We start from the raw sequence: 97512 nt of genomic DNA on the forward strand, positions 1-97512 counted from the left end.
GTTCAACCCTTCCCGCGGGCCCGGGCGCGTCTTGCACGCGGGGGGATCATAAAACATGCTGGTGCGGCGCGGACTTCCTTCTATGCAAGCCCACCCTGCTCGGGTTGAGCGGCTTCTATGAAATCTGCCGTTCCATGGCTCTCTTGCATGCTGCTGCGCGCATTTTCTTTGTGTCGAACCCTGAGGTTACAGTCGGCAAAAGAGCCGACGCTTAGCATCCAATCCACATAAAAAAGGCACGCATGGATTCGCCACTGGGAACCGTCATCATCTACGCCAGAGACATGCAAAAGGCTGCTGCTTTCTATGCCCGGCATTTCGGCTTCCTTACAGATGGCGAGGTCATCGAGGGCCTGATCGAGCTGAAGCATCCGGGCGGCGGCGCTGGCATGCTCATCCATCAAGCAGCGAAGTCCATGAAGCTTGGCCAAGTAGGGGTGAAGCTGAGCTTTCATGTGAAAGACGTGGCAGCCTTTGCCGCGCAAGCCAAGCTTCGAGGTCTCGTATTCGGTACAGTGCACGAAGCCAATGGGTATGCGTTCGCGAATGCGAAAGACCTCGACAAGAACTCCATCAGCATCTCGAGCCGAGCGCATCGCGCTATCGCGGGTTGAGGGCAACTGACGGCCAAGAGCGGAAGTACGATTCAAACGTCGAACGCCTGGCCTGCCATTCTTCAATGCTATTGGCCGGCCTTGCCCCACCAGACCCTCAGCTCACTAACGGAAAGTCAATGACCGAAACGACCAAAGTCAAAGGCCCCGCCTCGTACTTTCCTTCAATTGAAAAGACCTATGCGAAGCCAATCGCCCACTGGATGAATGTTCTTCAGGATGCAGGCCCTCTCAAACACATGGAACTCGTGAACCGGCTCAAGACGGAGCATCAGATCGGTCACGGACACGCTAACGCGCTGGTGGCAGCATTCCTAGCGAAGAAATAAAAAAAGTCAGCCGCTCGAACGTTCACGTGCAGCCAGGTCAGAGTTCGGCCAAGACCGGACCGTCGCACCTGCGTCCAATAGCGGCCCATAGCAGTTCTCTCTATACAAACTCTGATGAAGACAGTCGTTGTCGGGAACAGCGGTAGCGGCAAGACATGGCTGGCGACGAAACTTGCAATGGCGACGTCGCTGCCCGTCGTGCACTTGGACGAGCTCTTCTGGCAGCCCGGCGGCTTCGACCAGAAGAGGCAGCCGACGGAAACCGCCTCGCTCATCAAATCCGCCCGTCGCGGCGCCGGCTGGGTTGTCGAAGGCGTGTTCGGAGACCTGGCAGCGGAGTTCCTGGTTGACGCCGACGTGCTCGTCTGGCTCGACCTAGACTGGGCCATTTGCGAAGCCCGATTGCTCGCTAGAGGGTCGGAAAGCAAGGCACATATGGCGCGAACTCAATCGGAAGCAGGCCTCGCGAAGCTACTTGATTGGGCCGCAAACTACCGATGTCGAGAGGACACCCGCTCTTTCTCTGGCCATCTCGCGCTCTTCAATGCGTTTGACAGGGACAAAGTTCACATAAGGGACGAAAGTGAAGTCGACGCACTGCTTGAGGCGGCTCGAAGGGATGGCTTGGTCGAAGCGATACGAACCTTGCGGGGCGCCGGCTGGTGAACGCGACCGGCTACAGTCGGCCAATTCCAGTCCTGCAATGCTGTGGCACGATTCGGTCCCAAAGCCGACATCCAGCTTCGGCCAACGAGGAGAAGCGATGTTGGTCCTCCTGCACCCTCGAGGTGCGCCGATGGCAACGGACGAGCGCGAAGACGCGGCGCTGGTAGGCCGATCACATGTCTGAGGCGGCGCCCAAGCCGGACTACGAGCCCGCGAAAATATTCAACGACCTGCAGAAGGACCTGGGCGCGCGTATCAGCACGTTCATCAATCACCTGCTGGTGCTCGATGCTGGCATCCTGAGCATAACGATCAGCGCGTTCCTGGGCATACAGCCGCCCCGATTCGCGGTCGATGCCCTCGTTTCGCTGCGGACAGGCTGGTGGCTTCTGACAATCGCTCTGATCTGTGCCCTGACCGCCGCGTTCTGTGTTCTGCTCGCGCAGACCCTCGTTCAGGACGCGCTCCGCAACTGGTACCGGGAGAAGTTCAAGGAGCCGGCGACGACGGCGGAATTGAAGGTGTTCGCGGGGCCGCCGTGGTTCCGCTGGCTGATTCGGCTGCTGGTCACCGTCGCGTTCCTCGGCACCGTAGCCGGTATCGCGTTCATCAGCGCCGCCGCAAGCCAGATGCTGCGCATTCCCTGACGGACGCCGGCGATTGGCGCCTATGAACCACACGACACCGACCATGACGACATACCCGTTTGCGCCACGCCTGAATCCCGATGGAACGGCAAGGCCAGAAAACGATGAGGAACTTCGCGAGCGGGTGATTGCCTGTCTCGAGCAACTCGACCCGAGGGATCGCGTCGCGCGCGCGGAGCGCCACATCTGGATGGGGAAACATCACGTTCGCGTCGACGGCCCCTATTGGGAGCGATCAGAAACATCGGGGGTAATGAAGAAGCCCGCGGCAGCTACGTCCACGGCAATTTCATCGCGACGTTGGTCCTAGCCCTGGCCTACGTCGAGCACGTCATCAATGACGCGCTGCCGCCGTTACCGCCCAATAAGAAGACTCCGACGATGGCCGCCGCTATCAAGCAGGCGCGCGTGGCCGGGCTGTTTCCCGACGACCTGTTGGACGGGGCCGCCGTGCTGAGCGACTTCCGCAATCCGTTTGTGCATCGCCGCGATCAGGACGACCCGGACACAATTGGCCAACGCATTTGGAGTCGTAAATCTCATCCGAGGACGATCCTGGAACAGGACGCGCGCGACGCGCTGCAGGTCATGTACGGATTCTTCCGATACTCGTTCGACCCGCCGCTACAAACATGACCCGAGAATCCCACGCCGTCGTCCGCATCTGCAAGGCGAGCGCGTATCGGCAGGCTCGGGCTTCGATCGCGGTATGCGGCCAGAAGCGGAAGTTCGCTGAAGGTGCGTGGAGCACTTGTAATCGGTCATTCTTGGAAGCTGCCAAATGAAGTTTCGGATTGAGTACATCTTTGACCGGCGAAGACCTGTGTACTTGTTTGCGCGAAAGCTCGACCAGGGCGAGTTTTCTCTTTCAGAAACACCCTGCCTCGGTGGAGTCCCAATCAAGCGTTCACTCTCTCAACCGCGTGCAATCGCGCCCAATGGGACACCGGACTTGGCGGTTTTCACTTTCGTCCTAGCAACCGCCAACGACTTGTCGAAACTGTCCGTCGGGCAGGAAGTGGAGTTGGATTAGAGTGTGCCGGCTTGTCGGCCAACAGCGGACATCGATCGGTGCAGCAGAATCCGGCGAGCCTCCACCATTCCAAACCTTGCGGTGACTATCCGGCGTGAACGAACAGCATCCTTTCGAGCTTGGCGCGGTCTACAGGACCGAATGGAGCAACGACCCCATTCGCATCATCGCATTCGATGCCACCGTCGTGTTCTATGACGTATGGCGGTCGGACATTGGCGATTGGGAGTTGGCAGCTCGCAAAGGCAATATCTCCTACTACCGCATTTTTGCCCCGTTCTTGTTTGCGTCTGCCGCATACGTTCGCACAGACGAGTACTCTGACGCCGAAAGGAAGCGGCATCGACCGGATCTACCGATGTCCTTCGCAGTAGTGAGAAGCGTGGAGTGGACGCCGACCCCGCCGAGTGCTGCCAGCGATATCAGTGCCATTGCGCGTGCTTCGGCCGAAGACAGTGTCAGCGTGCGCGGCCTGCTACATATACCTGCGGTGTACCTGGAACCGTTCGGACCGAAAGGCAGTTCCAAACCCGGCACCCTTATTACCGCTCAGGACGGCAGCGCGTTTACAGGGGGCGAGTTGCTTTGGCGAGCATGGCAGCTGCAAGCGCCGCATCTTCGAGAACTCGGCAGAGTTCAAGGCGTCGGCCTTCACAGGTCCGGAACTAGGAGAGGAATCCCGTCCTACTACATCTGGGGCTCTGACAGCAGGCTCGCGGTTTGGAAGCCGGTTGATCTTCATTGATTCGGAATGGTGCCCGGCGTTGGCACTTGCACGCTATTCCCGCCGCTTCAGGCCTAGCGCCGCGTTGCGCTGTGGCAGGATGCGGCAAGAACCATTCACTCCGATCCGGGGGGACGCACCATGAACGAAGAAGACGAGCTTGATGAAGGATTCGAATGGTTCCACGAGTTTGCAAAGCTGCCCATCGAGGAACTTATGCAGCAAGCGACTGACTCCAACCGGACGATTTTCAGAAAGTTCGTGATCGCGAACCTGCCAGGTCACGTGCTGCCGGAAGACCAGCCACCTTCTGAGTTTGCCGCGACGGTCCTTGAACTCAGGGCCAACGAGCGCGGATGGAATCGAGCCCTCGGTAGAGCGCTCATAGACGCGGACGACACACGATCCCAAGGAAACTTGCAAGCGGCGATTTCGAACTTGCGATCCTTTGCTAGCTCTTGCCCTTGGAAGGCTTTTCGGGATGTGGCGCACATCCAGGCAGACAATCTCGAACACGCCGGAAATTCCGGTGGCCTACCGCCCGCACCGTGATGCAAGGGCGTAGGTCCAAATGCGGCCAGAACCGGACTTTCGCTCGATCCTCTAATCCCCCTATATGACCCGTGACAACAGCAGCCGTAGCGGATTTACGGCAGTGAGTTGGAAAGACCATAGCTCGGTCGATATCGGCTATCAAGTTGCTCGCATCGGACGCGAGGAAAAGGGCGCTCTTCTTCGAATCTGCTTCAGTGGGGAGTACGGCATCGGCGCAGATGGGAACCGCGATGCGACCTACATGGACGCAATGGTCCGTGCAGCCTGTGACGTCATACGTCCCGATGGTGTCATTCTGGATTTCTCGGCAATGAGCTACCAGTGGGGAGACTTGCTTGGCAAAGTCTTACGCGTGCCAGAACGATGGGAGGTCCTAAAGGAACCGCCGTTCGCAATTGTCGATGGCCCAGGTTGCAGGGACGCACTACGGTCCCTCTTGACTGAAGACCTCGGATGGGATGGAGACTCGCTGGACTGGGTTTTTCAGGCCGTTGAGCATGCGCGCGATCTCGTCGAGTTGCGAATCGCGAAGAACACGGCAACGCTCCAAAAGCAACTTGACGAAGGCCGCCGTGAGAAGGCGTTGGCGTTTTGGAACCTGCTGGGTGATGAGCTCGGTCCTGACACGTGTCGCAGTAACGGCTGCACGCGGCTACGCATCAAGGACAGTGTGCTTTGTCGAGTCCATCACTTTGAGAAGATTCAACACACCAGTTGCCCATTCACTTGAACGTCGCGAGGGCGTGCTGCCCCGTTTGGCCAATGACTAGTGGGGTGCGGCATAGTCGGCGTCGGGCCTGTTCACGACGGCGACGCGACCGGCTACAGTCGGCCAGAAGCAGCCGGTCGCGTCACCGGCACAATCCGGCTAAAAGGCGTCGTTCACAGCGGAGAGATTGCATGGTGTTTGGATGGTTCAGGAAGGACAAGAAGCCCACGCCGGCCCGAGCGGATGAAGCCGCCTCGCAGGCCGCTGCCGGACTGGAGCTCACTGACGAGATCCATGGCGAGATCAAGCGCCTGTGCGCGGTGGGCGATCAGCAGGCAAAGCGCGCTGAGTTCGGCCTCGCCCTGACGTCTTACTGGGAAGCGTTTGACCTGGTGCCAGAACCCAAGACGGACCGGGACGCGAGCACATGGATCCTGGCCGCGATCGGCGAAGCCAACTTTCTCGGTCACGACTTCACCGCAGGGCGAGACAACCTCTCGTTTGCGATGCGGTGTCCGGATGCGATTGGAAACCCGTTTCTGCACCTTCGACTTGGGCAGTGTCAGTTCGAACTCGATGCACTGGATAGAGCTGCCGATGAACTGACGCGCGCATACATGGGCGGTGGACTAGAACTGTTCTCAGCCGAGGAGCCGAAGTACTTGGCATTCTTGAAGACCAGAATCACGATCTAGCGCTACAAACCTCGAAAACTCACCTCGACGACATTCGGCCAAAAGCGGCCGCTCGCCGCGACCCTACGCCTAGGCATCGAACATCAATCAACGTGACAGCACGTCAGCCAGCAATGAAATTCGTCCTCGCCAGTTCAGAGCTTCGAGCAGTATTCGATGCGGCGCATCGGTACGTGGCCGGTGAATCTTCGGTTCATGAGCTGAACGGTGTTGTCAGTTATGCACGCACTTTAGCTTCGGCCGCCGGTGCCGACTCAGCTGTGTTGTCGGTCCTAGATGATTGGAGTTGCATGATCAATCGGCGTTGGAATGAATGGGGGCTGGAGTCCTCCCCGATCACCGAGGAAGCCTTTCAGGCTTGGCTGAGACAGCAGCTCGTGGGTGTCGGCCCTCCGAGCTAGCCGTCCATTCCAGCGGACCGCCTTCGCTGCGGTAAGACAAGCGTAGGGCGTCAGCTTTGGCGCGAAGTGAATTTCTGATTCGGGCCCAGAGCTCCGGGGCTGCGACCGGCTACAGTCGGCCAGAACCCGACTTTCGAGTGGCTGGCTTTCTAACCATTTTCAGCAGCATGAAACTTGTTTTTGTCCATGGCCCCGTCGCTTCTGGAAAGCTGACCATTGCGAAGGAGCTCGGGCGCATGACCGGCTACGCCGTCTTCCACAACCACTTGGTGGTTGATGCCGTGGCAGCGGTGTTCCCTTTCGGAACCGAGCAGTTTGTGAGGCTGCGCGAAAAAATGTGGCTCGACATGTTGCGCGAGGCGGCAATGGCTAAGCGCTCTCTCATCTTCACGTTTGCGCCAGAGCCGACGGTCGTCGAAGGCTTCGACAGGCGGGTGGTGGAGAGCGTGAGGGCCGCCGGTGGCAGTACCCATTTTGTTCAACTGACCGTTCCTGCAGCCGTACAAGAGGAACGTCTTACGGCACCGAGCCGGGCTGCTTTTGGAAAGCTTCAGTCGGTGGACCTTCTGCGTGAATTGCGCACGCAGTTTGAAGCGTCCGAGCGGTTGATGCCGAAAGCGGAAGTAGTCATTGATACCTCCGCTCTCGGCCCTGCGGAGGCCGCGCGCGCGATTGCCGAAACATTGGGTTTGCCACTCCTGCCAACTCCTCACTAGTCGCGGCTATTTGGGACAATGAGGCGTCGGCTCAGCGGGAGGTCACACCGAGCGTCCGCTCCCCGGCAGGCTGAAGGTCAGCAGTGGGCCCACATCGGTCTTTCCGTCTGCTCCATAGCTGACCTTGAGTTGCTCACGCGGGCCGCTGATCGCCGCTCGTTAACATCGTCAGATGCACATTCAGCAGCAAACGTTGATGACGATCACCGACTGCCTCAACCAGGGCGGTCGGAATTATTCTGTTTTCCTGCAGACCTATCGAATTCCTCACAGCGGTGAGGCATCGTCGAGCCGGCTTGTTTGCGATGCGCTGGGCAAGCCCAGCGTTGTGCTCGGCGAGTTTCAACAAGTAACGGCGGCGGACGTCATTTCCGAGGTGCGCGGCTCGCTCACCTATGCGGGCGACAGCGGTGCGGGCCCAGTGCCGGCCGCGTTGCAAGCATCTGTCTTTCACGAGGCGATGGCCGCATTGACCTCGCAGATCAATGCCACGGCCCAAGACTCGATCATGATCGAGCGGTTCACATTGCCCGAATGGCATCCCGCCTATCCCGTGTTTTGGGATTTCGCATTTCTCTTCACTTCTCCCACCGAGGCCATCGCGCTCATCGGGTCCAGTTCAGATTGACCGAAGTACAGTGATTGCAGCTTCAGGGCTCTATTCACCAGTATCGGACGTACGACCTTTTCCGCGCCTGCGCGCGACGGCCCGCCCTTTGACCAAAGCACCGACAGCCAGGAAGAACAAGAGGCAGACAACTCGGTCCTAATGCCGCGAGTCCCACGCGCAGTAGTTGCAACTGGCCCGCTCTCTAGCGGAAGTTCTCGAACACCACTTCTGCGACCGAAGGAACTATAAGGATCTCGTCGCCTAGCGACCATTCGGCGGCGCGCGCGGCAAGGGCGGCCGGGACCGGCGGCGATCCGCCCGGGCCCGATGGCACGTCATAGGTTGCGTGGCCATCACGCGGAAGAATGACGCCGTACCCGCGCTGCATGGCGGAACGCGCAGTTGCGGCAACGCACATTTCGGAGAGCACGCCGCATATCGCGATGTTTTGAATTCCTTTGGCCTTCAGCAACGTGTGAAGTTCGGTGCCCATGAATCCGTCGTCCTCGCTTTTGCGGACGACCTGATCCCCCTCTTGGGGCACAAAGTACAGCTGCCAGCCTGCGGTATCTGGCTCGTCGACAGCGCCGGGCGGGCCATCGTTCTGCAGGAATATCACCGATGCATTTGCCACTCTTGCACGCGCGAGAAGCGACTCCAGTGCAGGCAGTAGCGCGGTGCTGCCGGGCACAGCTTCGGGGCCTTTGACAAAGCCGAACTGCACATCGACCACGAGCACGGCCTGCGCCGCAACTGCGCACCTGGAGTCACTTTTGGTGGCGAACTCGGCTTCCGTCTGGCCGCTTTTCATGGGGATAAACTCGATTTTCCTTGGCGAGGTCTTGGTTGTGAGTGCAGCACGAAAGACCGCTTCTGGCCGACTGTAGCCGGCGGCTCAGCCTTCGCGAAGGTCCCGAAGCGGAAGTTCGAATCAAGAGAAAGCAGACGTTTGGACGCAGTGTCTCAAGGCGTGTCCATAGCTGCTCAAACCGCCTGAAGCGTGGCCTCCCAGCGGCTCGTCGCTGAATCATAGGTAACCCTTCCATCACGTCGCATTGCTTGTAATCGCTCATGAACGGCGATGTCAGCACTTTCACTGGGCGATGTACCTGCCCTGCGTCGAGCGAGAAGGATTGCGTTTTCGCGGATGGCACGCACTGCAAGGACTTCACCAAGCCGAGATGGGCGCTCGGCGAGCGCCTGAAGGATAGATTCATCGAGGGAGGAAAAGTCTGTCTTCATAGTTCGTGGCTGCTTCTGGCCGAAACCAAGCTACGACACCGTCTCGCTGATGACGAGGAAGCCCGCTTGCTCCAGTTCGCGCGATAGCTCCGCTCTCGCATGCTCGGCGACCACGCCCAATTCAAAGGGCCGACCACCGGCTATCGATGCGGACAGATCGACCAGGCTCATTTCGCTCGCGCGTGAAGATGCCGCTCGTAGAGCCTTCAGGGAAAACGGAGTGACGTGCCCATGCAGCCACTGCACGCTTACGCGGTTGACGGGCGAAGACGGCAGGCCTTCTATGGTCGGCGAATAAGTACCGGACTCTTCCCAGCCACAGAGCACACAGCAGATCGAGAACAGGCCACCGTGCATCGAGCGTTCAACCCGAGGCGACGAGCAAGCAGGGCAAGAAGCTGGGTCAGACATCGTAGATATGACTGCAAATGGAACTCGCGGATGAGTGTTGGCTTCTGGCCGAGAGATGTCCTGCCGGGCTCGCACAGCTAGCGAGACGGATCACGAGTTGAGTCTCGCGAACTCGGTGGTGTCGAACACGCGCAGCCCGGCGGCCATGGCAGCCTTATGCGCAGGTCCCGCGTCTTCTCGCTTGACCATGAGCGCGTAGTAAGCGTCGTGGCCAAGGTCAAGATGTACTAGCTCGTATCCGAGCGCCGAGGCCCAGCTTGCAACCGCACAAAGACCAGCAGGCACTGTTCTGGTCTCCAGTGGAGTTGTCCAGGTCCAGCGCTCAGGAACGCCGAAGCTCGATGCAACCTCAGTGACCTGCCACTCGAGCTCTTCGTGGGCCTTCCAATCAACTTGGATGACGAGCCACCGACCGTGCTTCTGACCCTCTTCGCCAAGGACCCCGTCCTCGAACGCTTCCGCTGCGTCACCGCACGAGTCAAAGCTGGTTGCCACGGCGTCAGAGAGGCGCCGACTCTCAGGTGAATGCAGGTGAGCAGTCACCAAGTGCATGAAACGCTGCAACGCATCCTTGGTCTCAGCATGCGTTGGCTGAGCTTCGGCGACGTCCGACACTTCGCTGGGACCGAGGTTTTCGGATGCTTGTTGATGCTGCGGCTCCGCCATAGGACGGAATAGATCGGTGAGACGCTTGAACATAGCTTCCTTGATTGCTTAAGGAGTGGCCGACTGTAGCCTGTTGCGGTCATCGGAGCTCGGCCCCGGAGCCGTCATAGGCAGGTCGAAATCAGCGCTCGTAAGCAAACGCTCAACGTTCGACTTGCCCGCCGCGCAGCGGCATAGCGGTGCAAGCCGCTGCGTGTATGCGTCGAACGACCTATTAAGGCTCGCAGGTAAAGCCATAATTCTTGCGGTAGTACTCGACCTGCTCTTTCGGAGCGCGCTTGAAAAGAGCACAAACGGTAAAGCTGCCAATTTGCTTCCCGCCGCGCACATAGCCCCAATCAGTGATGTCGCCGCGCTGAAACGTAATCCGTTGCCCTCCGCGCACATTCTTCACAAGCTTCGGTTCATTGGCGAGAATTCCCTCAAACCCGCTGTTCAGCGGACGGAACGGCTGGACCCAGAAGTGCTCCGAGTTCTCTCCATCGCTAATCCGAACCTTCAGCTTGTAGTCTGAGGCGCCGCTAGGTTGCGCACGCCACAGTACGAGGAAGTCGTCAAGTGTCGCTCGAGCTTTTGCGATGGCCGTGGCCATCTCCGGATCTTCATTGGGAACCCGAACGATCTCATTGTGGTCGCGCGTCTGCGCATTCGCAGCAGCGACGAAGATCAAAAGGCCAACGGCGGCGACGTATGCGCGATGGTTCATGTGAGTCCTAACGTTTGTTCCAGTTGGACTGTATCGTTGGAGGCGCCGCGAATGTCCGCTTCCGATCGAATTTTGAGACGGGCTTGACCGTCCGGTGCTGGCCGGCCACTCCGAGCTTGCCATCTAGAAGTAGCGCAGGCCGTCTTCGATGAATTTAGGTCTGCACATAACCTGCTGTTCGTCATTCAACTGGTTCCATGACGGTTCGAACCAGCCCAAGCCTTCGCTGGTGGTCAAGATCAAGGCGGAGAATCTATCTTGTATCCATTGACGTTTGTCTTCCAGCTCAGGCGGGAAATCGGCAAAAGAGTACTTATCTGACAACGGGTTCAATCGCCGAACCTCAATCAACTGCCCTGCAAGGAAAAACTGGTACTCCGGATACTCGTCACGTATCAACGCTTCCATGCGGAAAATGCAGGCATCTTGCTCGGCAGCCAACACCCGCGTTCCAGGGCGGGCGGCCAACCTTTCGAGTCGCTGCCGCGTCAAGTTGTCACTACATGCCGACAACCGCTGCGTTTCAGCCGCGACTTGTTCGCTAACGTTATTGGGAAGCATGGGTGTTGACTGATTTTCGATGCTAATCGGAAGGTCCGGTGTTGGCCGACTGTAGCCTCACGACCAGTCGGCGCAAAGGGGTTCGTTGCGAACATCGCCGTTGCCCCGAAGCAGTCATTTGGAAGAACTGTGCAGCATGTTCTTGACCAAGACGGCGGAGACAGCTTTTCGGCGGCTTCGTGCTCTTTGGCGACATCACGTCTGACCTCCCCCATCGGTCTTTTCCGCTTGGGCGATGAACGCAGCAGCCGCAAGCGACAGCAATGAAGTTGTCAGCATTGCGCCGAGTACTGCAACGCGCGCGTTCGACGCATCAATCACCAGTCCCGAGACAAAGGCAACAATGCCGGCACCGATCACAGTCAAAGCCGCCGCCAATCCTGACGCAGTCCCCGCAAGACCTGGGTGAAGTGAAAGAACTCGCGCATTTGCCGCGGGCATCGTCAATCCATTGCCCAGGCCGATGCTCACGCACGGACCGAAAAACGCAAGCGGGTGAGTCACCCCGGCAAACACCAAACCGAGTCCAATCAGAAGGCCCCCGCAAGTGAGGATACGGCCTGCAAAAATAAACTCGCTAGAGGATCGGCGGGAACCGGCCTGTCCAACAACGTAGCTCCCGATGATGAAGCCAGCGGGGACCAGTCCCATGTAAAAGCCAAGCGCCATGCCAGAAGTGTCGCCGCGTTGCGCTGCGACCAATGGTGCCCCCCCGAGGAAGACATACAGCGTTCCCGAGGCGAGGGACATGCAAAGAGCATGTGCGCAAAATCGCCTCGAGCGCAGTAGTTCGCCATACCCCCTGAACTGCAGCACGACGGATTTCGATGGGTGACGGTTCGTCTCTGGCAGATGAAACGCCACCAGGTACAGGCCGGCGATACCGAGGAGTGCGAACGCGATGAAGTTTGCGCGCCAGCCGAAGCGCGAATCGAGCATTCCCCCAAGGACCGGCCCAATCATCGGAGCCACGGCCCAAGCAGAAGAAACATAGCCGATCCGGCTGGCCACTGCACGCTCGTCTGAGGTGTCGCGAATGGAAGCCAGGGAGACCGCATATCCCGCGATCACAACGCCCTGGAGTAAACGACACAACAGGAACATGCGAATGTCGACCGCCAAGCTGCAGCCGATGGAGGCCGCCACAAAAATGACCATTGCAATCAAGGCCAAAGGCTTCCGTCCAAACCTGTCCGAGAGGGCGCCCGCAATCAGATGTGTGAGCGCGGTGGCCACGGCGTACCCGGCGATGGCGACGTTGACCACAGCAAATTCCACGTCGAAGTCCCTGGCGATGCTCGGCAATGAGGGCACGAACATGTTGACCGGCAGGACCGCGAGTGCAGAAAGAGCAATCAAGACCGAAAGAGACGGGGCTTCCTGGGCTTGCGAGTGCATTGCTGTTGAACTCCTTGGCGCGGGGCTCTCGATCTCCTCAGAGAGCCGGGATGACCTGATCACGGAAGACGGTGCGGTTGCACGGCCTCGATCTGCTCGCGTTGGGTCAACAGGAGTCAACGTGTCGCCAGTCCTCGTGAAGCCTGGAGACGTGATGAGCAGGCGGAACGCTGCTCAGTGAGCGGGTGAGCTCGAATGAGTGAATTGTGCCCCACTGGCGAAGGGCCGCTCTTGGCCGCACCTGTCACATCTTCGAGGGCGCCGGCGGGCCCGAAGCAGCCCTTGCAAGCGGCGCAGAACTGACTTTAAGCGCGCCAAGCCGCTGCGCCGAGATGCTCCGGCTCACATTTCGAGAAGTCACGAGCCGACAGCTAAGGTGCGGAGGAAAAAATCGGCAATCCGAGAATTGAGCTGTGGGACGAGCAGTCCCCGATCAAAATTTGCAGGGTCACTTAAGAGGTGGTGCGCCACGCTGCCGAGTTCGAGCGGTGGCGTCGGTGCGAGCATCGCACCATGGCCAGCTTCCGGCAGTCGCATCACAACTTCGCAACGAGGCTCACATGCCGCAAGGACAGCTTCCGCGTGGAAGCGGGGGATCTGGTTGATGTCTCGTTCGGCAATGACAAGCCCCAACGATGTCACAGGCTGCATTAAGGACGCTGGATCGAAGTCCGCAGCGAACGGAACCATCGCGACCACCGATTTGATGCGCGGGTCGAATCCAGCTTGAACCGTATCGTCGGAGAAACGTGCGGCGATGACAAATTTGGCCAGCCAAAGCTTTGGGCCATCCAGCCAGTTGCCCTTCAGCAGGGTGAAAAAGCCGACGCAGGAAGAGAAGTCTTCTCTGATGTGCGCTTCGCAGTGGTCCCTGAAGCGCCGCTTGGACCACTTTCCGCCAGCCATAGTCAGGGCCGCATGCCCGCCAGCAGACCCTCCAAACAAGCCTACTGACTCAAAGCCGAGAGTAGCCCCAAGTTGCCGGCTACCGGCTACGACATCGATCGCTCGAGATACTTCGCTCGGCCGCTTGATCCAGCTCTCAGGCCCTGGTTCCGAGGGATCGAGGTAGTTGTCGCCTGCGTGCTGAGGCAGGGCCACAGTGAATCCCCGCTCCACCAGCACGCGCGCCAGGTCCACATGCACCCAAGGGCTTCCGCCAGATCCATGAGAAATCACAACGAGGTGCCCGTTGCCCTTCAACACGCGTCCGTTAGCGGCCCACGAGAACCTGAACGGGCCCTGCACGGCAGGCAACTCCGGGTCGGAGGACGGATAAAAGACGGTGACCAGTCCCCCGCCGGGCTGCGGCAACCGCATGAAGCCCAGGGTGGGCGGTCCCGCATGCCCGAGTTGCCCGTGTACCAGCAACCACAGGCAGATAGCCAACGGTGTTGAACGTCGAATCAGCGCTTGCCAGCCTGACGCGCGATCAAGAATCAATGCCTTCGCCAAGGTCACTTTGCCAAGAATCATCATAAAAGGGCTGGAGATGCAAAAAAAGGCGCAGCGGAATCGTCGGCCGAGATTGAGCTGTCTGATCGCCTTGTGGCGGACGATCATATGAACAAAGGTTCAGGATCTGAAGGAATCGGCATCGGCATCGGCATCGGCATCGGCTTCAGCGCCTCCGCGCAGCCTTGGCCAGATTCTGTCCGGGCTCCCGCATTGACCTGATGTTGCGCATGTCGGATTGGGAGGTCATCGGGAAGGTCGGCTTCTGGCCGCATCCTGCCACATGCGGTACATCGTCGGCGACGCATCGCAAGGTGGAAGAGCCAGCGCTCGGCTCAGTGCTGAAGTATCGCGACCCGCTCCAGTTCTCCCGTCGAATTGAAGTACACGTGCAGGCCATCGAAGTCGATGCGGAGACCGCTACACATGCCAAGCACGTAGTGGACTTCGTCCGGCTTCTCAAAATCAGGTTGCCCGAGGATGCGAAGAACCTCTTCGCGCTTGAGCCCAGGTCGAAGCACTTGCTCCTTGACGTGCTTCGCCATGCCGCCTCGATAGCAGTGGGAAACGGATTCATTCGTCTGTTTCGTGGACCAAGCGGTCGAATCGAAGCGCGAGGTGGCGAAGACACCGCCATGAAAGAGCCAGTAAAGCCACCCTCCATAGGCAACGAAAAGCACAACCGCCCCGAGTACAAGCCACTTGATTGCGCGAAGAACAGAATTCCTCATTGGCATGGCCTCTTCCGGGCAGGGCAGTCTTGTTTCATGGGAGCAGCATGCCACAGGCTCCCACCCATCCGTCACCAAACACGCCGTGAAGGTCTGCTAGCGGGCGAATTGAGCCTCCACCGGGAACGACGGCTTGTGGCCGACTGTAGCCGGTCGCGTTGCCGTCGCGAAACGGCCCAAGCCGAAGTTCAGTTTCGCCCAAAGCAGTCCTCCGTCATCGCCAATAGCGAGCGTACTTTCGTGTATTGCGACAAGGGCTCACCCCGCTGATGTTTGTGCTGCGGGAAGTCGCCGGGGCCGTTGTAGGTCATGCTGCACCCGAGCGAAGTCAGCGCATTCGCAAGACGCCAGAAAGAGTGGTGGTTCCGTAGGAACAGCAATGCTCGTCTTTGGTCTCTATGTGCGGAAGGCGCCGCCTCGCCAAGCGAGAAAGAAGACGAACGCGATGATGACAGTCAACATGCCGATGGCCCCTGCAACTTCCATCTGGGCCACAAGCCGCCCTCTTTGATCCCTTGCAAAGCCGTGCCAAGGAAAAGTCAGCGTCTTATCGTCATCGGTTTGAACCCTGATCTGTCCGAGTGTGAACACGCCGAAGACCACGAGACCAAGGATGTGGCAAATCGCCTCTCCGAAAAATAAGAGAAGGATGCCCCCCACGATCGAGAGCAAGAACTCTGGGGTTGTCAGCATACGGGTGTGTTGCGGTACTGGCTGATGGTTGCGGGGAAATTCTGACCTGATTTGGGACCAGTGCGCATGCGTTTTCTGCACCTGCCCTCAGAGTCGGCTACTGGCCGACAACTGTCGCGGTGAGACCTAGACAAGCCACGCCGGGCCAGTACCAAGGGGCTGAAAGTCCTCGAGTGGTACGTAGGACACTGAACGCACAAGCAGCTTCTTCTTGAGTTGATAACGTTGCGCGAACTGGGCTGCACCTGCGCCACTCCTGCGCTCCATTCGAAAGACTAGCGCTGGCGTGGTGCCCTCTTTGCTCTTGAGCAATGCGTCGTAGACGAGCGCGTACTCAATCGCGTCGCTGAGCCCAGAAGAGAGCTCCCGCTCGCATGCAGCGAGCGCATCCTCTTGGGTCGGCAGGTCGTAACGCTGTTGATTGCCACCGAAAATTGACCCGGCTAACGCACTAATTTCCGTCTAAGACTGACCCACGTAAAACTCTACCCTGCTCATTTTTAAGGCAGGGGATCCTAGGAGTGATAGACGTGGCGACATTGAGTGTCATCAGACGCTGGGCCCTGCGCGAGCAGATGTCCATTCGCGAGATAGCCAGGCGTACAGGCCTGTCTCGCAACACCGTAAAGAAGTACCTGCGAGCGGGCGAAGAAGCGCCGCGCTACGCCAAGCGGGCGAGCTCAAGCAAGCTCGATCCCTATGCCGACAAGCTCGCGACCTGGCTCGCAATCGAGGCCACCAAATCGCGGAAACAGCGGCGCAATCTGCGGCAGATCCACACAGTTTTCTCGTCTTAGTGCCTTATTTGACCCGGATGCGGGTGCCGCAAGAACTGCCTTGAACGACGGCCTTGCTGCGGGCGAGACGTTTGCAAAGGGACCTTGTTCTTTTCTGAGCGGTGATTACCCTCGCGCGCGGCGTCGGAAAATTTCCTCGATCGTGTCAGACCGTTTATGACCTGATCGACCGTCGCCGCTTGGGTATCAACATTATGTGAGTGACCGCGGCCAGCTTGCCACGCGACCACGCGAGGACATCGAAGCGAGTTGCCCGTTTGCGGTATGGACGAGAAGCGCGCGGTATGTCATCTGGCAACGGAATCCGCATTCATGAAGCTCTCAGCCTGAGCATTGTGATACGGATTGCCCGGTGAACCCATCGAGCCTCGAAGTCCGGCCTCCAATCCCGGGTCAGAGATCGGTGGAATTCAACGGGCCTTGCTCGCAGAAGTTTTTGCCCGCCAGCTCGTCCCTCGCCAAGACAATCTACGGTCACTTTTCCATTCGCATTGCGATCAATCAACGCATCGGCTAGCATCCCATCATGGTCAACAAAGCCTCAGCAACCTCTGTGTCGATGAAGATGTCGCGCTCCCCACCGGAAGCGGACATTTGCTGCGCGTGACCTGATCACTACCAACGCCAAAGCCGCTTCCACCTGGGGCGGCTTTTCTCATTGGGAAACCGCCTCGCCACCTTTGAGGAGTTTCACATGTCCACTGAGAATATCGCCCCGGGCGCGGGCGCCTGCCGCTACGTCACCACCGCGATTCCATATGTCAACGGTGCCCCACACATCGGGTTCGCGCTCGAAGCTGTGCAGGCAGACGCGCTTGCACGCCTGTATCGTCAGCAAGGTTTCCAGGTCCGACTTCAAGCCGGCACCGATGAAAATAGCATCAAGAATGTTCGTGCGGCAGATGCCGCCGGCATCCACGTCACGGATCTGGTGGCTCGGAACGCAGGTCGTTTCGCAGAGCTTGGAACGACGCTCAATCTAACCTACGACGATTTCATCCGCACCAGCGCCGACCCGCGGCATCGGCCGGCCGTTGAAGCCTTGTGGAAGAAATGCTTTGAGCGGGGCGACATTTACAAGCGGGTGTACTCAGGCCTCTACTGCACCGGTTGCGAACAGTTCTACAAGGATGCTGATCTTGTGGGCGGCCTTTGTCCCGAGCACGGCACGCGACCGGATTGGATCGAAGAGGAAAACTGGTTCTTTAGCCTTTCGCGTTATGAAAGCCAACTGCGCAAAGCTTACGCACACGGCGAGATCGACATCGTCCCCGCATCCCGCCTCAATGAAGTGCTTTCGTGGCTTGACGGAGGCCTTGAGGATTTCAGCATATCGCGTGGTGCCACTCGCGCCCGTGGCTGGGGCATCCCGGTACCGGGAGACCCTAGCCAAGTGATCTACGTGTGGTTCGATGCCCTTGTGAACTACATTTCTGCCCTTGGCTTTGGAACTCAGGGAGACACATCTTCTCAATGGTGGGATCTCGCCATTTCACGCGAGCACGTTGTCGGCAAGGGCATCACTCGCTTTCACGCGATCTACTGGCCGGCGATGTTGCTGTCTGCGAGGTTGCCCTTGCCCACAAGGATCCTCGTCCATGGCTACGTTACCGCCGAGGGACGCAAGATTGGCAAATCAACGGGCAATGCTGTTGATCCAACACCATTGGCACAAGCGTTCGGATCGGATGCCCTGCGCTACTTTCTCCTGCGCCATATTCGAGCGACAAGTGACGGTGACTTCTCGCATGCAAGATTCCAGCAAGCCTACGAGTCCGAACTGGCAGGCCAATTGGGCAACCTAGTACACCGAGTTTTGAGCATGGTCGCTCAGTATCTCGCGGGCATTGGGCCGTGGCCTTCGGTCGCCCATAGTAAGAGCGACTGGTTGCTCCAGAATGCCAAGCAGCTGCCGCCATCTGTACAGGCCCATTCAGAGGCCTTTGCCTTCGATCGCGCGCTCGATCAGGTCTGGGGTTTCGTGGCGGACTGCAACCGATACGTTGCCGAGCGCGCGCCCTGGGTCTTGGCCAAAGGCTCTCGATCGGCCGACCCCGCAGCCGCCACCAAGAACACAGCGGAACTTGCCGAAGTTCTCTCCTGCCTGATGTTCGCGTTGTGGACGATCGCGAGGTGCCTCGTGCCCTTGCTGCCGGATACGAGTTCGAAGATCTTCAAGAAGCTTGGAATCGTTGACGCGGATAGCGTCGTCCAGTCGGGGCACCTTCACGTCGAGGCCGGTTTGCCGATCTTCCCGAGAAGGTAGCTCGATACCCGGAAAGGCGCAGACTGGCGCTTGTGGACTCTGCGGAACCTCCCGTCCGCCGCGGGTTCTCAACTTTGCTGCGATCACGCAAAGGGCAATGATGTGGCGGTTGTAGGAGACAGGATGCCGGTACACATTGGGTTATTTAGGTACCAGATCAGTTCGCCTGGTTTGATCGACGCTTTACCCCTCCGCTGGCATCTCACTCGCTGTCGGACAAAACTGTGATCGTCCGTGGCATGCACTCTGCTGTGTTTAAGGCAGTCGTGTCATCGATCGGCCGCCGCCTCGTTTCAGCTGAAGCAGGCGCATTCAACCCTGCATAACTCCAAAGGAGGCGACATGAAGCGCACATACATTTTCGCCATGAACCTGTGGCGCGTTCGCCCAACAGCAGCGCTCGAGACCCGTGGTGTCGAAATCGGCGCCGTGACTAGGGCGAGGCGGCCGATGCCATTGAGACGCGACCAACGAAGATGCTTCGGGAAGCTCGCACGTTCGAAGACCCGGTCGAGTTTGCCGCGCCGGAGGAGCGCGATGGCGTCGTGGACGACTACGCGACCGTGGGCCTGAGCCTTGCCGCCATCCGGTGGCCCTGGTTCGCCCTCAACTCGCGAAGTGGCGCATCAGGACCGCAGAGCAACTGCGGCGCTCGGCCAAGGACCACCAGGTGGTGTGCGCGAGTGGGATCGTCACTCACGGCAGCGGCCGAGCACCGCGAACGGCGGGGTGTTCGCGACGCTCGAGGACGAGACCGGTATCCACGCCCGCAAGTTCGCCGAACTAGGTGACTTGCTCAAACAGCACCAGACACTCAGATGTCGGTCTCTGACCCGTCCGGGTTGGCCTTGATGTGGTATTGCCCGCTTTCACGGAAGCTGCGGACCGTGGCAAAGGTGTCTTCCATGAACTGAACGTACGAAAGCTTGCCGCCATTTCCCCGTGCCAAAACCGCAAACGGCGAGGTAACGGTCTTGCCCAGGGTGGTTGACGTATAGGTGAAGGTACCGAAGATCGCGGCGCCGTCCTCATTCTCAAAGCTGTCCTGGATCTGGAAGTTGTCGACCTTCCAATAGCGATGCACATCGATAAACGTCTGAACCAGACCTTTGACGCCTTTGGTCGTCCCGGCCCAAGGCAGAGCCTGCTTGACTTCCGGTTTCCCATAATTCAGCGAGACATAGATGAAGTCATCGGTGGTGTACTGTTTGACGAAGTCCAGATTGGTCGGGCTAGACAAGATCGTCTGCAGTACGGCCAATGGCGAAACGTTCGAAATGGGCTTGGTTGTGGAAAAGACCTGCGCATCGGTAGTGCCGACAGTTGAGGTCTCCGCCGCCGCTGCGGCGGGATTGCGATGCGTGGGTGCGATGTTGGACATGAAGTGGTGCTTTCCTAGTTTTCAAGAAGGTTTGACCCCCGAATCTTCGAAATTGATCCACTTCATTGTCATGAAGCGCCAACCCATTTCCGACGACCAGGGCTACGAAGGAGCAGTTTTTTGGCGGCAGAGAGGTACTACATAGGCAACTTCCTTCCAAGCGCGGCCCTGTGAGTGAGATTACTGATACGCCGTTCCCCAGACCGGCTTTGAGCGTAGAGGCGCTTGCTCCGAGCCGACTCCGTTCGCCACGGAAGGAGCTGCAACGCGAAAGCAGGCCGGCGAAGCCGAACTTGACTTGACGCCCGGGCGCGCGAGGAATGGCACTGGCGCTGGTGCTAGCAAACCCCGCTCGTGCGCTATCACCACAGCTTCTGTGCGATTACTTGCGCCTAGCTTTTCCAAGATCCCGCGCATGTGGCATTTGATGGTCCCGAGTTCGACCTGCAGCCGCGCAGCGATCACCTTATTGGCAAGGCCTTGTGCAGCGAGGCGCAAGACGTCAGTTTCGCGCGGCGTGAGTTGTTCATTGAGAACATTGTCCAAGAGGCTTATGGCCAGTGATCCACTGACATGACGGATGCCCATCTGCACGTTCAACACTGCATCCATGACTTCGTTAGCCGGACTAGTGCTGGTCAGATAACCAGCAACGCCCTGCTCCAGCGCAGTTCGGATCTCGGACTGGGTCGCGCGACTTGTGACCACCATGACGTGCGGCCCTCGCGTACCAGAGGAAACCTTTGCTCGATGCAGCGCAGCGGCCAGTGACAACCCACGGTCGTAATCGGTAATTACAACGTCTACTCGCTGCGCAAACAGCCAATGCAAAAGCGTCTCAACTCTTTCTGCGGTGCAGGGTTCGAGAAGTTCGATGTAGCTATGGCGTGATAGTGTGGCTGTAAGCCCGGCATCGACCAGGTGCTCGCCGTGCATCACGAGGATGCGAGCTCTAGTAAGGGTTGTCATAGTGAATCTCAGGTGAGAAGTTCTGATGGAAATACCTGTAATGCTGCTTCGCGATAGACAGGGGCGCCTGTGCCGATAGCGCATGCGGTTGCTCTCATTGAGGATGGCGAACCGGTCGTGCACATGTGGTCGAGGTCATCTGCGTGCATCTCCATTTCGTGATCTCGGAGGGAGTTGCTATGTCTGTTGCACGCGCCATGCCAGATAAGTGCGGTCTCGATCGCACAAGGGCAATTCCCCAGCAAACATCGCCTCCGGGGCTGTTGGACGACCGCTTGGGGCTGGCTCAGAGCTTTTTAGAGGGTCGGAATCCGACCGCACTTCGACGCAGGGTTATCAAAGCGTCAAGCAGCCTGCATCGTTTGCATCATTTGATGAAGGCTGTCTGCTGGCGCCAACGGCCTCTTGCGATTAGGGTTGAGGCACGTCGCCGCTGCGGAGGCGCTGCACGCGATAGCTCAGTTGCGGCCGGGTTAGGCCCAGCGCGCGTGCTGCCGCCGCGAGGTTACCGCCGGAGCGAGCGACGGCTTCCTTAATCAGCAGCTGCTCCATCGCGTCGAGCGTCAGGCCTCGCCGTGATACTTCATCAAAGAGAGAATCGGACGCGGCCACGGACGGCGGCTCCAGTGTGCCCACTGCCGTTACTGTCAGGGCGCCGGTGTCCGGCAACCCGGGGAAAAGCGCATCCACATCGATTGGCTCGCCGTCACTGACAAGAATTACGCCGCGTTCGATAAGGTTCTCAAGTTCGCGCACGTTGCCGGGCCAAGCGTGGCGGCGCATCGCGTCGAGCGCGCGGTCGGAGAAGCCGGCCACTCGCTTGCTATGGAGCGCCGCAAAGCGCTGCAGCAAGTGCATCGCGAGCGGCTCGATGTCGTCGCTGCGCTCGCGCAGCGGCGGAACGCGAATCGGGTAAACGTTCAGACGGTACAGCAGGTCGCGCCGGAAGCGACCCGAAGCGACTGCGACCTCAAGGTCGACATTGGTCGCAGCGACCACTCTCACGTTGATCTTGCGCGACTGGGTGCCGCCTAAGCGATCGAGCTCGCCAAGCTGCAGCACGCGCAACAGCTTGGCCTGCGCGGGTAGTGGTAGTTCACCTAGCTCGTCGAGCATCAATGTGCCGCCATCGGCCCGCTCGAAGCGGCCAACGCGTGGGGCGCTTGCGCCTGTGAAGGCGCCTTTTTCGGCGCCGAATAGCTCGCTCTCGATCAGCTCAGCCGGTAAGGCAGCGCAGTTGATCGCCACGAATGGTTTGTCCTTACGGGGGCTCATCGCGTGCAACGCGCGGGCGAAGCGCTCTTTGCCGACGCCTGTCTCGCCTGTCAGTAGAACCGTTACCTGCGTGGCTGCTGCCTTGCGCAGCAGCGCGAGTGCCGAGTCAAAGGCGTTGGACTTGCCGACCAGCGGACCCAAATCATCCGAGGCCTCCAGAGTGGAGCGCAGGCTCTCTATTTGAGACTGCAAATCTTCCAGCCGGATCAACATCGAATCGGGCTCATAGTCGCCCGCCATTGCTTCGGCTTCCGGCCAAGCGGCCGCCGCTTTGCCGACGATGCGACACGACGGAGCACCGCAGGCGCTGCACTCCGTTTCCTTGAAGAGGATTGGACGGCCGAAGAATTCGCTCGTGTAGCCCGAAGCATAGCCAAGCAGCATCCAACACACAGGCTCGGTCTGCGGGCCGAAATCACGGATGTGGGTTTCCACCTCCCATGAATGGTCCCAGCGGAAGACACCGTCGAAGTGACCGCGTTCAATATCGACATCGAAGCGCTCGGGGGTGACCTGCACGGCGCCCTGCAGCATGTGCAGTTGTGGACCCACCAAAAACATCTCAAGCAGTGCCGCCTCACCGCGCACCTGACGAGCTAGCACTGCATCGCGCCGGCCGGACGCATGGCCAGCACGCATGAGAACACGGCGAGACTGCTCTCGGCCAAAGCTCAGAAGCAGTTCCCGGCGAAGCGAGCCTAGTGCCGACAGATGCAGCAAGACCATGCGCCGACCGCCCATCCAGATGCGGCCATCCGCCGCTGAGAACTGTATGAGCTGGCGCAGGTCCAGGTCGTTCGGTAGAGATGGCATGTCAATCCTGCGACTGCGATGGTTGTCCAAGTACGGAGGCTTGTTGGCGTTCCCTCGACCAGGCCCAAGGTATGAGCGACCGCCGAGCGTCAAAGACCGGTCGTTGTCGGGGGCGAGAGCGAAGGATGGCATCCATTGCGAAGCGATCTCTCGGTGCGGCAGCGCGAAGGGTCGTCGGAGGTCGAAACGAATTTCCGTCCATAGTCTCGGGCGCGTGGCGCCGATTGGCACGGCTCCCGGGTTCTAGAAGTCTTTGACGTCTCTTCGTCGCTATGGTGAACCCAAGGGACGCCGAGTGCTGCCTCCTAGGACAGCCCATAAGCTTCAGCAAAGAACATACATATGCTTTTCCGGTTTCGACGTCTGTCGCAGTGCCGAAGCCAGTGGAGCTGGCCCGGTATTGCCTCTACCTTTGCGGCAGATCCTCCTGGTCTAAATTACCCGGTAGTTTCGGAGAAAGCGTGGGAGAACGCTGCAGCGAGAATCATCTGCCATTCGGTCTTGAGCCAGCATGGGGTCAGTATGCCCGCAGAGGTGGATGCAAGCACTGTTTAAGATTGCGGCAAACAGACTAAAAATGCCCACTGGACGCTGGCCCGAAGTCGGTCAGAAGCCGACCGGCTTGAGCGGAACCGAGCACGACTTTCACCTCAGTGCCGCTCATGGCCGCAGGAGCGATGCATCAGCGCGTCAGGCGCATCAAGTGACGGTGCCGACGAACGAACAAGTCTTGCGCATCTTGCGCTTCAACTACATCAGTTCTGGAGCCCAGACTCTCTTCGGCGCTGACGAAGTCCGCGGCCTCTTGCGTCAACACTCGGCGTTCCATGTCGAGACCGCCGCTCCTATCCCCGATGCATGAGAGCGTTGTGGCTTGTCAGTCTGACTTAGTGTGCACTTGCAGCATTGACACCTCCCGGGCAAACGTTGGCCATCTCAGCCATTTAATCCGGCCGCACTTGGCGATATCCGTCCATCCTGATGAATAGGTTCAGCGTACCTCGCCAGCCGCCGCTGCCGTTTCTTCGGCAACGCCAAGAAAGCGCCGTCCGTTGTGCCCGGCGCGGCTCACCGCGAAGTCGCTGGCGCCTCCGGGGTCTGATTCTCTCCACCGGACTTGGCTGGCGCTTCAGCCGCTCGAGCACCGCCATTTCGTGCACCATCTTCCCATGTGAACTCCAGTGAGTCGTTTGAATGCGATCCCAGTGCCGCAAGACGCCGCCTGGATCAGTTCACGCTGTGCAAAAACGACACAACTGAGAAGGGTGAATCTCGCGTGCTTTGCTGCTTTGCTGCTTGGATGTCGGATACCCCTTTGGAGGAGCATCTGTGAACGCGTTCTTTGATTCTTAGGCGAGAGCGCCGGCGTCAGCGAGCAGGGTCGCGCCGGTGATCAAGCTTGCGGCAGGGCTTGCAAGGAAGACCACAGCGTTAGCGACCTCTTTGGGCTCGCCAAAGCGTCCAAGTGCGGTCAGTGCCTTTTGGAAGTCAGCCGCCGGGCCGTTTGCGGGGTTCGAATCGGTATCCGTCGCGCCTGGGTGCACGCAGTTTACGGTGATTCCCTTTGGGCCCAGCTCACGTGACAGTCCCCGTGTAAACGACACGAGTGCTGACTTCGTCATCGCGTATGCCGTAACACCAGGGAAAGGCACACGCTCCGCCAACCCGGAGCCAATCGAAACAATGCGCCCCCCTTCCTTAAGGTACGGAATGACAGCTTTTGAAAATAAAACGGGCGCCCGCACGTTGGTATCCATAAGTACTTGATACTCCTTCAACTCCAGATCGGCAATCATGCCGCTGTGGCCGATCGCGGCGCTGTTGACGAGAATGTCAATGCCGCCGAGCGATGCTCCCGCCTCTTTTACTGCGCGCACGATTGCTTCCGGATCAGTACTGTCGGCCCGGATAGCGAAAGCACGGCGACCCAAGCTCTCGATTTGCTTAACGACAGATAGAGCTTTCTCTGGGGCATTGCGATACGTGAAGGCAACGTCAGCGCCATTTTCGGCTAGCGTTGTGGCGATGGCTGCACCAATGCCTCGCGATCCGCCAGTAACCAGCGCCAGTTTCCCGTTTAAATCAATCATAGAAGTTCCTTGGTTTGCGAATTTATGGCACTGCGTTGGACGACCAGCGGCGCCCGCATCGGATCCCCGAAACACATGTTGTAGCCCTGCGCAGCGTTATTCTTAGTTGCTCAAAGTGGACACCGATTTCGTCGAAGATTCCTTCGACAATTTGCTCTAGAGCGAGGGGCTTGGTGTTCAACTGTTGGTGAGGACGAAATTTCCATCCATGTCTCTGAGAATGTGATGATTAAGTGCTCTCAACTTAATGTTCCAGACTCGTGTTGGATAGGGCATTACCGATGACGGGTGCCTGATGTGCTAAGTCCTTCGAATCGGCCGCCGCAGTATCTAACGAGACCTTGTGGAAAGCACTGTTCAATATTGCCTCAATCCGGCGAAAGTTGACCGTAAGGTTGCGTCTCAGAACGTCGCTCTGTCTTTAGGACTAGCCCGGGCAAGCATTTTTAGATAGTGCATGGCACTGGAAGTGTTGGCACCATCGGGATCGGGCGCCGGCGGCTGCGATGCTTGCCGGACGGAATGCAGACTCGGCTTACTAATGAGCTAAGTTTGCGTCAGCTGCCCTAATCCACTGCATCGCGCACGCCTGACCAGGAGTTTCGAATGATTAAAGCCGGCCTTCCCGCACTTCTCCGTCCCCAAGACAGCATAGTTGTTCTTATTGATCATCAGCCTTTCCAATTCACAAATCTTCACAGTCATGACCCAACGATGATTGCGAATAATGTGATTGCTTTGGCCAAAGGTGCCAAGGCATTCAACGTCCCAACGATTCTTACAACCGTGCTTGAGGAGCGAGGGGGTTACCTCTTGAAGGGCTTGCAAGATGTTTTCCCGGAACAGAAGCCAATTAATCGGACATTTATCAACACGTGGGAGGATCCCGCGGTCACAGACATCGTTAAAAAGTCTGGTCGTAAACAGCTCGTCCTGGCGGCGCTTTGGAGTGAAGTGTGCCTTGCTATGCCGGCAATTCAAGCCGTTGGTGAGGGATATGACGTGTTCGTCGTCACAGATGCATCTGGCGGCGTATCCGCTGAAGCACATGACATGGCTGTGCGACGACTGGTGCAAACTGGCGTGGTTCCCATCACATGGCTAGCCGTGCTTGCTGAGTGGCAGCGTGACTGGGCACGAGAGGAAACGGCCAAGGGGCTGTCTCAAGTGTTGCTGGAGCATGGCGGCGGCAGTGGCATCGCGTTGGCCTGGGAGATTCAGCTCCTAGCCTCGGCGGGGCAGACGGCTTCGAAGGGCGTTTGACCTCACCCTCTGTGCAAGATCGCCCTCCAATCAATCGCTGTGTTCCGGTAACAAGGGCTGTGTACGTGTAGGCAGTTGAAGCTGTTTGAAAGTGCCTCAACGTCCTCGTCCACGCCTGAGTGAGCCGACGGTGCGCAGTTTAGATTGGTTGGCACCTATAGCCCGACCAATGTCCGAATGCTGCGCCACCTTCAGTTATGCCCGCGCGACATGCAACGACACCTGCGCTGCGCGGGCGAGTCAGCATTCTCTAAATGTGCTGGATCCTCCCTGCTGAAGCTTGCACTTGCGGGCAGCTGGAACCTCTGGTGAGCACGCTTTGCTGCGGAGGCAAGGTCAACGCTTGATCGGGCTCGCTCATGACCGTGATCGGGCGCGCCGCGTCAAGCCGCAGCGCGCTTTTTGATAAGGCCTGCAAGTTTGCGAAATGCGTTGCACCCGAGGTGTACTTGGCGCTATTCGAGCGGTGGATCGGCATACCCGCCCCAGTTTCATCACTTTACGTGCGCATCGAGAAACGCCCGGATAACCGCACCAATCTCGGCGCCATGGGTCTCAAGTGCCAAGTGTCCAGTGTCGTAAAACCGGATGTCAGCCCCAGGGATGTCGCGCTTCCATGCAGCGGCACCCGCTGGGAGGAAGAAGGGGTCGTTCTTCCCCCAAACAGCCAACAGCGGTGGCTGATGCTCGCGGAAGTAGGCTTGGAACTCAGGATACTTCGCGACGTTGGTCCTGTAGTCGAGCAGCAGATCTAACTGCACGTCCGCGTTACCGGCACGCGACACCAGATAGCTTTCGAGGGCGATGGCATCGGGCGGCACGAGGCTCGGATCAGGCACACCTTCCAGGTACTGCCACTTGATCGAAGACGGCGTTGGGAACTCGTGCAAGGATTCGCGGTTTTCCCGCGTAGGCTCCTTCCAGTACTTCTGAATCGGAGCCCAGCCATTGCCAAGCCCTTCCTCGTACGCGTTGCCGTTTTGAGAAATGATCGCGGTTATACGTGATGGGTTTGCTACAGCGAGCCTCCATCCGACTGGGGCGCCGTAGTCAAACACCTGCATGGCGTAGCGGTCAAGCCTCAGCTGCTCGGTGAACTGACCAATGGTCTTGGCGAGTTGGTCAAAGGTATACGAGTACGAGCCACTGGCGGGTGCCTCTGTGAACCCAAAGCCCGGAAGGTCGGGCGCAATCACGTGATACTTGTCTGCGAGCAGCGGAATCAGTCCGCGGTACATAAACGAGGATGCTGCGTAGCCGTGCAGAAGAAGGATCTTGGGCGAGTTCGGATTCCCTGCTTCTCTATAGAACACCTTCACATCGCCCACTTGCTCGAAGCGGTGGTGGATCTGGAGATCGGCTGCATTTACAGCACCGTATGCGATAACTGCAGCTGGCCCAGCTGCGGCTGCGGCTGCGGAAGATACATGGGACATGTGCACACCTTTGTAACCTGTTTGAGCTGTTTTAGAGGTTACCCGAGATCGATGTAACTTGTCAATACATGCTTAAAGGGTTACATTGGGGCAATGCAAAGCTATTCGCAGACTGATCGCCCGGCGCTACTCATCGGCGATGACCTCGCTCTCGACTTTTTAAATACCCGCTATGGAACAGGTTCAGCGCATCGCGAATGCCTTGTGGACGATGCGAGTGTGGTGGCGTGGCTGAAGCAGGCTGCAGTGCTTACTGACGACTTCCGTGGAGCGCCGCCTGGTTTACTGAGCCTCGCACTCGTCCTCCGGGAAAGCGCGAGAGCGCTTATTCAAGCGGCAAAGGCAAAGGAGCACGCTGACACCCGAACTATCAACCACGTGCTTGAGATGGGGCGGGATTTACACGAGCTGGCGTGGCGCGGCAGCAGCAAGACCTATCACTTGCAGTCACGACGTCGAGACAACGGCGCCGCCAGTCTGCTGTATCCGGTCGCGCAAGCGATAGTAGACCTGCTTGTTAGTACCTCCTTGGACCTAGTGAAGCAGTGCGAGGCCCACGATTGCACGCTTATGTTTCATGATCATACAAAGTCACACCGTCGTCGCTGGTGCAGCATGGCCCTTTGTGGAAACCGGATGAAGGTCGCAGCCTTCCGCGAAAGAAAGAAGCTTCGAGAGTAGCTGTCGACGCCACGATCAGAAGACTTCACACCAACTGACCTTTCAATTTTGGAAAGCGAAACATGAGCAAGCCTGAGTTTTTTGTCGTGCCCGGCGCTGGCGATATCTTCCGTAAAGAGTTGCACTTTTCAAGTGCGGTCAAGATTGGCGATCGAATTGAGACGTCTGGACAAGGTGGCTGGAATGACTCACTGCAGATTCCAGAAAAGATCGAGGATGAAATCGCGGCAGCGTTTCGGAATGTCGAGCTCGTGCTGCAGACTGCAGGAGCAACTTGGGCGCACGTCGTTCACGTGAACACGTATCACGTCGGCGGTTTCCCGCCGATCGTGAACGAAACGATAGTCAAGCTCTACAGACAGTACATGCCGAACCATGCACCGATTTGGACACAAGTGGGCATTGAGGAACTTGGGCTTCCGACGATGCGCTTCGAAATCCGCGTCACAGCTATCGTTCAGTGATCCATCAGGGTGCCGATGGCACGACCTGCACATTGCCCTTTGTTCGGAGAGCGTTGCGGTCGCTATGAGCTGGGGCGCCTTCTAGCTTGGAAAACTTTGGGCGCATTCTCGTGCTCATGCAATCTATCAAGGCTATGACGCTGCAACCCAATTGCGTGGTAGTGGAAGATAAACCACCGATTCAATGATGCAAACCCCTGTCGATTTGCCGGAGAATGTACTCAACCTAACTGGTTCGACACGCGTGTGGTCGGGTGTGACCGTCATTCACGCAGAGTTCACCTGTGCGGGTCGTGTAATGTATGAAGTTCCATTCGAGGACGAATCCCGGATTGGCCTAATACTGGAAGAAGTTGGGTCATATCGATCAGAACCACGATTGAATCGGGATGCTCCTTGCCGCGTCGACTACAAGCCGCGTCAAATTAATTTCGTTCCAGCGGGAATGACTATATGGGGATACAGCAGCGACATTCGGTATGCAAGGGACGTTAGGCTATGTTTCGATTCCGCAATGCTACGCGAAGCATGCCAACTGGAAAGAGTTCGGAATGCTGGAGACGTTCCTCTTCTGCGGTTCTCTGATGATCATATTGCCACGTTGATGAAGCTACTCGCCGACGTCATTGACGATCCGGATCCATCTGTTCAGTTGTATGGCGACGCACTCATAGCGGCGTTGGCAGTTCGGATGTTCGGGCGAGCAGATTCCGAGGCAAAGAGCGCAACGAAACTGTCACCAATGCAGCTCAGGAACGCAGTGAGTTTTCTTGAAGCTAATATGCCTCTTCGCGTTGACCTGAACACGCTAGCATCGCTTGCGGGACTTTCACCTTCTTACTACAACCGCGCTTTCAAGGCGGCGACCGGTCTGGCGCCTTACCAATGGCAGCTGCAGGCGCGAATCCAGCGAGCGCAAGCTCTCTTGTTATCAACCAAGATGTCCCTCGACGATGTGGCCGAAGCAACGGGTTTTGCAGATGCCGTGCACTTCGCACGCACGTTCAAAAAGCTTACGGGGGCAACCCCATCTGCATGGCGTAAGGACCGCGTTTCATAAAGACCCTGCTTAAGGAACCGCCTTGCCTGTTTCCCTAAGCGAATCAAGAGGGACGCGAAGGCCTCTCGATTGGCGCAGCAGCAAACGCGAGACTTAGCAACTAAGGCACTAGACCCAAGTGGCCAAGCCTCCACCACTCGCCCGGCCACAAGGTAAGTGACTTACCTTGCTGCCGTGAGGCGCGGTTAGTGCACATAGCTCAATGTTTTTAAGCCATGCGGCGCAGTTGCTCAGTCTTCGCGGGGGCCGTCGACAGGGCTGCGGCCGCGTACCTTGAGGCCACCGTTCGGCTGGGACCATGGGCGAGGAGTGCGTCAGGTTGCCGCAGTCGCCCGCTGTGTGGTGGCGCCAGGGTCGCCGAAACGCCGAAATGAAATTCCGCAGCCAGGCCGTACGGCTCCACGTGATGCAGAGCACATTGCAACTGGATTTACCGTTAGCGCTTTGACGACGTCGGTGGGCCTAGCCTGCAACACGTCGTCGGCGACCGCGGGAGCCCTCCAAGCCGCCGCTGTTCCGAGACCGTTCAGCAGCCCCATGCTATAGGCGCTTCTGCAGGGTCACTGCCGCGAGCCGCGAGACGAACCGCCGGGCGCTGCCCACAGCGCGCAGAGTTGCAGAAACCATGAACAGCGCCGCTCACTGGCCGGCGGGCACGACTGGTTGCGCAAGCGCCACCAGCATGTCCACGCATAGCATCAATGGTGGACGGGTCACGCTCGGCGAGCAACCTTAGGCTGGCAGGTTGCAACTCCTATCGGCCAAGGGTGTAACGCATGACTTGTCCTCGTGGCGCCGTGGCTGAGCATGAGCTCCCGACGCGGCTCCGGTCACGGAAGCGCAAGTCTACGGGCGAGCTGATCGCGTCGACGCCGCTTGCTGTCGGGCGCAGATGCCCTTGATCTTGAAGGGGACCTCGCCCGCTCACTCTACGCCGAGCACCACAGCTAGCGCGAGTTCGGAGCCTAGGGGTGGCGCCCGCCAAAGGAAGTTGGTGAGAACAGGCGTGGTCCAGACCCGAAGACCAGCAACGAGGTCGTCCCAAAGGATGATGCGTTACACGGCCGTGCGATGGACATTTGTCATCACATGCCCCTGCCTCAATCCGAGGCTGCGCATCCAATGATTACGAGGAGAGTGACTTGCCTTACACCTTGCGCGTTAACGGAAACGTCCACCAATTCGATATCGACGCCGACACGCCGCTTTTGTGGGTCTTGCGCGATCAACTTCGGTTGACCGGGACGAAGTACGGGTGCGGGGTGGCGCAATGCGGCGCTTGCACCGTGCTCGTTGGCGACAGGGCGGTGCGCTCATGCACCGTGCAAGTTTCCAATGTCGGCGACAAGGCAGTGACGACGATCGAGCAGCTCGAAGGCCCCGAAGCGGCCGCGGTGCGGCGGGCTTGGATCAACCACAACGTGCCGCAGTGCGGCTATTGCCAGAGCGGGCAGGTTGTAAGCGCCGTGACTCTACTCAAGGAGAACAGGTGGCCGACCGACCGAGACATCGACCTGGCGATGGCCGGCAACATCTGCCGCTGCGCGACCTACACCCGCATCCGCGCCGCAATGCATGACGCCGCGCGGACGCTGCAACGCAAGAGGAGAAGTGCATGATGCTCGATGACACGGATGTCCTCCGCAACGATGATGCGCGGCGCATCGGTAAGCTTTCGCGTCGCGACATGTTGGCCCTTATGGGCCTGTTCGTCGGCGCCTTCGCGCTCGCCGCGCCTCGCCGCGCCTGGGCCGCGGCGGCGGCCACCGCTCGTACGGCGTCTGCCGGCATCGTGCCGACAGCGCTCGCTGCAAAGGAGTTCACGCCCAATGCGTTCGTAAGCATCGGCCGAGACGGCCTAGTGCACGTGGTGTGCAAACACCTCGAGATGGGGCAAGGAGTGGCCACCGGCCTGGCGACCCTGGTCGCCGAAGAGCTCGACGCCGATTGGCAGCAGGTCAGAGTCTGGCTCGCGCCGGCTGACATCGAGCATTTCAGCAATCCGATGTTGTCTTCACCGGAATCGCCGCTGCAGGCCACCGGCGGCTCAAGCTCGATCGCCAATAGCTTCGTGCTGATGCGCGAAGCCGGGGCCAAAGCCCGCGCAGTTTTGCTACAAGCGGCTGCGACGGCGTGGGCGGTGCCGGCCCAAGCGTTGCGCACCGAGCGTGGCCAAATAGTGCACGCTGCCAGCGGCAGGCGCAGCGGGTTCGGCGAGTTCGTCGATGCCGCTGCCAAGCTTGCTCCGCCATCCACCGTGATGCTGAAGTCGCCATCGCAGTTTCGGCTGATCGGTGTCGAAGGCGCTACGCCTCGACTGGATATCGACGACAAGACCAACGGCCGCGCCATATTCAGCCTAGACATCGACGAAGGCGAGCCGCTGGTCGCTCTGCTCCTGCGCTCGCCGCGCTTCGGCGGCAAGCTGAAATCCTTCGACGCCGCAAAGGCCAGGGAGGTACGCGACGTCGTCGATGTGAGGGAGGTGCCCGGCGGCGTTGCGGTCTACGCAAAGAGCACCTATCCCGCAATCAAGGCACGCCGGCTGGTGCAAGCCACGTGGGACGACAGCGAGGCGGAGTCTCGGGGCAACGAAGAGCTCTATGCGGAATTCGTCGGGGCGCTGGACGATGAAGGCTTGGATGTCGGCAGCCGCGGTGACCCGGCACGGGTTTCCGGCCCGGGCCAACGCGTGCAAGCGCAAGTCCTATTTCCGTACTTGGCGCACGCGCCTATGGAGCCGCTCAACGGCTGGATGCTATGGGACGGCCATTCGGTGCGCTGCCGCTTTGCCGCTCAGCAACCGACAACGGATCTGATCGAGATCGGCAAGATCTTCGGCGTTCCGCCATCGGCCGTCAGTCAGACGGTGGTGATGGCCGGCGGCAGCTTCGGCCGCCGTATCGACACCGGAGGCGACATGGTGGGCGAGCTGGCGCAGGTATGCAAGGCGATGGGCCCGGGTAGGCCTGTCAAGCTGGTGTGGACGCGCGAAGACGACATCCAGGGTGGCTTCTACCGCCCGATGGTCGCGCACCGTTGGCAAGCCGTGATTGAGAGCCGCAAGATCGTGGCGCTCGAAGCGCATGTGTCGACGCAGATGCCGCTGCCGCTGCCGATCACCGATCCGGGCGGCAAGGTGACTCCCGTGGCAGTGGAGCTGATGGCCGCAGGAATGGAGGATCTGCCCTACGACGTGCCCAACGTGCGCTGCGTGCTGCATCCGGTCACAAACCGGATTCCGGTCGCCACGCTTCGATCGGTGGCGAACATGCACACGGGCTACGTGACAGAGACGTTCTTCGACCACTGCTTCGAGTTGATCGGCGATGACCCCGTTGCCGCGCGGCTGAGGCTGTTCGCCGGCAAAGACGCACCGCGTCTGAGGCAGGTGACGCAATTGGTCGCGGAGATGGCCGACTGGCGTGGCGGCCAGCCCCGGCAAGGCCGCGCGATGGGTGTGGCCGTGATCAAGAGTTTCGGCACCTATGTCGCGCAGATCGCCGAGGTTTCGCTGGGCAAGGGAGGCGAGCCGGTCGTGCACCGGGTCTGGTGCACGGTGGACTGCGGCCAGGTCGTCAACCCGGACATCGTCCGTCAGCAGATGGAAGGCAGCATCGGCTTCGGGCTGGGCGTGGCAATGTACGGCGAGATCAAATTCGACAAGGGTGTCCGCATCTCGCGCAACTTCTTCGACTACCGGTCCCTGCGCATTCACGAAATGCCCACAGTGAGCGTGCGCCTGGTCAGGTCTGACGCACCGCCGAGCGGAGTAGGTGAGCCTGGCGTGCCGCCAATCGCCCCCGCGGTGGCCAATGCGCTGGCACGGCTGGGGAAGGCGCGCCCGTTACGGCTGCCTTTCGCGCAAGGAGTGTGACCATGGCTGTGTGTCGTTTATTGACGGCTGGCCGCGCTGTCTGCACAGTGGCGACATTGTCCGGATTGCTGCTGGCCCAGGCCGACTCCGGACCGCCGCAGTCGAGCAAGGCGGCCGAATCGCCATCGGGGGTACCTTTGAAGGCAGTCTCGGAATTCGATGCCATTCAAGATCCCCGAGCGCGCTCGGCGGCCCTCTTCATTGAGGCCGGCAAGGTGCTTCAGCACCCGAGATGCTTGAACTGCCATCCCAATGGCGACTCGCCGACGCAGCGGGATGAGATGACGTTGCATCGTCCGCTGGTAGTGCGCGGCGCGGGTGGCTGGGGTGCCAGCAACGCGATGACTTGCGTCGCTTGCCACTCGTCGGTAAGTGGACCTACGGGTGGCAGTTTCGACGACATTCGCTGGCGTGTGGCTCCGGCCAAAATGGCGTGGCAAGGGCTGACCCTGCCGCAGATATGCGCGCAGCTCAAGGATAGACGTGGCAAGTCCGACACGGACAAGATGCTTAAGCATAGCGTCGAAGACAAAGTGATCGGCATGGGCTGGAACTTTGGGCCTGCATCACCGCCGGGCACGCAGAAGGAGTTCGGTGAACTGATGAAGGCCTGGGTTGCAACTGGTGGGCACTGCCCGAACACAGGCGAGGCACGCGGTAAGCATTGAGCGCGGTGACGGAAAGCGAATCTTCGAAGCTCCTAAAGGCTCTCGTCGCGACGGAGCGCTACGTCCGTGTACGGCAGAAGGGTGAACCGCAGGACTTGCCGGGCGGCGATCTCCTTGCGCACGTCTTTCGTAGACCGTGATCGTGAGCGTCTGGAGCGTCGGAGCAGCATCCGCAATTCGGGCGCAACTGGTCTGGCTTCGCCGGCGGGGCGCGAGGTCACGGGCGCTCGAAGGCCACTACGCGGTTGTAAGAGCCCTGGTAGCCGAGCGCGACCAGATCGGCTTGCATCTGCACAGCAGCTCGTCTTGGTCCAAGTTGTGACCGTATGCGGCGGTGCGCAATGATCGCCCACACCTGCTCCTCCGACCACCGTGCACCGCGCGCCAGTGATCGGTGTGCCGCGCGCTCTCACCTTGGCGACTGTCGGCGCGATGCCGCTCGAATTCCGCGTAGAGCGCGCGAGGTTGACTCTTCGGCGCGCTCACCCGTCACTACGAGAGTGCGCTGGTTGCGGAACTTCGGGTCATCGCGGAGGTACCAAATGCCCACTTGGACCTTGTTCGAACATGAGCACCATGTATGCGTACTGCAAACACATCTTGACGTCACGAGATGACTACGAAGCGCGTGCCCATTTTTCGATTGCTTCGAGTGCAACGAAGGCCGGATAGGACTGCAGCGTTGGGAAGCGCCTGCGGTAGTAGCAGTCCCAATAGCTTGTAGCCCGCCGTCTTGTGGTCGCCATAAAGTCGGGGTTCTCGCGCGCGAACGCAGAGAGCGGCTCATGGTCAGCGTCAGAGACAGCGGCAGCAATGGCTTCCACGATCTCGATGACATATTCACCCAGAAGCTGAACGACGAATGGAACAACCCATGGTCGATCGTTGCCGATGAGCTGTCGCAGGCAATCCTCGCGAAGATAGCCATTCCAATGCCTGGTGCCGAGGCAGAGCGCGAGCATTCGAGTGTCGCCACTCGAACGCGCGATGACCGATTGAAGGTTTTGCGGTGCGTAATAGACGCGGTATGGAACAGACAACTGCTCGCCCTGCACGAGGACGGTGAACCCGTCCGTGGCTGGTGCAAGCTCCGCGTCGGGAAGCGCGAGTAGCAGCGTTGATGCGGCTGGCCATAGCACAGCGGGGAACATCGGGCGGTAAGTCATGAGCGCACTCTGATTCGAACTTCGTCGGTCGCTGACGATCGCGCCTGACTGCGAGCCGATGGCCGCGCAGGGCCAATGGTAAGGCAAGCGTTCGCGCCGACGATCACGCCGTAAGGTTTGGCCGCCAGTGATGTGGCAGCAGTTCGTCGATGCGGCTGTGCGGCTGTGTTGGCAGGCGCAGGAACACATCCTTCAGATAGGCATACGCATTGTGTCCGTTGAGCTTCGCCGACTGGATCAGGCTCATGATGGCAGCGGCGTGTTGACCGGCGCGCAGGCTCCCGGCGAACAGCCAATTGCCTCGGCCCACAGCGATGGGCCGGATCTGGTTCTCCACCCAGTTGTTGTCCGGGGGCAGGATCCCGTCGTCCAAGTAGCGTGTGAGCGCAGTCCAGCGCTTCAGGCTGTAGTTCAGTGCTTTGGCTGTCCCTGAGCCTCCGGGAACCTTCAGCCGCTGGGCGATCATCCAGGCATGCAGCGCCTCCGCGATCGGCCGGCCCCGCGCTTGCCGGATCCGCTGCCGCTCATCCGAGTCCAAGTCCTTTACCTCGCGCTCGATCTCGTAGAGCCGAGCGAAGTATTGGATGCCAGCCTCGGCGATCTGGCTCTTGTTGGCCGTGTGCAGCTCGACGAACTTGCGCCGCGCATGGGCCAGGCAGCCAGCTTCGACGATACCCTTGGCCAGCAGGGCCTTGTAGCCCGAGTAGTCATCACACACGAGTGCGCCTCGCCATTCGCCCAGGAAGTCCTGCGCGTGCTGGTCGGCCCGGCTGTCGGCGAAGTCGTAGACCACGGCCTTCATGCCTTCGAAGGCGCCTGGTGTGTAGGCCCACAGGTAAGCGCGGTGCGTCTTGCCGGTCCCGGGCTTGAGCATGGCCACGGGGGTCTCGCCGGCGTGCAGCACGCGGTGAGCGAGGATGGCGTGCTTGAGTGCATCGACCAACGGCTGCAGGCGCACACCGCATGCGCCGACCCAGGTCCCGAGCGTTGAACGGGGAATGGCCAAGCCAGTGCGTCCGAAGATCGCTTCCTGCCGGTAGAGCGGTAGGTGGTCGGCGTACTCGGCCACCATCACCTGCGCCAGGAGGCCGGCCGTGGGGATGCCTTTGTCGATTACCTGGGCGGGCACCGGCGCCTGGATCAGCGTCTGGCACTTCGGCACGCCCAGTTGCCGCGGATATGCCGCTCGACGGTGAACACGCCGGGAACGTAGTCGAGCTTCTCGGCCACGTCCTCGCCGATGCGCTTAAGGGCGCAGCCGCATGTGCAGGTGGTCGACTCGGGTTCATGGGGGACATCGACGCGCGGCAGGTCTGCCGGCAGCGGCGTGCGACGCGGCTGTTGCTTGTCCTCGGCCTTGGGAGGTGGGCGGAGCTGCTTCAACTGTTCTTCAAAGGCAGCCAGGTCGGCGTCGAGTGCCTCCTCCAGAAGGCTGGCCTGCGCCGTATCGAGCTTCTCGCTGCTCTTGCCGAAGCGCAGGCGCTTGTATTGCGCGAGCTCGTGGGTGAGCTGGTCGACCTTGGTGGACTTGAAGGTGACCTCGCGCGTGAGCTATCGCTTCGTGAATCGGTAGCGTCTCTCTTAAGGAGGATAAGGCATCGGCCTTCAGAACGTTGCCGGCAAAGCGCTGCTGACCAATGATTGGAAGCCTCTCAGACTTGGTTTTCACAGGTCATGGGGGCATCCTCCTTCTTCCACCCCCCAGTTAGGACAATCATGAAACCAATCGCCAACGTGTCGGTCATCGGAGTTGCGTTCCTAGGATTCTCTTTGAGCTGTTTGGCTGAGATCAAGCCTCAAGCGGCGCAGGTTCACGAGCAGCGAAAAGTCGAGGCGGCGGAGGCTGCTCGTGAGTTCAAACCTGGTGAAGGTGATCCAGTTCCTGAAAGTCGCCCCAAGGTGCCGCGCTCAGACCGGATAAAAGCGCGCGAAGTCCGCAAGACCGCGGGAGGCGAAGCGGCACGCGCCTTCGCGCCGGGGGAAGGTAATCCCAAACCAAGTAGTGCGGTCTCGCGATCCCCAAAGGCCGAACGGAGGGCCGAGCGCACCGCCAAACGAGCGGAACTGAAGGCAGAAAACAAGGCGGGTGCTCTCCCGAACTATGGCGACTCCTACGGCAACAGGCAGCGCTAGAGCATCCGCCGTTTGGAATTGTCGGTTAGCCCTGCCGGACGCTATCCGATCAAGCTGACAACTCAACGTACGCTCCGAAGTAAACCATGCTCAAGTTCATCTCGCGCATTCTTGCGGTCAATATCCTTGCATCCGTTGCATCCGTTGCATCCGTTGCATCCGTTGCATCCGTTGCATCCGTTGCATCCGTTGCATCCGAGGCCGGCGCTACCGAAGCCAAGCCGACGATCGTCTTGGTTCACGGTGCATTCGCTGACTCGTCCAGCTGGAACGGGGTGGTCTCGCTACTGACCGGCAGCGGATTCACTGTTGTCGCCGCCGCCAACCCGTTGCGAGGGGTCGCCAGCGATGCGGAGTACTTGGCTTCGCTCGCACGATCGATTGCCGGACCGGTCGTACTTGTCGGCCACTCATACGGTGGCGCGGTCATTTCCGCCGCAGCCAACGGCCTAGGCAACGTGAAGGCGCTCGTATTCGTCGCAGCCTTTGCTCCGGACCAGGGCGAGTCCGCGCTGGCACTGGCAGGAAAGTTTCCTGGATCGACGCTCGGAGCGGCTTTGGCTGCGCCCGTGGAGTTGCCTGACGGTGGCAAAGACCTGTACCTCCAGCAGGCCAAGTTCCCGCAACAGTTCGCTGCGGACGTTCCGCTCGCACACGCGAAGGCTATGGCGGCCACCCAACGGCCGATCAGGGCAGCCGCCTTGGAGGAAGCATTGCATGACCCTGCATGGAAATCCATTCCCAGCTGGGCCATCTACGGAACGGCAGACCTGAATATCCCGCCTCAGGCAATGAGCTTTATGGCAGAGCGTGCGAAGGCAAGAAAGACCATTGTGATCAAGGATGGCTCACACGCATTGATGGTGTCCCATCCGGCGAATGTGGCAGCGCTCATCCGGGAGGCAGCAGGCAACTGACGGCCGGGCCGTAATAAAGCTTCGTCCGAGCAGTGCGGGCGTCGCGTGTGTGACGTCGAAGTTCAATATGGGAGAGCAACGTTGGAAACGATTGGGAGAGACCTCGCTGAAATGCAGCGCATGCCGCTGGCAGCATCGCACGTGGCAGCGATTCGCGCGGCGGGCAGCGAGATGAGATACGCCGCCGGCACAGTATTGGTTCGTCCTGGCGATCCCGCAGAGCACTTTGTTTATGTTGAGGATGGCGAGATCGAGGTAATGAACGCCTACACCGGTGATCGACTCGTGGCTGCAACCCTCGGGCCATCGCAGTTCATGGCCGAGATCTCCCTCCTCTCAGGTGGGAGCTGGTCAATGGCGTTCCGAGCTGTCCGCGATACCAAGGTGCTTCAGGTGCATCGCGGGGACATGCTCAGGCTCATGGCGCACATGCCCGAGATGTCTGACATCATCATCACAGTCCTGTCCGCCCGTCGTCGCAAACAGCTCGAGTCCGGGGCCAGCTCGCTCGTGCTAATCGGCGAGGAAGTCGACAGGAACATCGGGCGCATCGCCGAATTTGCGGGTCGCAACCGACTGCCCTGTGCGTCCCATGCGCTGGGAAGCGCCGAGGCCAAGGCGATCGCGCAGAGTTGCTCCGCTGCGCCGAACCGGCCGGTGGCCATCTTCGGCAAAGACACAGTGGTCACCGATCCGACCCCGGAGAAGATCGCGCGGCTTCTTGGCATGAACCGCGACCTGGTAGACGACGAAGCGGTTGACGTGCTCATCGTGGGGGCTGGCCCCGCCGGCGTCGCCGCAGGCGTTTACGCGGGGGCCGAGGGGCTCAGCGCGCTCGTTGTGGAGGACATCGCGATCGGTGGTCAGGCTGGCACGTCGAGCAGGATTGAAAACTACATGGGCTTTCCAACCGGGATTTCCGGTGCCGACCTGGTGTGGCGCGGGGAGGTGCAAGCCATGAAGTTCGGAACCAGGTTCGCCATGCCGCTTCGCGTCGACGCACTAGAGCGGCTGGAGGACGGCTCTTTTTGCGCCACGTTCAGCAATGGACACCGCGTGCGATCGCGCGCAGGCGTGATCGCCACCGGCGTTCGGTATCGCCGGCCCCCGATTCATTCGCTGGCGGACTTCGAGGGCGCAGGAATTTACTATTCTGCGACCGAGAACGAAGCGCGCTTCTGCCGCGACGCCGAAGTGATCGTCGTGGGCGGCGGCAACTCTGCAGGTCAAGCCGCGATGTTCCTCAGTCGCGTTGCGCAGCGCGTCCGGTTGCTCGTTCGTGGCCATACGCTGGCTGCCTCGATGTCCAGCTACCTCTCGACCCGGCTGGAAGCTGAACCGTCCATCACTATCGAGTACGGTGCGCAAGTGACAGCCGCGCACGGCAACGATCGGCTTGAAGCTGTCACGATCCGCCGAGAAGGCCGCGATGAGCGAGTGGACACCTGTGCCATGTTCGTGATGGTCGGTGCAGTGCCGAATACCAGCTGGCTCGCTGGACTCGTGCGATTGGATGACAATGGTTTTGTACTGACGGGCAGCGATGTGGACGCGTCTTCCCCTTACGAGACCTCCTGCCGTGGCATCTTTGCCGTAGGCGACGTGCGTGCGGGATCCGTCAAGCGCGTTGCCTCTTCTGTCGGCGAGGGATCGGTCGTGATCTCGCGCGTTTGGGCGCACGTCAAAGAGGCCGTATAAGCTGGCGCACTCCATCGCAGAAGCGTTTGAGCGCGTCACTTTGACCCAAACCACGTTCGCAGCGATGGCACGGGCAACTGCCATTTCAACCTCAAGCTGGTCGAAGCTATTGGAGTTCAAAGCAGGCAAATCGAGTTCAAAAAAACTGCCTGCTACTCTACCGTGCATGAAGAACCAGAGTTCGACAATATCCGACAGCCTCGATGGTGCGGCCACGCCAATGCCCTGCTCGCGATCGGCCGAAAAAACGCACAGCGCAGCGCTGCGCCCCATCGCACGACCTGGCCCCGGTACGTCAGAATCCGGCCCAGAAGCGGACTTTCGTCGCTTCTGACAACGAACGGGAAGCGCTTTTCCTGACGCTTCATTGAAGGACAGCGATGGCCTGGATCTCAACGAGTAGTTCGGGCAATCCGAGCCTTGAGACCTGCACCAGCGTCTCTGCGGGCCGAGCTCCGGCGAACTCCTCGGCCAGCACGTGCAGGTAGTTGCGATGATGAGCGATGTCCCTCAGATACACCGTCAAACTGGCAACGTTCTTCAGCGTGCCGCCCGCCGCCTCAACCGCTACCCGAAGGTTGGCGAAGACTTGCTTGAGTTGAGCATCAATGTCGCCCACACCGATCAGCGTGCCGTCGGCAGCTAGCGCGACCTGGCCAGCGATGAAGACCAACCCTCGGGGGGAATCTGCTCGGACGACTTGGCTAAACAGGTATGGCGACGAGTCCCACAGGTTCGCAGGCTGGATGGATTGCAAAGGCATTTCGAGGTCTCTTCCAGGGTCGGTTCAGTCATGTTCGCGATCGGATGCAGCGGCCCTGTGCGAGCGCAGCGAACCGAGGGAACGGCTTCAACGGCACCATCTGCAGGTGCAACAGGTTCTCAGCCACAAGCGGCAATGCGTCGACATAGTCGCGGGCTTCTTCCGCGGAACCGTTTCCAGCCCCAGCGCAGCTCCTGGACCGTCGGCCAGCCCGTGCACAGCGCGCACGATCCCAGCAGCCATGCCCCGCCACACAGCCTGGATTTCCAGTTCGCCCAGTCGCTCGAAATCGCCGGCGCCAGCGTCCTGGCGACGGGTCAGGATGGCCAGCGTTTTCACGCGGTAGTCCCCACCATGTCATCGTTCGTGTTCTCGATGTGTGCCATGAGGCCGGTTTGACCAGGCGCGATCTCCGGCTTGAGTTCGTTGCGGTTGGTGTAATCGCCACTGTTCTGGGCCCGGAACGGAATAGGCGCATCAGTGAACAGGCCATCCAGGCGCAGCCGCCATGCGGCTTCGGCGCGGGCTAGCTGGTCGGCCTCCATCCGGCCGGCGCCGTAGACGGCAAAGGTGGGCAGCACGTCAAAGCCCGGAAAGTGCAGCGAGCCGTGGGTGACAGGGAACAGCAGTTGCTCGATCGGCCCATTGATTCCGCGCTGCCCGTAGTCGGTCTCGGGGCCACCTGTGGACACCGCGAGCAGTGCGCGCTTGCCCTGGAAAGCGCCCGCGCCGTAGCGGTATGCGTTACCCGCGTTCTTGTACTGGTGGGCGAGGCCAGCGGCCCACACGCGGTCGATCCAGCCCTTCATGATTGCCGGCATGCCGAACCACCAGAGCGGGAATTGAAAAATCACGGCGTCAGCCCTCAGAACCTTCCTCTGCTCGGCCGCCACGTCGGCCGTCTGCTGACCCGTGGCATAGGCGTGGCCCGATTCGGCGCCGAAAGATAGGCGCTCGGGATCGGACCGCTGCGGGAAGTCATCGGCGTCGAACACCGCCTTCCAGCGCATCGCATACAGGTCGGACTCCAGCACCGTGTGACCTTGGGCTTGAAGGCTTTGACGCGATACGCCCACCAGGTGCCGGGTGAGCGAGGTCGGCTCGGGCTGGGCATGGATGATCAGAACAGTCTTGGACATGAGAGATGGTGCTCCAGGGGGTTGGGCCGTCCGAGAGATGGAGAGGCAGCGCTGCAGTTTGGCCAACTTGGTCTTATCAGTGAAATCGAGAAATGAGATGGCTATCATCCAAGCCATGGATGGCAGAAAACGCCTGGATCTGAACCTGCTAGTCACTCTGGAGGCGCTGCTGGCCGAGCAGAACGTCACCCGCGCAGCGTCCCGCCTGCACTTGAGCCAGCCTGCCGTCAGCGCACAGCTGGCGCGGCTGCGTCAGATGTTCGACGACCCCCTGCTGATACCTGTTCAGCGCGGCATGACGCCGACCGCCAAGGCGCTGGATCTACTTGCGCCTTTGCGCCAGGCACTGGATCAGGTGCGGGCCACCGTTGCCACGCACCAGCATTTCGATCCGGCCAGGGCAGCGCTGGTGGTTCATATTGCATGCACCGACTACCTCCAGGCCGCGGCCGTGCAGTCCCTAGCGCTTCGGCTGCGCCGCGATGCGCCTGGCGTGCGCTTGGGTGTACGCAACCTCGACGTGCCGCAGTTAGAGAATCAAATGATGCGGGGGGAGGTCGATCTGGCACTGATGACTGCCCACACCGCGCCATCTGGCTTGCGAAGCCGCCCGCTGTTTCGCGAACGGTACCTGCTGGCCGGCCGCCAGGGACACCCCGTGCTGCGGGAAGGACTGAGCGTCGAGGAATTCGCGCTGCTCGAGCATGTGGTGGTGTCACTGCGCGGAGGCAATTTTGTCACTGCGGTTGACCATGCCTTAGAAGCGATGGGGTACGGCCGGAGAGTGGTGCTGTCGGCAGCATCTTTCCTTACGGTGCCGGACATCTTGAAGGAGTCTGACTTTGTCGCTCTGGTGCCGTCGCGGCTGCTGAAAGGCCGCCGCAGTGCAGGACTGATTTGCATCTCGCCGCCGTTCCCGGTAGAAGGCTTCGACGTGAGCATGGTCTGGCATGAGCGCAGCCACGGCCACCCTGCTCAGCGCTGGGTCCGCGACGCAGTGGTGCAGCTACTAGCGGAAGAGCTGCTGGCGCAATGACCAGATCGCTTTTGTTACTGGCCAGCCTCGCACTTTGTGCGCAACTCTCGACAAACGGCAGCCCGCCATGGAGAGCATGCGCGCATGCAGAAGAACCTTGAAGAGCGCCTGATCGCGGGGCCGTTGTGCCGGTCTTGGTCACGGCAAAAAGCGATTAATGGCCGGAACCGCCGCCGAGTGTGTTGAAAAACTCGCCCGGATCGCAGTAGCTTCCCGGGCCACCCGGGTTGAAGAAAATTGCACCGTGCCGCTGGGACGGCTGGGCAGCGCTCACACGCAGCATGGCCACTGAGGCATCGCCTCGCGCAGTGTTCTCGTAGTCCAACGGGACACGCACATTCGTACAGCGAACTCGGTCGCCTAGCGCCCGCCATCTGGCGCGGGTGACCTCATCGTCGATCCCGAGGATCGCTGATGTCACAAGCCTCCCATTTCATAGTCTGTTCCCGATAGGTCGCGAGCGAGTCCGGAGGTGCTGGTGCTGGCTGGGTGTCGCCATCGCCACCCCCACCAGAGGCGGAAAGCAAGACCGCGAAGACACCGGGCATCACATGCGCGAAATAGCTCGAATCCGACGAAAGGCACAAGAGCCAGAGCATGGCACGGCGCCGACCAGCAGATCGGGGACCACGACGAAGCGGGGAGCGAGTTTCGCCACGAGCTTGGAGCTGAGGCCAGCCCCGAAAACGATGCCCAGGGCGAAGGGAAGAGCGGCGACACCTGCTCGTGCCGGACCGAGTCAAGAATAACGCACGTCTGTTGCCCTCAGACGAATGATGATTTCAAACTGGCCACAGCAAAATCCGACAGTGACGGGCAACGTTGGCCTCGGCAACATCTCTGAGTGCGCTGACGATGGCGTGCGTCACGGTTAAAACCGTCCGTCGGGACGGCGTAATGTGCATGTCTCTTCGTGGGAACACGGAGAACCACACCAGAGCGGGAGGACGCAATGATTGATTTGACGGGGAAACGGGCTTTGGTCACTGGAGGATCGCGAGGTATCAGCGCTGCAATCGCGCTGGCGCTGGCAGATAAGGGCGCCGACGTCGCTATCACCTACCGGCAATCGATTGTGAAGGCTGAATCAGCTGCAAGCGCGATCACCGGCGCCATGTTTGGAGGATCAATCGCCTGAGAGATCTTAGTATGCGACACTCACATGGCTTCCGCTCTAGCGCGCTCATCTCACCAATTCGGCGCGATGTCATTGCTACCTGTCTGGCCATCCTTGGCCATGGTCGAACAGCACGCCTTGCTGGCGTCGTCGTACTAGCGCTTGGACTCGTTGCTTGCGCTACTCTTCCCGAAGAGGATCCTCGCCTTCCGACCACTGCAATTGCAGTTCAAGGGCCTCTCACCCGCTTGGACAACATTGCACGGTCCTCGATCAGTGAAGCACCGCCCGAGGCAAGCGGCTTTCGAATGATGCTCGGCCCAGGCGGCCTCGACGCAAGGCTGGAACTCATGCGTGGCGCACAGCGTTCGCTTGACCTCCAGTACTACCACCTACACGACGACGCAACCGGGCGCTTGGTGCTACGTGAACTGCGCAACGCCGCACTGCGTGGTGTTCGCGTGAGGCTGTTGCTGGACGACCTGTACACCGAGGATCTGGAAACGTTGCTCAACGGACTTGGCGCATTTCCGAACGTTGAAGTTCGCCTCTTCAATCCTTTCCCGACGCGCGGCGCCATCGCAAGCCGTTTTGCGGCTGCACTGCTGGACTTCGCGCGACTCAACCGACGAATGCACAACAAAATGTTCGTCGCTGACGGTGTCCTGGCTATTACGGGAGGGCGAAATATTGGAGACCAGTATTTCATGCGAAGCACGCAATCGAACTTCTTCGATTTTGAGGTACTCGTTGCCGGCCCCGTGGTTCCACAGATGTCCAGCCTTTTTGACGAGTACTGGAACTCGACTCAGGTGAGGACGGCACCATCAGTGTTGAAGCCAGTTGCATCAGTTGAGACTTTGCGGCGTGCCTTCGACCAGCGCGTGAACGGAATTGACACACCTAATCCCTCGCCGTATCGCGGCCTGGACCGAATGGGTCGCTTGCCAGTAGTGGACGAGATAAATGCCGGGTCGGTACGGATGGTATATGGCGCTGCCCAAGCTTTTGCCGACTCGCCTGCAAAGGCCCGGGGCGAGCAGCAAAGCTATCGTTTGCCAAGCGGGGCACTGTTGGACAACAGTCATCAATTGCTGGCGACTGAGTTTCGTGGCGCACAAAGTGAGATCTGGCTCTCCTCCCCTTATTTAGTTCCCGGACCAGAGGCTCTGGAGCACGCGCACATTAGTCGCAGAGACGGTGTCCGGATTAGCCTGCTGACCAACTCATTGGCGGCCACTGACGAGCCCGTCGTGCACACCGGCTACCGTCGTTACCGGGACAATATGCTTCGTGCTGGGATAGAAATATACGAGTTGCATCCACAACTTGGCCAGCGATTGCTGCTTCCCGGTGAGATTGCCAACGCACCCTTGCGTCTGCATTCCAAAGCTGCGGTCATCGATCGCAAGCAGATGTTCATCGGATCGGTAAATTTTGATCCTCGCTCACAAGGGCTAAACACCGAGTTCGGGCTTCTCATACGCAGCCCTAGTCTGGCTGCGGAGGCGCTTAGCCTGATGGAGCTGCTTAAGAAAAATGCCTCATACCAGGTTCGGTTGAAGCAAGGATCGGAGCGCGATTTGGAGTGGTTGTTTGTCGAGAGTAACACTCAAAAGACGATTGATTCCGAGCCCGGCTCGGATGTCTGGACCCGTCTAAAACTTTACATGCAATCGTTGCTGATTCCAGAGTCTTTCCTTTAGAGAGCGTTAACGTTGTTGCCGCAGACAGGGCCAGGGGCCTAACCCCGCCGGGGGACGCGAGCGCGTACTTGTGCATCGGTTCCGTTAGGCGCCGTCGTCGCTCACATCGAACTTCAATCCGCGGGCTTGCAATGCGGCTTGCAGCGATGTGCTTTCCTCAGGAGTAAATCCATCGAAGTAGATCTGCAGCGTCTTCCCGCAGCTCAGAAATAGATCTCTATCCGGAGCAGCCCAAAGCTGGACACCGTGTCCAATCGCCGCTGTAAGAAAACCGAAGGCCTCCTCAGTAGATACGAGGCCAATCTCTTCACCTAGATTGCTCCAGCCCGTGATCTCGGCGCTGACGGGATGCTCGAACTCCCACCCCAACGCTTGCAGGGCATCGAGTAGCTGGACGCAGCTTGCCGGAGAAAGGCGAGCAATCTCTTTCGTCATGACCAAATCGTAGCTGCTGCCACCTCACAGAACACGAACGGCGAAATAGGCTTCGTCGGTATCGCCCAGGTCACGGAAGCCCGCAGTCCTGGCCACATCGAAGGCTTTGATCCAGCGCTTGGACAGTGCGATCTCGCCTTTGGTGAGATCGCTCTCGCCCGACACACTCGCGTTCTGAAACGCGCGAAGCGCCGGCACCACGTCATGGCCCAGTTGCCGGTCAAGCTCGCGCCGGAAGCGTTGCTCCGCCACCTTGGCCGCATCGGCCGCCGGATGCGGATAGTCGGAGAGCCGCACGAGGTAGGCGACGCGAGGTTCCGGTTCCACCTCTTCAAACCGAAACGGTAGGTCGTCATCACTGGCCTCCTGCGGCGCGACGTCGACCGGCGCCGCGGCTACCGGCTGCGGGAAGAAGAGTTCAGCTTGGTCCACGGTCATCTCCTTGAGCAAGTTCGCAAACGCGCTATGCGCTTCCGCCGAGGCTGGAACCGCCGCGGCGCGATGGCCAGCGCTGCAGCGCCTTCGCAATCATTTCGCCGTGGCGCTGCGCCTCCAGGCGGGCGGCCTTCGCATCGGGAGGGGCGGGCGTCGGCACCGGCCGGCAGAACCAGCGCTGCGGGTAGGTGTCCGCCTTGATGTTCTTGAGCGCCTGTCCGCGCGGATTGATCTCGGTCCCTTCGATGAAGAAACCGCCCCGGACTTCAAGCATGTAAGCGCGATTGAGCAGCGGGATCACATAGCTCTCCTGGTCGTCGGCCAGCAGCATGGCGATCATCAGGCTGCGACCAGGGCGCGGGTCATCGATCCTCGGCACGTAGAGCAGCTCTCCGATGCGGCGCGTGTGCTTGACCGCCTCCTTGGTGGAAAGCGCCTGGCCCTCGAACCGGTATCTAAACACTTCGCAGTACACCTGTATGAATATACAGTAGTATGGCGCCATGGAAGACGACATTCCGACCGATCTATGGATCTACTACTGTGCGCAGCAGCTCAAGCGCCATTGGCGGACGGTGGATCCTGAGCAGCTCGAGGAGCTGGCCACCGACCTGGCGTGCGAGGCGCATCTGCGCACGCTGTCGCCCAGGGCCGCCGCGCTCAAATGGCTGGAGCCGGTGATGACGCCAGGGGAGGCCAGATAGCCGGAACGGCACAATGCGCCGATGCCAAACATTGCCTCGATCCTCAAAGCCGAGATCTCCCGCGTCGCTCGCAAAGAAGTGCGCGTCGAGATCGAAACCCTCAAGAAAGCATCTGCTACGCATCGCGCCTCGATTGCCGAATTGCGGCGTCAGGTGAATGCGCTTGAGAAGGAGCTGCATCGTGTCGCGAACGGCGCGGCGCGTTCCAGTGCGGCGTCTGAGTCAGACGCTGAAGCAGCAGGCACGAAGCGCCGATTCAGTGCAACCAGGTTGGCTGCGCATCGAGCCAAGCTCGGGCTGTCCGCGGCGATCTATGGACGGCTGGTGGGCGTTTCCGGGCAGACGATCTACCACTGGGAACAAGGCAAGGCACGCCCGCGGGCAGCGCAGCTCGAAAGCCTTGCGGCAGCAAGGGACCTGGGTGCGCGCGAGGTTGTGGAGCGTTTAACCACGCTGAAGTGAAGAAGGCGGCCCGTTTTCGCGCAGCAATGCGGTCATCGCTGAGCAGACGAGCGACCTCGTTGCTAGCAAAGGTCGTGGGTCGTTCGGAGCTCACGTTGAATGAGGCCGACAAGCTCTATCAATCCGTGGGAGGTGTCCGGGTGCTCTGAACGTCTGTCGCGTATCGGCACCAAGTCAGCGACAGACAAGCGCCCTCCGAACGTTTGCTCACCGATCTCGAACCGCCGCGAGGGCTGACGTTCTGGTCGCCAAAGCTTCTTGTTGTTAGCAGTTGCTGTTGAAGTTGGCCCCAGTCCTCCTCAGATTTTTTTGACACTCTGTTTGGGCGGGGTTTGCTTTAACGCAGAGAATTTTGACTCTCTGTTAGGAAATTTGACACTCTGTAAGGAGCTTCTAACCCCAGACCGCGCCCGGTCACACACCCTTGCGCATAATTGACGCAAGCTATGACTCTCACAGAACTCAAATACATCGTCGCAGTAGCCCGCGAACGGCACTTCGGCAAGGCGGCAGAGGCCTGCTACGTCTCCCAACCGACGCTGTCGGTGGCCATCAAGAAGCTCGAGGACGAGCTCGAGGTCAAGCTCTTCGAGCGCAGCGCGGGCGAAGTGACCGTCACGCCGCTGGGCGAGCAGATCGTGCAGCAGGCGCAAAGCGTGCTCGACCAGGCCGCCAGCATCAAGGAAATTGCCAAGCGCGGAAAAGACCCGCTGGCCGGGCCCCTGAACCTGGGCGTGATCTACACCATCGGCCCATACCTGCTGCCCGATCTGGTGCGCCAGGTGATTTCGCGCACGCCGCAGATGCCGCTGGTGCTGCAAGAGAATTTCACCGCCAAGCTCCTCGAAATGCTGCGCGCGGGCGAGATCGACTGCGCGATCATGGCCGAGCCTTTTCCCGATACAGGCCTGGCCATGGCGCCGCTCTACGACGAGCCGTTCATGGCGGCGCTGCCCGTGAAGCACAAGTTCGCGGACCGGGAATCGGTGACCTCCGACGAGCTGCAGAACGAAACCATGCTGCTGCTGGGCACCGGCCATTGCTTTCGGGATCATGTGCTGGAGGTGTGCCCCGAGTTCGCCCGCTTTTCGAGCAATGCGGAGGGCATCCGGAAAAGCTTCGAGGGCTCGTCGCTCGAAACCATCAAGCACATGGTGGCGTCGGGCATGGGCGTGACGCTGGTGCCGCGCCTCTCGGTGCCCGCCGAGGCGCTCAAGCCCAAGGTCAAGGGCCGCAGGGAGCCCGAGCAGATGGTGCGCTACCTGCCGGTGCGCGACGCGCAGGACCGCGACCCGCCCACGCGGCGCGTGGTCTTGGCATGGCGCCGCACGTTCACGCGCTACGAGGCCATCGCCGCATTGCGCAATGCCATTTATGCGTGCGAGCTGCCGGGCGTCAAGCGCCTGTCATAAGGCTGCCGCAAGAGAGAGCAAACTCGCGAACTTGGCCTACGTGGAGGCCATTCGAATTCATTCATCGCTGGGATAGAGTGACGCTGTTGCGAAGCCGCGGGCCGGCTTTCAGAATAACGGTGTCCCTAAAACTTGAAGAAAGAGTTTCACGCCATGGCAAAAGATTCGAAGAAAGCGTCGTCGTCCTCTTCATCGGGCAAGGTGCCCAAGAAGGGTGATGCCCTGGTGGCCCAGGAGTCGGGCAGCCGCAATGCGCCGATCATCAACATCGGCATCGAGCGCCAGGACCGTGCCGCCATTGCCGAGGGCCTGAGCCGCGTGCTGGCCGACACCTACACGCTCTACCTCACCACGCACAACTTTCACTGGAACGTGACGGGGCCGCACTTCAACTCGCTGCACGCCATGTTCATGACGCAGTACACCGAGCTCTGGGGCGCGACCGACATCATTGCCGAGCGCATTCGCGCGCTCGGCCACTATGCGCCGGGCTCCTATGCGGAGTTCAGCAAGATCGCCACCGTGCCCGATGTGCCGCAGACCCCGCCCAAGGCAATGGAGATGGTGCGCATCCTGGTGAAGGGCCACGAAACCGTGTCGCGCATCGCGCGCGAGTTCATCCCGGTGGCGGAGGAGGCCGGCGACGACCCGACGGCCGACATGCTGACCGCGCGCTGCACGGTGCACGACCAGACCGCGTGGATGCTGCGTTCGCTGCTCGAAGACTGAGCGGGCACGCAAACCCGAACCCCGAGAGCGGCACAATGGCCGCTCTTTTTTTGCCTGCCGCATGCTCGCCCGCCGTTTTGCGCTTTATCTCGACCTGATTCGCTGGAACCGTCCCGCCGGTTGGCTGCTGCTGCTCTGGCCCACGCTCGGTGCCCTCTGGTTTGCGGCCGAGGGATGGCCGGGCTGGCACCTGCTGGCCGTGTTCGTGCTGGGCACCATCTTGATGCGCAGCGCGGGCTGCTGCGTCAACGACGTGGCCGATCGCGACTTCGACCGCCATGTGAAACGAACCGCGCAGCGGCCGGTCACCAGCGGGGCGGTCTCGGTCAGGGAGGCGCTGGCGCTGGGTGCGGTGCTGGCGCTGCTGGCCTTTGCGCTGGTGCTCACGACCAACCGCGTCACGGTGCTGTGGTCGTTCGCGGCGCTGGCCATCACGCTGGTCTATCCGTTTGCCAAGCGCTTCGTCTCGGTTCCCCAGGCGGTGCTCGGCATTGCCTTCAGCTTCGGTATTCCGATGGCGTTTGCGGCGGTGCAATCCACCGTGCCGGTGTTCGCCGCCTGGCTGCTCGCCGGCAACCTGTTCTGGGTGCTGGCCTACGACACCGAATACGCCATGGTCGACCGCGACGACGACCTCGAGATCGGCATGAAGACCTCGGCCATCACTTTTGGACGCTTCGACGTGGCCGCGGTCATGGCGAGCTACGGCCTGTTCCTGGTGGTCTGGGCCTGGGCCGGTGCCAGCCGGGGGTTGGGCGGGGTGTTTTTTGCAGCCATTGCCATTGCCGCGGCGCAGGCGGGCTGGCACTGGCGGCTGATTCGCGACCGCACGCGCGACGGCTGCTTCAAGGCCTTCCGGCTGAACCACTGGCTCGGCTTCACGGTGTTCGCCGGCATCGCGGCCGGCTATGCCATCCACTAGACAGACAGGACGCACCATGCTCGAACGCCTGACGCAGAAGGTCGGCCAGGAAGGCCTGTCCGGATGGCACCTCATCACGCAGGAGATGGTCGACCGGTACGCGGCACTGTCGGGGGACGGCGAGGGCGAATGGATCCATCTCGACCCGGAGCGCGCCGCACGCGAGGCGAACTACGGCGGAACGATCGTGCCGGGCTTCTTCCAGGTGTCGCACCTGATCCGGCTGACCGGCGAGGCCATGCGGACGCTGCTGCCCTTCGATGCGAACCACGCGTTGAACTATGGATTCGACCGGTTGCGCTTCGTTCGGCCAATGCCGGTGGGTGCGCGCTTCCGGGCGCGCGTGCGCATTCTCGAAGTGACGCCCAAGCCTGGCGAAAGCTTTCTGCTGAAGGAGGAGGTGCTGCTCGCGCTCGAGGACGGTACCGTCACGCTCGCGGCCGAGTGGCTGGTCTTCCTCGGACCGCGCGCATTGCCGGCCTGACCAGGTTCAGGCGCGGCCGAATTCGTCGCCCAGTTCGGCGGCGCGCTGCTGGGCCGCGCGAATGGCGGTCTTGAACTTCGCCTTGACGTCGGCGCCCTCGAGCGATGTGAGGGCCGCATAGGTGGTTCCACCCTTCGACGTCACGCGCTCGCGCAGCACCGAGGGCGGCTCGGTTGCGCTGTGCGCGAGCGCCGAGGCGCCGGTGAAGGTGCCGACCGCCAGCCGCAGGGCCTGGTCGGACGAAAGGCCCATTTCGACGCCGGCCTCGGCCATCGCCTCGATGAAATAGAACACATAGGCCGGGCCCGAGCCGGACATGGCCGTGACCGCGTCCAGCGCGGCCTCGTCGTCGACCCAGAGCAGCTCGCCGGTGGGCGCCAGCAATTGCGCGACCAGTGCGCGGTCGGCAGCGTCCACGCCGGGCCGCGCGTAGAGACCGGTCATGCCCTGGCCGACCAGCGCCGGCGTATTGGGCATGGCGCGCACCACGCGCTCGCTGCCGAGCCAGCGCGCGATGCTGCCCGACGGAATGCCCGCCGCGACGCTCAGGTGCAGTGCGTCTTCAGCAAAGGCGCGCACCGGGCGGGCGGCTTCCGCAAAGGTCTGCGGCTTGACCGCCCACACCACCACGGCGCAGCGCGAGAGGGCCTCGCTCGCCTCGGCCTGCGCGGTGATGCCGAAGGACTGCGCCAGCTTCTGGCGGGCTTCTTCGAAGGGTTCGACCACCTCGAAAGCGTCGGCGGGCGTGCCCTGCTTGATGAGCCCGCCGATGATGGCGCTGGCCATGTTGCCGCCGCCGATGAAGGCGACGGGAGGAAGCGGGGCCGGCGCGGTGCGGGGCAGGAAAGTGACTGCGATGGTCATGGTCGGTCGGTGTATTCGAATGCCGCGAACTGGGTTGTCTGCAGCGGGTTGAAATTGTCGTCGCTCACCACGACCAGCATGCGCTTGCCGTCCGGCAATGCCGGGCCCCAACAAAGGCCTTCGGTGTTGTCCAGGCGCGAAAGGCCGAGCGAGGCGAAGTCGGCGACCAGCGTTTTTGGCGCCGGCCGGTGGTTGCCTGTGGCGAGCACGTCGGTATTCAGCACATCGGTCGCGTCGCGGGTTTCGATCTCATAGAGGCGCAGCGAGTTTCCGGCGCCAGTGGCGTAGGCGCGCTCGAGCACCAGCATCCGCTTGTTGTCGAGCATCAGGATCTCGCTGATGCCGTTGTCCGCATGGCCGCCGGGGAGGAGCGGCCGCAGCGGAATCGGGTCGGGAACATAGGCGATCTGCCGAACGGCCCGACCGGTTTCCAGGTCGACCTGGGTCAGCCGGCAAGGGCCCCCGGCCGCTTGGGTGGTGGGAACCGGGCCGTCCTGGATCAGGGCGTTCTCCATCGCGAGCCAGGCATGGCGGCCGTCCGGCGTCACTGCGAGGCCTTCAAAACCCAGGTTGTCGCGCGGACCGCGTTGCCGGGCCGGATCGGGGCTGAACATGGCGGGCAGCGCGAATTCACGCAGCAGCCGGCCATCGCGCGCCGATTCATAAAAGCTCGGGCCGAACCCGCGCAACACGTCCCCTTCGCTCACCCAGAGGAGGGTGCCGGCCCCTGGCCGCAGGCGCAGCGATTCGGGGTCTGCCACAGGGGTGCCCGGCTCGGCGCGGCGCCGGTCGGGCCAAGGGCCGCCGCCGGGTCGTTGCAGCTGAACCACATCTCGCGGGGCGGGCGCCTCGGTCCAGGGTGCGGGCCAGGAGGCGATATAGAAACGTGCCGGACTCAAGTCAGATCGATCATCGCTGAGTAGCAAGTACTCGCTTCTTTCTACGTTGTAGTCCACGCCGGAAAGGCCGCCCGCCGTCGTGCCCTGTATATTCAGCCGGTGCGGCCAGTGGGCCTCCGCGATGCGACGCAGTCGTCCCGCCCCTGGCAGCGGCACCGCCGGACTCCCGCAGCCCCACAGTCCCGAGCCTGCCAAAGCGGCGGCGCCGCCGGCCAGCAGCAGCCGGCGACGCGCGGGTGAAGGGGCTTCCTGGAGGGCTGGAATAACGGTGCGCACGCCGCCAAGTCTAGTTCCAGCGCATTTCCGGGCCAGAAGGCAGTTGACAGCCTTTTGCCTGCGTGCCACAATCGCTGGCTTCGCTTCAAAAAAGGCGAAGCTTTCAGCCCAAAGCGGAAGTGCCTCGAGTGGTTCGAGGTGCAGACGACGGGCCCAAGACTGACCGCAGCGTCTCCCTCCTGGAGGCGCATCGGTACAAGTTGGGAACTACTAGCAATGATCCAAACTGAATCCCGGCTCGAAGTGGCCGACAACACAGGCGCGAAGTCCGTCCTGTGTATCAAGGTGCTCGGTGGCTCCAAGCGGCGTTATGCCAGCGTGGGCGACGTCATCAAGGTCAGCATCAAGGAAGCCGCTCCGCGTGGTCGCGTCAAGAAGGGCGAGATCTACAGCGCAGTGGTGGTCCGCACCGCCAAGGGCATCCGTCGCGCCGACGGCTCCCTCGTCAAATTCGATGGCAACGCAGCTGTGTTGCTCAACGCCAAGCTGGAGCCGATCGGCACCCGCATCTTCGGACCGGTGACGCGCGAGCTGCGCACCGAAAAGTTCATGAAGATCGTGTCGCTGGCCCCCGAAGTTCTGTAAGGACAACAACGCCATGAACAAGATTCGCAAAGGCGACCAGGTCATCGTGTTGGCCGGGCGCGACAAAGGCAAGCGCGGCGTCGTGTCGCTGCGCAAGGACGATTCGCACCTCGTCGTCGAGGGCGTGAACATCGTCAAGAAGCACGCCAAGCCGAACCCCCTCAAGGGTACGACCGGCGGCATCGTCGAGAAGACCATGCCCATCCACCAATCCAACGTGGCGATCTTCAATGCCGCGACCGGCAAGGCCGATCGCGTGGGCATCAAGATCACCCAGGGTGCTGACGGCAAGCGCGTGGCTGTTCGCGTCTTCAAGTCCAGCGGCGACGAAATCAAGTTCGCCTAAGAGGTACTCACATGGCACGTCTCCAACAACACTATCGCGAAAAGATCGCGAAAGACCTGACGGAAAAGTTCGGCTACAAGTCGCCGATGCAGGTCCCCCGCCTCACCAAGATCACCCTGAACATGGGTGTGGGCGAAGCTGTCGCCGACAAGAAGGTTCTCGACAACGCTGTCGCCGACCTCACCAAGATCGCCGGCCAGAAGCCCGTGGTCACCAAGTCGAAGAAGGCTATCGCCGGTTTCAAGATCCGCGAAAACCAGCCCATCGGCTGCATGGTCACGCTGCGTGGCGTGCAGATGTATGAGTTCCTGGACCGTTTCGTGACCATCGCGCTGCCGCGTGTTCGCGACTTCCGCGGTATCTCCGGCCGTGCGTTCGACGGCCGTGGCAACTACAACATCGGCGTCAAGGAACAGATCATTTTCCCCGAGATCGAATACGACAAGGTCGATGCCCTGCGCGGTCTCAATATCAGCATCACGACGACGGCCAAGACCGACGAAGAAGCCAAGGCGCTTCTCGCTGGTTTCCGTTTCCCGTTCAAGAACTGAGGTGATCTGTGGCTAAAGCATCTTTGATCCAGCGCGAACTCAAGCGCGACAAGCTGGTCGCCAAGTACGCTGCGAAGCACGCGGAACTGAAGGCAATTTCCAACGACGTGAAGAAGAGCGACGAAGAGCGCGCTGCTGCCCGCCTGGGCCTGCAAAAGCTCCCGCGCAACGCGAACCCCACGCGTCAGCGCAACCGCTGCGAAATCACCGGTCGCCCCCGTGGCACCTTCCGTCAATTCGGTCTGGCTCGCGCCAAGATCCGCGAACTGGCTTTCAATGGCGACATCCCCGGTGTCACCAAGGCCAGCTGGTAAGCCAGGCAGGAGCAAACAACATGAGCATGAGTGATCCCATTGCCGACCTGCTGACGCGTATCCGTAACGCGCAGATGGTGGCGAAGCCCACTGTGTCGGTCCCGTCTTCCAAGGTGAAGATCGCGATCTCGCAGGTCCTGAAGGACGAGGGCTATATCGACGGTTTCCAGGTCAAGACCGAAGACGGCAAGTCCGAACTCGTCATTACCCTGAAGTACTACGCTGGCCGTCCGGTCATCGAGCGCATCGAGCGCGTGAGCCGTCCCGGCCTGCGTGTCTACAAGGCCAGTGCTTCCATTCCGCAAGTCCAGAACGGCCTCGGTGTTGCGATCGTCACGACCCCCAAGGGCGTGATGACCGACCGCAAGGCGCGCGCTACCGGTGTCGGTGGCGAAGTGCTGTGCTACGTCGCCTAACCGAGACATCGAGGAGTAACTGAAATGTCCCGAGTAGGAAAAATGCCGATCACCATCCCCGCAGGCGTGGATGTGTCGATCAAGGAAGACCAGATCAGCGTCAAGGGTACGGGCGGCACGCTCAACCTCGCACGCAACGCGCTGGTCAAGATCGTCAGCAATGACGGCAAGCTGAACTTCGAACCCGCCAACGAATCGCGTGAAGCGAACGCAATGAGCGGCACGATCCGTCAGCTGGTGAACAACATGGTGGTTGGCGTGACCAAGGGCTTCGAGAAGAAGCTCAACCTGGTCGGCGTCGGCTACAAGGCCGCAGCGTCCAACAACAAGTTGAACCTGCAAGTCGGTTATTCGCACCCGGTCAACATCGACATGCCGCAAGGCATCACGGTGGCCACCGCGACCCCGACCGAAATCGTGATCAAGGGTGCTGACCGTCAGCGCGTTGGTCAAATCGCCGCTGAGATCCGCGCTGTTCGTCCGCCTGAGCCTTACAAGGGCAAGGGCATCCGTTATTCGGACGAGAAGATCGTGATCAAAGAGACCAAGAAGAAGTAAGGGGCAGCAAAATGATGTTGACCAAAAAAGCACAGCGTCTTCGCCGCTCGCGCCAGACCCGCATCCGCATCGCGACGCAGGGCGTGGCTCGCCTGACGGTGAACCGCACCAACCTGCACATCTATGCCACCGTCATCTCCGACGACGGCACCAAGGTGATCGCCACCGCATCGACGGCCGAAGCCGAAGTGCGCGCTGCACTCGGCGGCTCGGGCAAGGGTGGCAATGCCGCCGCTGCAACGGCCATCGGCAAGCGCATCGCTGAAAAGGCGAAGGCTGCCGGCGTCGAGAAGGTCGCTTTCGACCGCGCAGGTTTCGCATACCACGGCCGCGTCAAGGCGCTCGCCGAGGCGGCCCGCGAAGCCGGTCTGCAGTTCTAACCGGACACGAGATTCAAAATGGCAAAGATTCAAGCAAGAACGCAGAACGAAGGCCCTGAAGACGGTTTGCGCGAGAAGATGATCGCGATCAACCGCGTCACCAAGGTGGTGAAGGGTGGTCGTATCCTCGGTTTCGCAGCACTCACCGTCGTGGGCGACGGCGAAGGCCGCGTCGGCATGGGCAAGGGCAAGTCGAAGGAAGTGCCTGCCGCCGTGCAAAAGGCGATGGAAGAAGCCCGTCGCAACCTGGCCAAGATCTCGATCAAGAACGGCACGCTGCATCACCGCGTGACGGGTCATCACGGCGCCGCTTCGGTCGTCATGATCCCCGCCCCGAAGGGTACCGGCATCATCGCCGGCGGCCCGATGCGCGCCGTGTTCGAAGTCATGGGCATCACCGACATCGTGGCCAAGAGCCATGGTTCGTCGAACCCCTACAACATGGTTCGCGCCACGCTCGACGGGTTGAAGAACTCGACGACCGCGTCCGAAGTGGCTGCCAAGCGCGGCCTGACCGTCGAAGAAATCTTCGCCTGAGCGCAAGCTCTCGCAAGGCTGAAGGAAGCATTCAAATGACGACGCAACAACAAACCCTCAAGGTGCAATTGGTCAAGAGCCCGATTGGCACCAAGGAATCGCATCGCGCGACCGTGCGTGGCCTCGGCCTGCGCAAGCTCAACAGCGTGAGCGAGCTGCAAGACACCCCCGCGGTGCGCGGCATGATCAACAAGATCAGTTATCTGGTCAAAGTTCTATAAGAGAGACTGATATGGAACTCAATGGCATCAAGCCGGCAGCCGGCGCCAAGCACGCCAAGCGCCGTGTTGGCCGCGGTATCGGCTCCGGTATCGGCAAGACCGCAGGTCGCGGTCACAAGGGTCAGAAGTCGCGCGCAGGCGGTTTCCACAAGGTCGGCTTCGAAGGCGGTCAAATGCCGCTGCAGCGTCGCCTGCCGAAGCGTGGCTTCAAGTCGCACCTGCTGAAGTTCAACGCCGAAGTCACGCTGACTGCCCTCGAGCAGCTCGGCCTGGCCGAAGTCGACATCCTGGCGCTCAAGCAAGCCGGCCTCGTGGGCCAGCTCGCCAAGGTCGTCAAGGTCGTCAAGACCGGTGAACTCACCAAGGCCGTCAAGCTGACGGGCGTGGGCGCAACCGCTGGTGCCAAGGCTGCAATCGAAGCAGCCGGCGGCAGCATCGCCTGATCACACTGGACTGAAAGAAGTTCTTCGTGGCAACTAACGCGGCAACGATCGCAAAAACAGGCAAGTTCGGCGACCTCCGCCGCCGGCTCGTCTTTTTGCTGCTCGCGCTCGTGGTCTATCGGATCGGCGCGCACATTCCTGTGCCGGGCATCAACCCGGACCAGCTGGCTGCGTTGTTCCAGGGCCAGCAGGGCGGCATTCTGAGCCTGTTCAACATGTTCTCGGGCGGGGCGCTGTCGCGCTTCACCGTGTTCGCGTTGGGGATCATGCCGTACATCTCGGCGTCGATCATCATGCAGTTGATGACCTACGTGGTTCCTACCTTCGAGCAATTGAAGAAGGAAGGCGAGGCTGGCCGTCGCAAGATCACGCAGTACACGCGCTACGGTGCACTCGGCCTGGCCTTGTTCCAGTCGTTCAGCATCGCGGTGGCTCTCGAGTCGTCGGCCGGTCTGGTGAACTCCCCCGGTTTCGGCTTCCGCCTGACCGCGATGGTGAGCCTGACGGCGGGTTCGATGTTCCTGATGTGGCTCGGCGAGCAGATCACCGAGCGCGGCCTGGGCAACGGCATCTCGATCCTGATCTTTGCAGGTATCGCGGCCGGTCTGCCGAGCGCCATTGGCGGCCTTGCGTCGCTGGTGACGACCGGTGCGATGAATCCGATCATCGCGCTCTTCATCATCGCGATCGTGGTGCTGGTCACCTACTTCGTGGTGTTCGTCGAACGCGGCCAGCGCAAGATCCTCGTGAACTATGCGCGGCGTCAGGTCGGCAACAAGGTCTATGGCGGCCAGTCGTCGCACCTGCCCTTGAAGCTGAACATGGCCGGTGTGATTCCGCCGATCTTCGCCTCGTCGATCATCCTGCTGCCCGCAACGGTGGTCGGCTGGTTCAGCACCGGTGAAGGCGGTTTCCGCTGGATCAAGGACATTGCCAGCGCACTGCGCCCGGGCGAGCCGATCTACGTGCTGCTGTACGCTGCCGCGATCGTTTTCTTCTGCTTCTTCTACACGGCACTCGTGTTCAACAGCAAGGAAACGGCCGACAACCTGAAGAAGAGTGGTGCTTTCATTCCTGGCATTCGCCCGGGTGACCAGACCGCTCGCTATATCGACAAGATTCTGGTTCGCCTGACGTTGGCCGGCGCGGTGTACATCACCTTCGTCTGCCTGCTGCCCGAGTTCCTGATCCTGAAGTACAACGTACCGTTTTACTTCGGTGGTACCTCCCTGCTGATCATCGTGGTCGTCACGATGGACTTCATGGCCCAGGTGCAAAACTACATGATGTCCCAGCAGTACGAATCGCTGCTGAAGAAGGCCAACTTCAAGACATCGTAGGGCCGTGAGTTTCAGTATTGAGAATATTGGGTGTGGGCGGTGTACCGCCACGTTAAACAGTTTTAGGAGAATGAAATGAGAGTTTCGGCTTCGGTCAAAACCATCTGCCGTAATTGCAAGGTCATCCGCCGTAAAGGTGTGGTGCGTGTGATTTGCACCGACCCGCGCCACAAGCAGCGCCAGGGTTGATTGAAGAGTATTAGAGGACGCACATGGCACGTATTGCTGGCATCAACATTCCGCCGCACAAGCACGCTGAAATCGGCCTGACCGCCATCTTCGGCATCGGTCGCACGCGCGCCCGTCAAATCTGCGAAGCGAGCGGCATCGAATATTCGAAGAAGATCAAGGACCTGACTGACGCCGATCTCGAAAAGATCCGCGACCAGATCGCCTTGTTCACCATCGAAGGCGATCTGCGTCGCGAGACGACGATGAACATCAAGCGTTTGATGGACATCGGCTGCTATCGCGGCTTCCGTCACCGTCGCGGCCTGCCGATGCGCGGCCAGCGCACGCGCACCAATGCCCGCACCCGCAAGGGTCCGCGCAAGGCTGCGCAGTCCCTGAAGAAATAAGGATAGACCAGCATGGCTAAAGCACCTGCAAACAACGCCGCACAGCGCGTTCGCAAGAAGGTTCGCAAGAACGTTGCGGACGGTATCGCCCACGTGCATGCCTCGTTCAACAACACCATCATCACGATCACCGATCGCCAGGGCAACGCCCTGTCGTGGGCTTCGTCGGGTGGCCAGGGCTTCAAGGGCTCGCGCAAGTCGACGCCGTTCGCTGCGCAGGTGGCTTCCGAAGTGGCCGGCCGTGCTGCTGTCGAACAAGGTATCAAGAACCTCGACGTCGAGATCAAGGGCCCCGGCCCCGGTCGCGAATCGTCGGTGCGCGCACTGGCTGCGCTCGGCATCCGGATCAATTCCATTGCCGACGTGACGCCCGTTCCGCACAACGGCTGCCGTCCCCAGAAGCGTCGCCGCATCTGATCGTCAGTCCGCAAGGCGCAGCCGGCTCTTGAGCGGCTGCGCATTTGTTTTTTAACTAAGCCCACCGCCATCCGCATTTTCGCCGATGGCTCCCGCAGGCAACTGCGGCAGATGACACAAAGGAAACCACGTGGCACGCTACCTCGGCCCCAAGGCCAAACTTTCCCGCCGCGAAGGCACCGACCTGTTCCTGAAGAGCGCCCGCCGCTCGATTCAAGACAAGGCCAAGTTCGACTCCAAGCCCGGCCAGCACGGCCGCACTTCGGGTCAGCGCACCTCGGACTACGGTCTGCAACTGCGTGAAAAGCAGAAGGTCAAGCGCATGTACGGCGTGCTCGAGAAGCAGTTCCGCCGCTACTTCGAAGAAGCCGATCGTCGCCGTGGCAACACCGGCGCCAACCTGCTGTTCATTCTCGAATCGCGCCTGGACAACGTGGTCTACCGCATGGGCTTCGGCTCGACGCGCGCCGAAGCGCGCCAGCTCGTGTCGCACAAGGCGATCACGGTGAACGGCCAGTCGGTCAACATCCCGTCGTACCTGGTGAAGACCGGCGACGTGATCGCCGTGCGCGACAAGTCGAAGAAGCAGACCCGCATTGCCGAAGCGCTCCAGCTCGCCCAACAAGTCGGTATTCCGGCCTGGGTCGAAGTGAATGCCGACAAGGCCGAAGGTACCTTCAAGAAGGTGCCCGATCGCGACGAATTCGCAGCCGACATCAACGAATCGTTGATCGTCGAACTGTACTCGCGCTAAACAGACGATAACGGGCCGCCCTTCGCGGCCCGAATTTGATTTTTTTGTTCCCATCGGGAGGCACTTCCGATGGGTGCTTCACCAGCCTTACCGGTGTAACGAGCCGGGGGTATTGAGAGGAAGTCTGCATGCAAACCACCCTGCTGAAACCCAAGACCATTCAGGTCGAGCAACTTGCCGCCAACAAGGCCAAGGTCACGCTCGAGCCTTTCGAGCGCGGCTACGGCCACACGCTCGGCAACGCGCTGCGTCGCGTTCTGCTGTCGTCGATGGTCGGTTATTCGGCCACTGAAGTCACGATCGCCGGCGTTCTGCATGAGTACTCGTCGATCGACGGCGTGCAGGAAGATGTCGTCAACATCCTGCTGAATCTCAAGGGCGTGGTGTTCAAGCTCCACAACCGCGACGAAGTCACGTTGAGCCTGCGCAAGGACGGCGAAGGCCCGGTCCTGGCGTCTGACATCCAGACCCCGCACGACGTCGAGATCATCAACCCCGACCACGTGATCGCGCACCTGTCGCAAGGCGGCAAGCTCGACATGCAGATCAAGGTTGAAAAGGGTCGCGGCTACGTGCCCGGCACGATGCGCCGCTACGCCGACGAACCGACCAAGTCGATTGGCCGCATCGTTCTGGACGCCTCGTTCTCGCCCGTGAAGCGCGTGAGCTACACGGTCGAAAGCGCTCGTGTCGAACAGCGTACCGACCTGGACAAGCTGCTGGTCGAGATCGAAACCAACGGTGCGATCACCGCTGAAGACGCCGTGCGCGCCTCGGCTAAAATCCTGGTCGAGCAACTGGCCGTGTTTGCACAGCTCGAAGGCGGCGAACTGGCTGCATTCGATGCGCCGGCACCGCGCAGCGCTCAGCAATTCGATCCGATCCTGCTGCGCCCTGTCGACGAGCTCGAACTCACCGTGCGTTCGGCCAACTGCCTGAAGGCCGAAAACATCTACTACATCGGTGACCTGATCCAGCGTACCGAGAACGAGCTGCTCAAGACCCCGAACCTGGGTCGCAAGTCGCTCAACGAAATCAAGGAAGTCCTCGCTTCGCGCGGCCTGACCTTGGGTATGAAGCTTGAAAGCTGGCCGCCGGCCGGTCTCGACAAGCGTTGATTTTTGAATTGAGCCCATGAGGGCTCGTGCCCGGGCAGTACCTGATACGGCTGCCTGTTTAATAAAGTAAAGGAAAAGCACCATGCGTCACGGACACGGACTCCGCAAACTCAACCGCACCAGCTCGCACCGCCTTGCGATGCTGCAGAACATGATGAATTCGCTCATCGAGCACGAAGTCATCAAGACCACGGTCCCCAAGGCCAAGGAACTGCGCCGCGTTATCGAACCGATGATCACGCTCGCCAAGAAGCCCACGCTTGCCAACAAGCGCCTGGCTTTCGACCGCCTGCGCAGCCGCGACAGCGTCGTCAAGCTCTTCGGCGAACTCGGCCCGCGCTTCGCAGCGCGTCCGGGCGGCTACACCCGCATCCTGAAGATGGGTTTCCGCGTTGGCGACAATGCACCCATGGCTCTGGTCGAACTGGTGGACCGTCCTGAAATTAAAGAAGAAGCCGCCGAGCAAGGCGCTGCCGAATAAGGTATAATTCCATCTTGCCGCGCGATGGAGCAGCCTGGTAGCTCGTTGGGCTCATAACCCAAAGGTCGCAAGTTCAAATCTTGCTCGCGCAACCAATTTAAAAGGCCCTTTGAAATTCAAAGGGCCTTTTTCTTTGGTCGATGAATCCAAATAAAAAGCCCTCTCGCGAGGGCTTTTTTATTGCTCTGCCGGTCAGTCGGGAATGACCGCCGTCACTTCGATCTCGACCTTGGCACGGTGCTCGACCAGCGCCGCCACCTGCACGCAGGTCATGGCCGGAAAGTTGCGCCCCATCGCTTCGCGGTACACGGGCCCGAGTTCGGCCAGCCGCCGGCTGTATTCGTCGCGGTCCGTCACGTACCAGGTCATGCGTACCATGTGCTCTGGGCCGGCGCCCGCTTCGCGCAGCACTTCGGCGATGTTGCGCAGCGCCAGGCCGCATTGGTCGATGAAGTCGTCCGACTCGAACTGCTGCTGCGCATTCCAGCCGATCTGTCCGCCAACGAACACCATGGTGCCGCGTGCGGCCACGCCATTCGCATAGCCCTTGGGGGGTAGCCAGCCCGGTGGCTGCAAGAGTTTGTTCATCATGTTGTGCTGTTGAGTTGTCTCAGTTTGAATCGCTGGAGCTTGCCGGTCTCGGTGCGCGGAAGCACCGTCACAAACTCGATCTCCCGCGGGTATTTGAAGGGCGCGATGCTGGCCTTCACGTGGTCCTGCAGCGCCTTGACCAGTGCGTCGTCGCCTTCATGGCCGGGCTTCAGCACGCAGAAGGCTTTCACGATCATGCCGCGGTCCGGATCGGGCTTGCCGATGACGCCGCACTCGGCCACCGCCGGATGCTTGAGCAGCGCATCTTCCACCTCTGGGCCGCCTACGTTGTAGCCGGCCGTGATGATCATGTCGTCGGCGCGCGCCTGATAGAAGAAGTAGCCGTCGTCGTCCTGCACGAACGAATCGCCGGGGTAATTCCAGCCGTTCTTCACGTAGTCGGCCTGGCGCGGATCGTCCAGATAGCGGCAACCGACCGGGCCCTGCAGCGCCAGCTTGCCGACCGTACCGCGCGGCACTTCGTTGCCCGCGTCGTCCACCACCTTTGCAGTGAAACCGGGCACCACCTTGCCGACCGCACCGCGGCGCACCTGATCGCCCGCGGCGGAGATGTAGATGTGGAACACCTCGGTGCCGCCGATGCCGTCGAGCATCTCGATGCCGGTGGCTTCCTTCCAGAGCTGCCGCGTCGCGTCAGGCAGCGCTTCGCCGGCGCTCACGCAGATGCGCAGGCTCGGAGCGCCGTGCTGTCGAACGAAGGGCGCCATCTGTCGGTAGAACGTAGGCGCGGTGTAGCAGATGGTCGCGCCGACCTCATTGATGAGCTTCACGAGCCCTTCGGGCGTGAACGGCGCATCGGCAAAGTACACAGAGGCTCCGGCCCACATCGGGAACACCAGCAGCCCGCCAAGTCCGAAGGTAAAGGCCAGCGGCGGCGAGCCGATCACGATGTCGTCGCTTCGCGCCTGCAGCACGTGGCGCGGCCATGTCTCGCACATGGCGAGCACGTCGCGGTGCGTGGTGACCGGTGCCTTGGGCTTGCCGGTGGTGCCCGATGTGAATGCAAGCAATGCGATGTCGTCCGACGCCGTCGGGCACGCCGTGAACACACCGCTTTTGGCCGCCGCACGTGCCGACAGCGAATCGGGCGCATCGGGCTTGTTGAAGGCAATCACCGATGCGAGCACCGGATGCTCCCGCTGCGCAATCGAGAGTTCGTCGAGCAGCCGGCCATCGCACAGCGCCGCCACCGGTTGCGCCTTCTCGATGATGTCGCCCAATTCCTTGGCGCGCAGCAGCGGCATGGTGGCCACTGCAATCAGGCCGGCCTTGACCACTGCGAGCCACGCCAGCGCCATGGCCACCGAATTGCCGCCGCGCAGCAGCACACGGTTGCCTGGCACGAGCGCCAGATCTTCGGTGAGCACCTGCGCGATGCGGTTGACCTCGACGGCCGCCTGTGAGTAGGTCAGCGTGCCTGTCGGCGAACGCAGCATCGGCTTGTCGCCGAACCCCTTGGCGGGCGCCTTGTCCAGAAGCTCTTCGACCAGGTTCAGCTGATCGGGCAGCTGCAACTCCGGAAGGTCGTAGCGAAAGACCGGCAACTGCTCGGCGGGCGGCAGGCGGTCGTGAACGAAGCGGTCGACTTGGGCAGACACGGTATTTATCCCCGCAGAACGGATTTGCCAATGATCAGTTGTTGAACCTCCGTCGCGCCTTCATAGATGCGCAGCGAGCGGATGTCGCGGTAGAGGCTTTCAATCTTCGTGCCAACCTTCACGCCAAGGCCGCCGTGCATCTGCAGTGCCATGTCGATCACGCGGCTCGCGTTCTCGGTGGCGCACATCTTGGCCATGGCCGCCGCAGCGGACACATCGCCCACTGCGGCTGCACCGCGCTGCTCGGCGTCGTCGCGCATCCACGCGGCGCGATAGGTGAGCAATGCGGCGCTGTCGATCAATGCAGCCATCTCACCCAGCTTGGCCTGCGTGAGCTGGAAGTCGGCGAGCGTCTGCCCGAACATGCGGCGGCTCTTCGCATGCGCGACGGCCTCGGCGAGTGCTCGGCGTCCCATGCCCAGCGCGGCGGATGCCACCGAGGCGCGAAAGATGTCGAGCGTGCGCATTGCCAGCTTGAAGCCGCCGTTGAGCTCACCCAGCTGCGCCGTGCGCGGCACAACGCAGTTGTCGAAGCGCAGCGTAGCCAACGGATGCGGTGCCATCACGTCGATGTGCTCGGACGTGTCGAGCCCGGGTGTCTTCGCATCGACGATGAACACCGTGATGCCGCGCGTACCGCCCGTTGGGTCCGTCTTTGCGAACACGCAATAGAAGTCGGCGATGCCGCCATTGCTGATCCAGGTCTTCGTGCCGTTCAGCCGCCAGCCCTCGGCGGTGGGCTCGGCGCGCATCGCCATCGCGGCCACGTCCGAACCCGCATCGGGTTCGCTCAACGCAAAGGCCGCGATCTTCTCGCCCTTGCCTACGGCCGTGAGGTACTGTGACTGCTGCTCCGGAGTACCCGCAAGCGTGATCGCACCGCTGCCCAACCCCTGCATCGCAAAAGCGAAGTCGGCCAGCGGCGAGTGGTAGCCCAGTGTTTCGCGCAGCAGCACGAGCGCGCGCGAATCGAGGCGATCGAGCGCACCACCCGCGCTGCCGGGCACCGCATAGCGCAGCCAGCCGCCGTCGCCGAGGCGCCTTACCCACTCGCGGCAGGCTGCGCGGTCGTCGCGCTCATCGATCTCTTGCGCTGCGCACCAGGGCAGCAGGTCGCGCGCGAGCGAGCGATGGGCTTCGTCGAAGAAGGGCAGCGCGAGATGCGCCGTCGAAGGTGGAGCGGGAATCTTCGTCATCATGGCGTCAGTCCCCACCGAACACCGGCTTGCGCTTGGCGGCGAAGGCTTCGTAGGCGCGCTTGAAGTCCTCGGTCTGCATGCAGATGGCCTGCGCCTGCGCTTCGGCTTCGATGGCCTGGTCGATGGTCATCGACCATTCCTGCGAAAGCATCGTCTTGGTCATGCCGTGCGCGAAGCTCGGGCCTTCGGCCAGTTCGCGCGCCACCTTGGTGGCAGCTTCGAGCAGCGCATCGCTTTCGTGCAGCGCGTTGAAAAAGCCCCAGGCATGGCCTTCTTGCGCCGTCATTGCGCGGCCGGTGAAGAGCAACTCCGATGCACGGCCTTGGCCGATCACGCGCGGCAGCAGTGCGCAGGCACCCATGTCCGCGCCGGCAAGGCCTACGCGTGTGAAAAGAAAGGCAGTGCGCGTGGCGGGCGAGCCGTAGCGCAGGTCGCAGGCCAGCGCAATCATCGCGCCGGCGCCGGCGCACACGCCGTCGATCGCGCCGACGATCGGCTGCGGGCATGCGCGAATCGCCTTGACGAGGTCGCCCGTCATGCGCGTGAACTCCAGCAGCTCGGGCATGCGCATGCCGGTGAGCGGGCCGATGATCTCGTGCACGTCGCCGCCCGAGCAGAAGTTGCCGCCCGCGCCGGTAATGACGATGGCCTTCACGTCGGTGGCGTAGTTCAACGCGCGAAACAGGTCGCGCAGCTCGGCGTACGAGTCGAATGTGAGCGGGTTCTTGCGCTCGGGCCGGTTCAGCGTGACGGTGCCGACGCCGGCTTCATAGCTCCACGCGAAGTGCTTGGCCTCGTAAGGCGCCTTGGCCTCGAATTGCGCGCGCATGGGATTGCCCGCTCCGATGTAGTGCTTCATTCGGCCTCCGCCATCTGGCTGTGTGAGTGTTGCTTGACCTTGCCGAGCAGCTTGTGAAGCTGCGCGATCTCCTTGGCGCTGAGTCCCGCGAAGGCATCGACGATCCAGTCTTCGTGCTGCTGCGCCATTTCGTTGAAGAGCTTGCGGCCGCGCGCGGTAAGACGCACGCGCCAGGCGCGCCGGTCGCCCTCGACGTCGACGCGCTCCACCAGCCCTTCGGTCACCAGCTGGTCGGTGATGCCGGTCACGTTGCCGCCCGTCACCATCATGCGGCGCGAGAGCTCGTTCATCTTCAGGCCGTCGGGCGCGCGCTCGAGCTGCGACATCAGATCGAAGCGCGGCAGTGTGGTCGAGAACTGCGAGCGCAGTTCGTTGCGCACCTGCTTCTCGATCAGCTGCGTGCAGGTGAGGAGCCGCAGCCAGAGCCGCAGGGCCTCGGGGTGTTCGCTGTGGGCGCGCGCTTCGAGGTCCATGTCAGTGCGTCTCCTCGTTGTTCTGCGCGGCCATTGCGGCATTGGCCGCCGCGGCCATCTGCTGCTGCTTGGCGATCTCGCGGTACATCTGGTCGCGCCCGCTCAGGTACTGCTTCGGCCAATCGACATCGCGGCTCTGCAGCTTCGCGGCTTCGTGCAGCGTCCAGGCGGGGTCGGCAAGGTGCGGGCGCGCGATGGCGCAGAGGTCTGCACGTCCGGCCGCAATGATGCTGTTGGCCTGGTCCGCATCGGTGATGGCGCCCACTGCAATGGTCGAGATGCCGACCTCGTTGCGGATGCGGTCCGAGAACGGCGTCTGGTACATGCGGCCATACACGGGCTTTGCGGCGCGCGTGGTCTGGCCGGAAGACACGTCGATGAAATCGGCGCCGGCTTCCTTGAAGAGGCGCGCAACGATGACCGCGTCCGCGTCGGTGTTGCCGCCGGGCGCCCAGTCGTGCGCGGAGATCCGCACGCTCATCGGCTTGTCTTCAGGCCAGGCGGCGCGCATCGCGCGGAACACTTCGAGCGGATAGCGGCAGCGCGCTTCGATGCCTCCGCCGTACTCATCGGTGCGCAGGTTGGTCAGCGGGCTGATGAAGGCCGACAGCAGGTAGCCGTGCGCGCAGTGCAGCTCGAGCCAGTCGAAGCCGCATTCGGCCGCGCGACGGGTGGATTCGACGAACCGCTCGCGCATGTCGTCCATCTGCTCGCGCGTCATGGCGGCCGGCAACTGGTTCTGCTCGCCATAGGCCACCGCGCTGGCGGACAGCAGCGGCCAGTTGCCGCTCTCCAGGGGCTCGTCGGTGCCTTCCCAGCCCACGCGCGTCGAGCCCTTGGCCCCGCTGTGGCCGAGCTGCATGGCGATCTTCGCGCTCGACTGCGTGTGCACGAAATCGACGATGCGCTTGAACGCGGCCTGCTGCATGTCGTTGTAGAGGCCGGTGCAGCCGGGGGTGATGCGGCCTTCGGGCGTCGGGCTCGTCATTTCGACGAACACCATGGCGGCGCCGCCGAGTGCGCGTGCGCCCAGGTGCACCAGCAAGAAGTCTTGGGGCACACCGTCGACCGCGCTGTAGGTGGCCATCGGCGACACCAGGATGCGGTTCTTCAACGTGAGGCCGCGCACGGTAAGCGGCATCAGCATGGGCGCCACCGGCTTGCCGCCCGCAAGCCAGCGCTCGTAGCCGCCGAGCCATTCGGTGTCGCGCACGCGCAGGTTCTCGTGGCTGATGCGCTGCGAGCGCGTGAGCAATGAATAGGCAAACTGCTCGATCTGCATGCCGGTGTAGCGCGGCACGTTTTCGAACCATTCCGTAGAGTTGCGCGCCGCGTTCTGGATCTTGAGCACCTCGACGCTGCGGCGTGCCTCGTAGCCTTCGAGCACGTGGTCGACAGTGCCGCCGCGCTCGAATTCATTCGCCAGGTCGATCGCGTCTTCGAGCGCGAGCTTGGTGCCCGAGCCGATCGAGAAATGCGCCGTGTGCGCCGCGTCGCCCATCAGCACCACGGGCACCGAGCGGCCCTGCACGTCGATGCGGTGCGTCCAGCGTTCGCACACCACGCGCGGAAAGCGGATCCAGTTGGCCGAGCCGCGCAGGTGCGTGGCGTTGCTGATGAGCGGATGCCCGCCCAGGTACTTGGCGAACAGCTTCTCGCAGAAGGCGATGGCCTCGGGCTGCTCCATCTGGTCGAGGCCATGGGCCTTCCACACCGCCTCGGGTGTTTCGACGATGAAGGTGGATGTCTTGTCGTCGAACTGGTAGGCGTGCGCCTGGAACCAGCCGTGCTCGGTCTGCTCGAAAGCAAAGGTAAATGCGTCGAAGGTCTGGTTCGTGCCCAGCCACACGAAGCGGCAGTTGCGCAGGTCGATGTCGGGCTTGAACACATCGGCATAGCGCTGGCGGATGCGGCTGTTGAGCCCGTCGCTGGCAATCACCAGGTCGGCGTTGTACTGGGCGGCAATCGCCTGGTCGTCCGTCGCGTCGGTTTCGAACACCAGCTTCACGCCCAGCGCCAGGCAGCGCTCCTGCAGGATGTTCAGCAACCGCTTGCGGCCGATACCGCAGAAGCCATGCCCGCCCGAGCGCACCTGGCGGCCCTTGAAGAACACCTGGATGTCGTCCCAGTGGTGGAACTCGTTGCCGATGAGCGCCGCGGTCTCGCCGTCCGCCGCCGCCAAGTTGGCCAGCGTCTGGTCGCTGAGCACAACCCCCCAGCCAAAGGTGTCGAACGGGCGGTTGCGCTCGACCACGGTGATGTCGAGCGCCGGGTTGCGCGCCTTCATCAGCAGCGCGAAATACAGCCCGGCGGGCCCGCCGCCGATGCACAGGATGCGTTGAAGGTCCATGGCGGGTGCGGCTGAAGCGCCGGCGGTAAGGCTGTTCATGATTGAATAGTTTAAGCATAAACAATGTGCTGTCAACGGGACCACTACCACAGGGGGTACCTTGCAGGTTGTGCGATGTCATGCAAAAAACTGAAAAAATCAATACCATGGCCGCACCATGCAAAGCTTGATACCCAAGATCGAGTCGCAGCTTGCGTCGCTGCCCGTGCCCATCGCGCTGGAATTGCCTGATGGCCGAAGAGTTGCCAAGCCGGGGTCCCGCGTCACCCTGGCGTTCAGCGAGTGGTCCGCGCTGGCCAAGCTGGCCGCCCGCCAGGTGGGCGCCATTGGCGAGGCGTATGTAGAGGGCAAGGTCCAGATAGAAGGCGCAATGCGCGACCTGATCGACGCAACGGTCGGCATGCTGCCCGGCAACCCCGCCGAGACCAACACCACCTGGTGGACCCGCCTGGCCCGGCTGGCCAAGTCCCGCGGCTCGCACTCGCTGAACAAGGATGCGGAGCAGATCCAGTTCCACTACGACGTTTCGGACGACTTCTACGCGCTATGGCTCGACCCGCGCCGGGTTTACTCGTGCGCCTACTTCCGCACCCCCGAGCTGACGCTTGCCCAGGCGCAGGAAGCCAAGCTCGACCACATCTGCCGCAAGCTGCTGCTGCAGCCCGGCGAGAGGTTCCTGGACATCGGCTCCGGCTGGGGCGGCCTGCTGATGTGGGCGGCCGAGCATTACGGCGTGGACGCCACCGGCATCACGCTGTCGAAGAACCAGCATGCGCATGTACAGCGGCTCATCGACGAAAAAGGCCTGCAGGGCCGGGTGCGCGTGGAGCTGCGCGACTACCGCGAGCTTTCCGCCGATGCGCCTTTCGACAAGATCGCGTCGGTCGGCATGTTCGAGCACGTGGGTGCGGCCAACATGCCGACCTATTTCCGCAAGATCCATTCGCTGCTGAAGCCCGGCGGCCTGGTGCTGAACCACGGCATTACCTCGGGCCAGCTCGACTACCGGCAGCTGGGCGCGGGCATGGGCGACTTCATCGAGAAGTACATCTTTCCGGGCGGCGAGCTGCTGCATGTGACGCATGTGCTGCGCGAAACGGCTGCCGCGGGGCTGGAGATGGTCGATACAGAAAGCCTGCGCCCGCATTACGCGCGCACGCTCTGGGCCTGGTCGGACGCGCTCGAGGCGCAACTCGGCACCGCACGCGAAGTGCTGGAGCGCACCGGCGGACCCCAGAGCCGCAATGCCGAGCGCATCTTGCGGGCGTATCGCCTGTACCTGGCGGGCTCCGCCATGAGCTTCGAGCAGGGTTGGATCTCACTGCACCAGATGCTTTCCACCAAGCCGGACGGCAGGGTGGAGCACGGTGCGCTGCGCGGTTCGCAATCGGTGTACCCTTTTGCCCGTGACTACATCTACAAGTGAGTAAAAACAACCATGCTGTATAAATTTCAGTCGCGGGCTACGCCTGACTTCGTCATGCTGGAGGTGCATGCGCGCCAGCTGCTCGACATCGTCGGCAAGCCGGCCGCGCCTCAGGGCATCATCACCGTCGAGCAGATTCCCGCCGCCATCGCGGCGCTCGAGTCGGCGCTGGCACGCGAGGCCAGCAACGCCCCCCACAACCACGACGATCACGTCGTCGAAGGCCACGCCGATGACGCCGAAAAGCAGCATGTGAGCCTGCACCAGCGCGCCGCGCCGCTGCTTCACATGCTGAGGGATTCGCTGGCCGAGAAAAAAGACGTCACCTGGGGCACCTGACCAGGCCGGGGCGGTCAGTCGACCTTTGCGCCGGAGTCCTTCACCACCTTGGCCCACTTCACATGCTCGCTGGCAATCAGCTTGGTGAAGTCGGCGGGTGAATTGCCGCTCGGAATGGCGCCTTGCGCCAGCATCTTTTCCTTGATGGCGGGCGTGCCGAGCGACTTGGCCACTTCCTGCTGGATGCGGTTCACGATGTCGGGCGGCGTGCCGGCCGGCGCGAGCAAGCCGAACCAGGAACTCGCCTCGAAGCCCTTGAGCGCCGGGCCACCCGCTTCCTCGACGGTCGGAACATCGGGCAGCGCCGGGGAGCGCTGGGCGCTGGTCACGGCCAGGGCCGTGAGCTTGCCGCCCTTGATCTGAGCCATCGACGAAGGCAGGTTGTCGAACATCAGGTCGGCATTGCCGCCCACCAGGTCCAGCAGCGCGGGGCCCGAGCCCTTGTACGGAATGTGCGCCATGTAGGTGCCGGTCATGCTCTTGAAGAGCTCGCCCGCCAGGTGGATGGACGTGCCGCTGCCGCTGGAAGCCATGTTGAGCTTGCCCGGGTTGGCCTTGGCGTACTTGATGAAATCCTGCACGTTGCGGATGTTCAGTGCCTTAGCCTTGTCGGCGTTCATTTCCATCACATTGGGCACGGCCGCCACCAGCGTGATCGGCGCGAAATCCTTGATCGGGTCGAACGGCAGCTTGGGATAGAGCGCGCGGTTGATGCCGTGCGTGCCCACCGTGCCCATCAGCAGCGTGTAGCCGTCGTTCGGCGCGCGCGCGACAAGCTCGGCGCCCACGTTGCCGCCCGCGCCCGCGCGGTTGTCGACGATGAACTGCTGGCCGAAGGCCTTGGAGAGTTCGGGCGCAACAGCACGCGCCAGGATGTCGGTGGTGCCGCCGGCAGCAAAGGGCACGACGATGCGCACCGGCTTGTTCGGCCAGGTGTTCTGGGCCCACGAAGGAGCAGCCGCAAGGGCGATCACCGCTGCGGAAGCGGCAAGCGCAGTCCGGCGATTCGTTTTGAAGATTGAAGAAGTCATGCGCGCGTTTGTACAGGTGAACGGCTTCGCGCGTCGCGGGTAAAAACCCCGGTGGTGCGCCGGGTATGCCGGGTATGCCGGTTAGGCCACCTGCATCCGCTCGGCGAAGCGCTCGCGGCGAAAGCGCTCCAGCACAAAGTCGATGAACACCCGCGTCTTGGCCGGCAGCAGCTTCTTGCTCGGGTAATAAAGCCAGACCGCGCCCGCATCGAAATGCCACTCGGGCAGCAGGCGCACCAGTTCGCCGCTGCGCAAGCCCCGCTCGACGAAGGGCATCGGCAGCATGGCCACGCCCAGGCCCATCAGCGCGGCATGCGCAATTGCTTCCGGATCGTTGAAGATCGCGCGCGGCCGGGGCAGCTCCACCGTGGTCTGGTCGCCGGTGGCGTGCTGCAGCGTCCAGCTGCGCAGCCGGCCTGTCGGCGAAGAACGGCGCAGCAGCGCATCGAACTGCGCCAACTCGGCTGGATGGCCGGGCAGCGTGCGGCCCGCCAGGTACCCCGGGGCGGCCACCGCCACCACGTGAATGCGCGCCAGCTCGCGCGCCACCATGCCGGGCGACAGCTCGATGCCGCCGCCAATGGCCGCGTCGAAGCCCTCGCCCACCAGGTCCACCTGCTGGTTGTCGAAATGCCAGTCGGGCAGGATCGACGGGTAGCGCGCAAGAAACTCGCCCATCAGCGGCAAGACATGCTCGCGGCCGAACGCCTGGCCCATGCTCACCTTCAGCGTGCCGGCCGGTTGGCCGTCGTCCTTCGAGACATCGGCCACCGCGTCTTTCAGCGTAGTGAGCGCCCCGCCGATCTGCCCCAGGAACCGCTCGCCGCCCTCCGTCAGCGTGAGGCGGCGCGTGCTGCGCTGAAACAGCCTGACGCCCAGGCGCGCTTCGAGCCGGGCAACGTTCTTGCTGACCGCCGCGGGCGTGAGCCCCAACCTTCGGGCGGCGGCCGAGAAGCTGCCGCTTTCCGCGCTCTGGACAAAAGAATCGAGGTGATTGAGCGGTTCCATTCGCTCATTTTCAACCAATGGTTGAATTTGATTGCACCAATTGACGGCTACCGCGAGGGTAATGAAATCCTGACACTGAAGGTCTTCCACTTCACAACTGCAGGAAACAACATGGCCTCCACCCCCCAACCCACCACTCCCGTCCTGGCCGGCAAGGTCGCTTTCGTCACCGGCGGTTCGCGCGGAATCGGCGCCGCCATCGTGCGCCGCCTGGTTCGCGACGGCGCCGCAGTGGCCTTCAGCTACGCCAGCTCCAGCGCTCCGGCCGACGAACTCGCGCGCAGCATCGAAGCCGAAGGCGGCCGCGCGCTGGCGCTGAAGATCGACAGCGCCGATGCCGCCGCGCTCACGGCCGGTATCGACGAAGCGGCCCGCACGTTCGGCAAGATCGACGTGCTGGTGAACAACGCCGGCGTGTTCCTCGGCGGCAGCCTCGACGACTTTTCGCTCGAGGACTTCGACAAGACGCTCGACATCAACGTGCGCGCCGTGTTCGTCGCGGCCAAGGCGGCCTCGCGCCACATGGGCGAAGGCGGACGCATCATCAACATCGGCAGCACCAACGCCGAGCGCATGCCCTGGCCCGGCGGCAGCGCCTATGCCATGAGCAAGTCGGCGCTGAAGGGGCTGGTGCAGGGTCTCGCGCGCGACCTTGGCCCGCGCGGCATCACGGTCAACAACGTGCAGCCCGGCCCGGTCAACACCGACATGAACCCGGTCGACGGCCCGAACGCCGCCGCCATGCACGGGCTGATGGCGCTCGCCCGTCATGCGCATCCCGAAGAAATTGCAGGCATGGTGGCGTACCTGTCCAGCCCCGAGGCCGGTTTTGTGACAGGCGCGAGCCTGAACATCGACGGCGGCTTCGCGGCCTGAACGGCTGAACTGATGGGCCCCTCAGGGCCCGGCATCAGCCCAGCAGCTTTTTCGCGGCCGCCACCACGGCTTCGGCGTCGACGCGCGATTGCGCTTCGAGCACCGGCGCATAGCCGACCGGAATGCGCGGCGCGCCGAGCCGCGCCACGCGGCACCCGGTGGCTTCGGCGGCGCTGGCTGCAATCTCGGCACCGAAGCCGGCCACCTGCACCGCCTCGTGCACCACCAGCAGCCGCTGCGTGCGCGCGCAAGAAGCAAGCACCGTCTCGCGGTCCCACGGCCAGAGCGTGCGCAGGTCGATCAGGTCGGCCGCAATGCCTTCGGCCGCGAGCGCATCGCAGGCGGCCGCGCATGCCTGCACCTGCTTGCTCCAGCTCACGATCGTGATGGCGTTGCCTTCGCGTACGCGCCGCGCCTTGCCAAGCGGCACGGCCATGTCTTCGTCCACGTTACCGCGCAGGCCCCACAGCGTCTTGTGCTCGATGTAGACCACCGGATCGCCGCACTGCAGGGCGGCGCGCAGCAGGCTGTAGTTGTCCTGCGGGGTCGAAGGGCTCACCACCACCACGCCCGGCAGGTGCGCGAACCACGCTTCGAGCGACTGCGAATGCTGCGCGGCCGAAGCGTCCCAGATGCCGCCCGGCATGCGCGCCACCAGCGGCACCCGGCCCTGCCCGCCGAACATGAAGCGGTTCTTGGCGGCCTGGTTCACCAACTCGTCCATGCCGCAGAGCGCAAAGTCGACCACGCGCATCTCGACCACCGGGCGCAGGCCTGCGAGCGCCATGCCCACGCCGGCACCCATGATCGCGGCCTCGCTGATCGGGGTGTCGATTACGCGCTCGGCGCCGAAGGTCTGCTGCAGCCCCTTGTACTGGCCGAAGATGCCGCCGCGGCCCACGTCTTCGCCGAGCACCACCACGCGTGCATCGGCTTCCATTTCGCGTTGAACCGCGAGCACCGCGGCTTCGGAGTAGCTCAAATCCTTGAAATCCTTGTTCAGTGCCATTGGCCGGCTCCGATGGTCTGCACGTCGCTGAAAGCGGCGGTGGCGTCGGGCCAGGGTGCCGCATCGGCAATGGCCAGGGCGGTATCGACCTCGTCGCGGGCAGCGTTTTCAATCGCGTCGAGCGTGGCAGCGCTGACGCCGTGCGACAGCAGGTGCCCGCGTGCCCGTGCAATCGGATCGGTTTCGAGCGCAGCGGCGAGTTCGGCCGGATCGCGGTACGCCGCGAGATCTACCGAGACATGTCCCTTCACCCGGTAGGTCAGCGCATGCAGCAGGCGCGGCCCGCCGCCGTCGCGCACTTCGCGCACCAGTCGCGCAGCGGTTTCATGCACCGCGAACGCGTCGTTGCCATCGACCTGCGTGGCCGCAATGTCCATGGAGGCAGCACGCGCCGATGCACCCTCGCCCGCCGTCATCGGCCCGCTTGCGGTGGTGGCGCTCCAGCGGTTGTCCTCGCAGACGAAGAGCACCGGCAAGTCGTACACGCGCGCCCAGTTCAGCGCCTCGAGAAAGGGTCCGCGATTGATTGCGCCGTCGCCGAAAAAGCAGACCGTGATGTCACCGTTTTTCTTGAGCACCTTTTGCGCATGTGCAGCGCCCACGGCAATCGGCAGGCCGGCCGCCACCACGCCGTTGGCGCCGAGCATGCCGACCGAAAAGTCCGCAATGTGCATCGAGCCGCCCTTGCCGCCGTTGAAGCCCGTGGCCTTGCCGAACAGCTCGCACATCATGCGGACCAGGTCAGCGCCCTTCGCCAGCGTGTGGCCGTGGCCGCGGTGCGTGGAGGTGAGGTAATCGCTCACGCGCAGATGGGCGCACACGCCTGCCGGCACCGCCTCTTGCCCGGTTGAAAGATGCAGCGGCCCGCGCACCTTGGCGGAACCGGCGGCCTGCTGGCCATAGGCGCTCACGCCACCCTGGCTGGCCGCTTCGGCGGCGTTCTCGAAGGCCCGGATGCGCACCATGGTGCGGTACAGCGCCTCGCCGATGATTTCTGGCGTGGCGTTTGAATTGCTCGAAACCATTTTGTCTCCAGCGCCGGTGATGCGGGCGCATGGGAAAAAATGGTATCAAGCGTGACGAGCCTTCGGCACGGGGCTTACCCCCGACGCGTCTCGGTTGCCTCGGCCGTGTCTTGCGAGGGTCGCGGCTTCAGCTTGGACGGGGCTTGCGCCAGACCGTGTCGTTCACGATGTCGATGTAGCTGGCCACGATGCGGACGATGGTGTCGGACGCGTGAGGAGCGAGGTAGTCGGGCACGTTGCACGGTCGCCGGTATGCCGGGTCGTACGCGAGACGCACGAGGCGCACTGCCTCCAATACGCGCTCGGCGCTCGCACTGCTGAAGACCAGGGTCCCGCCATCGACACCCTCCGCACGTTCATGCGCATCGCGCACGGAAACCGCCGGCAAGCCCAGCAGTGCGGCTTCTTCGGTGATTGTCCCGCTGTCCGATATGACGCAGTAGGCCTCCTGTTGAAGCCGGACGTAGTCGGTATATGCGAACGGCGGCAGCAGCCGCACGGCGGCGGAACCCATTTGCAATCCGGTGGTTTCCAGCCTGGCGCGGGTGCGAGGGTGGGCCGAGACGATCACCGGCAGACCGTGGTCGCGTGAAAGAGCCCCTACGGTCTCCACCAGCTGTGCGAGCTTTTCCGGTGCATCGACGTTTTCTTCGCGATGCAGGCTGACCACCAAATAAGCGTCAGGTGCGAGCCCCAGCGTTTCGAGAACGGTTGAGCGACCGATCTTGTTCGCATAAAGACGCAGCACCTCGTCCAGGTGCGAGCCGACCTTGAAGATGCGATCGGCCGGCAATCCTTCCGCCAGCAGATAACGGCGTGCATGTTCGGTGAGCACCATGTTCACGTCGCTGAGGTGATCGATGACCTTGCGGTTCAACTCTTCCGGTACACGCTGATCGAAGCAGCGGTTGCCCGCTTCCATGTGGAAGACCGGAATCTTCTTTCGCTTGGCGGGAATCACGCACAGGCCGGAGTTGGTGTCGCCGTAGATCAGCAGCGCTTCCGGCCGTTCATTGTCAAAAATCGCATCGCTGCGCGCAATGACCTGCGCGATGGTCGCGGCGGGGCTGTCGGCGGCTGCTTCCAAAAAATGGTCAGGCCGACGGATTCCCAGGTCGTCGAAGAAGATCTGGTTGAGTTCGTAATCGTAGTTCTGCCCCGTATGAACAAGCACATGCTCGAAGGCCTCATCGAGCTTGGCGATCACGGCGCTCATCTTGATGAGTTCGGGCCGCGTGCCGATCACGGTCATGACTTTGCGCTTCATGGTGCAACCGTTTGCCTGGCTTGTGTGCGCCCCAGTTGCGCCTGGATGTAGTCGAGGCCCATCAGCATTTCGATCAGCGCGGCCTGCTCCAGGCGCTGGGTGTTGTGCGAGGTGTAGTCCTGAGCCTTGTCGATATCGACTCCACCTTCAGTATAGAACTCCGAATAATTCAAGTCCCGTCCATCGGCCGGAATGCGGATGTAGCGGCCCAGGTCCTTGGCACGAGCCATCTCTTCTCGTGCGACCAGCGTTTCGTAAAGCTTCTCGCCGTGCCGCGTCCCGATGATGCGGATCTCGCTGCGGCTCTCGAAGATCTCGCACAGCGCCTGCGCCAGCTCCATCACGGTGGTGGCCGGTGCTTTCTGGACGAGGATGTCGCCCTGGCGGCCATGCGCATAGGCGTGCAGAACCAGGTCCACGGAGTCGGGTAGCGACATCATGAACCGCGTCATTTGCGGATCAGTCACCGTAAGGGGCAGGCCCGCCTTGATCTGCTCGACGAACAGCGGGATGACGGATCCGCGCGACGCCATAACGTTGCCATAACGGGTGGCGCAGATGATCGTGCGCGAATCGGCGTGCAGCCTGGCCTTGGCGATTGCCAGCTTTTCCATGAGCGCCTTGGTCATCCCCATGGCATTGATGGGATAGACGGCCTTGTCGCTGCTGAGCAGCACCACCCGGTCCACGTCGCGCGCGATTGCTGCGTTGAGGACGTTCTCTGCTCCGAGCGCGTTGGTGCGGATGGCCTCCATAGGGTAGAACTCACAGGAGGGAACTTGCTTGAGCGCCGCTGCATGAAACACGAGCTGCGCACCTCGAAGTACCTGAGCAACGCTCTCGTACTGGCGAACATCGCCAATATAGAACTTCACTCGTCGGTCGTGAAGCGCGATGCGCAGCTGATGCTGCTTGGCTTCATCCCGGCTGAAGATGCGAACTTCCGCGATGTTGGTGTTGAGGGCCCGGCGCACGATCGTTTCGCCGAACGACCCTGTGCCGCCCGTAATCACGATGGTCTTTCCGGAGAGGGCTTCGATGGTCATGGGAAAACCTTTCTCATCTGCTCGATCATGTCTTTCCACGACGGGGCGATGTAGCCTGTGGCCGAATGAAAGCTCGACCCGTCCAACGACCGATCGATGACCGGCTCGTCGGCTGGCTCGATGGCGATGTCGTGCCCATAGGTCCGCGCGAACAGCGCAAGGAGGTCGAACTTGCTGATGGGTGCCGCACTGACGTGATATACCCCCCGCAGATCTGGCCGCGGCAGGACGTATCGGCCCACCACGTCAGCAAGCTCCACCGTGGTAAGGCCCGAGAAAAGCGCACGTCGGAATCCCTTGACGGGGCCTTCCTGCGACAGGAACCACTCCAGCAAGCCGTGGGCCGATGCCAGTTCGGGGCCGACGATGGAAGTGCGCAGCGTGATGGTGTGCGGGGCGTGCAACTCACCGAGCAATTTCGAGCGGCCATAAAGATCCTGGGCATCACACCGGTCTGCTTCGGTGTAGCGCCCTTGGCTGCCGTCGAACACGCAGTCGGTGCTGAAGTGAACAACACGCGCGCCCACCATCCGGGCCAGGCGCGAAAGGCGGTGCGGCAGCATCGCGTTGATCGGCAAGACGACCAGCGGATCGTTGGCAGAGACCTGCTGCTTCACGACCCCTACGCAGTTGACGACCACCTCCGGGCGCAGCTTATCGAGCACGCTGGACAGCATGTCGGCGTCTGTGACGTCGACGCCTGCCAAAAGCCTCGAAGCTATGAAAGAGGGGAGTCGGTCCGCCGCGCTGCCGGCGCGCACCGTGCCATAAGCATCGATACCGGGAAGCTCAGCGAGCCGTCGCAGCATGGCGTGGCCCAACATACCTGTGGCGCCAAGGATCAGGACTTTCATAGGCAAACCTTCACGCAGCGTTCATCGACGCAAATTGGGCGTTGTCGGCTGGGCGCAGCACGGGCGAGCCGGATGCCAGTGCCTCATCGAGCCGGACAAGCCGGTGCGCGGTGCCAAAGAAGCGCCGCTGAGTCTCCGCGAGTTCCAGTGCCGCGGCGGCGCAACGCTCGTCCGCAACCACGAACACCTCCCCGGGCCGGACGCTCAGGGGCGGTGGCAGATTGCCGCGGCGAGGGAGCAGCGTGACCACTCGGCGCTCGACCAGCGTGCCCGCGTCTTCTAACAGGCGATCGAAGCGGCGCCGAAGTTCATCGATGCCGGGCCCAGAGTGGTTAAAAGATTGCGCACCCTCTTCAGGTGCAAGCAACGTCCAGCGTGCGCGGCTGGAACCCTGCGGCCTGAAGCGGAAGGGCGGGGTTTCACGCGGCAGCCCCATCGGCCCGGTTTCGGCGAGCGCCGGGTCCTGCAGCAGAAAGGAGAGTTCGGCCAGTCCGGCGACCAGTGTCGGAACATCCGGCACCTGACGCATTCCACTGGATTTCTCGCTCAGCGCGGCTACGCCTATCTTGATCCACGTGTGACCAGTGTGCTCGCAGACACGAAGGAACAGCCGCTCGATCGCATGTGCATAGGTCACCCCCGAACCCACCCCGGCACCCTCGGGAAAATCGTTGGCGGCCAAGCCGAGGCTGAGCAACGGGCTCAGCGCCGCAGAGCGCGCCCAGAACATGGAGCCCGTTGGAAACTCCAGTGGCTGCTCTCGCCGAAGGTCAATGCCCATACGCGCGGCCAGCATTTGTGCATCTGCAAAACTTCGCCCCCAGTCGAGCGAACTGCGCAGAGGCGCCCAATGCTGCGGCATCACCACCCCCAGCCTGGCGTCGTGTGCAAATGCGGACAGAATCGATTGCACGGTCTCAGGCGAGCCCAGCAAGGTTTCGTACAGGTAGTGCCGCCAGCTTTCACCGTGCCCCCAATGGGAGGATTTTTTTCCGTGCAGGTAGAGGACGATGTCGTGGCGCGCATGCGCCTCGCGCAGTTGGTGCAGCCGCGGTGCGATGTCGCCGCCGCGATTGGGGACCACGTGTACTTCCAGCGCCCCCAAAGTCCAGCCTGCAAAAACCTGCTCGATGGCGAGCCGCTTGTGGGTGGTGTCGGTGGTAATGAACACGCTGCTTCCGAGCGGGAGATGACGAAGTGCATCCCGTGTTTCGATTGCCAGGTCTTCGTAGAACAGGTGCACCATCGCTGCTATGCGAAACGGTGGCAGCGCCATGTTCCTCGCCGCTTCGCCAAACGGGACGGCCAGGAAGCCGTCGAGCTGCGGGTCTGGCAGAACGGCGCGATCGGCCGGCCCGGGCACGGCGGCATCGAACTGCATTCGCTTGGTCCTGAGAGCCTGCTGTTCCTCCCACCAAGCGGTGAGCGGCGTGCCAGTGTTCGTGTTCGCAGCGCCCGCTCGTCCGGCTTCGTCTACGCATGCGGGGTGCTCCGGCAATGGGCTCGCCCTTTCGTCGAGCATGATGCCCAGGCGGTGAGCCAACTCCTGGTCCTTCCACTTGTGCGCAAGGATCCAGCCGGACGCGACGGCTGCCGTAGGCGGCTGTGCCAGAGTGCGCTCGAATGTCATGCCCATCAGCCGGAATTTCGCAGCCGACACTTGCAGGACGCGAATGCCGCATGCATGTGCCCGGAACGAATAGTCGGCTGCTGCCGCAGCCATATCCATCCGCTCGTCAAAGGGGCCCAGCCTGTCGTAGACGGATCGCGAAATTGCCAGGCAGAACGGCGATGCCCATGGCTGTTCGACCGGGAAGGGAGTTTCCTCGGTCGCGACCTGCTCAAGTGCCGGTTGCACGAGCGTTTCGCCGCCCTGTGCTCGCATCACGCGAGCCATTTCCGATACGGCGTCCGGCGCCAGCACGCCACCGGCATCGAGCGCCAGGTAAGCCTGCGCGCCGCGGCCGAATGCGGCATCCATCATTCTGTTGTGAGCTGCCGCTGCGCCTGCCGCGCCGCGCCGGGGCAGGCAGCCAATGCCCGGCGGAACGACTTGTGAAAGCGCAACCGCAAAGCCGTCATCGGCGACCAGCAAACTCCCGCGTTCTTTCTGGCCTGCTGCGCTCAGAGCAGCCAGGGCACCGCCGAGCGCGCATTGCAATTGCCCGAGAGCGATATCCGCGGCCACCACGCCCGCCGCCAATGGCAGCACCGTCGTCGCAGACAGGTTCCACCCTGCTGCGTCACGGCGCTGCACTTCGGCTTGCAAGTCAGCCACCAACGAAGGTTGCGGCGTGGCAGCGATCGCGGATGGCGCGGCGTTGGCTTGCGGCTCAGCGGAGGCGATCGCGGCCTTCCGAAGAAACTCACGCCGGGCGCGCAGTCCGCTGAGGAGCCGTCCACGCAACGTCCACCAAGCCAGCTTGGCCGAGCGGCGAAGCAAGGTTCGCAATGGCGTGGGAAGCCGCGCGGAAATTCGTTGCAGCAGCAAAGCGACGCGCCATGCGGTACTGGCTTCGATAGTTGCCATCCGATGCGAGAGCGCATCGGCTTGGGCCTGCACAGCTGTATGCAACCGCTCACGCTCCTGCACGCGTGCAGCCCATCGGGCGAAATCCTGCTCGCTGCGTACGGCCGCGTGTTGCAGGGTAACGACTTGGCGCTGCAGCAGTGAAAGGGCGGTTCGGTCCTGCGTGCCTTGTTGCCGAGCGTCCCAGCTTGCGCCTGCCATGGCGAACGCGGTTTCGAATGCCGTGGCCTGTTCGGGTGCCAACTCACACAGGGCGCGCAGGGGCCGCGGTGCCTCTGCTGCCTGCCCCGCAATCACCAAACCCAGTCCCGCGCCTGCTGAAAGCGTCATGCTGGACGACCGGTCGACCTTGCCGTCCCAGCGCCGCCACAGCAAAGCCCCGCGCTGCCCGGAGTGAATTCCATGGACCAGCACGACGGCACCATCGGCGAGATTTGTTTGCCAGTGCTGCGGCTGTGCCTCGTCCTCGTCAAGGGCGGCATCGATCACCAGCAGATCGATTGCGCCGTCGGGAAACAGGCACCGTTCGAAAGAACCGCCGGACTCAAGGATCAGTGCCTGCATTTCGTCGCAAGCGGGGCCTTTGCCTCCCACACGCCAGAACGGGCGCATGCCCGCGACCCAGAACGCGAAAGGTGCTTGCGGCCACGGCATTCGCGCGCGTTGCCCCCCTGGGGGACCAGCGAAGAGCGGCAGCAGGCCTTGCAGGGCAAGGGCCCCGGCTGCTTGATCGCCGGCTGTACTCAAGAGGCGACCTCACTGGCAGGCTGCTGCGACACCATTTTTTGCGCGCGCGCATAGTCTTCGGGCCGGCCGATGTCCAGCCATTCGCAATCTGCTTCATAGGCGTGAACGCGCCTGCCGGCGGCCATCATTGCGCTCAGCAGATCAGGCATGTCCAGTGCCTGCCCCGGCACCACGAATTCGCGCAGGCTGTCACGCGTCAATGCGTACACTCCCATGCTGACAAGATAGTCCGTACGCGGTTTCTCGCGGATGCTGGTGATGCAGCTCTCGGCGTCGATGTCGATGACGCCATACTCGATCTGCATGCTTCTGCGCAGCACAGAGACGGTGGCATCGGCCTCCCGCTTGAGGTGCTGCGCGGCGACTTCGTTGAAATCCAAGGTGGTCACAAGGTCGCCGTTGAGCAATAGAAAACGGTCCGCCATGCGATCGAGCACCTGCGACACCGGGCCGCAGGTTCCCATTGGCGTATTTTCGACGGCGTATTCGATCGACAGCCCCAACGCCCGTCCGTCGCCGAAAAATGCTTCAATGAGGTGGTGCAGGTGATTGACCGCGAGGCACACGCGTCGCACCCCATGCGCGTGCAACTTGCGCAGAAGGTATTCGAGCACGGGCGCGTCGCCCAGCGGCATGAGTGGCTTGGGCAACACCGTCGTGTAAGGCATGAGGCGTGTGCCCTTGCCGCCTGCCATGACGATGGCCTCGATGGGCCCGCCGTTCACCGGACGTAGCTGCCGCGCGGCAGCAGTTGCGGATGCGCCTGGAAGAATTCGACTGTGCGGCGGATGCCTTCCTCGATGTTCACTTGGGGGCGCCAGGGAGTTGCAGCGGTGAAGGCGGCGTTGGAGGACACCAGCCGGTCGACTTCGCTGTTTTCCGGCCGGAGGCGCTGTGCATCGGACTCGATTCGCGCCGGCACGTCCATCACGCGCAGGATGGTCCGTGCCAGTTCTCCAACCGAGATGCTCTCCCCGGTTCCGAGGTTGTAGACACCCCCGACCACCGACTCGTTGCTGGCTGCCGCAATGAAGCCGGCCACCGTATCCTCCACGAAGGTCAGATCCCGCACAGGCGTGGTCGCTCCGAGTTGGATGGCTTCAGGACGGCCAAGAGCTTGGCCGATGATGGCCGGGATGACGGCGCGCGCTGACTGGCGGGGGCCGTAGGTATTGAATGGCCGTACCGTGACGGCCCTCACCCCGAAACTCCGAACATACGACTCCACCAGCTTGTCGGCTGCGATCTTGGTGGCGGCATACGGCGATTGCGCCTGAAGCGGGTGTGCCTCGTCCATCGGCACATACTGTGCACTGCCGTAGACCTCGGATGTGCTGGTGTGCACAAGCAGCGGCTGACCGCACGCGCGCACGGCTTCCAGGATGTTCAGCGTACCGCCCACGTTGGTGTGCAGATAGCTTCTCGGCGCCGAATAGGAGTAGGGGATGGCAATCAGCGCGCCCAGATGGAAAACGGCTTCGCAGCCGTCGACCAGATTCTTGACGAACTCGCCGTCGTTGAGATCGCCATGAACGATCTTGACCTGCGACAGGACATCGGGAGCGGTCAGCGCGAGATTGCCGATGCTAGCGGCCGCGTTGTAGCGCAGCAGTGCGCGCACGTTCGCGCCTTCCCGCACAAGAGCCTCGACGAGGTGACTGCCAATGAAACCGCCTGCGCCGGTCACAAGAACTTGCCTGTTTCGCAAAGTCATCTCCTTCGTTGCGGCCGGACAGACGTTTCGCCTATCCTGCCGTTGGTTTAAAGTTTAGTCGGCAATGTATCCACATTTGTGTCGCTCTCGGAAGAGGTGACACCCTCTACCGCAAGAGAAGACCGCTCGCCAACGCCTGGAGTAAGAAGATCGAATGCAAGGCTCGGAAACGAGGGCAGGTTCGCCTGTGGCAGGCAATCACGAACTGGTGTCGATCGTCATACCGGTCTTCAACGGCGCGCGCTACCTGGGCGAAGCCATCCGCAGTGCGCTTGGCCAGACCTGGCCGGCAGTGGAAGTAATTGTTGTCAATGATGGATCGGACGACGGCGGTGCGACGCAGCGTGTGATCGAAAGCTTCGGTACCGCAGTGCGCGTGATCGTGAAGCCCAACGGCGGAGTTGCCACGGCGCTGAATGCCGGCATTGCCGCCATGCGGGGAGCGTGGTTCAGCTGGCTGAGTCATGACGACCTGTATCTTCCCCGCAAGATCGAGCGCTACATGGAAGTGCTCGCCACAGCGCCTGAGGGTGCCGTGGCGTTCGGCGATACCGAGTACATCGACGGGCGAGGCGAGTTGCTGCACCGTGCTGAATTCACGCGCGGATTTTGCGCGCAGGACGATCCGCGCTGGAATGTGCTGGAAGGTCGCATCAACGGCTGTGCGATGCTGATTCCGCGCGTCTGCCTGGAGGCTTGCGGACCATTCGATCCAGCCCTGCCGACTACGCAGGACTATGCGTATTGGTTCCGGATGGCGAGCCGTTATCCGCTCATACCAGTGCGGGAGGCGCTTGTACGCGGGCGGGTGCACAGCGAGCAAGGGTCGCGGCATTCACGGCACCTCGAAGAGGCAAATCTGCTCTGGGTCTGGATGCTCGAGTGCCTGGACGCGGAAGACAGTACGCCGGCGGTACGAAAGGCACGGCTGTATCGCGTGCTCAAGTTCCTGCGCGTGAGTTCGTATGCGGGCGCTCGTGCATATGTCGAAGCCCGGTTGGGCGAGCTGTTGGCAGATGCACCCGTGGCGTTGGTGTGCGCAGCCGATGATGGCAGCGCGGGCGCTGCCCTGCAGTCGCTTGCCGCGGCTGGCGGCGCTTGCAAGGAACTGATGCTGATCGATCGAGCGGCCGACGCGGACACCGCATTGCGCATTGCAGCGACGCGGTGGCCTATCTCGGCCGTGACCATTCGTCTTCCGGGTGCGGCTGCGCATGCGGCCAGCGCGGTGCGTGCCGCGCTGCGGCACAGCCGTGCGCGCTTGCTGGTATTTCTCGACCTGTCCCTCGGACCGATCGATGCGCAAATGCTGCGGGATGCGCTGCTGGCGGTGGATTGCGGCGCCGTGCAAAGCGCCAACGCCGGCGATGTGGCATCGCCGGGCTCTTCCTGGTTGGGACCGTTGCGAGCTGCCGTGATCGACAGGGACGCCGCGGCTGAATGCATGCAGATCGGCGACGATGCAGCTGCCATGCGGGCGCTGCTGTCCAGGCTCGCGCCATCGTCGCCCCCCTCCGGTACTGTGGGCGTTCCGCCGCGGGCCTTGCCTCCGGCCGTCGAGCGCGGCGCAGTCGGGCAGGCTCGCCTTCCCCTGAGCGTGGCGTTGCGGCCGACCTGTCCCACGCTGCTGATCGTCGTGCACGGCTGGGGCGGCGGCACCATCCGTTATGCCGAGACTCTCGCGCAATTGCATCGCGCTCAGGTCAATGTGCTGTTCGGGTGGGGAGTCGCCGAAGAAACGTTCTTCCTTTCCTCCGTTGGCGCGGAGGCTCCGGAAATCGCCTACCGGATGCCCGCCGAGATGAACCAGCTCAGCGCCGACCTGCGGGACCTTCAGGTCGCACGCGTCGACGTGATGCACACCATCGGCATGGACACGCATCTCGAAGCCCTCATCGATCGGCTGGGCGTGCCCTTCGATCTCACTTTCCTGGACTATCACCAGGTCGCAACCCAGCCGCATCTCGTGGATGAAACCGGCGTCTTCGTAGGCGACGACGCACTGGCCGGCGAGGAGTGGCCGTTCAAGCGCAGCGCGCGCTTTCAACGCCTTCGGGCGGCCGATCGTCTCATCGCATGCAGCCGCGACCTTGCAAGCCGCATCGAGCGGCTCGCGCCGGGGCTGCGCGTGCTGGCTGTCCGGCTCCCCGAACCGGGCAATCCCGAACGATTTGCCCTGCATGCCCCGCCGCTGGCCGATGGCGAGGAGCTGCGCGTCCTGTGCCTGGGGCGTTTCGCGCCGCACAAGGGTGCGAGCATCGTCATGGATGTTGCTGAACTGCTGCGGACACGAGGGCTGCGCATCCGGATCGACTGGCTCGGCGGCATCTTGACACCGCCTCCACTGGACATGCTGATGAACCCGCACGTGCGGCTTCTGGGCGAGTACCGGCAGGGCGAACTCAACGCCTGGGTCTGCCGGCTGCGTCCGCACCTGGCATGGTTGCCGTTCAGTGCACCCGAGACGCACAGCTTTGCTTTGTCGGAGGTGATGCTGCAGGGCCTTCCTATCCTCAGCACGGGCCTGGGTGCTGTCGCCGAGCGGCTGTTCGGCCGGCCGGCCAGCTGGGTGCTGACGCCGGAAGAAGTCTCGGCGGAAAACATCGTGAACCGGTTGGAGGCCTTGCAACGTCAGCGGATGGCGACGCCCGCACGATGGCTGCCCGTCAATCACCTGCCGCCGCTGTCGGCGCACTTCTACGAGCGTGAATACCTGCGTCCGTTGGCTGCATCTTGAGCCGGGCGCCGGGCGCCGACGCGACGCACCCGGCGAAAGCCGGCGCCACCGCATTCGCGTCGGCGACGGCACTGGCGGATGCGGGCGAATCCAGGCGCTGAGCCGTCCACAAAGCCTCGATGCAGGCGCCGAGGTCGACCCTCGGCACCGCGATGCCCAGCGCTTGCAGGCAGGACGTGTCCCCGAGCATCACATCCACGGAGCTGACCCCGCGCTGGGCATGCTCGATCTCGACCTGCACATCCATTCCGCATGCATCGATCAGCATTTGAACCAGCTCATCCATGCGCACGGCATGTCCCGTGCAGACCGGCACCACGCGGCCGACCACGTGGGGATGCACGGCCAGTTCCGAAAGCACCCGCACTGCGTCGCCGAGGGCGACCACATCCCGCAGCGCACCCAGATGCCCCGTACGCAGCACGCCGCCCGTCGATGGCAGTGCCGCGAGCGCGCGCGCGAATCGTCCCATGGCTAGGTGCGGGCCCATGCCGGGCCCGATGATGTTGAACAACCGTGCCACGACGACCGGTACGCCCGCAGCGGCGGCTGCAAGCGCCATACGGGTCTGAGACAGCTTGGCCGCGCCGTAGGGCGTTACCGGCGCGCAAGGCGTGTGCTCGCCAGCGGGCAGGGCTGCCGTAGTCAGCGGGCCGTACTCCGCCGCTGAACCGATCAGGACGATGCGCGGCGGCCGCTCCATGGCAGCGGCGGCTCGCAAGAGTGCTTCCGTCGCGCGCAGTTCGGTATCGAAGGTCTGTGGATACACGGGGGCCGTCGAGCCCGCCAGATGGAACACGATCTCGGGTGCGGCGCGATGCAACTGCGCCTGCAGCTGCGGCTCATCCGAGAAGTCCGCGCACAACAGCTGTGCGCCAGGCAAAGGCACCGCGGGCGGCCGCCGCAAAAGGCAAGTCAGGACTGCGCCGTTGGCATGCAGGTGCTGCGCCAAGGCGCGTCCGATGAATCCGCTGGCTCCGGTAATCAATGCAGGCACCGGCGCGTGCGGCGTCGCAACATCCCTGTCTTGCGTGACGGATCGCGCTTGGCAGTCTTTGCTCATCGATGTTCTGTCTCCAGTGGTTCGAACGGCGCCGGAACAGTTTATAACCACACAGATCCATATCAACAATCCGGGCAGTGCATTCGCAGTGTGATCGTGTGTGTGTCCAGCGCAGCTCGGGCATATGCGAACGCCGTTCAGATCGCCCCCATGGAGACCGCATGCCAATAGCACCCAGCGAACAGAACCAAGGGTTGCGCGCGTTGCGCGGCCTGGCCGCCTTGCTTGTTTTCTTCCAGCACATCATCTGGCAGGCAAACCTGATCTCTCCAGGTCCGGTCGATTTGCTGTACGCCTTCAATCTCGGCGGCATCGGGGTTCTTTGCTTCTTTGCACTGTCTGCGTTCCTGATTTCGGCAAAGGCCTCCGATCCGCCGCTTCGCTTCGTGGTCGAGCGCCTCCGGCGAGTTGTCCCGGGCTTCTGGGTCGCGCTGCTGCTCGCCGCGCTACTGGACTACGTGCGGATCGGCACGAATGGGTTGAGTTGGCAGCTCTTCGCCTTCCTGCCGCTGGGCGATGTGCCCTCAGTCAGCGTGCCGTACTGGACGTTGTACTACGAAGTACTGCTCTATGCGCTCATCTTCGTCGTTGCGCGTGTGTCGGTTCGGCTCGTGGGCCCGTTCATCGTGGTGTGGGCCGTGGTGGCTTGGGTCTGGCAGGACAGGCCCTATGGCAACGGACACTATCTGTTCCCTACGTGGTATCACATGGCGTTCCCGGTGTTTGCCGGATTCTTCGGGGTCGGGGTTCTCGTCTCATGGCGCTCCCGCTGGCCTGTTGCGCCGGAACGGCGGCAATGGATGCTGCTGATGAATTTAGCGTTAGCGATGGTGTGCTTCGCTACTCCCGGGCTCACGAAGATGGCATGGGCGCATGAACTGTTCTACGCCCGCCCTTACATCCTGCTGCCCGACCTCCTGCGACCCGACATCGGAATGCTCTACCTTCTCCTCGGGACAGCGTTTGCATTGCGGGCCGCGGTTCTATGGCGTGCCACCGGATGGGGCGGCCGCATGCTCGGCATGTTCGGCGATCTCTCGTACGGCATCTACCTGATCCACATTGCTGTCATGTTCATTGGCGGTTGGCTGATTGCCCGCACCGGCATTGCAATGAGCTATGCGACGGCGGCTGTCGTGCTGACGCTTTTCGCCTTGCCTCTTTCCATGCTGTTCGGCTGGTGGGAGTTCAGGCTCCAGCAGTGGCTCAAGCAGATGCAGCGCTTGTGGCGGTCGCGCCGGCAGCCCTCCGCGCTGGAGATGGGTCAGCCGGCCATGTGATCGAGCCCATGCGCTCGCGCATGCGCCAATGCGTCTCTCCCTTGGCAAGCTCATGCCAGAAGCGCCGGCGGTAGTGAAAGGTCGCGGGCATGATTCGATGGCGCTGTCCCGCCGATGCAATATTGCAGTGCCACCAGCGTTCGACTTCGCCCAGGCCGCGCGCCGCGTCTTCCTCCGGAAAAGGAAACGATTCCATCAGCTCTCGCTCGCACAGGAAGCCGGTTGGCAGCGTATCGGCCGACAGAAGAGCCTCGACTTCGCCGTCGGCCTCCGAGAACAGTCGAAAAGTCATGCCTTCGGTGGAGAAGTGGTCGCCGGAATAGGTAAGCAGCATTTCGGGATGCCAGATGCCGCCTTCGGAAATGACGCCGCGTAGGCCCGCCAGCAGCCAGTTGGCGCTCCACAGATCGGTGCCGTCGGCCCATGCCAGGTAGCGCCCGCGCGCCGCCCCAGCGGCGGCATTGCGCAACGCGCTTCCGATGGTTTCGCCGCTTGTCAGAATTTCCCAGGACGCGTCCAGGTTGTCGCTGCACCATGAGGCGACGCGCGCCTGTTGGGCGTGCATCACCACCAGCGACTGCACCGAAAAGCCCGCGCTTTCCGCAAGGCCACGTGCACGCCGCGCGGCGTGCACGCAGCCATGAAAGGTTGGCACGTGATCGCACGCGAAGAGGACGATAGAGAGATCCGGAGTCTGCAAAGGCGTCATGCTCTTCCTGTGTCGAGATAGCCTGGAATGGCGTGGAAGCTGCGGCGAAAGTTTTCCCAGGAGTGTCGCTGCGCCAGGCGGGCTTGCGCGGCCGCAACGCGCCGTTGTGCTTCATCGGGCCGGGCGCGGATTTCGTCGAGCGCGGCGATGTATTCCTCGACGGCGTCGGGGCCGCTCACGAGCCAGCCGGTGTCCTCGTCGATCAGTTCGCCGATGCCTCCTACATCCGGCGCCACCACCGGCAGGCCGAACGCGACCGCCTCCAGCACCGCAATCGGCATGCCCTCGGCCATGGTGGTGAAAACGAAAGAGTCGAACTGCTCGAATGGTATGTCGGCCAGGATGCCGAAGGCGCCGTGCCGATGCACATTGTGAGCGGCATCGATCCACGACAGGTCGAGCGGAAGCGATCCCTTTTCCTGGCGGTCGCCGTAGATGTGGAAGCTGCGGTCCGGGCAGCGCTCGGCAATGTTCTTAAGAACGTCCAGGCGTTTTTCCCAGGCCACGCGGCTCATCCAGAGCGAACGGCGCACCCCGGGGTCCCGGAATGGCCGCATGTCGGCTTGCGGATTGCCGCGCAAGCCGACCACGGGCGTGGGCGTCAGATGGAAGCGCGCAAGGTCTTCGTGCGGCAGTGCATACGTGGCCCGGGCGCGTTCGACTACACGCCGGTTGTCCACGATGAATCCGGCCATGTCGTCGAGCGTGTCGGGCAGGTATTGCCAGAATGCGCCCACCGGAATGTCTTCCATGATGCGGATGTCGCTGTACACGTTGCCGAACAGGCGCGTGTCGCGGCTGTACTGCGCGCCGCGGTAGCGGAACGCCAGCCATGCCACCGTGCTGTTCACGGTATGGACCGTGGCGGGGCGGAACTGCACCATCAGCCGATCGAACAATTCCAGGCGTGTGTCTGAATCCATCTGAGTATCGAGATCGTTGAACGCCAGGATCGGCATGCCGTAGCGGCGTTGCTCGCTCAAAGGCAGATCGAAGATGGCTTCGGGTGCAACGACGCAGCATTCATCTTCGTCGTAGTGCTCGGCAAGCATTCGCAGCAGGTTCTGGCTCACCCGCTCGGAACCGCCGTTGAAGCCCAGCCACGGAAGCGCAACGATATGGCGAACCTTGCGCGGCATGCGCGCCAGCGCGTCGCGCATCAGGCGGCCGCGCAACACGGCTGGAGGCGGCTGCCGACCGGCGCGCACGATGGACTGGAAGGCTTCACTGGGATTGAGGACGTGCGCGACTTCGCGCAGTTCGTCAAGATCTGCCCGAAGCGCGGGCCAGAGTTCATCGAATCGATCTGGCGCAGGCGCGGCGGGTTGCGGCTCCGCGCCGGCAACCGCAGTGGGCTCAAGCTGCGGACGCGGTTCAGCGACAGGTTCGGCTTGGGATTCGGACGGTTGCGAGGCCGGCGTTCGGGCATTGGGTGGCGGGCCTAACGCATCTGGAAAAAAAGCCCGAACGATTCGCGCCAGCAATCGTGCGGCGGGCCGGGTTGCCGGCCAGTGGTGTACCGCGGCCTGAGCCATCTTCAACAAGATCATTCGCCAACATCACCTTCGCCGCCGACGCCTGCGCAGCGTCAGTGGCAGCAGATTGACGTGCTCATGGCGATCCTTTAGCCTCGGCCGCCACGATTCATTCTAAACAGCCACTGGTGCCTCCTGCCGTCTCCGTCATCACGCCTACGTTCAATCGCGCGGACATGCTTCCAGAGACGCTGGACAGCATCCTCTCGCAGCCTTTCAAGGACCTGGAATACATACTTGTCGATGACGGTTCGACCGACGGCACGCGCGAACTCGCTCGCGCGTACGGCGACAAGATCCAGTATCTGCACCATGCCAACGCTGGCGAATCGGCGTCCGTCAACCGCGGGTGGGCGCAAGCCAGGGGGCGCTACGCCGCCATCGTGTCTTCCGACGACCCCATGCTGCCCGGATGGCTTGAGGAGAGCGTTGCATTCATGGACGCGAATCCGCATGTGCTGGTTTGCTACCCGGACTGGCGCATCATCGACAAGGCATCCCAGACAGTGAGTGTCGTTACCACTTTTGAATACACGCTCGAGGCGATGGTCGGGTGGCTGCATACTTTTCCAGGACCCGGAGCGCTGATCCGGCGCGCGCCATTGCAACACCTGCCCCGGCTGCGCGATCCACGCTACCGCTACATGCCGGATCTCGAGTGCTGGTTGACGCTGGGGCTGATCGGCCCCTTCGCGCGAGTTCCCAAGGTGCTGGCGACTTGGCGCCAGCACGAAGGCTCCATTACCGTGGCCGACCGGTCTTTGCGGCGCGCGCAGGAGTTCATCGAACTCGCGACGACATACTTCCGACGCCCCGAGGTGCCGGCCGCGCTGCAGCCGCTGAGGGTGCCTGCCCTGAGCCGTGCGCATTGGTATGCCAGCTGGGTGCTGCAGGAAACGGCGCCGGTGCGTTCGGCCTTGCATCTGCGGCGCTCCTACGCATTGATGCCGGAAGATCTGCCGGGAATGCCGGCTCAGTTGAAGCGCTTCGAGCGGCCTTCGCGCAAGGCCGTGCTGCGCACCATGCGACAGGCTGTCGCGCATCGGTGGAGCTGAGTTGCGTCGCGTGCTGCTGGATCTTCGCGAGAGCGACACGCTGCGTGGCTTCCATGTCGCCGCGGCGGCCATGCTGATGGCGTCGTCGCTTGGCACGGTGGCTTGCCAGGCAATTGGAGGCGCGGAAGGCGACGAGCGGCTGGCGCTGGATCTGCTCGCTCACGACACCCAGGTGAATTTCGAACCCTGGACCGAGGGCGATGCGATGGATCTGCTGATTGTGACGGCCGAGCAATGGCCCGATGATCCGCTCTCTGCTCGGGCCATCGCGTCCTCGCGGACCGTATTGTTCGGCGACGCAAGCTTCAGGCTGCGGCGTGGTTCGGACGCTCCGGCTGTTCCTCCCGGCGTGGTGACTGTCGATGGCCATGACACCGCGGCTCTGGCGCGGCGTGCGCTCGAGCTGCTTGGCCAGGGTTCATGAGCGGCACGCGTGTTCACCGGCTGATGCTGGTCGGCATACCCAACAGTCCGCACCTGCATCGTTGGGCTCGGATGATCGCGCGTCCGGATGTGTGCATCGTCATCGTGCCGTCTGTTGCGTTGAGGTATGAGTTGCCTCCGGATATCCGGCCCGTAGAGCTGTCCGCATTGACTCCGGATTTGCCTGCCGGCATCTACATGCTGCATATCGAAGGCTTGTCGGGAGCATCGCGGCGAACGGATGACTCGACCGGCTATCGTCCGCTGACGCACCACTTCGTCTCGCCGGCATTGCTGCTCGACCCCGGGTGCCTGATAGATGCCATCCACGCATTCCAGCCGCAGATACTGCATGCGCATGAAATACAGATGGCCGGCTACGTCTGTCTCGAAGCCGCGCGGCGCATGGAACACCGCTTTCCCCGCTGGATCATGTCGAACTGGGGAAGCGACACGGCGCTGTATCACAAGTTTCCGGAGCACCGGGAGCGGCTCGAAGCGGTGGTCAAGCGGGCAGCGCTCTACTTGCCGGACTGTTGCCGCGACTATGCCATTGCGCGCCGGCTTGGGTATCGGGGCCCCGTGCTGGCCGTGCTTCCATCTTCGGGCGGCATGGATCTTGAGCCGCTGCTCGGCGTGCCCAGGCTGCCGCCTTCTCGCCGGCGCACGCTGCTGGTGAAGGGCTATCACAACTGGGCGGGGCGGGCGATGCTGATCCTGTCGGCCATTGCGCTCGTGCGCCGTCAACTCGCGGGGGTGAAGATTCGCATTGCCGCCGCAAGCCCTGTGATCGAGTCAGCTGCCCGCCGCCTATCGCGCGAGACCGGGCTCGATGTCGCAGTGCTGCCTTATACGGATGACCACCTCGAAGCCATGGCACGGCTGGCGGAAGCACGCGCGGTGGTCGGCATCAGCATTTCCGACGGCTTGCCAACGACCGTGCTCGAGGCTATGGCAACAGGCGCACTGCCCATTCAGAGTTCGACCGCATGCGTGGGCGAGTGGCTCCAGCATGGCGTAGGGGGGCTTGTGGTCTCGCCGCACGACACGCGCGAAATTGCCGAAGCGATCGTGCGCGCAATGACCGACGACGCGCTGGTCGAATCGGCAGCACGGGTCAACCTGGAGGTGGTGCGGCTGCGCTGGTCATTGGCTACCAACGCGCGCCGCGCATGGGAAATCTACGACGGTACCCACCGCGAATCCGAGACTGCTGGGAATCGGTCTTTCTCCTGAGCCATGGCGTTGTGAACGCGCGTACACATGATGTTGCGCGTTCACGGGAATTCCCGAATGCCCACCGGGTTGCACCAATGGGATAGTTAGTTCGCCCTTCAAACTAACTAATTTCTTACACGGCGTTTTCGCCGGGCACCACCACAGGAGAGACATCGATGCAACTCAAGCACACCTTGGCCGCCATGGCCTTCGGCCTCACCGCAGTGAGCGCATTGGCCCAGACCGTGGTCGGCGTGAGCTGGTCCAACTTCCAGGAAGAGCGATGGAAGACGGACGAGGCCGCCATCAAGGCCCAGCTCGAGAAGCTCGGCGCCAAGTACATCAGCGCCGATGCGGGTGGTTCGCCTGAAAAGCAGTTGGGCGATATCGAGGGGCTGATGTCCAAGGGTGCCAAGGCGCTCATCGTGCTTGCGATGGACAAGGACGCGATCTTGCCCGCCATCACCAAGGCCACGCGCCAGAAGGTGCCCGTGGTGGCGTATGACCGGTTGATCGAAGCGCCCGGTGTTTTCTACATCACGTTTGACAACGTCGAGGTCGGCCGCATGGAGGCGCGCGAGGTGTTCAAGGTCAAGCCCAAGGGCAACTACGTGATCATCAAGGGCTCGCCGAGCGACCCGAACGCGGACTTTTTGCGTGCGGGCCAGCAAGAGGTGCTGGACGCCGCCGTGAAGAAGGGCGACATCAAGATCGTCGGCGACGAATACACCGAAGGCTGGAAGCCCGAGGTCGCGCAAAAGAACATGGAGCAGATCCTCACCAAGGTCGGCAACAAGGTCGACGCGGTGGTGGCAGCGAACGATGGCACCGCCGGCGGCGCGGTGGCCGCGCTCACGGCCAAGGGCCTGCGCGGCATTCCGGTGTCGGGCCAAGACGCCGATTTCGCGGCGCTCAACCGCATCGCACTCGGCACGCAGACCGCCACCATCTTCAAGGACTCGCGCGAGCTTGGGCGCGAAGCCGCCAGCGCCGCCATCGCGCTGTCACAAGGCAAGCCGGTCGAAAAGGCCGCGCCGTGGAATTCGGGGCCGAAGAAGATTTCGCTGTCATCCCGCCTGCTCACGCCGGTGCCTGTCACGCGCGACAACCTCGACGTGGTCATCAAGGCCGGCTGGATCAAGAAGGACGAGCTCTGCAAGGGCGTCCCGGCGGCCAGCGCGCCAGCGGCCTGCAAGTAGCAACAGTAGCGACAGCCACAGCGGCGAACACAGCCGCTCGCAATTGATCCGCGCAGCACTGCGCCGGCCGGCCAGCGGGCCCGGCCGGAGAGCCGGCGCGCACCCGTACCTTCGAGAGGGCAAAAAAATGAGCAACCAAACACCAGGCTGGTGGCGGCGCACCGGCGTCGACTTGCGGCTGCTGTTGATGAGCGTGCTGCTGATCGCGATGGGCGTGGTCTTCAACGTGATGTCCGGCGGCGTGTTTCTTTCGCCCGAGAACCTCTACAACGTGGCGCAGCAGACGGCCGTGGTGGGCATCGTGTCGACGGTGATGGTGCTGGTCATCGTCGCGCGCCACATCGACCTCTCGGTGGGCTCCGTCATGGGCTTCGTCGGCGTGCTGATCGCCTACCTGCAATACACCTCGGGCTGGTCGTGGCCCACGGCCTGCCTGGCGGGCCTTGCGGTGGCGCTGCTGGTGTCCATCTACCAGGGCTGGCTCACCGCCATGCTGGGCGTACCGTCGTTCGTCGTCACGCTGGGCGGCCTGATGTCGTTTCGCGGCGCGGCCTTCCTGGTGGCCGACGGCAAGACACAGCCCGTGAACGACGAGTTCTTTCAGCGGCTCGGCGGAGGCTACGACGGAGGCATCGGCACCACGGCAACCTGGGCTATCGCTGCTTTCGTGGCACTGGTGCTGTTCGCCCGCATGCTGCAGAAGCGCCGCGCCCGCGCCCATCATGAAATGCCCAACGAGCCGCTGTGGATGGAGGTGCTGCTGACGGCGGTGCCCGCAGCTGTGGTGTTCGTCTTCGCGGCGGTCATGAACAACTACCAGATTGCCTCTAAGGACGCGCCGCAGGGCCTGCCGATTCCGGTGCTGATCTGGGCCGTGGTGGCTATCGTGCTCTCGTTCATCGTGCACCGCACGCGCTTCGGCCGCTACGTGTTCGCGATGGGCGGCAACCCCGATGCGGCGGCGCTGGTGGGCATTCCGGTGAAGCGCGTCACGCTGATGCTGTTCGCGTTGCTCGCGGTGCTGGTCACGGTGGCGGCCATCGTGTCGATTGCACGCCTCAATGCCGGCACCAACTCGCTGGGCACCGGCATGGAGCTGTACGTGATCGCGGCGGCCGTCATCGGCGGCACCGCACTCGCGGGCGGTACCGGCTCGATCTTCGGCTCGGTGCTGGGCGCACTCATCATGCAATCGCTCGACAGCGGCATGCTGCTGCTCGACGTGCCCATCGGCAAGCGCATGGTGATCATCGGGCAGGTGCTGATCGTGGCGGTAGTGTTCGACGTGCTGTATCGGCGCAAGTTTGGGGAGAACTAGGGCGTGTTAACACTACTGGCGTGACTCCAGGCTCATATCGGAAACTCCGGGTATGGAGATCACGCAAGCCCAAT

General features: G+C 62.1%; 101 protein-coding genes, 1 tRNA gene and 3 pseudogenes. 63 read left to right on the plus strand and 42 right to left on the minus strand.

Features of this window, described 5'->3' with window-relative positions; all coding sequences use genetic code 11:
• Positions 1–242: 242 nt before the first annotated feature.
• From V9L20_RS21335 to V9L20_RS21390, 12 genes are all read left to right on the plus strand, one after another.
• Positions 243–614, plus strand: a complete 372-nt coding sequence (locus V9L20_RS21335; RefSeq protein WP_337298133.1) for a VOC family protein — start codon at positions 243–245, stop codon at positions 612–614.
• Positions 615–733: 119 nt separating this feature from the next.
• Complete coding sequence (locus V9L20_RS21340) at positions 734–943, plus strand: DUF4287 domain-containing protein (RefSeq protein ID WP_206176075.1); 210 nt, start codon at positions 734–736, stop codon at positions 941–943.
• A gap of 114 nt (positions 944–1057) precedes the next feature.
• The gene (locus V9L20_RS21345) at positions 1058–1609 is read left to right on the plus strand and encodes an adenylate kinase (protein WP_337298134.1); all 552 of its coding nucleotides are present in this window, start codon (positions 1058–1060) and stop codon (positions 1607–1609) included.
• A 176-nt stretch (positions 1610–1785) separates the two neighbouring features.
• Entirely contained in the window at positions 1786–2256 is a 471-nt protein-coding gene (locus V9L20_RS21350; RefSeq protein WP_337298135.1) for a hypothetical protein, read from the plus strand.
• Positions 2257–2481: 225 nt separating this feature from the next.
• The gene (locus tag V9L20_RS21355) at positions 2482–2892 is read left to right on the plus strand and encodes a hypothetical protein (RefSeq protein ID WP_337298136.1); all 411 of its coding nucleotides are present in this window, start codon (positions 2482–2484) and stop codon (positions 2890–2892) included.
• Positions 2893–3383: 491 nt separating this feature from the next.
• A complete protein-coding gene (locus tag V9L20_RS21360; protein WP_337298137.1) occupies positions 3384–4034 on the plus strand; it encodes a hypothetical protein in 651 nt (216 codons plus the stop codon).
• 120 nt (positions 4035–4154) lie between these two features.
• Positions 4155–4565 (plus strand): hypothetical protein, encoded by a 411-nt coding sequence (locus V9L20_RS21365; RefSeq protein ID WP_337298138.1) that lies wholly within the window; start codon positions 4155–4157, stop codon positions 4563–4565.
• A gap of 64 nt (positions 4566–4629) precedes the next feature.
• The gene (locus V9L20_RS21370; RefSeq protein WP_337298139.1) at positions 4630–5298 is read left to right on the plus strand and encodes a hypothetical protein; all 669 of its coding nucleotides are present in this window, start codon (positions 4630–4632) and stop codon (positions 5296–5298) included.
• 170 nt (positions 5299–5468) lie between these two features.
• Positions 5469–5972: a tetratricopeptide repeat protein gene (locus V9L20_RS21375; protein WP_337298140.1), complete on the plus strand. Its 504-nt coding sequence runs from the start codon at positions 5469–5471 to the stop codon at positions 5970–5972.
• A gap of 113 nt (positions 5973–6085) precedes the next feature.
• Entirely contained in the window at positions 6086–6373 is a 288-nt protein-coding gene (locus tag V9L20_RS21380) for a hypothetical protein (RefSeq protein WP_337298141.1), read from the plus strand.
• 167 nt (positions 6374–6540) lie between these two features.
• Positions 6541–7089, plus strand: coding sequence for an AAA family ATPase (locus tag V9L20_RS21385; RefSeq protein WP_337298142.1), 549 nt, complete (start codon positions 6541–6543; stop codon positions 7087–7089).
• A gap of 196 nt (positions 7090–7285) precedes the next feature.
• Positions 7286–7717, plus strand: a complete 432-nt coding sequence (locus V9L20_RS21390) for a hypothetical protein (protein WP_337298143.1) — start codon at positions 7286–7288, stop codon at positions 7715–7717.
• Between the two features lie 184 nt (positions 7718–7901).
• Here the strand turns inward: V9L20_RS21390 and V9L20_RS21395 are convergent, their stop codons facing one another.
• The 9 genes from V9L20_RS21395 to V9L20_RS21435 all read right to left on the minus strand — a co-directional run bounded on the left by V9L20_RS21395 (position 7902) and on the right by V9L20_RS21435 (position 15562).
• Positions 7902–8510: an isochorismatase family protein gene (locus V9L20_RS21395; RefSeq protein ID WP_337298144.1), complete on the minus strand. Its 609-nt coding sequence runs from the start codon at positions 8508–8510 to the stop codon at positions 7902–7904.
• Positions 8511–8971: 461 nt separating this feature from the next.
• Positions 8972–9298, minus strand: coding sequence for a hypothetical protein (locus V9L20_RS21400; RefSeq protein WP_337298145.1), 327 nt, complete (start codon positions 9296–9298; stop codon positions 8972–8974).
• A 144-nt stretch (positions 9299–9442) separates the two neighbouring features.
• Entirely contained in the window at positions 9443–10051 is a 609-nt protein-coding gene (locus V9L20_RS21405; RefSeq protein ID WP_337298146.1) for a DUF6630 family protein, read from the minus strand.
• Between the two features lie 181 nt (positions 10052–10232).
• On the minus strand, positions 10233–10724 hold the full coding sequence (locus V9L20_RS21410; protein ID WP_337298147.1) for a YegJ family protein: 492 nt from the start codon (positions 10722–10724) through the stop codon (positions 10233–10235).
• Positions 10725–10847: 123 nt separating this feature from the next.
• On the minus strand, positions 10848–11285 hold the full coding sequence (locus tag V9L20_RS21415) for a hypothetical protein (RefSeq protein ID WP_337298148.1): 438 nt from the start codon (positions 11283–11285) through the stop codon (positions 10848–10850).
• 195 nt (positions 11286–11480) lie between these two features.
• Positions 11481–12683 carry an MFS transporter gene (locus V9L20_RS21420; protein WP_337298149.1) on the minus strand — a complete coding sequence of 401 codons (1203 nt, stop codon included), beginning with the start codon at positions 12681–12683 and terminating at the stop codon, positions 11481–11483.
• A gap of 357 nt (positions 12684–13040) precedes the next feature.
• On the minus strand, positions 13041–14246 hold the full coding sequence (locus tag V9L20_RS21425) for an alpha/beta hydrolase family protein (protein WP_337298150.1): 1206 nt from the start codon (positions 14244–14246) through the stop codon (positions 13041–13043).
• A 227-nt stretch (positions 14247–14473) separates the two neighbouring features.
• The gene (locus tag V9L20_RS21430; RefSeq protein WP_337298151.1) at positions 14474–14869 is read right to left on the minus strand and encodes a hypothetical protein; all 396 of its coding nucleotides are present in this window, start codon (positions 14867–14869) and stop codon (positions 14474–14476) included.
• Between the two features lie 396 nt (positions 14870–15265).
• Positions 15266–15562: a hypothetical protein gene (locus V9L20_RS21435; protein ID WP_337298152.1), complete on the minus strand. Its 297-nt coding sequence runs from the start codon at positions 15560–15562 to the stop codon at positions 15266–15268.
• A gap of 521 nt (positions 15563–16083) precedes the next feature.
• On the opposite strand from V9L20_RS21435, the pseudogene V9L20_RS21440 reads away from it, so the two are divergent.
• Both V9L20_RS21440 and metG read left to right on the plus strand, forming a co-directional pair.
• A pseudogene (locus V9L20_RS21440) lies at positions 16084–16341 on the plus strand (helix-turn-helix domain-containing protein); the annotation flags it as partial.
• Positions 16342–17053: 712 nt separating this feature from the next.
• Entirely contained in the window at positions 17054–18625 is a 1572-nt protein-coding gene (gene metG, locus V9L20_RS21445) for a methionine--tRNA ligase (RefSeq protein ID WP_337298153.1), read from the plus strand.
• Positions 18626–19439: 814 nt separating this feature from the next.
• Here the strand turns inward: metG and V9L20_RS21450 are convergent.
• The 3 genes from V9L20_RS21450 to V9L20_RS21460 form a co-directional block, all read right to left on the minus strand.
• Complete coding sequence (locus V9L20_RS21450; protein WP_337298154.1) at positions 19440–20006, minus strand: nuclear transport factor 2 family protein; 567 nt, start codon at positions 20004–20006, stop codon at positions 19440–19442.
• A 180-nt stretch (positions 20007–20186) separates the two neighbouring features.
• On the minus strand, positions 20187–20975 hold the full coding sequence (locus V9L20_RS21455) for a response regulator transcription factor (protein ID WP_337298155.1): 789 nt from the start codon (positions 20973–20975) through the stop codon (positions 20187–20189).
• A gap of 411 nt (positions 20976–21386) precedes the next feature.
• Positions 21387–23063, minus strand: a complete 1677-nt coding sequence (locus V9L20_RS21460) for a sigma-54-dependent Fis family transcriptional regulator (RefSeq protein ID WP_337298156.1) — start codon at positions 23061–23063, stop codon at positions 21387–21389.
• 538 nt (positions 23064–23601) lie between these two features.
• Here V9L20_RS21460 and V9L20_RS21465 point away from each other — a divergent pair.
• Positions 23602–23925, plus strand: coding sequence for a hypothetical protein (locus V9L20_RS21465; RefSeq protein ID WP_337298157.1), 324 nt, complete (start codon positions 23602–23604; stop codon positions 23923–23925).
• Between the two features lie 487 nt (positions 23926–24412).
• Here V9L20_RS21465 and V9L20_RS21470 read toward each other — a convergent pair whose 3' ends face one another.
• Positions 24413–25153, minus strand: coding sequence for an SDR family NAD(P)-dependent oxidoreductase (locus V9L20_RS21470; protein WP_337298158.1), 741 nt, complete (start codon positions 25151–25153; stop codon positions 24413–24415).
• 606 nt (positions 25154–25759) lie between these two features.
• Between V9L20_RS21470 and V9L20_RS21475 the strand changes: the two genes are divergently transcribed.
• Positions 25760–26416, plus strand: a complete 657-nt coding sequence (locus V9L20_RS21475; protein ID WP_337298159.1) for a hydrolase — start codon at positions 25760–25762, stop codon at positions 26414–26416.
• A 494-nt stretch (positions 26417–26910) separates the two neighbouring features.
• Here V9L20_RS21475 and V9L20_RS21480 read toward each other — a convergent pair whose 3' ends face one another.
• Entirely contained in the window at positions 26911–27852 is a 942-nt protein-coding gene (locus V9L20_RS21480) for an alpha/beta fold hydrolase (RefSeq protein WP_337298160.1), read from the minus strand.
• Positions 27853–27945: 93 nt separating this feature from the next.
• On the opposite strand from V9L20_RS21480, the gene V9L20_RS21485 reads away from it, so the two are divergent.
• The 6 genes from V9L20_RS21485 (at position 27946) to V9L20_RS21510 (ending at position 34602) form a co-directional block, all read left to right on the plus strand.
• The gene (locus V9L20_RS21485) at positions 27946–28533 is read left to right on the plus strand and encodes a CGNR zinc finger domain-containing protein (RefSeq protein WP_337298161.1); all 588 of its coding nucleotides are present in this window, start codon (positions 27946–27948) and stop codon (positions 28531–28533) included.
• Positions 28534–28595: 62 nt separating this feature from the next.
• Positions 28596–28997, plus strand: a complete 402-nt coding sequence (locus V9L20_RS21490) for a RidA family protein (protein ID WP_337298162.1) — start codon at positions 28596–28598, stop codon at positions 28995–28997.
• Positions 28998–29601: 604 nt separating this feature from the next.
• A complete protein-coding gene (locus tag V9L20_RS21495) occupies positions 29602–30057 on the plus strand; it encodes an AraC family transcriptional regulator (protein WP_337298208.1) in 456 nt (151 codons plus the stop codon).
• A gap of 1142 nt (positions 30058–31199) precedes the next feature.
• Positions 31200–31676 carry a (2Fe-2S)-binding protein gene (locus V9L20_RS21500; protein ID WP_337298163.1) on the plus strand — a complete coding sequence of 159 codons (477 nt, stop codon included), beginning with the start codon at positions 31200–31202 and terminating at the stop codon, positions 31674–31676.
• Positions 31673–33934: a xanthine dehydrogenase family protein molybdopterin-binding subunit gene (locus V9L20_RS21505; protein ID WP_337298164.1), complete on the plus strand. Its 2262-nt coding sequence runs from the start codon at positions 31673–31675 to the stop codon at positions 33932–33934. Before V9L20_RS21500 ends, V9L20_RS21505 begins: the two co-directional genes overlap by 4 nt.
• Positions 33935–33936: 2 nt before the next feature.
• Positions 33937–34602: an Isoquinoline 1-oxidoreductase subunit gene (locus V9L20_RS21510; protein WP_337298165.1), complete on the plus strand. Its 666-nt coding sequence runs from the start codon at positions 33937–33939 to the stop codon at positions 34600–34602.
• A 617-nt stretch (positions 34603–35219) separates the two neighbouring features.
• On the opposite strand, the gene V9L20_RS21515 is transcribed toward V9L20_RS21510, so the two are convergent.
• A complete protein-coding gene (locus V9L20_RS21515; RefSeq protein WP_337298166.1) occupies positions 35220–35768 on the minus strand; it encodes a hypothetical protein in 549 nt (182 codons plus the stop codon).
• A 103-nt stretch (positions 35769–35871) separates the two neighbouring features.
• Positions 35872–37313 (minus strand): annotated as a pseudogene (gene tnpC / locus V9L20_RS21520) (IS66 family transposase); the annotation flags it as partial.
• Between the two features lie 171 nt (positions 37314–37484).
• On the opposite strand from tnpC, the gene V9L20_RS21525 reads away from it, so the two are divergent.
• From V9L20_RS21525 to V9L20_RS21535, 3 genes are all read left to right on the plus strand, one after another.
• Positions 37485–37901, plus strand: coding sequence for a hypothetical protein (locus V9L20_RS21525; protein WP_337298167.1), 417 nt, complete (start codon positions 37485–37487; stop codon positions 37899–37901).
• An 86-nt stretch (positions 37902–37987) separates the two neighbouring features.
• Positions 37988–38818, plus strand: a complete 831-nt coding sequence (locus tag V9L20_RS21530) for an alpha/beta fold hydrolase (RefSeq protein ID WP_337298168.1) — start codon at positions 37988–37990, stop codon at positions 38816–38818.
• Between the two features lie 81 nt (positions 38819–38899).
• Positions 38900–40516, plus strand: coding sequence for an FAD-dependent oxidoreductase (locus V9L20_RS21535; RefSeq protein WP_337298169.1), 1617 nt, complete (start codon positions 38900–38902; stop codon positions 40514–40516).
• Positions 40517–40880: 364 nt separating this feature from the next.
• Here V9L20_RS21535 and V9L20_RS21540 read toward each other — a convergent pair whose 3' ends face one another.
• Together V9L20_RS21540 and V9L20_RS21545 are read right to left on the minus strand one after the other, a co-directional pair.
• On the minus strand, positions 40881–41279 hold the full coding sequence (locus V9L20_RS21540; RefSeq protein ID WP_337298170.1) for a RidA family protein: 399 nt from the start codon (positions 41277–41279) through the stop codon (positions 40881–40883).
• 335 nt (positions 41280–41614) lie between these two features.
• Positions 41615–42418, minus strand: a complete 804-nt coding sequence (locus V9L20_RS21545) for an NAD(P)H-dependent oxidoreductase (protein ID WP_337298171.1) — start codon at positions 42416–42418, stop codon at positions 41615–41617.
• A 97-nt stretch (positions 42419–42515) separates the two neighbouring features.
• On the opposite strand from V9L20_RS21545, the gene V9L20_RS21550 reads away from it, so the two are divergent.
• The 3 genes and pseudogenes from V9L20_RS21550 (at position 42516) to V9L20_RS21560 (ending at position 46277) form a co-directional block, all read left to right on the plus strand.
• Entirely contained in the window at positions 42516–43454 is a 939-nt protein-coding gene (locus V9L20_RS21550) for a LysR family transcriptional regulator (protein WP_337298172.1), read from the plus strand.
• A gap of 952 nt (positions 43455–44406) precedes the next feature.
• Positions 44407–44559: pseudogene (locus V9L20_RS21555) on the plus strand (SDR family NAD(P)-dependent oxidoreductase); the annotation flags it as partial.
• A gap of 260 nt (positions 44560–44819) precedes the next feature.
• On the plus strand, positions 44820–46277 hold the full coding sequence (locus V9L20_RS21560; protein WP_337298173.1) for a phospholipase D family protein: 1458 nt from the start codon (positions 44820–44822) through the stop codon (positions 46275–46277).
• An 84-nt stretch (positions 46278–46361) separates the two neighbouring features.
• On the opposite strand, the gene V9L20_RS21565 is transcribed toward V9L20_RS21560, so the two are convergent.
• Genes V9L20_RS21565 through V9L20_RS21575 form a run of 3 tightly spaced genes read right to left on the minus strand, consistent with a single transcriptional unit; the run spans position 46362 to position 47652 of the window.
• Positions 46362–46712: a hypothetical protein gene (locus V9L20_RS21565; protein ID WP_337298174.1), complete on the minus strand. Its 351-nt coding sequence runs from the start codon at positions 46710–46712 to the stop codon at positions 46362–46364.
• Between the two features lie 24 nt (positions 46713–46736).
• Positions 46737–47150, minus strand: a complete 414-nt coding sequence (locus tag V9L20_RS21570; protein ID WP_337298175.1) for a hypothetical protein — start codon at positions 47148–47150, stop codon at positions 46737–46739.
• A gap of 25 nt (positions 47151–47175) precedes the next feature.
• Complete coding sequence (locus tag V9L20_RS21575; protein WP_337298176.1) at positions 47176–47652, minus strand: hypothetical protein; 477 nt, start codon at positions 47650–47652, stop codon at positions 47176–47178.
• Here V9L20_RS21575 and V9L20_RS21580 point away from each other — a divergent pair.
• The 6 genes from V9L20_RS21580 to V9L20_RS21605 all read left to right on the plus strand — a co-directional run bounded on the left by V9L20_RS21580 (position 47651) and on the right by V9L20_RS21605 (position 51860).
• The gene (locus V9L20_RS21580) at positions 47651–47851 is read left to right on the plus strand and encodes a hypothetical protein (protein ID WP_015865907.1); all 201 of its coding nucleotides are present in this window, start codon (positions 47651–47653) and stop codon (positions 47849–47851) included. The genes V9L20_RS21575 and V9L20_RS21580 overlap by 2 nt on opposite strands.
• 21 nt (positions 47852–47872) lie before the next feature.
• Entirely contained in the window at positions 47873–48313 is a 441-nt protein-coding gene (locus V9L20_RS21585; RefSeq protein WP_337298177.1) for a helix-turn-helix domain-containing protein, read from the plus strand.
• A 446-nt stretch (positions 48314–48759) separates the two neighbouring features.
• Positions 48760–49725 carry a LysR substrate-binding domain-containing protein gene (locus V9L20_RS21590; protein ID WP_258502865.1) on the plus strand — a complete coding sequence of 322 codons (966 nt, stop codon included), beginning with the start codon at positions 48760–48762 and terminating at the stop codon, positions 49723–49725.
• A gap of 153 nt (positions 49726–49878) precedes the next feature.
• The gene (locus tag V9L20_RS21595; RefSeq protein ID WP_274708769.1) at positions 49879–50454 is read left to right on the plus strand and encodes a Dps family protein; all 576 of its coding nucleotides are present in this window, start codon (positions 49879–49881) and stop codon (positions 50452–50454) included.
• 61 nt (positions 50455–50515) lie between these two features.
• On the plus strand, positions 50516–51376 hold the full coding sequence (ubiA, locus tag V9L20_RS21600) for a 4-hydroxybenzoate octaprenyltransferase (RefSeq protein ID WP_337298178.1): 861 nt from the start codon (positions 50516–50518) through the stop codon (positions 51374–51376).
• Between the two features lie 16 nt (positions 51377–51392).
• Positions 51393–51860: a MaoC/PaaZ C-terminal domain-containing protein gene (locus V9L20_RS21605; protein ID WP_337298179.1), complete on the plus strand. Its 468-nt coding sequence runs from the start codon at positions 51393–51395 to the stop codon at positions 51858–51860.
• A 6-nt stretch (positions 51861–51866) separates the two neighbouring features.
• Here the strand turns inward: V9L20_RS21605 and proC are convergent, their stop codons facing one another.
• Together proC and V9L20_RS21615 are read right to left on the minus strand one after the other, a co-directional pair.
• Positions 51867–52724 (minus strand): pyrroline-5-carboxylate reductase, encoded by an 858-nt coding sequence (gene proC, locus V9L20_RS21610; protein WP_337298180.1) that lies wholly within the window; start codon positions 52722–52724, stop codon positions 51867–51869.
• Positions 52721–53899: an esterase-like activity of phytase family protein gene (locus V9L20_RS21615; protein WP_337298181.1), complete on the minus strand. Its 1179-nt coding sequence runs from the start codon at positions 53897–53899 to the stop codon at positions 52721–52723. Before V9L20_RS21615 ends, proC begins: the two co-directional genes overlap by 4 nt.
• Positions 53900–54115: 216 nt before the next feature.
• On the opposite strand from V9L20_RS21615, the gene rplN reads away from it, so the two are divergent.
• The 18 genes from rplN to V9L20_RS21705 all read left to right on the plus strand — a co-directional run bounded on the left by rplN (position 54116) and on the right by V9L20_RS21705 (position 63033).
• On the plus strand, positions 54116–54484 hold the full coding sequence (rplN, locus tag V9L20_RS21620) for a 50S ribosomal protein L14 (protein WP_009124801.1): 369 nt from the start codon (positions 54116–54118) through the stop codon (positions 54482–54484).
• A 13-nt stretch (positions 54485–54497) separates the two neighbouring features.
• A complete protein-coding gene (rplX, locus tag V9L20_RS21625) occupies positions 54498–54830 on the plus strand; it encodes a 50S ribosomal protein L24 (protein WP_126748524.1) in 333 nt (110 codons plus the stop codon).
• An 11-nt stretch (positions 54831–54841) separates the two neighbouring features.
• Positions 54842–55381, plus strand: coding sequence for a 50S ribosomal protein L5 (gene rplE / locus V9L20_RS21630; RefSeq protein WP_013544114.1), 540 nt, complete (start codon positions 54842–54844; stop codon positions 55379–55381).
• An 8-nt stretch (positions 55382–55389) separates the two neighbouring features.
• Positions 55390–55695, plus strand: coding sequence for a 30S ribosomal protein S14 (rpsN, locus tag V9L20_RS21635; protein ID WP_258502860.1), 306 nt, complete (start codon positions 55390–55392; stop codon positions 55693–55695).
• Between the two features lie 20 nt (positions 55696–55715).
• Positions 55716–56111, plus strand: a complete 396-nt coding sequence (rpsH, locus tag V9L20_RS21640; RefSeq protein WP_021012928.1) for a 30S ribosomal protein S8 — start codon at positions 55716–55718, stop codon at positions 56109–56111.
• A gap of 24 nt (positions 56112–56135) precedes the next feature.
• A complete protein-coding gene (gene rplF / locus V9L20_RS21645; RefSeq protein WP_009124809.1) occupies positions 56136–56669 on the plus strand; it encodes a 50S ribosomal protein L6 in 534 nt (177 codons plus the stop codon).
• A gap of 14 nt (positions 56670–56683) precedes the next feature.
• Positions 56684–57049 (plus strand): 50S ribosomal protein L18, encoded by a 366-nt coding sequence (gene rplR, locus V9L20_RS21650; protein ID WP_157616839.1) that lies wholly within the window; start codon positions 56684–56686, stop codon positions 57047–57049.
• Between the two features lie 18 nt (positions 57050–57067).
• On the plus strand, positions 57068–57586 hold the full coding sequence (gene rpsE, locus V9L20_RS21655) for a 30S ribosomal protein S5 (protein WP_042577478.1): 519 nt from the start codon (positions 57068–57070) through the stop codon (positions 57584–57586).
• Positions 57587–57621: 35 nt separating this feature from the next.
• Entirely contained in the window at positions 57622–57807 is a 186-nt protein-coding gene (rpmD, locus tag V9L20_RS21660) for a 50S ribosomal protein L30 (protein WP_009124818.1), read from the plus strand.
• Between the two features lie 11 nt (positions 57808–57818).
• Positions 57819–58250, plus strand: coding sequence for a 50S ribosomal protein L15 (gene rplO / locus V9L20_RS21665; RefSeq protein WP_126748522.1), 432 nt, complete (start codon positions 57819–57821; stop codon positions 58248–58250).
• Positions 58251–58276: 26 nt separating this feature from the next.
• Positions 58277–59590 carry a preprotein translocase subunit SecY gene (gene secY, locus V9L20_RS21670; RefSeq protein ID WP_258502853.1) on the plus strand — a complete coding sequence of 438 codons (1314 nt, stop codon included), beginning with the start codon at positions 58277–58279 and terminating at the stop codon, positions 59588–59590.
• Positions 59591–59665: 75 nt separating this feature from the next.
• Positions 59666–59779: a 50S ribosomal protein L36 gene (rpmJ, locus tag V9L20_RS21675; protein WP_013544106.1), complete on the plus strand. Its 114-nt coding sequence runs from the start codon at positions 59666–59668 to the stop codon at positions 59777–59779.
• A 23-nt stretch (positions 59780–59802) separates the two neighbouring features.
• A complete protein-coding gene (gene rpsM / locus V9L20_RS21680; protein ID WP_013544105.1) occupies positions 59803–60168 on the plus strand; it encodes a 30S ribosomal protein S13 in 366 nt (121 codons plus the stop codon).
• A gap of 12 nt (positions 60169–60180) precedes the next feature.
• Positions 60181–60585 (plus strand): 30S ribosomal protein S11, encoded by a 405-nt coding sequence (gene rpsK / locus V9L20_RS21685; RefSeq protein ID WP_009124825.1) that lies wholly within the window; start codon positions 60181–60183, stop codon positions 60583–60585.
• A 130-nt stretch (positions 60586–60715) separates the two neighbouring features.
• A complete protein-coding gene (rpsD, locus tag V9L20_RS21690) occupies positions 60716–61339 on the plus strand; it encodes a 30S ribosomal protein S4 (RefSeq protein WP_013544104.1) in 624 nt (207 codons plus the stop codon).
• A 128-nt stretch (positions 61340–61467) separates the two neighbouring features.
• On the plus strand, positions 61468–62457 hold the full coding sequence (locus tag V9L20_RS21695; protein WP_009124827.1) for a DNA-directed RNA polymerase subunit alpha: 990 nt from the start codon (positions 61468–61470) through the stop codon (positions 62455–62457).
• A gap of 82 nt (positions 62458–62539) precedes the next feature.
• Positions 62540–62938, plus strand: a complete 399-nt coding sequence (rplQ, locus tag V9L20_RS21700; protein ID WP_028258418.1) for a 50S ribosomal protein L17 — start codon at positions 62540–62542, stop codon at positions 62936–62938.
• Positions 62939–62956: 18 nt separating this feature from the next.
• Positions 62957–63033, plus strand: a tRNA-Met gene (locus V9L20_RS21705).
• 97 nt (positions 63034–63130) lie between these two features.
• On the opposite strand, the gene V9L20_RS21710 is transcribed toward V9L20_RS21705, so the two are convergent.
• Genes V9L20_RS21710 through V9L20_RS21735 form a run of 6 tightly spaced genes read right to left on the minus strand, consistent with a single transcriptional unit; the run spans position 63131 to position 70029 of the window.
• Positions 63131–63529, minus strand: a complete 399-nt coding sequence (locus tag V9L20_RS21710; RefSeq protein ID WP_126748520.1) for a RidA family protein — start codon at positions 63527–63529, stop codon at positions 63131–63133.
• Positions 63526–65148: an AMP-binding protein gene (locus V9L20_RS21715; protein WP_337298182.1), complete on the minus strand. Its 1623-nt coding sequence runs from the start codon at positions 65146–65148 to the stop codon at positions 63526–63528. Before V9L20_RS21715 ends, V9L20_RS21710 begins: the two co-directional genes overlap by 4 nt.
• Before the next feature lie 5 nt (positions 65149–65153).
• Complete coding sequence (locus V9L20_RS21720) at positions 65154–66347, minus strand: acyl-CoA dehydrogenase family protein (RefSeq protein WP_337298183.1); 1194 nt, start codon at positions 66345–66347, stop codon at positions 65154–65156.
• Positions 66348–66351: 4 nt separating this feature from the next.
• On the minus strand, positions 66352–67206 hold the full coding sequence (locus V9L20_RS21725; RefSeq protein WP_337298184.1) for an enoyl-CoA hydratase family protein: 855 nt from the start codon (positions 67204–67206) through the stop codon (positions 66352–66354).
• Complete coding sequence (locus V9L20_RS21730) at positions 67203–67679, minus strand: MarR family winged helix-turn-helix transcriptional regulator (protein ID WP_126748516.1); 477 nt, start codon at positions 67677–67679, stop codon at positions 67203–67205. Before V9L20_RS21730 ends, V9L20_RS21725 begins: the two co-directional genes overlap by 4 nt.
• A gap of 1 nt (position 67680) precedes the next feature.
• Positions 67681–70029, minus strand: coding sequence for a bifunctional salicylyl-CoA 5-hydroxylase/oxidoreductase (locus V9L20_RS21735; RefSeq protein WP_443098616.1), 2349 nt, complete (start codon positions 70027–70029; stop codon positions 67681–67683).
• A 157-nt stretch (positions 70030–70186) separates the two neighbouring features.
• Here V9L20_RS21735 and V9L20_RS21740 point away from each other — a divergent pair, with 157 nt between their 5' ends.
• Both V9L20_RS21740 and V9L20_RS21745 read left to right on the plus strand, forming a co-directional pair.
• Complete coding sequence (locus V9L20_RS21740) at positions 70187–71455, plus strand: cyclopropane-fatty-acyl-phospholipid synthase family protein (RefSeq protein ID WP_337298186.1); 1269 nt, start codon at positions 70187–70189, stop codon at positions 71453–71455.
• Positions 71456–71467: 12 nt separating this feature from the next.
• On the plus strand, positions 71468–71794 hold the full coding sequence (locus V9L20_RS21745) for a DUF1840 domain-containing protein (RefSeq protein ID WP_126748513.1): 327 nt from the start codon (positions 71468–71470) through the stop codon (positions 71792–71794).
• 14 nt (positions 71795–71808) lie between these two features.
• On the opposite strand, the gene V9L20_RS21750 is transcribed toward V9L20_RS21745, so the two are convergent.
• Positions 71809–72825 carry a Bug family tripartite tricarboxylate transporter substrate binding protein gene (locus V9L20_RS21750; protein ID WP_337298187.1) on the minus strand — a complete coding sequence of 339 codons (1017 nt, stop codon included), beginning with the start codon at positions 72823–72825 and terminating at the stop codon, positions 71809–71811.
• Positions 72826–72906: 81 nt separating this feature from the next.
• On the minus strand, positions 72907–73833 hold the full coding sequence (locus V9L20_RS21755) for a LysR family transcriptional regulator (protein ID WP_337298188.1): 927 nt from the start codon (positions 73831–73833) through the stop codon (positions 72907–72909).
• 111 nt (positions 73834–73944) lie between these two features.
• Between V9L20_RS21755 and V9L20_RS21760 the strand changes: the two genes are divergently transcribed.
• On the plus strand, positions 73945–74709 hold the full coding sequence (locus tag V9L20_RS21760) for an SDR family oxidoreductase (RefSeq protein WP_337298189.1): 765 nt from the start codon (positions 73945–73947) through the stop codon (positions 74707–74709).
• Positions 74710–74743: 34 nt separating this feature from the next.
• Here the strand turns inward: V9L20_RS21760 and V9L20_RS21765 are convergent, their stop codons facing one another.
• From V9L20_RS21765 to V9L20_RS21800, 8 genes are all read right to left on the minus strand, one after another.
• Positions 74744–75718 (minus strand): alpha-ketoacid dehydrogenase subunit beta, encoded by a 975-nt coding sequence (locus tag V9L20_RS21765; RefSeq protein ID WP_337298190.1) that lies wholly within the window; start codon positions 75716–75718, stop codon positions 74744–74746.
• On the minus strand, positions 75709–76743 hold the full coding sequence (locus tag V9L20_RS21770) for a thiamine pyrophosphate-dependent dehydrogenase E1 component subunit alpha (RefSeq protein WP_337298191.1): 1035 nt from the start codon (positions 76741–76743) through the stop codon (positions 75709–75711). Before V9L20_RS21770 ends, V9L20_RS21765 begins: the two co-directional genes overlap by 10 nt.
• Before the next feature lie 127 nt (positions 76744–76870).
• Positions 76871–78010, minus strand: coding sequence for a non-hydrolyzing UDP-N-acetylglucosamine 2-epimerase (wecB, locus tag V9L20_RS21775; protein WP_337298192.1), 1140 nt, complete (start codon positions 78008–78010; stop codon positions 76871–76873).
• Positions 78007–79056, minus strand: a complete 1050-nt coding sequence (locus V9L20_RS21780; protein ID WP_337298193.1) for a polysaccharide biosynthesis protein — start codon at positions 79054–79056, stop codon at positions 78007–78009. Before V9L20_RS21780 ends, wecB begins: the two co-directional genes overlap by 4 nt.
• Positions 79053–79910, minus strand: a complete 858-nt coding sequence (locus tag V9L20_RS21785; protein ID WP_337298194.1) for a dTDP-4-dehydrorhamnose reductase family protein — start codon at positions 79908–79910, stop codon at positions 79053–79055. Before V9L20_RS21785 ends, V9L20_RS21780 begins: the two co-directional genes overlap by 4 nt.
• Before the next feature lie 10 nt (positions 79911–79920).
• On the minus strand, positions 79921–83004 hold the full coding sequence (locus V9L20_RS21790) for a rhamnan synthesis F family protein (RefSeq protein ID WP_337298195.1): 3084 nt from the start codon (positions 83002–83004) through the stop codon (positions 79921–79923).
• 179 nt (positions 83005–83183) lie between these two features.
• Positions 83184–83882 (minus strand): sugar phosphate nucleotidyltransferase, encoded by a 699-nt coding sequence (locus V9L20_RS21795; protein WP_337298196.1) that lies wholly within the window; start codon positions 83880–83882, stop codon positions 83184–83186.
• A gap of 26 nt (positions 83883–83908) precedes the next feature.
• On the minus strand, positions 83909–84874 hold the full coding sequence (locus tag V9L20_RS21800) for a GDP-mannose 4,6-dehydratase (RefSeq protein WP_337298197.1): 966 nt from the start codon (positions 84872–84874) through the stop codon (positions 83909–83911).
• Between the two features lie 181 nt (positions 84875–85055).
• Between V9L20_RS21800 and V9L20_RS21805 the strand changes: the two genes are divergently transcribed.
• Positions 85056–87638, plus strand: coding sequence for a glycosyltransferase (locus V9L20_RS21805; protein WP_337298198.1), 2583 nt, complete (start codon positions 85056–85058; stop codon positions 87636–87638).
• Here V9L20_RS21805 and V9L20_RS21810 read toward each other — a convergent pair.
• A complete protein-coding gene (locus tag V9L20_RS21810) occupies positions 87568–88701 on the minus strand; it encodes an NAD-dependent epimerase/dehydratase family protein (RefSeq protein WP_337298199.1) in 1134 nt (377 codons plus the stop codon). The two genes, V9L20_RS21805 and V9L20_RS21810, sit on opposite strands and share 71 nt — an antisense overlap.
• 161 nt (positions 88702–88862) lie before the next feature.
• Here V9L20_RS21810 and V9L20_RS21815 point away from each other — a divergent pair, with 161 nt between their 5' ends.
• Positions 88863–89981, plus strand: coding sequence for an acyltransferase family protein (locus tag V9L20_RS21815; protein WP_337298200.1), 1119 nt, complete (start codon positions 88863–88865; stop codon positions 89979–89981).
• Here V9L20_RS21815 and V9L20_RS21820 read toward each other — a convergent pair.
• On the minus strand, positions 89908–90636 hold the full coding sequence (locus V9L20_RS21820; protein WP_337298201.1) for a hypothetical protein: 729 nt from the start codon (positions 90634–90636) through the stop codon (positions 89908–89910). The genes V9L20_RS21815 and V9L20_RS21820 overlap by 74 nt on opposite strands.
• 50 nt (positions 90637–90686) lie before the next feature.
• Positions 90687–91829 (minus strand): glycosyltransferase family 4 protein, encoded by a 1143-nt coding sequence (locus V9L20_RS21825; RefSeq protein WP_337298202.1) that lies wholly within the window; start codon positions 91827–91829, stop codon positions 90687–90689.
• Between V9L20_RS21825 and V9L20_RS21830 the strand changes: the two genes are divergently transcribed.
• The 6 genes from V9L20_RS21830 (at position 91809) to V9L20_RS21855 (ending at position 97438) form a co-directional block, all read left to right on the plus strand.
• On the plus strand, positions 91809–92135 hold the full coding sequence (locus V9L20_RS21830) for a hypothetical protein (protein WP_337298203.1): 327 nt from the start codon (positions 91809–91811) through the stop codon (positions 92133–92135). The two genes, V9L20_RS21825 and V9L20_RS21830, sit on opposite strands and share 21 nt — an antisense overlap.
• Positions 92136–92353: 218 nt before the next feature.
• Positions 92354–93280 carry a glycosyltransferase gene (locus V9L20_RS21835; RefSeq protein WP_337298204.1) on the plus strand — a complete coding sequence of 309 codons (927 nt, stop codon included), beginning with the start codon at positions 92354–92356 and terminating at the stop codon, positions 93278–93280.
• 1 nt (position 93281) lies between these two features.
• The gene (locus V9L20_RS21840; RefSeq protein ID WP_337298205.1) at positions 93282–93704 is read left to right on the plus strand and encodes a hypothetical protein; all 423 of its coding nucleotides are present in this window, start codon (positions 93282–93284) and stop codon (positions 93702–93704) included.
• The gene (locus tag V9L20_RS21845; protein WP_337298206.1) at positions 93701–94939 is read left to right on the plus strand and encodes a glycosyltransferase family 4 protein; all 1239 of its coding nucleotides are present in this window, start codon (positions 93701–93703) and stop codon (positions 94937–94939) included. Before V9L20_RS21840 ends, V9L20_RS21845 begins: the two co-directional genes overlap by 4 nt.
• Before the next feature lie 158 nt (positions 94940–95097).
• Entirely contained in the window at positions 95098–96120 is a 1023-nt protein-coding gene (gene xylF, locus V9L20_RS21850; protein ID WP_337298207.1) for a D-xylose ABC transporter substrate-binding protein, read from the plus strand.
• A 127-nt stretch (positions 96121–96247) separates the two neighbouring features.
• A complete protein-coding gene (locus V9L20_RS21855) occupies positions 96248–97438 on the plus strand; it encodes a sugar ABC transporter permease (protein WP_258502823.1) in 1191 nt (396 codons plus the stop codon).
• The last annotated feature ends 74 nt before the right edge of the window (positions 97439–97512 follow it).

Origin of the sequence: Variovorax sp. CCNWLW225 (assembly GCF_037204045.1) — a bacterium.
In the GTDB taxonomy this organism is placed as follows: Bacteria; Pseudomonadota; Gammaproteobacteria; order Burkholderiales; family Burkholderiaceae_C; genus Variovorax.

Bases quoted from the DNA above. Each gene is read 5' to 3' on its own strand.
- rpsE (WP_042577478.1), top strand. From the start codon at position 57,068: ATGGCAAAGATTCAAGCAAGAACGCAGAACGAAGGCCCTGAAGACGGT.
- V9L20_RS21845 (WP_337298206.1), top strand. From the start codon at position 93,701: ATGAGCGGCACGCGTGTTCACCGGCTGATGCTGGTCGGCATACCCAAC.
- V9L20_RS21510 (WP_337298165.1), top strand. From the start codon at position 33,937: ATGGCTGTGTGTCGTTTATTGACGGCTGGCCGCGCTGTCTGCACAGTG.
- V9L20_RS21495 (WP_337298208.1), top strand. From the start codon at position 29,602: ATGAAGCTACTCGCCGACGTCATTGACGATCCGGATCCATCTGTTCAG.
- V9L20_RS21480 (WP_337298160.1), bottom strand. From the start codon at position 27,852: ATGTCCCATGTATCTTCCGCAGCCGCAGCCGCAGCTGGGCCAGCTGCA.
- V9L20_RS21460 (WP_337298156.1), bottom strand. From the start codon at position 23,063: ATGCCATCTCTACCGAACGACCTGGACCTGCGCCAGCTCATACAGTTC.
- rplE (WP_013544114.1), top strand. From the start codon at position 54,842: ATGGCACGTCTCCAACAACACTATCGCGAAAAGATCGCGAAAGACCTG.
- V9L20_RS21490 (WP_337298162.1), top strand. From the start codon at position 28,596: ATGAGCAAGCCTGAGTTTTTTGTCGTGCCCGGCGCTGGCGATATCTTC.
- V9L20_RS21810 (WP_337298199.1), bottom strand. From the start codon at position 88,701: ATGAGCAAAGACTGCCAAGCGCGATCCGTCACGCAAGACAGGGATGTT.
- V9L20_RS21745 (WP_126748513.1), top strand. From the start codon at position 71,468: ATGCTGTATAAATTTCAGTCGCGGGCTACGCCTGACTTCGTCATGCTG.
- V9L20_RS21455 (WP_337298155.1), bottom strand. From the start codon at position 20,975: ATGACAACCCTTACTAGAGCTCGCATCCTCGTGATGCACGGCGAGCAC.
- V9L20_RS21760 (WP_337298189.1), top strand. From the start codon at position 73,945: ATGGCCTCCACCCCCCAACCCACCACTCCCGTCCTGGCCGGCAAGGTC.
- V9L20_RS21575 (WP_337298176.1), bottom strand. From the start codon at position 47,652: ATGGCGCCATACTACTGTATATTCATACAGGTGTACTGCGAAGTGTTT.
- metG (WP_337298153.1), top strand. From the start codon at position 17,054: ATGTCCACTGAGAATATCGCCCCGGGCGCGGGCGCCTGCCGCTACGTC.
- V9L20_RS21485 (WP_337298161.1), top strand. From the start codon at position 27,946: ATGCAAAGCTATTCGCAGACTGATCGCCCGGCGCTACTCATCGGCGAT.
- V9L20_RS21400 (WP_337298145.1), bottom strand. From the start codon at position 9,298: ATGCACGGTGGCCTGTTCTCGATCTGCTGTGTGCTCTGTGGCTGGGAA.
- rpsK (WP_009124825.1), top strand. From the start codon at position 60,181: ATGGCTAAAGCACCTGCAAACAACGCCGCACAGCGCGTTCGCAAGAAG.
- V9L20_RS21365 (WP_337298138.1), top strand. From the start codon at position 4,155: ATGAACGAAGAAGACGAGCTTGATGAAGGATTCGAATGGTTCCACGAG.
- V9L20_RS21755 (WP_337298188.1), bottom strand. From the start codon at position 73,833: ATGGAACCGCTCAATCACCTCGATTCTTTTGTCCAGAGCGCGGAAAGC.
- rpmJ (WP_013544106.1), top strand. From the start codon at position 59,666: ATGAGAGTTTCGGCTTCGGTCAAAACCATCTGCCGTAATTGCAAGGTC.
- proC (WP_337298180.1), bottom strand. From the start codon at position 52,724: ATGACCATCGCAGTCACTTTCCTGCCCCGCACCGCGCCGGCCCCGCTT.
- V9L20_RS21475 (WP_337298159.1), top strand. From the start codon at position 25,760: ATGATTAAAGCCGGCCTTCCCGCACTTCTCCGTCCCCAAGACAGCATA.
- V9L20_RS21785 (WP_337298194.1), bottom strand. From the start codon at position 79,910: ATGAAAGTCCTGATCCTTGGCGCCACAGGTATGTTGGGCCACGCCATG.
- V9L20_RS21595 (WP_274708769.1), top strand. From the start codon at position 49,879: ATGGCAAAAGATTCGAAGAAAGCGTCGTCGTCCTCTTCATCGGGCAAG.
- V9L20_RS21525 (WP_337298167.1), top strand. From the start codon at position 37,485: ATGAAACCAATCGCCAACGTGTCGGTCATCGGAGTTGCGTTCCTAGGA.
- V9L20_RS21530 (WP_337298168.1), top strand. From the start codon at position 37,988: ATGCTCAAGTTCATCTCGCGCATTCTTGCGGTCAATATCCTTGCATCC.
- V9L20_RS21380 (WP_337298141.1), top strand. From the start codon at position 6,086: ATGAAATTCGTCCTCGCCAGTTCAGAGCTTCGAGCAGTATTCGATGCG.
- V9L20_RS21350 (WP_337298135.1), top strand. From the start codon at position 1,786: ATGTCTGAGGCGGCGCCCAAGCCGGACTACGAGCCCGCGAAAATATTC.
- V9L20_RS21740 (WP_337298186.1), top strand. From the start codon at position 70,187: ATGCAAAGCTTGATACCCAAGATCGAGTCGCAGCTTGCGTCGCTGCCC.
- xylF (WP_337298207.1), top strand. From the start codon at position 95,098: ATGCAACTCAAGCACACCTTGGCCGCCATGGCCTTCGGCCTCACCGCA.
- V9L20_RS21505 (WP_337298164.1), top strand. From the start codon at position 31,673: ATGATGCTCGATGACACGGATGTCCTCCGCAACGATGATGCGCGGCGC.
- V9L20_RS21570 (WP_337298175.1), bottom strand. From the start codon at position 47,150: ATGACCGTGGACCAAGCTGAACTCTTCTTCCCGCAGCCGGTAGCCGCG.
- V9L20_RS21590 (WP_258502865.1), top strand. From the start codon at position 48,760: ATGACTCTCACAGAACTCAAATACATCGTCGCAGTAGCCCGCGAACGG.
- V9L20_RS21710 (WP_126748520.1), bottom strand. From the start codon at position 63,529: ATGATGAACAAACTCTTGCAGCCACCGGGCTGGCTACCCCCCAAGGGC.
- V9L20_RS21415 (WP_337298148.1), bottom strand. From the start codon at position 11,285: ATGCTTCCCAATAACGTTAGCGAACAAGTCGCGGCTGAAACGCAGCGG.
- V9L20_RS21470 (WP_337298158.1), bottom strand. From the start codon at position 25,153: ATGATTGATTTAAACGGGAAACTGGCGCTGGTTACTGGCGGATCGCGA.
- rplQ (WP_028258418.1), top strand. From the start codon at position 62,540: ATGCGTCACGGACACGGACTCCGCAAACTCAACCGCACCAGCTCGCAC.
- V9L20_RS21410 (WP_337298147.1), bottom strand. From the start codon at position 10,724: ATGAACCATCGCGCATACGTCGCCGCCGTTGGCCTTTTGATCTTCGTC.
- V9L20_RS21385 (WP_337298142.1), top strand. From the start codon at position 6,541: ATGAAACTTGTTTTTGTCCATGGCCCCGTCGCTTCTGGAAAGCTGACC.
- V9L20_RS21540 (WP_337298170.1), bottom strand. From the start codon at position 41,279: ATGCCTTTGCAATCCATCCAGCCTGCGAACCTGTGGGACTCGTCGCCA.
- V9L20_RS21855 (WP_258502823.1), top strand. From the start codon at position 96,248: ATGAGCAACCAAACACCAGGCTGGTGGCGGCGCACCGGCGTCGACTTG.
- rplF (WP_009124809.1), top strand. From the start codon at position 56,136: ATGTCCCGAGTAGGAAAAATGCCGATCACCATCCCCGCAGGCGTGGAT.
- rpsH (WP_021012928.1), top strand. From the start codon at position 55,716: ATGAGCATGAGTGATCCCATTGCCGACCTGCTGACGCGTATCCGTAAC.
- V9L20_RS21425 (WP_337298150.1), bottom strand. From the start codon at position 14,246: ATGATCGTCCGCCACAAGGCGATCAGACAGCTCAATCTCGGCCGACGA.
- rpmD (WP_009124818.1), top strand. From the start codon at position 57,622: ATGACGACGCAACAACAAACCCTCAAGGTGCAATTGGTCAAGAGCCCG.
- V9L20_RS21730 (WP_126748516.1), bottom strand. From the start codon at position 67,679: ATGGACCTCGAAGCGCGCGCCCACAGCGAACACCCCGAGGCCCTGCGG.
- V9L20_RS21830 (WP_337298203.1), top strand. From the start codon at position 91,809: ATGGCGAACCTTGCGCGGCATGCGCGCCAGCGCGTCGCGCATCAGGCG.
- V9L20_RS21815 (WP_337298200.1), top strand. From the start codon at position 88,863: ATGCCAATAGCACCCAGCGAACAGAACCAAGGGTTGCGCGCGTTGCGC.
- V9L20_RS21725 (WP_337298184.1), bottom strand. From the start codon at position 67,206: ATGAAGCACTACATCGGAGCGGGCAATCCCATGCGCGCGCAATTCGAG.
- V9L20_RS21790 (WP_337298195.1), bottom strand. From the start codon at position 83,004: ATGCAGGCACTGATCCTTGAGTCCGGCGGTTCTTTCGAACGGTGCCTG.
- ubiA (WP_337298178.1), top strand. From the start codon at position 50,516: ATGCTCGCCCGCCGTTTTGCGCTTTATCTCGACCTGATTCGCTGGAAC.
- V9L20_RS21795 (WP_337298196.1), bottom strand. From the start codon at position 83,882: ATGGCAGGCGGCAAGGGCACACGCCTCATGCCTTACACGACGGTGTTG.
- V9L20_RS21605 (WP_337298179.1), top strand. From the start codon at position 51,393: ATGCTCGAACGCCTGACGCAGAAGGTCGGCCAGGAAGGCCTGTCCGGA.
- V9L20_RS21735 (WP_443098616.1), bottom strand. From the start codon at position 70,029: ATGGACCTTCAACGCATCCTGTGCATCGGCGGCGGGCCCGCCGGGCTG.
- V9L20_RS21420 (WP_337298149.1), bottom strand. From the start codon at position 12,683: ATGCACTCGCAAGCCCAGGAAGCCCCGTCTCTTTCGGTCTTGATTGCT.
- V9L20_RS21465 (WP_337298157.1), top strand. From the start codon at position 23,602: ATGCAAGCACTGTTTAAGATTGCGGCAAACAGACTAAAAATGCCCACT.
- rplO (WP_126748522.1), top strand. From the start codon at position 57,819: ATGGAACTCAATGGCATCAAGCCGGCAGCCGGCGCCAAGCACGCCAAG.
- rplR (WP_157616839.1), top strand. From the start codon at position 56,684: ATGTTGACCAAAAAAGCACAGCGTCTTCGCCGCTCGCGCCAGACCCGC.
- V9L20_RS21695 (WP_009124827.1), top strand. From the start codon at position 61,468: ATGCAAACCACCCTGCTGAAACCCAAGACCATTCAGGTCGAGCAACTT.
- V9L20_RS21450 (WP_337298154.1), bottom strand. From the start codon at position 20,006: ATGTCCAACATCGCACCCACGCATCGCAATCCCGCCGCAGCGGCGGCG.
- V9L20_RS21565 (WP_337298174.1), bottom strand. From the start codon at position 46,712: ATGACGAAAGAGATTGCTCGCCTTTCTCCGGCAAGCTGCGTCCAGCTA.
- V9L20_RS21780 (WP_337298193.1), bottom strand. From the start codon at position 79,056: ATGACCATCGAAGCCCTCTCCGGAAAGACCATCGTGATTACGGGCGGC.
- V9L20_RS21375 (WP_337298140.1), top strand. From the start codon at position 5,469: ATGGTGTTTGGATGGTTCAGGAAGGACAAGAAGCCCACGCCGGCCCGA.
- V9L20_RS21585 (WP_337298177.1), top strand. From the start codon at position 47,873: ATGCCAAACATTGCCTCGATCCTCAAAGCCGAGATCTCCCGCGTCGCT.
- V9L20_RS21580 (WP_015865907.1), top strand. From the start codon at position 47,651: ATGGAAGACGACATTCCGACCGATCTATGGATCTACTACTGTGCGCAG.
- V9L20_RS21545 (WP_337298171.1), bottom strand. From the start codon at position 42,418: ATGTCCAAGACTGTTCTGATCATCCATGCCCAGCCCGAGCCGACCTCG.
- V9L20_RS21405 (WP_337298146.1), bottom strand. From the start codon at position 10,051: ATGTTCAAGCGTCTCACCGATCTATTCCGTCCTATGGCGGAGCCGCAG.
- V9L20_RS21515 (WP_337298166.1), bottom strand. From the start codon at position 35,768: ATGACTTACCGCCCGATGTTCCCCGCTGTGCTATGGCCAGCCGCATCA.
- V9L20_RS21340 (WP_206176075.1), top strand. From the start codon at position 734: ATGACCGAAACGACCAAAGTCAAAGGCCCCGCCTCGTACTTTCCTTCA.
- V9L20_RS21345 (WP_337298134.1), top strand. From the start codon at position 1,058: ATGAAGACAGTCGTTGTCGGGAACAGCGGTAGCGGCAAGACATGGCTG.
- V9L20_RS21550 (WP_337298172.1), top strand. From the start codon at position 42,516: ATGGCTATCATCCAAGCCATGGATGGCAGAAAACGCCTGGATCTGAAC.
- V9L20_RS21770 (WP_337298191.1), bottom strand. From the start codon at position 76,743: ATGGTTTCGAGCAATTCAAACGCCACGCCAGAAATCATCGGCGAGGCG.
- V9L20_RS21430 (WP_337298151.1), bottom strand. From the start codon at position 14,869: ATGAGGAATTCTGTTCTTCGCGCAATCAAGTGGCTTGTACTCGGGGCG.
- V9L20_RS21370 (WP_337298139.1), top strand. From the start codon at position 4,630: ATGACCCGTGACAACAGCAGCCGTAGCGGATTTACGGCAGTGAGTTGG.
- V9L20_RS21335 (WP_337298133.1), top strand. From the start codon at position 243: ATGGATTCGCCACTGGGAACCGTCATCATCTACGCCAGAGACATGCAA.
- V9L20_RS21390 (WP_337298143.1), top strand. From the start codon at position 7,286: ATGACGATCACCGACTGCCTCAACCAGGGCGGTCGGAATTATTCTGTT.
- V9L20_RS21720 (WP_337298183.1), bottom strand. From the start codon at position 66,347: ATGATGACGAAGATTCCCGCTCCACCTTCGACGGCGCATCTCGCGCTG.
- rpsM (WP_013544105.1), top strand. From the start codon at position 59,803: ATGGCACGTATTGCTGGCATCAACATTCCGCCGCACAAGCACGCTGAA.
- V9L20_RS21435 (WP_337298152.1), bottom strand. From the start codon at position 15,562: ATGCTGACAACCCCAGAGTTCTTGCTCTCGATCGTGGGGGGCATCCTT.
- V9L20_RS21805 (WP_337298198.1), top strand. From the start codon at position 85,056: ATGCAAGGCTCGGAAACGAGGGCAGGTTCGCCTGTGGCAGGCAATCAC.
- V9L20_RS21395 (WP_337298144.1), bottom strand. From the start codon at position 8,510: ATGAAAAGCGGCCAGACGGAAGCCGAGTTCGCCACCAAAAGTGACTCC.
- wecB (WP_337298192.1), bottom strand. From the start codon at position 78,010: ATGAAGCGCAAAGTCATGACCGTGATCGGCACGCGGCCCGAACTCATC.
- V9L20_RS21765 (WP_337298190.1), bottom strand. From the start codon at position 75,718: ATGGCACTGAACAAGGATTTCAAGGATTTGAGCTACTCCGAAGCCGCG.
- V9L20_RS21825 (WP_337298202.1), bottom strand. From the start codon at position 91,829: ATGCCGCGCAAGGTTCGCCATATCGTTGCGCTTCCGTGGCTGGGCTTC.
- rplN (WP_009124801.1), top strand. From the start codon at position 54,116: ATGATCCAAACTGAATCCCGGCTCGAAGTGGCCGACAACACAGGCGCG.
- rplX (WP_126748524.1), top strand. From the start codon at position 54,498: ATGAACAAGATTCGCAAAGGCGACCAGGTCATCGTGTTGGCCGGGCGC.
- V9L20_RS21750 (WP_337298187.1), bottom strand. From the start codon at position 72,825: ATGACTTCTTCAATCTTCAAAACGAATCGCCGGACTGCGCTTGCCGCT.